The organism is Amycolatopsis marina (genome assembly GCF_900111885.1).
Lineage (GTDB): Bacteria > Actinomycetota > Actinomycetes > Mycobacteriales > Pseudonocardiaceae > Amycolatopsis > Amycolatopsis marina.
Genome location: NZ_FOKG01000002.1, coordinates 306,438 through 392,111, shown reverse-complemented (window position 1 = coordinate 392,111; position 85,674 = coordinate 306,438). Strand labels below are relative to the sequence as shown.

The 85,674-nt window shown below is 68.6% G+C and carries 82 protein-coding genes (1 of these 82 cut by a window edge); 35 read left to right on the top strand and 47 right to left on the bottom strand.

Annotated features, from left to right (window positions below):
* Positions 1-101: 101 nt before the first annotated feature.
* The 3 genes from BM199_RS05995 to BM199_RS05985 are packed head-to-tail and all read right to left on the bottom strand — an operon-like array spanning position 102 to position 3,667.
* Entirely contained in the window at positions 102-1,133 is a 1,032-nt protein-coding gene (locus BM199_RS05995) for a phosphotransacetylase (protein ID WP_245788179.1), read from the bottom strand.
* Positions 1,134-1,136: 3 nt separating this feature from the next.
* On the bottom strand, positions 1,137-2,252 hold the full coding sequence (gene ald, locus BM199_RS05990; protein WP_091670682.1) for an alanine dehydrogenase: 1,116 nt from the start codon (positions 2,250-2,252) through the stop codon (positions 1,137-1,139).
* Positions 2,253-2,296: 44 nt separating this feature from the next.
* Complete coding sequence (locus tag BM199_RS05985) at positions 2,297-3,667, bottom strand: aspartate aminotransferase family protein (protein ID WP_091670680.1); 1,371 nt, start codon at positions 3,665-3,667, stop codon at positions 2,297-2,299.
* Between the two features lie 235 nt (positions 3,668-3,902).
* On the opposite strand from BM199_RS05985, the gene BM199_RS05980 reads away from it, so the two are divergent.
* Together BM199_RS05980 and BM199_RS05975 are read left to right on the top strand one after the other, a co-directional pair.
* Positions 3,903-5,627, top strand: coding sequence for an amidohydrolase (locus BM199_RS05980; RefSeq protein WP_091670677.1), 1,725 nt, complete (start codon positions 3,903-3,905; stop codon positions 5,625-5,627).
* Positions 5,624-7,099: a sodium:solute symporter family protein gene (locus BM199_RS05975; protein WP_091670674.1), complete on the top strand. Its 1,476-nt coding sequence runs from the start codon at positions 5,624-5,626 to the stop codon at positions 7,097-7,099. The genes BM199_RS05980 and BM199_RS05975 overlap by 4 nt, the downstream gene beginning before the upstream one ends.
* Here the strand turns inward: BM199_RS05975 and pdxR are convergent.
* Positions 7,059-8,522 (bottom strand): MocR-like pyridoxine biosynthesis transcription factor PdxR, encoded by a 1,464-nt coding sequence (pdxR, locus tag BM199_RS05970; RefSeq protein ID WP_091670672.1) that lies wholly within the window; start codon positions 8,520-8,522, stop codon positions 7,059-7,061. The genes BM199_RS05975 and pdxR overlap by 41 nt on opposite strands.
* Before the next feature lie 85 nt (positions 8,523-8,607).
* Positions 8,608-9,645, bottom strand: a complete 1,038-nt coding sequence (locus BM199_RS05965; protein ID WP_091670668.1) for a YeiH family protein — start codon at positions 9,643-9,645, stop codon at positions 8,608-8,610.
* Positions 9,646-9,716: 71 nt separating this feature from the next.
* On the opposite strand from BM199_RS05965, the gene BM199_RS05960 reads away from it, so the two are divergent.
* The 3 genes from BM199_RS05960 (at position 9,717) to BM199_RS05950 (ending at position 13,425) form a co-directional block, all read left to right on the top strand.
* Positions 9,717-10,616: a LysR family transcriptional regulator gene (locus BM199_RS05960; RefSeq protein WP_091670665.1), complete on the top strand. Its 900-nt coding sequence runs from the start codon at positions 9,717-9,719 to the stop codon at positions 10,614-10,616.
* A 224-nt stretch (positions 10,617-10,840) separates the two neighbouring features.
* Positions 10,841-12,187: an FAD-dependent oxidoreductase gene (locus BM199_RS05955; protein WP_091670986.1), complete on the top strand. Its 1,347-nt coding sequence runs from the start codon at positions 10,841-10,843 to the stop codon at positions 12,185-12,187.
* A 53-nt stretch (positions 12,188-12,240) separates the two neighbouring features.
* Entirely contained in the window at positions 12,241-13,425 is a 1,185-nt protein-coding gene (locus tag BM199_RS05950) for an MFS transporter (RefSeq protein WP_245788178.1), read from the top strand.
* Positions 13,426-13,507: 82 nt separating this feature from the next.
* Here BM199_RS05950 and BM199_RS05945 read toward each other — a convergent pair whose 3' ends face one another.
* Complete coding sequence (locus BM199_RS05945) at positions 13,508-14,998, bottom strand: SulP family inorganic anion transporter (protein ID WP_091670983.1); 1,491 nt, start codon at positions 14,996-14,998, stop codon at positions 13,508-13,510.
* A gap of 229 nt (positions 14,999-15,227) precedes the next feature.
* On the opposite strand from BM199_RS05945, the gene BM199_RS05940 reads away from it, so the two are divergent.
* Together BM199_RS05940 and BM199_RS05935 are read left to right on the top strand one after the other, a co-directional pair.
* The gene (locus BM199_RS05940) at positions 15,228-15,704 is read left to right on the top strand and encodes an SRPBCC family protein (RefSeq protein WP_091670660.1); all 477 of its coding nucleotides are present in this window, start codon (positions 15,228-15,230) and stop codon (positions 15,702-15,704) included.
* A gap of 28 nt (positions 15,705-15,732) precedes the next feature.
* Entirely contained in the window at positions 15,733-16,065 is a 333-nt protein-coding gene (locus BM199_RS05935; protein ID WP_091670657.1) for a YnfA family protein, read from the top strand.
* A gap of 63 nt (positions 16,066-16,128) precedes the next feature.
* Here the strand turns inward: BM199_RS05935 and BM199_RS05930 are convergent, their stop codons facing one another.
* The 3 genes from BM199_RS05930 to BM199_RS05920 form a co-directional block, all read right to left on the bottom strand.
* Positions 16,129-17,235, bottom strand: a complete 1,107-nt coding sequence (locus BM199_RS05930) for a winged helix DNA-binding domain-containing protein (RefSeq protein ID WP_091670654.1) — start codon at positions 17,233-17,235, stop codon at positions 16,129-16,131.
* 116 nt (positions 17,236-17,351) lie between these two features.
* Complete coding sequence (locus BM199_RS05925) at positions 17,352-19,376, bottom strand: CocE/NonD family hydrolase (RefSeq protein WP_091670651.1); 2,025 nt, start codon at positions 19,374-19,376, stop codon at positions 17,352-17,354.
* Between the two features lie 53 nt (positions 19,377-19,429).
* Positions 19,430-20,683 carry an ATP-grasp domain-containing protein gene (locus BM199_RS05920; RefSeq protein ID WP_091670981.1) on the bottom strand — a complete coding sequence of 418 codons (1,254 nt, stop codon included), beginning with the start codon at positions 20,681-20,683 and terminating at the stop codon, positions 19,430-19,432.
* A 152-nt stretch (positions 20,684-20,835) separates the two neighbouring features.
* Between BM199_RS05920 and BM199_RS05915 the strand changes: the two genes are divergently transcribed.
* Genes BM199_RS05915 through BM199_RS05905 form a run of 3 tightly spaced genes read left to right on the top strand, consistent with a single transcriptional unit; the run spans position 20,836 to position 24,622 of the window.
* A complete protein-coding gene (locus BM199_RS05915) occupies positions 20,836-22,395 on the top strand; it encodes an FAD-dependent oxidoreductase (protein WP_091670649.1) in 1,560 nt (519 codons plus the stop codon).
* Entirely contained in the window at positions 22,392-23,570 is a 1,179-nt protein-coding gene (locus tag BM199_RS05910; RefSeq protein ID WP_245788177.1) for a carboxylate-amine ligase, read from the top strand. The genes BM199_RS05915 and BM199_RS05910 overlap by 4 nt, the downstream gene beginning before the upstream one ends.
* Positions 23,567-24,622, top strand: a complete 1,056-nt coding sequence (locus BM199_RS05905; RefSeq protein ID WP_091670644.1) for an iron-containing redox enzyme family protein — start codon at positions 23,567-23,569, stop codon at positions 24,620-24,622. The genes BM199_RS05910 and BM199_RS05905 overlap by 4 nt, the downstream gene beginning before the upstream one ends.
* A 188-nt stretch (positions 24,623-24,810) precedes the next feature.
* Here the strand turns inward: BM199_RS05905 and BM199_RS05900 are convergent, their stop codons facing one another.
* The 3 genes from BM199_RS05900 to BM199_RS05890 all read right to left on the bottom strand — a co-directional run bounded on the left by BM199_RS05900 (position 24,811) and on the right by BM199_RS05890 (position 28,101).
* Positions 24,811-25,635: an ABC transporter permease gene (locus BM199_RS05900; RefSeq protein ID WP_091670641.1), complete on the bottom strand. Its 825-nt coding sequence runs from the start codon at positions 25,633-25,635 to the stop codon at positions 24,811-24,813.
* 169 nt (positions 25,636-25,804) lie between these two features.
* Entirely contained in the window at positions 25,805-26,749 is a 945-nt protein-coding gene (locus tag BM199_RS05895; RefSeq protein WP_091670639.1) for an ATP-binding cassette domain-containing protein, read from the bottom strand.
* Positions 26,746-28,101, bottom strand: a complete 1,356-nt coding sequence (locus tag BM199_RS05890) for an FAD-binding oxidoreductase (RefSeq protein ID WP_091670636.1) — start codon at positions 28,099-28,101, stop codon at positions 26,746-26,748. Before BM199_RS05890 ends, BM199_RS05895 begins: the two co-directional genes overlap by 4 nt.
* Before the next feature lie 217 nt (positions 28,102-28,318).
* On the opposite strand from BM199_RS05890, the gene BM199_RS05885 reads away from it, so the two are divergent.
* Both BM199_RS05885 and BM199_RS05880 read left to right on the top strand, forming a co-directional pair.
* A complete protein-coding gene (locus BM199_RS05885; protein WP_091670633.1) occupies positions 28,319-29,092 on the top strand; it encodes a sensor histidine kinase in 774 nt (257 codons plus the stop codon).
* Complete coding sequence (locus tag BM199_RS05880) at positions 29,089-29,751, top strand: response regulator (protein WP_091670630.1); 663 nt, start codon at positions 29,089-29,091, stop codon at positions 29,749-29,751. Before BM199_RS05885 ends, BM199_RS05880 begins: the two co-directional genes overlap by 4 nt.
* Here BM199_RS05880 and BM199_RS05875 read toward each other — a convergent pair.
* Both BM199_RS05875 and BM199_RS05870 read right to left on the bottom strand, forming a co-directional pair.
* Complete coding sequence (locus tag BM199_RS05875) at positions 29,718-30,002, bottom strand: CDGSH iron-sulfur domain-containing protein (protein WP_091670627.1); 285 nt, start codon at positions 30,000-30,002, stop codon at positions 29,718-29,720. The genes BM199_RS05880 and BM199_RS05875 overlap by 34 nt on opposite strands.
* Complete coding sequence (locus BM199_RS05870; protein WP_091670625.1) at positions 29,953-30,618, bottom strand: HemK2/MTQ2 family protein methyltransferase; 666 nt, start codon at positions 30,616-30,618, stop codon at positions 29,953-29,955. The genes BM199_RS05875 and BM199_RS05870 overlap by 50 nt, the downstream gene beginning before the upstream one ends.
* A 121-nt stretch (positions 30,619-30,739) precedes the next feature.
* Here BM199_RS05870 and BM199_RS05865 point away from each other — a divergent pair, with 121 nt between their 5' ends.
* Entirely contained in the window at positions 30,740-32,098 is a 1,359-nt protein-coding gene (locus BM199_RS05865; protein ID WP_091670622.1) for a cytochrome P450, read from the top strand.
* Here the strand turns inward: BM199_RS05865 and BM199_RS05860 are convergent.
* Entirely contained in the window at positions 32,085-32,408 is a 324-nt protein-coding gene (locus BM199_RS05860; protein ID WP_091670619.1) for a DUF3040 domain-containing protein, read from the bottom strand. The two genes, BM199_RS05865 and BM199_RS05860, sit on opposite strands and share 14 nt — an antisense overlap.
* Positions 32,409-32,763: 355 nt before the next feature.
* On the opposite strand from BM199_RS05860, the gene BM199_RS05855 reads away from it, so the two are divergent.
* The 7 genes from BM199_RS05855 (at position 32,764) to BM199_RS05825 (ending at position 41,667) form a co-directional block, all read left to right on the top strand.
* Complete coding sequence (locus BM199_RS05855) at positions 32,764-34,821, top strand: DNA gyrase/topoisomerase IV subunit B (protein ID WP_091670978.1); 2,058 nt, start codon at positions 32,764-32,766, stop codon at positions 34,819-34,821.
* 62 nt (positions 34,822-34,883) lie between these two features.
* Positions 34,884-37,370, top strand: a complete 2,487-nt coding sequence (locus BM199_RS05850) for a DNA gyrase/topoisomerase IV subunit A (protein ID WP_091670617.1) — start codon at positions 34,884-34,886, stop codon at positions 37,368-37,370.
* 109 nt (positions 37,371-37,479) lie between these two features.
* Positions 37,480-38,703, top strand: a complete 1,224-nt coding sequence (locus BM199_RS05845) for an aminoglycoside phosphotransferase family protein (RefSeq protein WP_177242487.1) — start codon at positions 37,480-37,482, stop codon at positions 38,701-38,703.
* 81 nt (positions 38,704-38,784) lie between these two features.
* Entirely contained in the window at positions 38,785-39,129 is a 345-nt protein-coding gene (locus BM199_RS33195; RefSeq protein ID WP_143101775.1) for a hypothetical protein, read from the top strand.
* 90 nt (positions 39,130-39,219) lie between these two features.
* Positions 39,220-39,534 (top strand): hypothetical protein, encoded by a 315-nt coding sequence (locus BM199_RS05835; RefSeq protein ID WP_091670608.1) that lies wholly within the window; start codon positions 39,220-39,222, stop codon positions 39,532-39,534.
* Positions 39,473-41,008, top strand: a complete 1,536-nt coding sequence (locus tag BM199_RS05830) for a sensor histidine kinase (protein WP_245788176.1) — start codon at positions 39,473-39,475, stop codon at positions 41,006-41,008. The genes BM199_RS05835 and BM199_RS05830 overlap by 62 nt, the downstream gene beginning before the upstream one ends.
* Positions 41,005-41,667, top strand: a complete 663-nt coding sequence (locus BM199_RS05825; RefSeq protein ID WP_091670602.1) for a response regulator transcription factor — start codon at positions 41,005-41,007, stop codon at positions 41,665-41,667. Before BM199_RS05830 ends, BM199_RS05825 begins: the two co-directional genes overlap by 4 nt.
* 147 nt (positions 41,668-41,814) lie before the next feature.
* Here BM199_RS05825 and BM199_RS05820 read toward each other — a convergent pair whose 3' ends face one another.
* The 3 genes from BM199_RS05820 to BM199_RS05810 are packed head-to-tail and all read right to left on the bottom strand — an operon-like array spanning position 41,815 to position 45,180.
* Positions 41,815-42,666, bottom strand: a complete 852-nt coding sequence (locus tag BM199_RS05820) for an SAM-dependent methyltransferase (RefSeq protein WP_091670599.1) — start codon at positions 42,664-42,666, stop codon at positions 41,815-41,817.
* Between the two features lie 47 nt (positions 42,667-42,713).
* On the bottom strand, positions 42,714-43,670 hold the full coding sequence (locus BM199_RS05815; RefSeq protein WP_091670975.1) for a pseudouridine synthase: 957 nt from the start codon (positions 43,668-43,670) through the stop codon (positions 42,714-42,716).
* Positions 43,671-43,674: 4 nt separating this feature from the next.
* On the bottom strand, positions 43,675-45,180 hold the full coding sequence (locus BM199_RS05810) for a dihydrolipoyl dehydrogenase family protein (protein ID WP_091670596.1): 1,506 nt from the start codon (positions 45,178-45,180) through the stop codon (positions 43,675-43,677).
* Positions 45,181-45,442: 262 nt separating this feature from the next.
* Here BM199_RS05810 and BM199_RS05805 point away from each other — a divergent pair, with 262 nt between their 5' ends.
* Positions 45,443-46,291, top strand: coding sequence for an SAM-dependent methyltransferase (locus tag BM199_RS05805; RefSeq protein ID WP_245788175.1), 849 nt, complete (start codon positions 45,443-45,445; stop codon positions 46,289-46,291).
* A 3-nt stretch (positions 46,292-46,294) separates the two neighbouring features.
* On the opposite strand, the gene BM199_RS05800 is transcribed toward BM199_RS05805, so the two are convergent.
* The 5 genes from BM199_RS05800 to BM199_RS05780 form a co-directional block, all read right to left on the bottom strand.
* Positions 46,295-47,224: a UbiA family prenyltransferase gene (locus BM199_RS05800; protein ID WP_091670594.1), complete on the bottom strand. Its 930-nt coding sequence runs from the start codon at positions 47,222-47,224 to the stop codon at positions 46,295-46,297.
* Positions 47,212-48,456 carry a cytochrome P450 gene (locus tag BM199_RS05795; RefSeq protein ID WP_091670970.1) on the bottom strand — a complete coding sequence of 415 codons (1,245 nt, stop codon included), beginning with the start codon at positions 48,454-48,456 and terminating at the stop codon, positions 47,212-47,214. The genes BM199_RS05800 and BM199_RS05795 overlap by 13 nt, the downstream gene beginning before the upstream one ends.
* Positions 48,453-50,042: a prenyltransferase/squalene oxidase repeat-containing protein gene (locus tag BM199_RS05790; protein WP_091670967.1), complete on the bottom strand. Its 1,590-nt coding sequence runs from the start codon at positions 50,040-50,042 to the stop codon at positions 48,453-48,455. Before BM199_RS05790 ends, BM199_RS05795 begins: the two co-directional genes overlap by 4 nt.
* Before the next feature lie 268 nt (positions 50,043-50,310).
* On the bottom strand, positions 50,311-51,144 hold the full coding sequence (locus tag BM199_RS05785; RefSeq protein WP_091670591.1) for an alpha/beta fold hydrolase: 834 nt from the start codon (positions 51,142-51,144) through the stop codon (positions 50,311-50,313).
* A gap of 44 nt (positions 51,145-51,188) precedes the next feature.
* Entirely contained in the window at positions 51,189-52,055 is an 867-nt protein-coding gene (locus BM199_RS05780; RefSeq protein ID WP_091670964.1) for an SDR family oxidoreductase, read from the bottom strand.
* A gap of 178 nt (positions 52,056-52,233) precedes the next feature.
* On the opposite strand from BM199_RS05780, the gene soxR reads away from it, so the two are divergent.
* Positions 52,234-52,698, top strand: a complete 465-nt coding sequence (gene soxR, locus BM199_RS05775) for a redox-sensitive transcriptional activator SoxR (protein WP_091670588.1) — start codon at positions 52,234-52,236, stop codon at positions 52,696-52,698.
* 14 nt (positions 52,699-52,712) lie between these two features.
* On the opposite strand, the gene BM199_RS05770 is transcribed toward soxR, so the two are convergent.
* The 3 genes from BM199_RS05770 to BM199_RS05760 form a co-directional block, all read right to left on the bottom strand.
* A complete protein-coding gene (locus BM199_RS05770; RefSeq protein WP_091670585.1) occupies positions 52,713-53,102 on the bottom strand; it encodes a hypothetical protein in 390 nt (129 codons plus the stop codon).
* A 75-nt stretch (positions 53,103-53,177) separates the two neighbouring features.
* Positions 53,178-54,236 carry a M14 family zinc carboxypeptidase gene (locus BM199_RS05765; RefSeq protein ID WP_091670582.1) on the bottom strand — a complete coding sequence of 353 codons (1,059 nt, stop codon included), beginning with the start codon at positions 54,234-54,236 and terminating at the stop codon, positions 53,178-53,180.
* Positions 54,237-54,422: 186 nt separating this feature from the next.
* The gene (locus BM199_RS05760) at positions 54,423-55,307 is read right to left on the bottom strand and encodes a LysR family transcriptional regulator (RefSeq protein ID WP_091670579.1); all 885 of its coding nucleotides are present in this window, start codon (positions 55,305-55,307) and stop codon (positions 54,423-54,425) included.
* Positions 55,308-55,376: 69 nt separating this feature from the next.
* On the opposite strand from BM199_RS05760, the gene BM199_RS05755 reads away from it, so the two are divergent.
* Entirely contained in the window at positions 55,377-56,381 is a 1,005-nt protein-coding gene (locus BM199_RS05755) for an EamA family transporter (protein WP_245788174.1), read from the top strand.
* A gap of 5 nt (positions 56,382-56,386) precedes the next feature.
* Positions 56,387-57,202 (top strand): SAM-dependent methyltransferase, encoded by an 816-nt coding sequence (locus BM199_RS05750; protein ID WP_091670577.1) that lies wholly within the window; start codon positions 56,387-56,389, stop codon positions 57,200-57,202.
* Here the strand turns inward: BM199_RS05750 and BM199_RS05745 are convergent.
* Complete coding sequence (locus tag BM199_RS05745) at positions 57,199-57,597, bottom strand: hypothetical protein (protein ID WP_091670574.1); 399 nt, start codon at positions 57,595-57,597, stop codon at positions 57,199-57,201. The genes BM199_RS05750 and BM199_RS05745 overlap by 4 nt on opposite strands.
* Positions 57,598-58,332: 735 nt before the next feature.
* Between BM199_RS05745 and BM199_RS05740 the strand changes: the two genes are divergently transcribed.
* Positions 58,333-58,881 (top strand): hypothetical protein, encoded by a 549-nt coding sequence (locus BM199_RS05740; protein ID WP_091670571.1) that lies wholly within the window; start codon positions 58,333-58,335, stop codon positions 58,879-58,881.
* 12 nt (positions 58,882-58,893) lie between these two features.
* Here BM199_RS05740 and BM199_RS05735 read toward each other — a convergent pair whose 3' ends face one another.
* The 3 genes from BM199_RS05735 to BM199_RS05725 form a co-directional block, all read right to left on the bottom strand.
* A complete protein-coding gene (locus BM199_RS05735; RefSeq protein WP_091670568.1) occupies positions 58,894-59,094 on the bottom strand; it encodes a hypothetical protein in 201 nt (66 codons plus the stop codon).
* Positions 59,095-59,306: 212 nt separating this feature from the next.
* On the bottom strand, positions 59,307-59,663 hold the full coding sequence (locus BM199_RS05730; RefSeq protein ID WP_091670565.1) for a hypothetical protein: 357 nt from the start codon (positions 59,661-59,663) through the stop codon (positions 59,307-59,309).
* A gap of 191 nt (positions 59,664-59,854) precedes the next feature.
* The gene (locus BM199_RS05725) at positions 59,855-62,125 is read right to left on the bottom strand and encodes a patatin-like phospholipase domain-containing protein (RefSeq protein WP_245788173.1); all 2,271 of its coding nucleotides are present in this window, start codon (positions 62,123-62,125) and stop codon (positions 59,855-59,857) included.
* A gap of 108 nt (positions 62,126-62,233) precedes the next feature.
* Between BM199_RS05725 and dprE2 the strand changes: the two genes are divergently transcribed.
* The gene (gene dprE2 / locus BM199_RS05720; protein ID WP_091670956.1) at positions 62,234-62,977 is read left to right on the top strand and encodes a decaprenylphospho-beta-D-erythro-pentofuranosid-2-ulose 2-reductase; all 744 of its coding nucleotides are present in this window, start codon (positions 62,234-62,236) and stop codon (positions 62,975-62,977) included.
* A gap of 8 nt (positions 62,978-62,985) precedes the next feature.
* Here dprE2 and BM199_RS05715 read toward each other — a convergent pair whose 3' ends face one another.
* A complete protein-coding gene (locus BM199_RS05715) occupies positions 62,986-63,462 on the bottom strand; it encodes a hypothetical protein (RefSeq protein ID WP_091670563.1) in 477 nt (158 codons plus the stop codon).
* Positions 63,463-63,578: 116 nt separating this feature from the next.
* A complete protein-coding gene (locus BM199_RS05710; RefSeq protein ID WP_143101773.1) occupies positions 63,579-64,067 on the bottom strand; it encodes a hypothetical protein in 489 nt (162 codons plus the stop codon).
* A gap of 98 nt (positions 64,068-64,165) precedes the next feature.
* On the opposite strand from BM199_RS05710, the gene BM199_RS05705 reads away from it, so the two are divergent.
* On the top strand, positions 64,166-65,014 hold the full coding sequence (locus BM199_RS05705) for a helix-turn-helix transcriptional regulator (protein WP_091670558.1): 849 nt from the start codon (positions 64,166-64,168) through the stop codon (positions 65,012-65,014).
* Between the two features lie 42 nt (positions 65,015-65,056).
* Positions 65,057-66,079 (top strand): TerC/Alx family metal homeostasis membrane protein, encoded by a 1,023-nt coding sequence (locus BM199_RS05700; protein WP_091670954.1) that lies wholly within the window; start codon positions 65,057-65,059, stop codon positions 66,077-66,079.
* Between the two features lie 14 nt (positions 66,080-66,093).
* Here the strand turns inward: BM199_RS05700 and folE are convergent, their stop codons facing one another.
* Both folE and BM199_RS05690 read right to left on the bottom strand, forming a co-directional pair.
* On the bottom strand, positions 66,094-66,663 hold the full coding sequence (gene folE / locus BM199_RS05695) for a GTP cyclohydrolase I FolE (protein ID WP_091670951.1): 570 nt from the start codon (positions 66,661-66,663) through the stop codon (positions 66,094-66,096).
* A gap of 98 nt (positions 66,664-66,761) precedes the next feature.
* Positions 66,762-67,199 carry a DoxX family membrane protein gene (locus tag BM199_RS05690; RefSeq protein ID WP_091670555.1) on the bottom strand — a complete coding sequence of 146 codons (438 nt, stop codon included), beginning with the start codon at positions 67,197-67,199 and terminating at the stop codon, positions 66,762-66,764.
* Positions 67,200-67,284: 85 nt separating this feature from the next.
* Here BM199_RS05690 and BM199_RS05685 point away from each other — a divergent pair, with 85 nt between their 5' ends.
* Both BM199_RS05685 and BM199_RS05680 read left to right on the top strand, forming a co-directional pair.
* Positions 67,285-67,974 (top strand): helix-turn-helix transcriptional regulator, encoded by a 690-nt coding sequence (locus BM199_RS05685; RefSeq protein ID WP_091670553.1) that lies wholly within the window; start codon positions 67,285-67,287, stop codon positions 67,972-67,974.
* A 114-nt stretch (positions 67,975-68,088) separates the two neighbouring features.
* Positions 68,089-68,286: a hypothetical protein gene (locus tag BM199_RS05680; protein WP_091670550.1), complete on the top strand. Its 198-nt coding sequence runs from the start codon at positions 68,089-68,091 to the stop codon at positions 68,284-68,286.
* On the opposite strand, the gene BM199_RS05675 is transcribed toward BM199_RS05680, so the two are convergent.
* Entirely contained in the window at positions 68,276-70,171 is a 1,896-nt protein-coding gene (locus tag BM199_RS05675; protein ID WP_091670548.1) for a hypothetical protein, read from the bottom strand. The two genes, BM199_RS05680 and BM199_RS05675, sit on opposite strands and share 11 nt — an antisense overlap.
* 136 nt (positions 70,172-70,307) lie before the next feature.
* Positions 70,308-71,000 carry a TetR/AcrR family transcriptional regulator gene (locus tag BM199_RS05670; protein ID WP_091670545.1) on the bottom strand — a complete coding sequence of 231 codons (693 nt, stop codon included), beginning with the start codon at positions 70,998-71,000 and terminating at the stop codon, positions 70,308-70,310.
* A 464-nt stretch (positions 71,001-71,464) separates the two neighbouring features.
* On the opposite strand from BM199_RS05670, the gene BM199_RS33185 reads away from it, so the two are divergent.
* Positions 71,465-71,671, top strand: coding sequence for a hypothetical protein (locus BM199_RS33185; protein ID WP_143101772.1), 207 nt, complete (start codon positions 71,465-71,467; stop codon positions 71,669-71,671).
* A gap of 116 nt (positions 71,672-71,787) precedes the next feature.
* On the top strand, positions 71,788-72,270 hold the full coding sequence (locus tag BM199_RS05660) for a hypothetical protein (protein ID WP_091670540.1): 483 nt from the start codon (positions 71,788-71,790) through the stop codon (positions 72,268-72,270).
* Positions 72,271-72,365: 95 nt separating this feature from the next.
* Here the strand turns inward: BM199_RS05660 and BM199_RS05655 are convergent, their stop codons facing one another.
* The 3 genes from BM199_RS05655 to BM199_RS05645 all read right to left on the bottom strand — a co-directional run bounded on the left by BM199_RS05655 (position 72,366) and on the right by BM199_RS05645 (position 74,058).
* Positions 72,366-72,842 (bottom strand): nitroreductase family deazaflavin-dependent oxidoreductase, encoded by a 477-nt coding sequence (locus BM199_RS05655; protein WP_091670539.1) that lies wholly within the window; start codon positions 72,840-72,842, stop codon positions 72,366-72,368.
* A 13-nt stretch (positions 72,843-72,855) separates the two neighbouring features.
* Complete coding sequence (locus BM199_RS05650; RefSeq protein ID WP_091670536.1) at positions 72,856-73,467, bottom strand: TetR/AcrR family transcriptional regulator; 612 nt, start codon at positions 73,465-73,467, stop codon at positions 72,856-72,858.
* 96 nt (positions 73,468-73,563) lie between these two features.
* Positions 73,564-74,058, bottom strand: coding sequence for a DUF309 domain-containing protein (locus tag BM199_RS05645; RefSeq protein ID WP_091670534.1), 495 nt, complete (start codon positions 74,056-74,058; stop codon positions 73,564-73,566).
* Between the two features lie 108 nt (positions 74,059-74,166).
* On the opposite strand from BM199_RS05645, the gene BM199_RS05640 reads away from it, so the two are divergent.
* Positions 74,167-75,321: a CapA family protein gene (locus tag BM199_RS05640; protein WP_091670948.1), complete on the top strand. Its 1,155-nt coding sequence runs from the start codon at positions 74,167-74,169 to the stop codon at positions 75,319-75,321.
* A gap of 15 nt (positions 75,322-75,336) precedes the next feature.
* On the opposite strand, the gene BM199_RS05635 is transcribed toward BM199_RS05640, so the two are convergent.
* Positions 75,337-76,728, bottom strand: coding sequence for an alpha/beta hydrolase family protein (locus BM199_RS05635; protein ID WP_091670531.1), 1,392 nt, complete (start codon positions 76,726-76,728; stop codon positions 75,337-75,339).
* Positions 76,729-76,905: 177 nt separating this feature from the next.
* Here BM199_RS05635 and BM199_RS05630 point away from each other — a divergent pair, with 177 nt between their 5' ends.
* Positions 76,906-77,448: a hypothetical protein gene (locus tag BM199_RS05630; RefSeq protein WP_143101771.1), complete on the top strand. Its 543-nt coding sequence runs from the start codon at positions 76,906-76,908 to the stop codon at positions 77,446-77,448.
* Between the two features lie 13 nt (positions 77,449-77,461).
* Here BM199_RS05630 and BM199_RS05625 read toward each other — a convergent pair whose 3' ends face one another.
* Together BM199_RS05625 and BM199_RS05620 are read right to left on the bottom strand one after the other, a co-directional pair.
* A complete protein-coding gene (locus BM199_RS05625; protein ID WP_091670526.1) occupies positions 77,462-78,991 on the bottom strand; it encodes an alkaline phosphatase D family protein in 1,530 nt (509 codons plus the stop codon).
* A 67-nt stretch (positions 78,992-79,058) separates the two neighbouring features.
* On the bottom strand, positions 79,059-79,481 hold the full coding sequence (locus BM199_RS05620; protein WP_091670523.1) for a hypothetical protein: 423 nt from the start codon (positions 79,479-79,481) through the stop codon (positions 79,059-79,061).
* 202 nt (positions 79,482-79,683) lie between these two features.
* On the opposite strand from BM199_RS05620, the gene BM199_RS34900 reads away from it, so the two are divergent.
* Entirely contained in the window at positions 79,684-80,259 is a 576-nt protein-coding gene (locus tag BM199_RS34900; RefSeq protein ID WP_091670519.1) for a M23 family metallopeptidase, read from the top strand.
* Between the two features lie 71 nt (positions 80,260-80,330).
* Here BM199_RS34900 and BM199_RS05610 read toward each other — a convergent pair whose 3' ends face one another.
* The 5 genes from BM199_RS05610 to BM199_RS05590 form a co-directional block, all read right to left on the bottom strand.
* Positions 80,331-81,134, bottom strand: coding sequence for a MauE/DoxX family redox-associated membrane protein (locus BM199_RS05610; protein WP_143101770.1), 804 nt, complete (start codon positions 81,132-81,134; stop codon positions 80,331-80,333).
* A 90-nt stretch (positions 81,135-81,224) separates the two neighbouring features.
* On the bottom strand, positions 81,225-81,836 hold the full coding sequence (locus tag BM199_RS05605; RefSeq protein ID WP_177242485.1) for a cell wall protein: 612 nt from the start codon (positions 81,834-81,836) through the stop codon (positions 81,225-81,227).
* Positions 81,837-81,900: 64 nt separating this feature from the next.
* Complete coding sequence (locus BM199_RS05600; RefSeq protein ID WP_091670514.1) at positions 81,901-82,332, bottom strand: RlpA-like double-psi beta-barrel domain-containing protein; 432 nt, start codon at positions 82,330-82,332, stop codon at positions 81,901-81,903.
* 127 nt (positions 82,333-82,459) lie between these two features.
* Complete coding sequence (locus tag BM199_RS05595; protein WP_245788172.1) at positions 82,460-85,453, bottom strand: AfsR/SARP family transcriptional regulator; 2,994 nt, start codon at positions 85,451-85,453, stop codon at positions 82,460-82,462.
* A gap of 199 nt (positions 85,454-85,652) precedes the next feature.
* Positions 85,653-85,674 carry the 3' portion of an RNA-binding S4 domain-containing protein gene (locus BM199_RS05590; RefSeq protein WP_091670509.1) on the bottom strand. Its footprint extends 200 nt past the window's final position, so the window shows 22 of its 222 coding nt (coding positions 201-222); the start codon falls outside the window, past its right edge — the gene reads right to left on this strand; its stop codon occupies positions 85,653-85,655.

Genomic DNA, 85,674 nt, shown 5'->3' with positions numbered 1-85,674 from the left:
TCGGGAAAGTGTGGTGGTTGCGTGTGCATGTGTCGCGCTTTTTCGGGAAAGTGTGGTGGTTGCGTGTGCACGGAGCGCACTTTCCCGGGAAAGTGCGCGGGTCAGGATGTCCGCGTGCTCGCCAGACCGGTACCTGACCTGCCCTGCCGGGGGGCCGCCGGTCCGGATTGCGCCTGTAGGGCGCTGATCAGGGCGACCGTGACGACGTCCTGGGCGGAACAGCCGCGGGAGAGGTCGTTCATCGGCGCGTTCAGTCCCTGCAGGATGGGGCCGATGGCCTGCGCGCCACCGAGCCGCTCGGCGATCTTGTAGCCGATGTTGCCCGCGGCCAGGTTGGGGAAGACGAAGACATTGGCCTGACCCGCCACCGGCGATCCCGCGGCCTTGCGCTGCCCCACCGAGGCGACGAGCGCGGCGTCGAACTGTATCTCGCCGTCCACCGCGAGCCAGGGGGCCCGATCGCGCGCGAGTTCCGTCGCGGCCCGCACCCGTCGCACCGACTCGTGGTCCGCGCTGCCCTTGGTGCTGAACGAGAGCATCGCCACCGATGCCGTCCGGCCGGTGAGGCTCTCGAAGGTGGCCGCGGTGGAGATGGCGATGTCGGCGAGCTGGCTCTCGTCCGGTTCGGGCACCACCGCGCAGTCGGCGAACGCCAGCGGGGGACCGTGCACGGGGAGCATGAGGAAGCTGCTCGACAGTACGCGGGTGGCGGGTTCGAGCCCCAGCACGTGAATGCCGGCGCGGATCACCTCCCCGGTGGTTCGCGTGCTGCCCGCCACGCACGCGTCCGCCGACCCGGCCGCCACCATGGCGGCGGCGAGGTACACCGGATCGTCCGAGCGCGCGGCGACGGCCGACGGCGACCAGTTCCGCTGCGTCGCCACCTGCTCCACCCGTGCTCCGGCCGGGCCCGCCGACAGCGTGGCGGCCGTGGTGACCTCCACGGCCGCGGGCAGGTCCTTCGCATCCTGCCGCTGACTCACCAGGATCGGGGTGATGCCGTGACCCACGAGGTCGACGGCGGCCCGGCGGACTCGGGGATCGTCGCCCTCGGCGAACGCGACACGTGGAGAGCGAGTGGACCCGTCGGCGGTGAGCCGCCGGGTCCACTCCTCGAACAGGGAGACGGCCACGATTCAGGCGAGGATGTCGGCCAGTGCCCGCACGGGCAGCTGGTGCGCGCGGGCAACCGGGGCGTTGGTGATCTCGCCGCCGACGGTGTTGAGACCGCCCGCAAGGACGGGGTCCTCGCGCAACGCCTGCTGCCAGCCCTTGTCCGCTATCGCCGTGGCATAGGGCAGGGTGACGTTGGTGAGCGCGTACGTCGACGTGTTCGGCACCGCGCCTGGCATGTTGGCGACACAGTAGAAGACGCTGTCGTGCACCGGATAAGTCGGCTCGGCATGCGTGGTGGGCCGCGAGTCCTCGAAGCAGCCGCCCTGGTCGATCGAGATGTCGACGAGCACACTGCCCGGCTTCATCCGGCTGACCTGCTCGTTGGAGACCAGTCGCGGGGCGAGCGCGCCGGGCAGCAACACCGCGCCGATCACCAGGTCGGCCTCGAGAACGGCCTTCTCGATCTCGAAGCTGTTCGCCACGACCGTGGTGACCCGGCCGTTGTACCGCCGGTCCAGCGCACGCAGCTTGTCGACGTTGGTGTCGAGCACGGTGACGTCGGCCCACATCCCCACGGCCATCGCGATCGCGTTGGTGCCCGCGACGCCTGCCCCGAGCACGACGACCTTGGCCGGCCCGACACCGGTGACACCGCCGAGCAGCAGTCCCCTGCCACCTCCGGTACGGCGCAGCGCCTCCGCGCCGACCTGGGGTGCGAGGCAGCCCGCCACCTCGCTCATCGGGTACAGCAGCGGCAGCGCGCCGCCGGGCAACTGCACCGTTTCGTATGCGATCGCGGTGGTTCCGGCATGCAACAGTGCGTCGGTGCACTCGCGGGACGCGGCGAGGTGCAGGTAGGTGAAGAGGGTCAGGTCCGCACGCAGCCGGTGGTACTCCGACTCGATCGGTTCCTTCACCTTGAGTACCAGCTCGGACTGGCCCCATACCTCGTCGGCGGACTCCAGGATCTTCGCGCCCGCGGCGACGAACTCGTCGTCGCGAATGGACGATCCCGCACCCGCCCCGCGCTCGATGACCACATCGTGGCCCCGGCCGGTCAGTTCGTGCACGCCGGGAGGTGTGATCGCGACGCGGTACTCGTGGTTCTTCACTTCTCGGGGCACGCCGACACGCATGGCGCTACCTCACTTTCTGTCTGGGTAGGAGAATCCGCCGTCGATCACGCCTGCAGGTGATCGTCGACCGCGGACAACACCGCGTCTACCTTGTGCAGCAGGTCGTCGAGCACCGCCCGGTCGGCGACCAGCGGCGGGGAGAGCATCAGCATCGTGGCGCCGCGGTCGTCGGGCCGGGTGATCAGGCCGACGTCGGACATCGCCTTCGGCATGACCTCACGGACCAGTTCCGCCGACTGCGCCTCGGTCAGCGGCCTGCCACTCAGACGGTCGCCGGTGAACTCGATGGCGTAGAAGAACCCCGTCCCCCGCCATTCGGCCACGCACCCGTGTGCGTCGCGCAGCCGGTCGAGACCATCTTGGAAGTGCGGTTCGAGCCCGCGGACGTTGCCGAGCACGTCCTCGTCCCGCAGCGCGGTGAGGTTGGCGGCGGCCACCGCGGTGGACACCGGATGCCCGCCCCACGTCGCTCCGTGGGTGAACGCCCCGGCCAGCGGGGACTCCATCAGCCCGGCCGCGAGCTCCCTGCGCAGCAGTACACCGCCGAGCGGTGCGTAGCCGGAGGTGGAGCCCTTGGCGAACGTGATCAGGTCGGGCACGACGCCGTACTTGGCGCTGCCGAACCATTCCCCGAGCCTGCCGTAGGCGCAGATCACTTCGTCGGCGACGAGCAGGATGCCGTACCTGTCACAGATCTCCCGCAACTGCTGCCAGTAACCCTCCGGTGGCACGAGGGCGCCGCGGGAGTTCTGCACCGGTTCGGCGAACAGGGCGGCGATCGTCTCGGGTCCTTCGTCCTCAATGGCCGCCACGATCGCTTCGACGCACGGCAACTCCGCCGCGCTGCCACCGTCCGGCACCGCGGCGCCGAGGGTGTGGGGCACGTGCCGCACACCGGGCATCAGCGGTCCGAAGGGCTCTCTGTACTTCTGGATACCGGTCACGGCCAGCGCCCCGAGCGTGGTGCCGTGGTAGGCCATGTCCCTGGCGATGATCTTGGTGCGCTGCGGCTCGCCCTGGCTGCGGTGGTACTGGCGGGCGAACTTGATCGCGGACTCCGCTGCCTCGGAGCCGGAGTTGACGAAGAAGACCACGTCCAGGTCGGCGGGTGCGAGTTCGGCGATCATCGCCGCCGCCTCCGCGGAGGCGGGATGTGTGGCCGACCAGTTGGTCCAGTAGGCCAATGTCTCCATCTGCTTGACCGCTGCCGCGGGAATGTCCGCCCTGCCGTGGCCGATGTTCACACAGAAGAGCCCGGCGAGACCGTCCAGGAACCTGCGGCCGCGATCGTCGTAGAGATAGCACCCCTCGCCTCGGGTGATGACCGGCAGTTCGGCGTCACGCCAGACCTGCCCTCGGGTGAAGTGGGGAAACAGGTGGCGCTGCGCCAGCGCCCTGATGTCCGACTGGGTCACGAGGATCCCTCCAGCATTGGTGGTCGCCGTGGTAGGTGTCCTCACTGTGGGGGTGCGACAGGACCCATTCCAGATCCAGATGGCGACGGCTTTTTGGGTGCCAGGCAATTCGCGCTGGTACCCAAAAACGAGGCGGGAACTGGATCTGTGCGCGGGGTCACTCGATCATTTAGCTTTGCCGGACTGTCACGGCTCTGCCGCACTGTCGAGGAATCGGCGAAAGCAGGAGGACCCGATGCCGCAAGCTCCGGGAGGTCTGCACCGTGCCGCCGACCTGATTCTCTTCGGCGGTCAGGTACTGACTCTCGACAGAGTCGGCACCAGGGCCAGCGCCATCGCCGTCCGTGAAGGAAAGGTGCTCGCGGCCGGGTCCGATCGCGACATGCTGATGCTGGCAGGAGTAGGCACACAGCGGGTTGATCTGGGTGGCCGTACGGCGATTCCCGGGTTCGTGGAGACCCACACGCATCCCTACTTCTTCGGGCTCACCCTGGACGCCGCGATCGACGCGGGATCACCACCGAACGATTCGGTGAACGACATCGTCGAGCGCGTCGCGGAGGCCGCGCGGTCGACGTCCAGTGGCGACTGGATCGTGGGCTACCGCTACGACGACACGCTCCTGCGCGAGCGTCGCCACCCCACACGGCACGACCTGGACGCGGTGTCGGGCGATCATCCCGTACTGCTGGTGCACATCTCGGGCCACTTCGTCACGGCCAACTCGCAGGCACTTCGGCTGGCCGGGATCAGCAGGACCACAGTGGACCCCGTGGGCGGTGCGATCGGCAGGGACGCTTCCGGGGATCCCAGTGGGGTACTGGCCGAGACGGCCGCCTTCCCGGTCTACGCGTTACTGCCAAAGCGTTCCGAGCGGGAGATGGCCGAGATACTCGGGCTCGCGAGCGACGCCTACCTCGCCGCTGGGGTGACGACGGTGCACGACACCGGGATCGGCCTCCTCAACGGTCACGACGAACTGGGTGCGTACCGGAGCGCGATCGACTCGGGCCGGATGCGTCCGAGAGTGCGGGGATACCTGCTGGATCAGATCCTGCGGCAACTGGGTTCCGGTGTCCCCGGCCCACGGGCCGTGGACGGCATGAACCTCGATCCCGACCGTTTCCGGCTGGACGGCGTGAAGATCATCGCCGACGGCTCGATCCAGGGGATGACCGGTTGCCTTTCCGAGCCGTACACCTGCTCGCCGGACGAGAGCGGAATGATGCTGCTTCCGCCGCACGAACTCGCCGAACGGGTGGCCGGCCTGCACGAGGCCGGCTGGCAGGTGGCGGTGCACGGCAACGGCGATGCCGCGATCCAGGCGATTCTCGACGCCTACGGTGCGCTGGGTGTGGCGCAGGGGGACGCAGGAAGACGACACCGGGTCGAGCACTGCCAGACCGTCCGGGAGGACCAGCTCGAACGGATGGCCGCCCACGGCGTGCTCGCGTCGTTCTTCGTCAAGCACGTCTATTACTGGGGCGATCGGCACCGCGACAGGTTCCTCGGCCCGCGTCGAGCGGGCCGGATCGATCCGCTGGCCTCCGCCCGCGCGCGAGGCGTCACGTTCGGACTGCACGCCGACAGCCCCGTCACCCCGGTTCCGCCACTCGAGGGAATCTGGTGCGCCGTGCTCCGCCAGACGAGGAACGGCGACGAACTGGGACCGGAGGAGCGGGTCGATGTGGAAACCGCGCTGCGGGCGTACACATCGGACGCCGCGTATCTGGGCTTCGACGAGGACGACAGCGGTTCGCTGGAACCGGGGAAGTACGCGGACTTGGCGATTCTGTCCGCCGACCCCACCGCCACCCCGGCCGAGAACCTGCGCGAGCTGACGGTGGACGCGACCGTCGTCGCCGGCGACGTCGTCCGGGTCAGGGACGGTGTGGCGTGGGGCAGGGGGATCTCGGACGAACGCGGTGCGACATCCACTACGGGAAGGACAGCCCCGTGATCTGGTATGCCCTCTACATCGCCCTGTTCGTCGCCGTCATGTTCGGCGTCGGCCTCTACCACTTCCGCCGGACGAAGGGTGCCGACGACTACCTGATCGCCGGCTGGGACGTCGGTCCGGTCAAGATCTTCCTCACCGTGATCGCCACCTGGGCCGGCGCGTCGATCTTCATCGGCAGCGTCGGACTCGGCTACCAGTTCGGTCTCTCCGGCTACGTCCGATTCGCGCTGCCGGCCACGGTGTTCTCGGTGATTCTGGCGGTGGTGTTCGCCAGGAAGCTCAGAAGGACACGGCTCTACACCGTGCCCGACATCTTCGACGAGCGGCTGGGGAAGCCGGCAGGCGTCATCCCGGCGCTGCTCTCGGCAGGTCTCTATGCCGCGCCGGTCACCGCGATGCAGATCGTGGCGCTGGGCGCGATGTTCAACATCCTGTTCGGCATGCCCCTCGGCTGGGGGCTGATCCTGGGCTGGGTGATCATCTACGGCTACACGATGCTGGGTGGCCTTCCCAGTGTCATCGTCACCGACAGCATCCAAACCGTCGTGCTCGTCGTCGGGCTGGTCATCATGGGTGTGGCGACGTGGAACTACGCGGGCGGGATGACCGACATCGCACCGGCGGTACCCGACGGACACCTGAGCCTGATCGGTGACGACCCGATGGGCACGCTCGTCTTCGCCATGACCATCGGGCCGTTCTACCTGATCTGGCAGTCCAGCTGGCAGCGCATCTACGCCGCCCGCACCGAACGAATCGCCCTGTGGGGCAACCTCACCGGCATGGTGGTCGCCGGGACGGTGATCGCCATAATCCCGGTGTTCATCGGGATGGCCGCGCGATCCTTCGTGCCCGCCGAAGGACTACGTCCGGACTCGGTGTTCTACATCGTGCTGCAGGACATTCTCCCGCCGTATCTCGGCGGAATCCTGGCGATGGCGCTGATGGCCGCACTGGTGTCCGGCGGTGACTCCTTCCTCCTGCAGGGAACAGCGAATCTGACCCGCGACCTGTACCAGCGCTACGCCAGGCCGGACGCGAGCCAGGAGCAGCTGCTGCGGACGTCGCGGTGGGGCGTGACCTTGATCGGCCTGGTGGCGCTGCTCATCGCCTTCTTCATCACCGACATCGTCGGCATCTACACGTACACGCTGAAGTGGACGGCCGTCACGCTCGTTCTGCCGTTCCTCGCGGTGATGTTCTGGCGGCGGACCACCCGCTTCGGGGTCATCGCCTGCATGCTGGCCGGGCTCGGCGTCACCATCGCCTGGGAGGTCGGCGGAAACCCCTTCGGACTCACCGAGATCGTTCCGGGGTATCTGGCGGGCGCCGTCGCGCTGGTGGCCGGGAGTCTGTTCACCGATCACGCGCCGGGTGAGCAGGTCAGGGCGATCTGGTTCGACGGCCTGGAGCGCCGGACTGCGGAGGAGGTCACCGCAACTGCTGGTCGATCGCGTGACCGAGTTGAATGATCCCTGGCCGGATGGCGCTGTGCGGTATCGCGGCGAACCCGAGTCTGAAGTGGTTTCGGTGGGCTGTGGCGTCGGCGAAGTAGATGTCGCCGCGCTCGATCACCACGCCTCGCCGCAACGCCAGCTCGGCCAGTTCGACGCAGTCCAGTTCGGGCGGACCGGTCACCCAGATGCTCACGCCGCCAGGTGGCGGGTCGGCCTGCCACGGCAGCGTCTCGTTGAGCGCCTCGCGCAGGGTCTGCCACTTGCGTTGCAGCTGAGTGCGCCTGCGCCGCACGGTTCGGTGGTACTGCCCGCTCTCGATGAGCAGGGCCATGGCCCGCTGGACATGACCCGAAGGGTGGCGTACCCGGTATCTGCGCTGGTTGCGCAGTTCGCGGATCAGTTCCGGGGCCGCCACCAGGTAACCGAGCCGGAGTCCCGGGGCGAGGAACTTCGAGAACGTGCCGAGGTAGATCACCCGCTCGCTGTCCGGCAACGCCTTCAGCGCGGGTGTCGGGCTGCCCTGGTAGCGGAACTCGCTGTCGTAGTCGTCCTCGATGATGAGTGTGCCGTGGCGGCGAGCCAGTGCGAGCAGTTGTTGACGTCTGCCGATGGTGAGGGTCACGTTGGTCGGACTGTGGTGGCTCGGTGTCAGGTGCAGCAGGTGCACGTCGGCGAGATCGGGCGACGGGATCAGCCCCGAGCCGTCGACCGGCATCGGGGCCACCGTCGCGCCTGCTCTGGCGAAGATGTGCCGTGCGTCCAGGTATCCGGGATCCTCGACGCCGACCGTGTCCCCGGGGCGGAGCAACGTACCGGCGAGCAGGTCGAGTCCCTGCTGCGAGCCGAGGGTGATCAGGACCTGGTCGGGATTCACCTCGATGCCTCTCGCGGGCAGCACCGCCCGGCAGAGGGCCTGCACCAGCAGCGGGTCGTCCTCGTCGATCCCGTCTCGCACGCTGTAGTGCAGGTGCGGGGGATCCAGGGCGTCCCGCAGTGCCCGCGCCCAGGCCAGGCGGGGGAACGACTCGGCCTCGATCTGGCCCGCGACGAACGGGAAGGGATAGCGGTCCCAATCGGGGATCTTCGCGATCTCCGGCATACCGGCGTCGGGAGTGGGCCGGATTCGCCGTGTCCAGTCCACGAAATCGGTGGTGGTGACGTGTTCCTCGTGCTGGTCGAGGTGCGTGAGCATGTCCGGGTTGATGAACAGCCCGCGACGAGGTCGTGACTCGATGAATCCCTGAGCGTGCAGTTCCTGGTATGCGGTGTTCACGGTGTTGCGGGAGACTCCCAGCTCGCGGGCCAACTCCCTGGAGGACGGGAGGGGAAGGCGCGGGTTCAGCGCCCCGGAGGCGATCGCGTGCTCCAGCGCCTTGCGCAGCTGCTGGTAGATCGGCTCTCCGGCGCCGCGCTCGATGGAGATGAGAGTCCGTCCCATTAGGTCATTCTTACCGATTGGATGCTCAGATGGGAGTACGTCGAGTGCCATAGCCGTTGGGAATGAGTCCTGGACGGGCGGCCGCTCATGTCAGCAGCCGCAACGTCATGAGAGCCACGCCGGCGACGAGCAGGGTCGAGAACAGCCCGAGCAGCAGTGCGCGGGGTCCGGTGTGGATCAGCGACCGCAGCCGTACCGCGCAGCCGAGCCCGAACAGTGCGCCCGCCAGCAGCAGGGTGGTCAGCGTCCCGGCGATGTTCAGCACGGCGAGCGGCAGCACGTCGACGGTTCGCAGTGCCACCATCGCCAGGAATCCGAGGACGAACAGGGGTACCAGCGGCGGGCGGGTGCCAGAATCCGCCGGGGTTCCCCTGCGCTCCGCCACACTCACCGCGGCGACCATCGGCGCGAGGAGCACCACCCGGCTCAGCTTGACCACGGTGGCCGTCGCGACGGCGGCGGCTCCCGCTGGGGATGCCGCGGCCACCACCTGCGCGACCTCGTGCACGCTCATCCCCGCCCACTCGCCGAGTCCGGCACCGGTGAAACCCAGCATCGGGCCGAACAGTGGCACGGCGATGATGGCGAGGCTGCCGTAGAGCGTTACCAGCGCGACTGCGGTCGCGACATCGGACTCCTTGCGCTTCACGACACCCTCCATGGCGGCGATCGCCGACGCGCCGCAGATGGAGAAACCCGTTGCCACCAGCACGGAAAGACCGTGCGGGACGCGCAGCAGCCTGCCGAGCCCGAGGGTGCCGAGAAAGCTGATCGCCACGGTGAGGACCACGGCAAGTATCGTGCCCGCGCCGAGCTGGAGGATGTGCGGAACCGCGAGCTGGAGGCCGAGGAGTACGACGCCTCCGCGCAGCAGGCGGCGGGTCGCCCAGCGCACACCCGCGCCGGTGCTGTCGGGTACGAAGCGCAGGTTTCCCACGACGACGCCGAGAACGACGGCGATGGTCAGCGCGCTGAGTGCGGGAACGGCGAGGTTGACCAGGAACGCGACCGTCACACCCACGACCACGAGCGCCAGCCCCGGTAGCAGTTGTCGTGGTCTGCCTGTTCCGGCGGCACTGCCTGTCGCCGGAACGGATCCCGTCCCGTCCTCCGTCGTGGCCATGACATCCACGGTGGGGGACGAGTTGGGTCGGCGGTAGCCGGATCGTGAGCATGATGTCATACCCTGTGGCTATGACTGTGCTTCCTGATCTCGAGTCGTTGCGGCTGCTCGTCCTGATCGGCGAGCGTGGCAGTCTGGGCAAGGCCGCCGCGGAACTCGGTGTCGCCCAGCCGTCGGCCAGCAAGCGGTTGTCCACTCTGGAACGGCAATTGGGCTTGGTGCTGGTGGACCGCACTCGTCGTGGCTCGGTCCTGACCCCGGCCGGGAAGGTCGTGTGGGGCTGGGCGGGCCGGGTGCTCGACGAGGTGGACGGTCTGCTGACCGGTGTGGAGGCTCTGCGTTCCAAACGCGACGCCGAGCTCCGGGTGGCGGCCAGTATGACCATCGCGGAACACCTGGCGCCGATCTGGATCGGGGAACTGCGGCGGAAGAACCCCGAACTCTATGTGGGGCTGCAGGTGACGAACTCGGAGACGGTGGGCGAACTGGTCCGAGCCGGGCAGGTCGACCTCGGTTTCGTCGAGTCACCTTCACCGCCGACGGGGCTCTCCACCCGGCGGGTGGCGGCCGACCGCCTGCTGGTCGTGGTGACGCCGGCGCACCCGTGGGCACGCAGGCGCAGGCCGTTGACCACGGTGGAGCTGGTCACCGTTCCGCTCGTGGTCCGCGAACGGGGATCGGGAACGCGGGAGACCCTGGACCGGGCGTTGCAGCGTGCGGGCGCGGGCGAGATCGCCCCCCTCGTGGAGCTCGGCTCCGCCGCCTCGGTACGGGCGGCGGTCATCAACGGCACCGGGCCCGCCGTGATGAGTGAGCTGGCGATCGCGTCGGACCTGGCCGAGGGGCGGCTGATCGAGGTGGTGGTCGAAGGGCTGGACCTGCGCCGCACCCTCCGCGCAGTGTGGCCTGCGGGCCGCAGGCTCGTCGGTCCGGCCGCGGTGTTGCTCGCCTCGGCGACCGGCGGGCGTTGAGCGGACGGTGTTCTGGTCCGGCCGGGTTCTCGGTCAGCACCGATGTCCGCAGCGTCCTTAGCCCGGCCGCGTCGGCCTCCATGACCTGAGTGCGCAGCAGAGCCTTGCCGACTCCGCGTCGAGGTGTTCCCGCCAAGTATCGCCCGTCATCGATGGTTGCATCAATCGACATCGATCGATATATTGCCTCATTAATCGAGCAACATCGATGAAAAGGTGGAATGATGAACGGACTGCCGGTGGTCGTGATCGGTGCCGGCCCTGTGGGACTGGCAGCTGCGGCACAGCTGGTCGAGCGGGGACTCGAACCGTTGGTTCTCGAACGTGGGAGCGAGGCAGGTGCGGCGGTCGCGCGGTGGAACCACGTGCGGCTGTTCTCCCAGTGGCCCGAGCTGGTGGATCCCGCCGCGAGCCGACTGCTGGCCGCCACGGGTTGGGTACCGCCTTCGGCCGGATACCCGACCGGGCAGGAATGGGCTGGCGAATACCTGCGGCCACTGGCAGCGGTGCTCGGGGAACGGGTTCGGTTCGACGCCGAGGTCGTCGGCGTGGCCCGCCGCGGCCGCGACAGGGTGGTCGACGCGGGCAGGGACACCGAACCGCTGACCGTCCACGTGCGCTGTCCGGACGGCAGCGAGGAGCTCATCACCGCGAATGCGGTCATCGACGCCTCGGGAACCTGGGGCAGCCCTGGGCCCCTCGGTGGCGATGGACTGCCCGCGCTCGGCGAGCGAGCCGCCCATGACCGAATCAACTACCGGGTGCCGAACCTGGCCGACGACACCGAACGGGCGCGGTACGCGGGCCGGCACGTTGTGGTCGCGGGCAGCGGGCACTCGGCACTGACCGCGCTCGTGGCCCTGTCGGGGCTCGCCGACGAGGCTCCGGAAACGCGGATCAGCTGGGTGCTGCGCCGGGCTGCGGTGGGCGATGCTTTCGGCGGGGGGCAGGCCGATCAGCTTCCGGCGCGGGGAGCGCTGGGGCTCAGGGCACAGGAGGCGGTGCGGTCCGGACGGATCACCGTGGTGCCCGGCTTCCGCACGGAGATCGTGGAACGCGACCAGGCCGGGACGCTTACGCTGGTCTCCGGGGAAGGAAACCGGATCGAGCAGGTGGACGAGGTCGTCGTCCTGACGGGTTTCCGGCCCGACCTCGCCCTGCTCTCGGAGTTGCGTCTCGAACTGGACAGCACCCTGCAGGCGCCGGTCGCCCTCGCTCCGCTGATCGACCCGAACGTCCACTCCTGCGGCACGGTCTATCCGCACGGAGTCAACGAGTTGTCCCACCCCGAGCCAGGGGTGTTCCTTGCGGGGATGAAGAGCTACGGACGCGCGCCGACGTTCCTCGCCATGACCGGCTTCGAGCAGGTCCGCAGCATCGCCGCCGCGCTCGCGGGAGACAGGGAGTCGGCCGAGCGGGTCGAGCTGACGCTGCCGGAGACGGGAGTCTGCGGGGGAGCGGGCCTGTTCGACGAGGTCGAACCGGAGTCCGGGGGCGGCTGCTGCGCCCCGGCACCTGCCGCAGCCCCGGAGCTGGTGTCCCTGCAGGCACCCTCCGCAGCTGGCCGGTGACGGCGCGGGCACCAACACGACTGGCCACTTTGGACAAAGCGGGGCTACGACGTGTGCTCGTCACCTTGTGCGTCACCGAGATCACCAGTTGGGGTGTGTTGTACTACGCCTTTCCGGTGCTGGCCGCCGAGATCAATGCGGGGACCGGCTGGCCGGTGGTCTCGGTGACCGCCGCGTTCTCCGGCAGCCTGCTCGTGGCGGCGCTGGTGGGGATCTGGGTCGGACGGGTGCTCGATCGGCGCGGTCCCCGCGCTGTGATGACGGCCGGATCGGTGCTGGCTGTGCCCGCGGTGCTGTTGATCGCCGCCGCGCAGAATCTGGTCTGGTTCTGCGCGGCGTGGCTCCTCGGCGGGGTCGCCATGGGAGCCGTGCTCTATCCACCCGCGTTCGCCGCGCTGACCCGCTGGTACGGACCGCGGCGCGTCCACGCGTTGACGGTGCTGACCCTCGCCGCCGGCCTGGCGAGCACGGTGTTCGCGCCGCTGACGGCGGCGCTCGCGGCACACCTCGGCTGGCGTGGCGCATACGTGGTGCTGGCCATCGTCCTGGCACTGGTCACGGTGCCGGGACACGCCTGGGGTCTGCGCGGGCAGTGGCCGGAACCGGTGGAAGACGGTCCGGTGAACCCTGCCAATGCCCCGGCCCGGGTCCTGCGCAGCCGTGCCTTCATCGCGCTCGTCGCGGCGCTGGCATTGAGCGGGTTCGTCGCCTCCGCTGTGGTGATCAATCTGGTGCCACTGCTGGTGGAGCGCGGCATCGAACCGGGAACGGCGGCCGTCGCGCTCGGCCTGGGCGGCGTCGGGCAGGTGCTGGGACGGCTGGGCCACCGCCCGCTCGCGCGGTGGCTGGGGGTGCGCGGCCGGACAGTGCTGGTCCTGGTGGCCGTCGCGGGCACCACCGCGGTGCTCGGTGTCCTGACCTCGGCTGCCGCACTGATCTTCGCGGCGACCGTGGCGGGAATGGCGCGCGGGATCCTCACTCTGTTGAACGCGACGGCCGTGACCGACCGGTGGGGTGCGCTGCACTACGGGCGGCTCACCGGTGTGCTCTCCGCGCCGCGCACGGTCACCACAGCCCTCGCGCCCTGGGCGGGCGCGAGCCTCGCCGCCGTCACCGGCGACTACTCCTCGATGTTCCTCGTGCTCGCCGCCATGACGTTGGCGGCAACCGCGCTGGCGGTGGCGAGCACACCACCGCAACTGTCGACGCGGTGGAGGTGTCGGTCGACGGTTTCGTGATCCGGACGCACGGTGGCGCGACCTACGCCGTCGCGGGCGTTCGCTGGCAACGCGTCGTGGTCGTCGGCGGCGGGAACTGTGGTCAGTGGCTGCCGGTGAAGGTGCCGGCGAGGGTGGTGTGGCGTTGTTCGGTGTCGTTGTTCATGCCGGTGATGGTGACGGTGGTGCCGCGGTTTTCGTATTTGGTGGTGATGGCGTCGAGTGAGGCGACGGTGGAGGCGTCCCAGATGTGGGCTTCGGAGAGGTCGATGACCACGGTGGCGGGGTCGCCTGCGTAGTCGAACTGGAAGACGAGGTCGTTGCTGGAGGCGAAGAACAGTTGGCCGGTGACGGTGTAGATCTTGGTGGTGCCGTCGGGGTCGAGGACGCTGTCGACGTTGACCAGGTGGGCGACGCGGCGGGCGAAGAGGACCATCGCGACCAGGACGCCGACGATGACGCCGATGGCGAGGTTGTGGGTGATGACGGTGACGGCGACGGTGGCGAGCATGACGGTGGTTTCGCTCTTGGGCATGCGTCGCAGGGTTGTGGGCTGGATGCTGTGCCAGTCGAAGGTGCCGACGGCGACCATGATCATGACGCCGACGAGGGCGGCCATGGGGATCAGCGCGACGATGTTGCCGAGGGCGACGACGAGGATGAGCAGGAAGATCCCGGACAGGAAGGTGGAGGCGCGGGTGCGGGCCCCGGACTTCACGTTGATCATGGTCTGGCCGATCATGGCGCAGCCGCCCATGCCGCCGAAGAAGCCGGTGACGATGTTGGCGACACCCTGGCCCCAGGATTCGCGGGTCTTGTCGGAGTGGGTGTCGGTGATGTCGTCGACCAGTTTGGCGGTCATGAGGGATTCCATGAGTCCGACCAGGGCCATGGCGATCGCGAACGGCGCGATGATCGTCAGGGTTTCGAGGGTGAACGGCACGGTCGGGATGCCGAGCACGGGCAGGCTGTTGGGTAGTTCGCCCTGGTCGCCGACGGTGGGGACGGCGATGCTCGCGGCGACGGTGACGGCGGTGAGGGCGACGATCGCGACCAGCGGTGCGGGCACGGCTTTGGTCAGTCGTGGCAGGCCGACCATGATCAGCAGGCCTGCGGCGAGCAGGGCGTAGACGGTCCAGGGGACGTCGACCAGGTAGGGCAGTTGGGCCAGGAAGATCAGGATGGCCAGGGCGTTGACGAAGCCGACCATCACGCTGCGGGGCAGGAACCGCATCAGCCGTGCCACTCCGGACACCGCGAGCAGCACCTGGATCAGCCCGCCCAGGACGACGGTGGCCAGCAGGTACTCGACGCCGTGTTCGCGGACCAGTGGTGCGAGTACCAGCGCGATCGCGCCGGTCGCGGCGGAGATCATCGCCGGACGACCGCCGGTGAAGGCGATCGTCACCGCCATCGTGAACGACGCGAACAGCCCGATTCGCGGGTCGACACCCGCGATGATCGAGAACGACACCGCCTCAGGAATCAGCGCCAGCGCGACAACGAGGCCGGACAGGGCCTCGGTGCGCAGCACCCGGGGGGACAGCCAGGCGGGAGCGGACATACGCGAGCGCAGGACAGCAGGAAGCGACATCATCTTCTTTCGCGGCACGGAGGGTCGCCGGACACGGGAAACCGGCGAGGAACAGAGAACCAGGGGGAGCCGCACCAGTGGGGCTCAACCGATCCTGGAAAACCATACCCTCACGTAAGGGGAGACATGCATGGAGTGTGACCCACGTCTGTGTGTGATGGGGAGCACCAGGGGATACGCGCGTGCAGGCGTCAGTGCCAGCGACCCCTTCGCGTCCTAGAATCCGGTCATGGGTAGGACCGACCGCGCCGGCCGGGTGATCGCGGCACCACCGGCGGCTGTTTACGACGCACTCACCAACCGAGGATCCCTCGAGACCTGGCTGCCGCCGGACGGCATGCGCGGACGGATCGAGTGGTGGGATCCCGGCCCTGGTGGCGGCTTCCGGATGGTCCTCACCTACCTCGACCCCGCCGACAGTCCCGGCAAGACTTCAGCCGCGACAGATGTCGTCGATATCAAGTTCGCCGACCTGGTGCCGCCGGAGCGCGTGGTGCAGCGGGCGGTGTTCGAGGCCGACGACCCGGCCTATGCGGGCACCATGACGATGACCTGGGACCTCAATGCCGACGGTGACGGTACCGAGGTGACCGTCAGCGCGACGAACGTGCCATCGGGCATCGACCAAGCGGTGCACGAGGCCGGGATCGCCTCGTCGCTGGCCAACCTGGCGGCGTACCTCGAAGCGGGGGACAACCGGCCGTAAGCGGTCGCTGCCGGTGTAGAAAGAGTTGATGCTTGTCCTGCGTTCGATTGTCCTGTTCGTACTGGCCGCCGTCGCGGAGATCGGCGGTGCGTGGCTGGTGTGGCAGGGTGTCCGGGAGCATCGTGGGTGGATCTGGATCGGCGGTGGGGTCATCGCGCTCGGTCTGTACGGGTTCGTCGCGACGTTGCAGCCGGACGCGCACTTCGGCCGGATTCTGGCCGCCTACGGCGGTGTGTTCGTCGTCGGCTCCCTGGTCTGGGGCATGGTCGCCGACGGCTTCCGGCCGGATCGGTTCGACGTGATCGGCGCGCTGATCTGCCTGGTCGGAGTCGCGGTGATCATGTATGCGCCACGCGGCTGAATCCCAAACCGGAAACGGGCACAACGGGAAGGGACTGGGGATGGGACAGGCCGATCACCGGTGCTACGCCGGACCGGCCACGTTGACCTGGCGGGACTCGGCGCGAGGTGCGGCGAAGGCCAGCAGCCGGTGTGCCTCGCTGGTCAGGATCTCCACACTCCGTGCGGCTACGGGCCGGAACGGCCGTAGCTCCAGTCCGGCTACCTTGCGACGAATCGTGGTCCGCCAGATGCCGTGCACGAAGCCGTTGACCAGGAACGTGCCCCGGACCAGGCCGTTGATCGTGAACACCCTGGCCCTGTCCTCGTCGGAGATGATCCTGGCCCGGTCCGCGTGCCCCAGCAGGATCTGGTCGAACTCGCCGAGCAACCGCGGCGGTGCGGGGGTACGCGGGTCGGGCCGTGGCGCGTCCGGCAGGTCGAACAGCTCGCGCCCGCTCTCGTCCTGGAAGGTCAGCAGGCGGGGACGCAACCGCTCCACGGCCTCACCGAGCCGGGTCAGGCCGCACCAGGCCTGCACGTCGAGCACGCTGGCCGGGCCGAACGCGGCCAGGTACCGCAGCACCAGCTCCTCGGCCTCCGGCTCCGCGGCGACCGGTGCACCGAGCCAGGCTTCCGCGGCGGCGTGCACCGGCAGACCACTGCTGCCCCAGATCCCACGTGGAGGCACCTGGACCAACGGCGAAAGGTACTGCACAGCCGTGACCAGTGCCTTCCCGTCATGTTCCGGCCAGCGACGCTGTAGCTGTTCGGCCAGCGCCGGGTTGCCGAGCGGGGCGTCCGCCAGAATCCGTCGGCCCTCGGCGACCACCTCGGCAAGGTCGAGATCCGCCACCGCACTGAACCACTGACTGCGGGTGAAGGCCTGGGTCAGCATCGGCTGGAACAATTCGCGGAAACGGCGGTAGTCGGCGGCGGTGAGCAGGTGGATGGTGCCGCGCATCGCCGTCGCGCGTACCGCGCCGCGATCGGTGAGGAGACCGGCGAGCTCGGCAGGGTCGAACTCGTCGATCCTCGCCCGCAGTGCGAAGTAGGGTGGATTCGGCGCCTGCGCCTGGAGACCGACCAGGTGTTCCACCACCGATGCGGCGGAGCGCCGCTCACGCCGCAGCAGAAGCTGTCGCGCGAGCAGCGCCCGGTTCAGCGCCCTACGGCTCAGAGTTTCCGTCACGGGCCGACACTAGAGCGGCGGTACGACACTCCGCGGATCAGAGCCGGGACAGCTTGCCATCGACCAAACGAGTTCGTACATGCGTCTACGCTGGTCGCTCGGTTCTCAGCGGCCGCTCAGACACAGCGCCGCGGGATGACCCGCGACCAGTTGTTCGAGTAGGTCCGCTGCCCACCCTCGTAGCCGTCGATCTGCGCGTGCAGGAAGAAGTCGCTGTTCGTGCAGCCCAGGCGGGTCCGGGTCACCGTGGTGACCGTCCAGTCACCACGGGAGAACGTGAGCGTCCAGTTCGTCTCGCCCGTCGGGGACTCGAAGTCGTCGGCCACCCAGCTGTACTTCTCGTAGGCCCGCTTCGCGATATCGAGGTCGATGTCGTCGAAGTGCACGGTTCCGTTGTCCTTCACGATCTCCAGCGCCGAGCTGTAGTCCGTCAGTTCACGGCAGACGGTCCACTTGTGCTCGCTCGGGCGGACCTGGGTCATCGGAATCGGTTCGGCGCCCTCGGGTTCACCGAACGGCCGGGCCGGGGCCTCGTCGGATTCGGTGACCGGGCGTTTCGGCAGCGTCAGCGAACTCGACCCGGTGTACACCGACAGCAGCACCGGTTCCGGCGGCGGCCACGCCAGTGGCCAGTACGATGTGGACAGAGAAAGCCGGATCTTGTGACCGGGCGGGAACGACTGGGCGACTCCGTTCAGCTCGAAGGAAACCCGGTACCGCCTTCCGGGCTCCAGTGGTTCGGGCTGCTCGTGGCTCTCGCAGTGAGTCAGGTTCAGCATCCCGTAGGTGACCCGGGTGGCCCGCCCGTCCTCGGCGACGTCGGAGAGGCGAGCGGCCACCATCGCGACCGGCTTGTCCACCGAGAGTTCCAGCGTGACCTCCGGTGAACCGAGGATCTCGTACGGCTCGGTGAGCGCGTCGGTGTCGAACACCAGGGAGCCGCCGTCCTCCTCCCGCTGGTCGTAGGGCAGATCGGGCGGCGCGTTGTAGGACGCCCACTTCCCGGCGAACTGGCCGACCGACAACGGCGACTCGACGGTCAGCGTCTCCTCGGCATTGGAGCTCTCCGGGAGTGCGATCCGGTGCCTGGCGAGCGAGTACTCCGTGGGTTGGATGTGTGGTGAGGGCAGCGTCGGCTCGCCGACCCACCGTCCCGGCCGGTTCTCGTACGAGGTCGACGGTGGCACGCTGTCCTGCATCCACGCGTGCAGCGTCGGGCCGTCCATCACCCCGTTCTCCTCGTCCTTGAGCCAGTGATCCCACCAGCGCACCACTTCTTGCAGGTAGCCGATGGCCGGACCGGGCACGCCGAGGTGCGGGTACTTGTGTGACCAGGGACCGATCAGGCCCCTCCGGGGCACGTCGAGCTTCTCCAGCAGGCGTGTCACGGCGTTGGAGTAACCGTCCGCCCAGCCGCTCGACGCGAGTACCGGCACCGAGATCGAGTCATAGCTATCGCACACCGAGGCGTGCTGCCAGTACTCGTCGCGGTGCTGGTGTTCGAGCCACTGGTCGATCCAGGGCCCCGCGCTCTCCATCCGCTCCAGCCACATGTCCCGCCAGCGCTCGCCGACGAGCATCGGGTCGGGCGGAAGGGTGCTGTGCGCGAACATCGTTCCGGCCTCGGCGAGGTTGTCCGACAGCAGGCAGCCGCCCATGTAGTGCATGTCGTCGGAGTAGCGGTCGTCGGTGAACGACGAGATGACGATCGCCCCAAGGCTCGCCGGTTTCCGGGCCGCGAGTTGCAGTGCGGCGAACCCGCCCCACGAGATGCCCATCATGCCGGTCCGTCCCGTGCACCACGGCTGCCCTGCGATCCATTCCAGGACGTCCTCCGCGTCGAGTTGCTCCTGCTCCAGGTACTCGTCGCGCAGGACGCCCTCGGAATCGCCGGTGCCCCTGAGGTCGACGCGGACACAGGCGTACCCGTGCCCCGCCATGTACGGGTGGTGGATCGAGTCGCGCCACGCGGTCAGGTCCCGCTTCCGATACGGGATGTACTCCAGGATCGCCGGGACAGCTTCGTCCTCGGAGGACAACGGCCGCCAGATTCGTGCGGCGAGCCGGGTGCCGTCTGACGTCGGGATCCAGACGTGCTCGTCCTCTTTGATCTCGTATGGCAGCGAGCTGACCGTCCGCATTTACCGTGTTTCCTCCTCTGTACGTGTGTGCCGGGTGGCGTACTGCCGCTGGTTCACTCGACGGCGGGCCGCTTCTCCTCCTCCTCGTCCGCGAACTCGAAGCGCAGCCTCTCGATCACGCGGTCGTACTTCTGCTCCAGCTCCTTCTCGTCGTCCGCACCGAGGTAGATGTGCGCGAGTTCGTAGCTGTAGCTGTCCTGACCGGGCAGGCTCGACAGCCGCTCGCCCTCGTTGGCCTGGAGGTCGATGTGCAGGCCGGGGATCTCGTCCCGCAGGGCCTCGATCTCCTCCTCGGTCGGCAGCCGCGTCACCAGTGCGTCGCCGAACCTGCGGTGATACCACTTCGCGGCCAGTTCGTACGGCCCCTTGCGATGGGGCAGGTTCGGGTCCTGCCCGCGGCCGACGCTGAGCATGCAGTAGTGGTTGGGCACACCGTCCACGAACTCGAAGAGCTCCGCGTGCGACTGCGAATGCCTCGGATTGACCTCGAGCAGGCCGATCTCGCCGGAGTCCGGCTTGCAGAAGAACTCGATACTGAACGTGCAGTTGTTCATTCCCAGCTGCTTGACCACCTTCTCGGAGATCTCCCGGATCCGGCGCACCATCGGCGTCGGCAGCTGTGACGGATACTGGTGGCGCAGGAAGGAGGAGGTGCCGGGGTAGTTCAGCGAGTCGAGAACGCCGTAGACCACCACCTCGCCGTCGTAGACATACCCCTCCGACGCGGCCTGCTGGCCGGACATCGCCTCCTCCGCGAGGCAGGCGGCCCCGCCGACCTCCGCGATCTCCGGCGGCAGATCGATCTGCTCCATGATGTACTCGAACGGCTTCCCGATCCGGTCGATGCCCTCGGCCATCTCCCGCGTCGCGTACTCGAAGTCCGCGTCGTCCTTCACCTTGAAGGCCAGTTCGGAGGAGAAGGACTTCACCGGCTTCAGCCACATCGGGTAGTTCATGCCGGCAGGCACCCGCGGGTTCTCCAGGTCGACGATCCCGAACCTGGGATGTTCTTCGATGACCTTCTCCTGCTCGAGCCTGCTCCAGTACTTGTGCTCACACTTGACGATCGCCTCGAGGTCGGCACTCGGCAGGCCGTACCTCTTGCACAGGATGGGCACGAGAGTGCTCACCGGGAAGTCCCAGTATCCGACGATGGCCCCGATCTCACCGTCGAAGTCGTCCAGAGCCTTCTCCGCCTTCCGGATGAGATCCGCGATCGGGATCTCTCCGTGCTGGACCTCCTCGATGCTCAGTAAGCCGTGAAAGTGGTACTGCACGGCGTCGGGCACGTCGTTGAGCGTCCGCATGTTGGCCTCGTCGAGGCCAACCACGAACACGTCGATCTGGCTCACTGTCGCTCCTTCACTCTGTCCGCCCCCAACAATCAAGTCCCCCAATCGGTCCCCGCTAAAACCCTTCCGACGTTTTGCCGGCCCACGAGCGGGGCACCTACAGCAGCATGAGCGGCAGCGAAATCGGCGACGAGCAGATCACTTCGGGCAATACGGACACCGCTGGCCTTCCTGCGCCACGGTCCCTGTGGGTGGAGACCGCGCCGGCCCCGGACCGGCGCGGACGGGCGTTGCCCACCGAGGTCGAGGTGGCCGTGCTCGGCGCCGGAATCGCCGGGCTGACCACGGCGTTCCTGCTCGCGCGGGCAGGCCGGTCGGTGCTGGTTCTCGAGGCGGGCGAGGTCGCGGGCGGTGTCTCCGGCCACACGTCGGCGAAGCTCAGTGCGCAGCACGGGCTCAAGTACCACTCGCTGACCGAACGCAAGGGAGCTGCCGCCGCTGCCCTTTACGCGCGGACCCAGTCCGCCGCGATCGACTGGGTCGAGCGCACCGCGACCGAACTGGAGATCGCCTGCGGGTTCAGCCGCAGGGACAGCTTCGTCCACACCGGCAGCCGTGAGCAGTTGGACCAGTTGCGCAAGGAGGTCGACGCGGCCTGCGCCGCGGGTCTGCCCGCTTCGTTCGCCGACGACATCGGGCTCGCGGTGCCTTCGGTGGGCGCCGTCCGCTTCACCGGCCAGGCGCAGTTCCACCCCCGCCGCTGGCTGCTTGGTCTTGCCGAGGAGGTGGAGCGCGCAGGCGGGATGATCGTCGAAGGCGTGCGAGCACAGGGCGTGGACGAACGGGGCGTCCAGCAGGTGCGGACCACCCACGGCACGGTGCGTGCGCGCGACGTCGTCGTCGCGACGCACTACCCGATCCTGGACCGTGGACTGTTCTTCGCGAGGCTGGAACCGACGCGCGATCTCGTCGTCTCCGGTCCGGTGAAGTCCGAGAAGGACCGGATATCCGGCATGTACCTGGACTCGGCGACCAAGCACTCGGTACGCGGCTACGAGTCGGAGACGGGCCCGATGGCGATCGTCCTCGGCGAGCACTACCGGACGGGTGAGCGGATCGATGTAGAAGCCCGTTACCGTGCCCTCGCGGCATGGGCGAGGGAACACGCCGCGGTGCGGACCGTTACCCACCGATGGTCCGCGCACGATATGTCTACTGTGGATTCAGTGCCGTACGTCGGCGGGTACCATCCGACGGCAAAGCACCTGTGGGTGGCAACCGGATTCGGCCAGTGGGGGATGAGCGGCGGTACGGCCGCGGGTCACCTGCTATGTGATCTGATACTCGGCAACGAGAACGCGTCCGCCGCGCTGTACGACCCGAATCGGATGGATGCCCGTGGTGCGGTGGAACTGGCGAAGGCCAACGGCAAGGTTGGCAAGCACTTTGTCGGTGACCACCTGCGTGCCGCCGTCGACCGCACCGACCTCGACGACCTCCCGGCCGGAACCGCGACCGTGACGACTTCCGGGGTCCGCCCCGTCGCTGCCTATCGCGACGACGAGGGCACGTTGCACAAGGTCGGGGCGAACTGCACCCACCTCGGCTGCGTCGTCGCGTTCAACAACGCGGAGAAGACCTGGGATTGCCCGTGCCACGCCTCGCGGTTCGGTGTCGACGGGTCCGTGATCCACGGACCGGCCACCAGGCCACTCCCTCGGCTGTGACCGGCCCGACTGTGGCCGCCGGGCACACCGTCGGGGTGGAGGAGGAGTTCCTGGTGGCCGAGCCGGACTCCGGCCGTACTCTCGCCGCGGGGCCGAAGATCCTGGCCAGGCCGCCGGTCGGCCTTCCGGACGGCGCCTTGCTGCACGCGGAACTGCGGGAAACCCAGGTGGAGGCGGCCACCGGCGTCTGCGCGGGGGAGGCGGACCTGCGTGCGCACCTGCTCGCGGCGCGCAACTGGCTCGTGGAACAGGCCACTGCCGTCGACGCGCTGCTGGTGGCCTCCGGCACGCCGCCCTTGTCCTTCCAGTCCGTTGTGGACGAACCTTCCGAGCGCTTCGCCCGCATCGATTACCTGTATGCGGGAATGGTGGCCGACTACGAGGCCTGCGGATGTCACGTTCATGTGGGTGTGCCCGATCCGGAACTCGCGGTCGCCGTCGTCAACCGGCTGCGGCCGTGGATTCCGACCCTGCTCGCGCTCTCGGTGAATTCGCCACTGTGGGAAGGCAGGGACACCGGCTTCGGCAGCTGGCGGATGGTGCAGCAATCGCGCTTTCCCGGCTCGGGAGTCCCGCCCTACTTCGCCGACCGCGCCGACCACGATGCCGAGGTGGCCCGCCTGGTGGAGTGCGGAGTGCTCGTGGACGAGCGGATGAGCTTCTGGCTGGTCCGGCCCTCGCCGACGCTGCCGACGATCGAGTTCCGCGTCGCCGACACGGCCGGCACGGTCGACGAGGCGGTCCTGTTCGCGTTGCTGACGAGGGCACTCGTCCGGACGACGGTGCTCGACGTGGAGCGCGGAGCCCCGGCTCCGCGACCAGGTGAGCAGGTGGCCGCGGCCGCGGTGTGGTCGGCGGCACGTCATGGTCTCGAGGGCGACGGTGTGGACATGCTCCGTGCCCGCCGGGTACCGGCCGTACAGCTGCTGCGTGACCTGCTGCACCGAGTACGACCGGCACTCGAGGAAACCGGTGACCTGTCGAGTGTGCGGCGAGTACTGGCCCTGATCCGGGCACACGGGACCGGTGCGGAGCGGCAGCGGCGAGCAGCGGCCCGTTACGGGATCCCCGCCGCTGTGCGGATGCTGGCGGCGGAAACGGCAGGACACTCCGGCGAGGGGTGGGAGCAGTCGGCAGCGGGTACCCGGTCGCGGAACGACGGAGGTGATCGATGACTGCCCAGCCCGATGCGACAGCTGTTCCCGTGGCCGGTGCCGCGTTGCCCGCAGCGCGCGGCCCGCTCTCCGCGGCCGTACTCGGCGCACTGCGCGAGGACGAGCGCGGTGCCGTGGGGGAGGTGTTCGACCTCGCGGAGGTCGGGTCGGCGGACCCGCTCGGCGAGGACCTGCAGCTCGCCCTCCAGGTCTGTTATGAGCTGCACTACCAGGGCTTCGACGGCGTCGACCCCGACTGGGAGTGGGACCCCGAACTGTTGCGCCTGCGCGGCGCGATGGAACGGTCGTTCCTCGCCGCGCTGCGCGTCGGGATCGCGGGAGGCGGCGGGTCCAGCGACGTCGAGGGTGTGTTGGACGAGCTGCTGGTGGAGCCGGTCGACGGGGCAGGGGTGAGCGACTACCTGCGGGACCACGGCACCTGGTGGCAGATGCGTGAGTACTTCATCCACCGTTCGATCTACCACCTCAAGGAGGCCGACCCGCACGCCTGGGTCATCCCGCGCCTGCGCGGAACGGCGAAAGCGGCGCTGGTGGCCGTGGAGTACGACGAGTTCGGCGGTGGCCGTGGGGAACAGGTGCACGCCCAGCTGTTCGCCGACCTGCTCGCAGCGGCCGATCTTTCGCCGGGCTACCTGCACTACCTGGACCTGGTGCCCGCCGTCGGCCTCGCGCCGGTCAACATGATGTCGTTGTTCGGTCTGCACCGGCGGTTACGCGGGGCGCTGGTCGGGCACTTCGCCGCCGCAGAGATCACCACCGCGCCGAGCGCGCGGCGGATGGACGCCGCGCTCGAACGGCTCGGTGCGCCAGCGGCCTGCCGGTACTTCTTCACCGAACACATCGAGGCCGACGCCGTGCACGAGCAGGTGCTGCGCCACGATGTGATCGGGGACCTGCTGGCCAGGGAACCGGAGCTGGCCGCCGACGTGGTGTTCGGCGTCCAGGCCACCGGTTTCCTGGAGGACCGCCTTGCGGAGCACCTGCTCGGCAGCTGGGCGCGGGATCGCACCTCGCTGCGCCGGCACCACGGTCAGAGCCTGTCGGCGAACTAGCGGTGCTGCCCCCAGAACGCGCGCGGCGAAGCCCACGATCGGCGAGTCGGGGCGTACAACCCGTGGTGGTGAGTATTCGTGCGTGGGTCCGAGCCCCGCCCACCCGTCTCCCACCGCCACCCAGACTGAGGCGCTCCGCACCGCCATCTTGACCACATCGATCGTGACGCGCGTTCGCCAACAGGCAGTCAGACCCGGCGCCGGTAGGCCCAGACCGCCAGGCTGCCGAACACGGCAAGGAAGATCGCGCTCCACAACAGCGTCATGCTGACCGGCCCGGCCACCGGCCCGCCCAGCAGCAGTCCCTGGCTCGCCTCGATCGCGTGACTCACCGGATTGACGTCGATCCAGGCCTGCAGCCACCCGGGCATCGTTTCGGCCGGGGCGACCATGCTCGTGCCGAACACCAGCGGGAAGGGGAGCAGGAAACCCACGGTGGACACCATCGTCTCGCTCCTGAGCAGCACCGCCACGAGCACGGTCAGCCAGCTCAACGAGAAGCCGAAGCCGATCGCCAGCGCGGCCGCACCCAGTGCGGGCAGTAGACCGGTGTCGATCCGGAAGCCGAGCAGAAAGCCAAAGCCGAACAGCACCACGACCGTGATGAGGTAGCGGAGCGTGTCGCCGAGGACCGAGCCGATCAGCGGGGCGGACCGGCTGATCGGCAGGCTGCGGAACCGGTCGAAGACGCCCTTCTGCATATCGATCACGATGTTGAGTCCGGTGGCGACCTGCCCGGCGAGCACGGTCGTCAGCACCAGAATTCCGGGGAAGAGGTACCGCAGGTACTCCTCAGTGGAGCCCGTGACCGCTCCGCCGAACAGATAGACGAACAGCAGCAGGAACATGATCGGCAGGATCAGCGCGTCCATCAGCAGACCCGGGTTGCGCCGGGTCTTGACCAAACTCCGGCCGGCGAGGGCCAGGCTGTGCCGGGCAAGGGCCCACGACCGCTGCCGCACGTCGGTCGTGTCGCGCCGGGTGGTAGCGCTTGGGCTGTACGTCGAGGTCATGCGGTCTCCTACCAGATCCGAGAAGTTGCTTCGCCATGTCGAGGTGATGCGACGGAACGTGCTCGCCGAAGGCCCGCAATCGTGGGGGTAGGGCTCCGACTGGTGATGACGTGCCGGGCGTTGGGAACGGAGCCCTGGCCACGCGATTGCGGTCGCACGTTCATAGAAGTCACTGGGTCTCATCCGTGCGATGTCCGGTGAGGCTGAAGAAGACCTCGTCGAGGCTCGGCAGCCGGAGCGCGAGTTCCGCGACGGCGACGCCCGCCGCGTCGAGACCCCGCACGATCTCCGTGAAGGCGTGCTCGCCGTCGACCGGCACGGTGAGCACGCCACCGTGCGCCCGCTCGATCGTGCGACCGGTCGTCCGGGTCGCGACCTCAGCGGCCGTGCCGAGCTGCGCCGGATCCTTCGGGCGTACGACGACGGTCTGCCCGCCCACCAACTGTTTGAGTCCCGCCGGGGTGTCGTGCGCGATGACCCGGCCGTGGTCGATCACCGTGATCTCGTCGGCGAGCGCGTCGGCCTCCTCCATGTACTGGGTCGTGAGCAGGACGGTGGCTCCGCCGTCGGCGAGCGCGCGGATCGTCTGCCACAGGTCCTCGCGTTTGCCGGGATCCAGCCCTGTCGTCGGCTCGTCCAGGAAGACGACCTGCGGGTCGCCGACGAGACTGGCGGCGAGATCGAGTCTGCGACGCATGCCGCCGGAGTAGGTGGAAGCCCGGCGGCCTGCCGCATCGGCCAGCCCGAACCGGTCGAGCAGATCGGACGCGCGAGCCGTCGCGCGCGCACCGGTGAGGTCCAGCAGTTTGCCGATGAGCACGAGGTTCTCGGTCCCGGTGAGGTCTTCGTCGACGGTCGCGTACTGGCCGGTGAGTCCGACGATCCTGCGGACGCGCGCGGCGTCGCGGACGACGTCGAGGCCACAGACCGTTGCCCGTCCCCTGTCGGGTCGCACCAACGTGGCGAGGATGCGGATGGCCGTAGTTTTTCCTGCTCCGTTGGGGCCGAGTACCCCCAGTACCGAGCCCGGGCGCGCGTGCAGGTCGATGCCAGCCAGCGCCGTCGTCCGGCCGAACTTCTTCACCAGCCCTTCGACTTCGAACGCATAACTCATGCGATGCCCTCCGTTCGCACCGCGCCGCTGGGCGCGATGTTGTGGTTGCGGTGGAACACGTTGGCGGGGTCGTAGGTCTGCTTCGCCGCGGCGAGGCGCGCGTAGGTCGCGGGCGGGTAGATCGCCGCCAGATCCGCTGCGGTCTCCGAGCCCTGGAAGTTGCCGTAGACGCCCGATCCATGGGCCGCGACGGCCTGCCACGGGGTGAGCGCCTTCTCGACCTCCGCCTCGGTCGCGCCCTCCTCGAGGAAGGCGGTGGCGACGATCATCGCCTCGGCGTCGCGGTGGGCGAACGCCGTCGCGTCCGCCGGGACGCGCGCGAACGCACCGCCGAGACTCCGCAGACTGAGCACGGTGGACGTGTTGCTCCCGTGAGTGCCGGCGATCGCGGCGAGCACCTCGTCGCCGAGGGACCGGACCAGACTGTTGCGCGCCGCGATCCGCACACCGGGCGGGAGCTCCGCCTCCTTCTCGAGGATGTCCACGTACCGGGTCGCGGAGATCTGCTTGCCGGTCACCGTGCCCAGACCCAGCAACGGGTCGATCGCCTCGGCGGCAGCAGCCGAGTCGTTCCCGGAGTAACAGAGCAGGAGCATGACGGATTCCGGCATCCCGAACAGCTTCGGCGTCAGGACGAGGGTGCTGCTGAGTTCGTCCTGGGCCGATCGCATGTGGTCACGCCAGCCCCTGAGCAGGGAGACGACGTCGTCTCCCTGGTAGGTGACCGTTCCGTAGTGGACCGTGGTGACCGGCTGGGCAGCGAAGTCGAAACTGACCACGACACCGAAGTTCCCGCCCCCGCCACGAATCGCCCAGAACAGATCCTCGTTCTCGTCTTCGCTCGCGACGAGCAACCGTCCATCGGCCGTCACCACCCTGGCCGCGAGCAGGTTGTCGATGGCGAGACCGTGCTTGCGGACCAGCCAGCCGATGCCGCCGCCGACTGTCAGCCCGCCCACGCCGACACGAGCGTGGTCTCCTGCGGTCAGCGCGAGGCCGTACGGTTCGAGGAAGGCAGCGACCCGGCCCCAGTCCGCGCCCGCGCCGATCCGCACGATCCGCTCGCCGTCATCGATCATCGTGACGGCGTCGAGACGCCGTAGGTCCAGTGTCATACCGCCGACGCCCGCGCTGTGCCCGAGCACGCTGTGACCACCCGATCTGACGGACACGGCCAGGTCCTGGTGTCTGGCGTAGCGGATCGCGGCGGACACCTCGTGTGCGTCCCTCGGCCGCACGATCAGCGCAGGCGTCCCCGTCGTCGAGAACGTCCTGGCGGCCTCCGCGTACCCGTCGTCCTCCGGCAGCAGGACCATGCTCCCCAGGTGGCTTCTCGGCAGCTTCTGGTTCACTTGTCGCTCCTCACATGTAGGGGTTGGCTGCGGAAAACGTTGCTTTCCACCTCATGGAGCCTGCGCGGATCGGGCGCGGATTTCGTCGTCTCCCGGACGTCTCTTGGGACTGCTGGGCGCGGGGGTGTCCGAAAGGGGGCGTACGGCGCGGGAAGTAGCGGGGAAGTACTCCGGCGGGAGGATGCAGGGGACAGGGCAAGCGCAATAGGCTCGCCGCATGCGCACTGATCGCGGATGGCGGAGGTTCTACGCCACCGGCTGGCTCGTCTCCATCGGGATCACCGCGCTGGCGTTCCTGCAGTGGCGAGCGTATGTCCGCGAGGTCGAGAACCGCGCGGAGGAGGCGGAACGCACCCGTGAGGAGGTGGCTCGCCGCCGGGCGGTCGAGGAACGGCTGCACATCGCGCGGGAGTTGCACGACTCGCTCACGCACAGCATCTCCGTGATCAAGGTCCAGGCAGGCGTCGCGGCGCACCTCGCCCGCAAGCACGGTGCGGAACCGCCGGACGCGCTGCTCGCGATCCAGGAGGCCAGCAGCGACGCGGTGCGGGAGCTGCGGTCGACGCTGGACGTGCTGCGCCGGGACCAGGACGGCAACGGCAATGGCAACGGACTCGACCGGATTCCGGCTCTGGTGCGGCGAGCCGAGGCCTCCGGTCTCGCCACCACGGTCACCGTGGAGGGCGAGGCCCGGGTGCTGCCTCCCGAGGTCGATCAGGCGGCGTACCGGGTCGTGCAGGAGGCGTTGACCAATGTCGGCAGGCACGCGGGCCCCGCGACCGCCTCGATCCGGCTGACCTACGGTCCCCGCACCCTGACGGTTCGGATCGACGACGACGGTCGCGCTTCGCAGCGGCCACCGGTGCCCGGCCACGGGCTGATCGGGATGCGGGAACGGGTCACGGCGCTCGGCGGGGAGTTAAGTGCCGAGCCACGAGCCACCCGGGGATTCTCCGTCCAGGCCGAACTGCCGATACCGGGCACCACGTGATCAGGGTCGTGCTGGTCGACGACCAGGTCCTCATCCGGACCGGCATCCGGGCGCTCCTCGACGCGGAGGACGACATCGACGTGATCGCCGAGGGCGGCACCGGTCGCGAGGGCCTGGATCTCGCCGTCGAACATCGGCCGGACATCGTGCTGATGGACGTGCAGATGCCGGTGATGGACGGGATCGAGGCCACCCGGCGGATCGTGCGCGACGACCGGCTGACCGACGTACACGTGGTCATCCTGACCAACTACGGGCTGGACGAGTACGTCTTCAACGCGCTGCGCGCGGGTGCCTCGGGATTCCTGGTCAAGGACACCGAGCCCGCGGACCTGCTGCAGGCACTGCGGGTCGCGGTACGCGGTGACGCCCTGCTCTCACCCGCCGTCACGCGGCGGCTGATCAGCGAATTCGTCGCCCGGCCGCCCGACATCCTCTCCTCCGCCGGCCTCGAGTTGCTCACCAGACGGGAGCGCGAGGTGGTCGCCAAGGTCGCGCACGGGCTCAGCAACGACGAGATCGCCGAACAGATGGTGCTCAGCCCGATGACCGTGAAGACCCACGTGAGCAGGGCGATGACCAAACTGCGGGCCCGGGATCGGGCCCAGCTCGTGGTCTTCGCCTATCAGTCCGGGCTGGTTGCGGCGCGAACCGGCTGATCCGGGCGTTCCGCACCGGAGCGCACGCGTTTGCGGTGACTGGTGTCGCAGAACGGGAAACGTTTGCTCCGCCTGCAGGCGCAGATCGCGACCAGGAAACGGTCCGAGGTGACCGTGTCCCCGTCCGGAGTGAGCAGCTCCACGGGGCCCTCCACGAGGATGGGGCCACCGGGAACGATGCGAACCCGCCGCGGTTCGCGGTCAGCGGGGCCGTTCGGTGCGGTCGGCACGGATGACCACCAGTTCCTCATGTCGCTGTCCGGGCTCGATCAACCCGGCTTCCTGCAGGTAGTCGATCCGTTCGGTGAGCACCGGCCCGAACGGCTCGACGGAACGGGCGACGACGGAGGCTTTCAACGCGGCATCGCGCAGGCTCCTGAGCGTCCCGTCGACCCCGCACAGCGAGGAGTGCACCATCAGCATCGTGCCGCCCTTCGCCAGCAGGGCCGGGGCCGCGCCGCAGAGCAGGTCCACGAACCGGCGCCCGTCCGGACCGGCGTCCCATGCGCGGGCGGAGCGGGAACCGGACCCGCCGCCCGGCCTGCGCGGGACGTAGGGCGGGTTGGCCAGCACGACGTCGAAACCTCCCAGCGCGGGCTTGGCCAGGACGTCTCGACGCTGGGCGCGGACCGGGAGGCCGCGCAGGCGAGCGTTGCACCGCGCGCTCCACACCGCCCTCCTGCTGGTGTCCACGGCGGAGACCCGGCGTGCACCGAGCCGTGCGGCGGACACGGCCACCGCCCCGGTCCCGGTGCACAGGTCGAGGACATGCGCACCGGGACCCACGTGGGCTTCCCTCAGTGCTCTGGTGAGCAGCCAGGTGTCGGCCTGCGGCCGGTACACCCCAGGCAATCGCAGCAACCACATGCGTCGAGGAGTACCTCTGCTTCTCCGCGGCAAACCGGAAACGGTGCCAGGTCCGTTTTCGACGGTCCGTTGCCGGGTATCCCCTGGAGGCGGAACAGGGCAGAAACGTGGAAGGGACCGCATGGCACAGGGGGAGGGCGGACAGATCGCGAAGTCGAGTGTGGCGGACACCGCGCGCCTCGCGGCGACCGTCGTCTTGCCGACGCTCGCCACAGGGGTGATCAAGCGGCGCCCCGCGCTGCTGCGCGGAGCCGAATGGCTCCAGGTCGACCGGCGGCCGATCGCGCTGTTTCAGCGGTTGCGCCGCAAGTACGGGGACGTACTGCTGACGCTGCCGGTTCCGGGCCGCTCCATCGCACTGCCCCTCGCCCCCGATGCTGTCGGCCGGATCCTGCATGGCTCCCCATCGCCCTTCAGCCCGGCCAGTATCGAGAAAGCGGCCGCGCTGGGGCACTTCCAGCCACACGGCGTGCTGATCTCGACGGGTGCGGAGCGCGCCGCCCGGCGCTCGCTCAACGAGTCGGTGCTGCAAACCGAGCGCCCCTTGCACGAGCTGGCCGACCCGGTGACCGACGTCGTCCGCGAGGAGGTGGACGAACTGCTGGGCGACCGGTCGACGCCGCGGGAACTGGACTGGGACGGTTTCAACCGCATGTGGTGGCGCGTGGTGCGGCGGGTCGTCCTCGGGGACGGCGCTCGCACCGACCACGAGGTCACCGACGTGCTCACGGTGCTGCGCAGGGACGCCAACTGGGCCTACCTGCGGCCACGCCGGACGCGCACGCGGGAACACTTCGAGCGGCTGCTTCACCGGCATCTCGACCGTGCCGAGCCGGACAGCCTCGCCGCGGTGCTCGCCTCGGAGACGGCGGAGACGGCGGGGACGACGGGGACGGTCGACGGGGGCGACGCAGGCGACCAGGTCGCACACTGGTTGTTCGCGTTCGACGCGGCGGGCATGGTCACGATGCGGGCGTTGGCGTTGCTGGCCACGCACCCGGACCACGCGGAACGGGCCAGGGCGGAACTGGCTCCGCGGCGCCGCGGCGCGCAGCAACTCCCGTTCCTGCGCGCATGCGCACTCGACACCGTCCGCCTCTGGCCGACGACACCGCTGTTGCTCAGGCGGACCACCGGCGAAACCCGGTGGGGCACCGGCTCACTGGCAGCCGGCAGCACCGTCCTCGTCTACTGTCCGTACTTCCACCGCGACAGCGCGCAGCTGCACTTCGCCGACCGGTTCGACCCGGACATCTGGTTGGACGGGCGGGTCGACGAGTACCCGGCCCTGGTGCCGTTCAGTGCGGGCCCCGCCGAGTGCCCCGGGCGCAACCTCGTGCTGTTCGTTGTGAGCACACTGCTGGGGGAGTTGCTCAGGAGCCACGACATCGCGGTGCGGGCAGGTCCGGAGCTCAGGCCCGACCGGCTGCCCGCGACGATCGACAACTTCTCACTGAGGTGCACCCTCACTCCGGCCTGAGGCCGCTGAACCCGCTGTCGTCCCCGCGTTCGCGACGTTCGTCTTCTTCTTGGTAACTGCGGGACACGAACCGGACGGCCAGCGCCACCGCCGAGCCCATGGCACCGAGCGCGGCGAGCATGGGTATCGCGGCGATCATGCCCACGACGAACATCGGCAGGAACACGGACAGACCGGTGATCCACGGCCACCGGCGCCTGCCGCTGCGTTCGATCTTCTCGAAGGACCGGGCAAGCTCCGGGTCGTCGTCACACAACTGCCGGTCGATCGTTTCCAGCATTCTGCGCTCTTGCTCACTCAGATGCGACATCGCTTCCTCCCGGCGTCACTGCTGTTGCCACGGGGAATACCCGATGTCCGGTTTGTCAATCACCCGCCTGCCAGCCGCGAATGGCCCTTCTGTTGGCAAACGCGCGTCACGATCGACTTGGCGGGGCTTCGACTTTCCGTCGACACTCACTATCCCGATTCCTGCGCCCCGCCTCGACGCTCGTGGGCCGCGCCGCGCGCGTTACGTTTGGGCACCAACACCATGTAGCTCCAGTTCAACACCAGGCTGTCAGTGGGTTCGGATACCCTCCAGTACGGTGAGGCGCCGGTTCGACGCCACCGGTGGGCCTGTCGCGACGGCCCACCCGCACACCACGATCTGGGAGAGCGACCCTGTGACTGCTTCTGCTGAGACCCTCTACGGGGCCGATGACCTGACTCACCTCGAGGGGTTGGAAGCCGTCCGGAAGCGGCCCGGCATGTACATCGGGTCCACCGCGAGCCGGGGCATCAACCACCTTTTCGCCGAGGTGGTGGACAACTCCACCGACGAGGGTGTTGCCGGGCACGCCACCCGCGTCGTGGTGACCCTGCACGCCGACGGCAGTGTCCAGGTGGACGACGACGGCCGTGGCATCCCGACCGGCGTGCACGCGAAGTCCGGCCTCTCCGGCGTGGAACTCGTGCTGACCCGCCTGCACGCGGGTGGCAAGTTCGGCGGCTCGGGCTACAAGACCTCGGGCGGGCTGCACGGCGTCGGCGCGTCCGCGGTCAACGCCCTGTCGCACCGGTTCGACGTCACCGTGAAACGCGACGGCAAGGTCCACGAGATGTCCTTCGCGCACGGAATTCCCGGTGTCTTCGACGGGCCGGGACCGAAGGCGAAGTTCACCCGCCAGTCCGGGCTGCGGGTGGTCCGGAAGCTGAAGCGGGGCGAGTCCACCGGTACTTCCATCCGCTACTGGTACGACTCCCGCTACTTCGAGGCAGGCGCGGGACTCGACGTCGACGAGGTGCGGTCGAAGCTGCGGCACACCGCGTTCCTCGTACCCGGCGTCACCTACGTGCTACGGCACGCCGTGGACAGCGAGATCGGGGAGGAGACGTTCCACTTCCCGAACGGCCTGGCCGACATGGTCGACTTCCTCACCCCGGCATCGGACAAGCCGGTCTCGGGAATCCTCATCGCCACCGGCGAGGGAACCTACCGGGAGAACGCGGCCGACGAGAACGGTGTCATGCGGTCCAAAGTAGAGCGAAAGGCCGAGGTCGAGGTCGCGCTCCGGTGGGGCACCGGGTACGAGCGCACCGTCGAGTCGTTCACGAACACGATCCGCAACGTGCACGGTGGCACGCACCGCAAGGGGTTCGACCGTGCCGTGCTGAAAGCCGTTCAGGATGCCATCTCCAAGACCAGGGGACTGCTCAAGCCCAAGGAGGACCCGCCCACCCTCGAGGACGTTCTCGAGGGGATGACCGCGGTGATCCACGTGCGGATCCCGGAGCCGCAGTTCACCTCACAGACCAAGGACGAGCTGTCCACGGCCGGGATCACCAAGGTCATCCAGACCGTCGTGGAGAGCCACATCAAGGCGTGGACCGAGAACCGCAGGACAAAGACCGAGGCCAAGACCGTCCTGCAGAAGGTCGTGGACGCGGGCAGGGTGCGCCTCGCGCAGAAGCAGCAGAAGGACGCGGCCCGGCGCAAAACCGCGCTGGAGGGCGCGGCGATGCCGCCGAAACTCGTGGACTGCCGTACCACCGGGGTCTCGCGGAGTGAGCTGTTCCTCGTGGAGGGCGACAGCGCGCTGGGTTCGGCGAGGATGGCGAGGGTGTCCGAGTACCAGGCGTTGCTGCCGCTGCGCGGGAAGATCCTGAACGTGCAGAAGGCGAGCCTGGGGGACACGCTCAAGAACGCCGAAATCGCCTCTATCGTGCAGGTGCTGGGCGCGGGTTCGGGACGCACGTTCGACACCTCGACGTTGCGCTACGGCAGGGTGATCCTGATGGCGGACGCCGATGTGGACGGTTCGCACATCCGGACCCTGCTGATCACCCTGTTCGCCAAGTACATGCGTCCGGTGATCGAGGAGGGCAGGCTGTACGCGGCGATGCCACCGCTGCACAAGGTCGTGACCAAGGGACGCAACCCGGAGACCAGGTTCACCTTCTCCCAGCGGGAGATGGAGGAAACGGTCGCCGAGTTCGAGAAGGCGGGCAAGCAGATCGTGACACCGGTGCCGCGGTTCAAGGGGCTCGGCGAGATGGACGCCGACGAACTGTGGGACACCACGATGAACCCGGCGACCCGCTCCGTCCGCCGCATCACCATGGACGACGCCGAGGCGGCGGAGCAGGCGCTCGAACTGCTGATGGGGGAGAAGGTCGAACCGAGGCGGAACTGGCTCGTCGAGTCCGCGGCCAGGGTCGACCGGAACGCCATCGATGCCTGACAGCGCGTCCGGGAACCAAGCCGACACCAGTTTTCTGCACGACACTAGGAGATTCCGCAGCGATGGCACGCCGTAAGGGCACCCAGACCAAGGTCAACCCGGCCGCCTTCGACCAGCCGGGTGCGCACGTGTTCGACAATCCGGTGAAGACCGAGATCGAGGACTCCTACCTGGAGTACGCCTACTCGGTGATCCACTCCAGGGCCCTGCCCGACGCGCGTGACGGACTGAAGCCCGTGCACCGCCGCATCCTGTTCTCGATGAACGAGAACGGCTACCGGCCGACGCACGCGTACGTGAAGTCCTCCAGGGTCGTCGGCGACGTGATGGGCAAGTACCACCCGCACGGCGACACGGCGATCTACGACGCGATGGTGCGCCTCGCGCAGGACTTCTCGATGAACGTGCCGCTGGTGGACGGGCACGGAAACTTCGGGTCCCCGGACGACGGACCGGCGGCGAGCCGTTACACCGAGGCGAAAATGTCGCCGGAGGCGATGCTGCTGGTGGGCGAGCTCGGCGAGGACACCGTCGACTTCCGCCCCAACTACGACGGTTCGCTCGAGGAGCCGTCGGTCCTGCCGGCGGCCTTCCCGAACCTGCTGGTCAACGGCACGTCCGGGATCGCCGTCGGGATGGCGACCAACATGATCCCGCACAATCTCGGCGAGATCATCGGCGCCGCCCGGTGGTTGATCAACCATCCTGGCGCCTCGCTGGACAAGCTCATGGAGTACGTGCCGGGGCCCGATCTGCCCACCGGGGGCCTGCTGCTGGGCCTCGACGAGGTCCGCAGGGCCTACGAGACCGGTCGTGGTGTCGTCCGGATGCGGGCGAAGGTCGAGACCGGACCGTTGGAGGGCAGCCGGGGGCGGCAGGCCATCACGGTCACCGAACTGCCGTACGGCGTCGGGCCGGAGAAGATCATCGAGAAGATCACCGACGAGGTCAACAAGTCCAAGCGCCTCACCGGGATCGCGGACGTCAAGGACCTGACGGACCGGGAGAACGGCACCCGGCTCGTCATCGAGTGCAAGGTCGGGGTCAACCCGCAGGCGCTGCTGGCCGACCTGTACCGGCTGACGCCGCTGGAGCAGTCGTTCGGGATCAACAACCTCGTCCTGGTCGACGGACAGCCGCAGACGCTCGGGCTCAAGGCCTTGCTGGAGGTCTTCCTCGCGCACCGGTACGAGGTGGTCACGCGGAGGACGAAGTACCGGCGGCGCAAGCGTGAGGAGCGGTTGCACCTGGTCGAGGGTCTGTTGAAGGCCCTGCTGGACATCGACAAGGTGATCAAGCTGATCCGGGAGAGCGACAACGCGCAGGCCGCCAAGGACGGGCTGATGAAGCGGTTCAAACTCTCGGACATCCAGGCGACCTACATCCTGGACACCCCGCTGCGGCGGCTTACGAAGTACGACCGGATCGAGCTGGAGGCCGAGCAGGACCGGCTGCGCGCGGAGATCGAGGAGCTGTCGAAGATCCTCGACGACGAGTCCGTGCTGAAGAAGGTCGTGTCGAGCGAGCTGTCGAAGATTGCCAAGGACTTCCCGACCGAGCGGCGCACCTCGCTGATCGACGGCGACCTCAAGGAGGTGCTGGCGGCCTCGAAGCCGTCCGGCCCGTTGGAGATCGCCGACGACCCGTGCCAGGTGATCCTCTCCGCCACCGGGCTCGTCGCCAGGACGGCGGCGGAGTCGGAGGAGGCCTCGGAGGCGCGCAGGCGCAACGGCAGGGTCAAGCACGACGCGGTCGCCGCGGTGGTCCATTCGACGGCGCGCGGGCAGATTCTGCTGGTCACCAATCAGGGGCGTGCGTTCAAGACCGATGTGCTGCCGCTGCCGGTGCTGCCCGAGCAGGCGGGCACCGTGTCGCTGCGCGGTGGCATGGCGGCGCGGGAGTTGGTGCCGCTGGACAAGGGCGAGCGGGTCGTCGGCATCGCGCCACTCGGTGAGCGCGGAGCGGGCTCGCCCGGACTCGCGCTGGGCACGCGCCAGGGAGTGGTGAAGATCTGTTCGCCGGAATGGCCGGTCAGGTCCGACGAGTTCGAGGTGATCAGTCTCAAGGACGGTGACGAGGTCGTCGGGGCGACCTGGTTGACCGACGGCGCGGAGACACTGACGTTCGTCTCCTCGGGGGCGACGCTGCTGCGTTACGCGGCGTCCCTGGTGCGCCCGCAGGGGCTGAAGAGCGGCGGCATGGCGGGAATGAACCTCGGTGCCGACACCGAGGTGGTGTTCTTCGGCGCGGTGAAAACGGACGATGACGAGCACGGCGAGCCGATGGTGGTGACCTCCACCGGACAGAGCGTGAAGGTGACGCCGTTCGCCGAGTACCCGGCCAAGGGCCGCAACACCGGCGGTGTCCGGACGCACCGTTTCCTCAAGGGCGAGCAACGGCTCACCGTGGCGTGGGTCGGGCCGCGTCCAGCGGGCTCGACGGACAACGGCTCCCCGGTGGAACTGCCTGAAACCGATCCGCGCCGCGACGGCTCCGGTGCCGCGCACCCGGGCCCCGACGTGGTGGGCCACCTGATCGAACGCGACTGAGCAGAGAGGCCGTTCTTCGACGGCCGGCCTCCCTGCTCCGGCGGGGAAGATGAAGACACCTTCATCATTTCCTCAGCCGGGGGTCATGCCCCACGGCGATGGTGGGGTCATGCCAACGAACACGGTTGCTCCGCCCGATCCGGGTCTCGCACTGCTCACCGGTCCAGATGCCGGTGCGATGGTGGACGCCGTCCTCGCCGCTGCCGGTGCTCGGTCCCTGCGATGGGCCCTCAAGCAGGTGGACCACCAGCCGGGGCGGGGCGCCACGGCGAGCTACACGGTCGACGTCGAGTGGGCTGACGGGGCGCGGACGCGCGAGATTCTCGGTGCGTGCTCCGGCGAGCTGCCTGCCGGGATTGCCCGAATCAGCGACGGTGCCACCGAGATCGGCATGTGGCGCTTTCCCGTTGATCCCGATCTGCCCGCACTGCCGCTGGTGCACGACCACCGGCAGGTGCGGGCACTGCTGCGCGGAACCGGTCTCGACGCCCCCGACGGGCCGGTGCGGTCCCGGCTCCGGGTGTACCGGCCGCGACGCCGCGCGGTGTTCGAGGTCAGCACCCCCGCAGGCACGGCGTTCGTCAAGGTCGTCCGCCCTCGCCATGCGCGCGAGCTGCACCGACGGCACCGGATCGCCGAGGCGGCGGGTTGCCCTGTACCCGCGGCACTCGGCTGGACCGAGACGGGAGCCGTTGTGCTGGCCAGGCTCCCCGGCCGGGGGCTCCGTGAGGGGTTGCTGACCGGCGCGATGACCCTGGATCCCGACGACGTCGTCAACACCCTTGACGCACTGCCGGCCGGATTGGCCACCGGTGAGCGCAGACGTACGTGGGGGCAGAGGGCTCCGCACTACGCCGAGGTGATCGCCGCGGCCGCGCCGTCGCTCGCGGAACGGGCTCGTGCGGTGGCGAACGCCGTGGATCACGAGGAGCCGGAGGGCCCCGACACCGCCGTGCACGGCGACTTCTACGAGGGTCAGTTGCTCATGCGCGACGGGCGGATCGTCGGCCTGCTCGACCTCGACACCGCTGGTCGTGGTGAACGGCTCGACGACGCGGGATGCCTGCTTGCCCATCTTTCCCTGCTCGCCGAACTGCGTCCGGATGCGGCACCGGACCTCGACCGGCTGGTGTCGCGGCTGTACCTGCGGTTCGTCCGCGAACTTGACCCCGCCGCACTGTCCAGGCGAGCCGCGGCGGTAGCGCTGTCGCTGGCGACCGGGCCGCACCGGTTGGGCCAGGCCGACTGGCTTGCCCGGACCGAGGACCGCGTTGCTCTCGCGCAGACGTGGCTGGAGCCGACGAACGGGTCACCCCCACGCGCGGAGAGGTGAAAAGCCCTTCATGTGAAGCGGCAGTTCACCTCATGTCCGGAAGAGATCGTGGAATCACCAACAACAGTAAGGAGATCACTGATGAAGATCACGAGGCCATGGGTAGTCGTCGGCGCAACGCTCGCGGTGGCGGGGTTCGGCACGGCTGTCGCGGCGGCGTCGGAGCCTGCTGCGCTCAACGAGCCGAGGCCGGCACCGACGGTTCACCTCGCGGACTACGAGCCCATGACGGCTGCGGACAACGTGGGGAATGACGACTCGCCAGAGTCGGCGGACTCCCCCGGCGAGTCGCCCGTCGATTCCGCGGCCTCCGCGGCTGAACTTCCGGATGGGCCGGACTCGGCTGACAGCCCCGACAGCCCCGACAGCCCCGACATCCCGGCTGACAGCCCGGACAGCCCGGACAGCCCGGACAGCCCGGCCTGACCCACCGGGTCGACAGGAGGCGAGGCGGAGATGAAGAAATTTTCATCTCCGCCTCACCTCCGTGTGCCAGGCCGGCGACACGATGGGCTCATGAAACTCGCCGCGCGGCTGACGGTTCCGCTGGCCGTCATCGCGGTGCCACTGACGGCAGCGCTGGCCAGCTACGTGCTGACCGAGGACGTCCCGCCACCGGACGTGCCTGCGCAGGTGCGGATCGGGCAGGTCGAAGGTCCAGACGGCGGGGACAGCAGGCTGGGGCCGTCCGGCACCCAGCAGTCGGAGCCCGCACCGGGCACCTCGACCATGCAGGTCGTCCCGCCACCTCCGCCCATAAGCGATGATGATGACGACGACCAGGACGACGACAGCGACGACGACGGGGATGACGACGAAGACGACGACTGAGCCGAGAACACTTCCGGTGGTCGGGAGCGCACCAGCGCGGCGGACCAGGCGACGTGGTCTGCCTGCCCGCGCCAGGATCATGGGCTGGTTGATCCTCCTGATGGCCGTGGTGCTGCTCTCGGTCGCCGTGGTCACCCGAAATCTGCTGCTGCACCAGGCCGAGTCTTCTGCGGTCGCCGCACTGGAACAGGAAGCGCGGGAGTTCTCCGGTGTCGCGGCGTCCGGTGTGGACCGGGCGACGGGCCAGCCGTTCGGCAGCGTCCGCGAGTTGCTGCGCAATCACCTGCAGCGGCAGTACCCCGACGATGACGAGGTCATCGTGGGCGTGGTTCGAAACGGCGCCGCACGGGAGGTGTTGCGGCAGGAACGGGAAGCACCGATGCGCCTGTACGATCGGCCGGAACTGCTCGATCCGATCCTGGCCGCGACCTCGACCAGTGGCAGCATCGGGACGGCAGCGGGGGAGATGCGGTGGGTGAAGGTCACGGCGACCGGCCCGGCGGGGCAGGGTGCTGAAGGCATCTTCGTCGTCGGGTATTTCATCGACCGGGATCGGGCCGAGGTCCACCGGACCATCCGGACCCTCGGGCTGGTCAGCCTGCTCGGTTTGATCCTTACCGCGGGAGCTTCTTGGCTGGTGGCCGGACGCATACTGGCACCGGTCAGGTTGGCCCGTGCGGCTGCGGCGCACATCACGGAGCACGACTTCACTCGCCGCGTTCCAGTCGAGGGCAACGACGAGTTCGCGGCGTTGGCCGAGCAGTTCAACGCGATGCTGGAACGCCTGGAGAAGGCGTTCGCCACCCAGCGGGAATTCCTCGACGATGCCGGGCACGAGTTGCGCACTCCGATCACCATCATCCGAGGCCACCTCGAACTGCTCGACCCGGTGAACGATGATCCCGACGAACGGCTGGCCGCCGTGCGGGTGTGCACCGACGAACTGGACCGGATGAGCCGCATCGTGGACGACCTGCTGCTGCTCGCCAAGGCGGAACGCCCGGACTTCGTCCAGCTGAAACCGGTGGAGGTCGCCGAGCTGACCAGCGACATCTACGCGAAGATCCGGGCACTTGGCGACCGGCGCTGGCGGCTGGAGTCGATTGGCGAGGGCAGGGTCATGTTGGACGAGCAGCGAGTCACGCAGGCCGTGGTTCAGTTGGCACACAATGCCGTGCAGCACACCGAGACCGATGGCGAGATCTTGCTCGGTTCGAGTGTTTACCGGGGCTGGGCCTCGTTCTGGATCGCCGACCGAGGCCCCGGCGTCTCCCAGGAGGACGCAGCGGTGATTTTCGACCGGTTCGCCAGAGGTAGTAACGCGAAGCGGACGTCGGGTGGAGCAGGGCTGGGTCTCGCCATCGTGCAGGCCATCGCCCGTGCGCATCACGGAGGCGTCAGGCTCGTGCCGACCTCTGGTGGCGGCGCGACGTTCGGACTCGAACTGCCGGCGCGTGGAGAAGGGGTGCAGTGAACAGAATTCTGGTGGTGGAGGACGAGGAGCGGATCGCCTCCTTTGTCCGAAAGGGACTCTCGGCCAACGGTTTCGCCACTACTGTTGTCGGCGACGGCACGAGCGCCGTCGAACTGGCCCGCGGCGGTTCGTTCGACCTGATGATCCTGGACATCGGCCTACCGGATCAGGACGGCTTCAGCGTGCTCCGGTCGATGCGTGAGGCACGAGTGAGCATCCCGGTGATCATCCTGACCGCCCGCGACTCCGTGCGGGACACGGTCGCTGGTCTGGAGGGGGGAGCCGACGACTACATGACCAAGCCGTTCCGCTTCGAGGAACTGCTGGCAAGGGTCCGGCTGCGGCTGCGCAGGGCGGACAACACGCCGGAGGCGACGTTGTTGCGCGTCACCGATCTGTCGCTGGACCTGCGCACCCGGCGTGCACAGGTGGGCGAAACGACCGTGGAACTCACGGCTCGGGAGTTCACCCTGCTCGAACTGTTCCTGCGGCACCCGGGTCAGGTGCTGTCCCGGGAGCAGATTCTGTCGCACGTCTGGGGTTACGACTTCGACCCCGGCTCCAACATCGTCGACGTCTACGTGCGCGCGCTACGTCGAAAGCTCGGTGCCGACAGGATCTCGACCGTCCGGGGAATGGGGTACGCGGTCGGCCGGTAGACGCTGGTGCAGTGGACGGGCGCGGCTCAAGTGGTTTTTGTCCAGTGGGTGGGGTTGGCTGGATTGCGCAGGGTGCGCCGAAGGCGTGCCCGAAACCCCAACACGCGTCTCTAAACCGCAAACACCCGCGCGCAGAACGCAATCACGTCAGGGCTTTCGGCCCAGTGCGCCGATTGAGCTGCTTTCCTGGGGGGTGTTCGCGTATTTGCGGCTGGCCTTGGACTCGCGCTCGTCGAGGCGCCATTCCGGTAGCCAGACCACGCCGGGCTCGACGAGTTCGAAACCGTCGAAGAAGGCGGTGAACTCCTCGCGGTTGCGCATGTACAGCTGGGAGCTGGAGCGCTGGTACTGCTGGCGGACCTCTTCGCGCTCGGTGCCGCCCTCGTCGGGAACCTCGTCCTCGGTCAGGTGTGACGAAAGCAGGTAGGAGCCCGAGGGCAGGAGGTCGCGGTAACGGGCGATGACACCGTGCGGGTCGTCCTCCGGGCCGAGGAAGTACAGCACGCCGACGACGATCAGTCCGATCGGCTTCTCGGGATCGAGCACACCGGTTGCCAGTGCCCGCTTCCAGATGTCGTCGGGCTGCCGGAGGTCGCCGTGCAGCACGGCGTGCCTGCTGGACTCGCCGTGCTTCTCCAGCAGGACGCGGGAGTGTGCCACCGCGACAGCCTCGTTGTCGACATAGACACAACGGCTGTCCGGGTTCACCGACTCGGCGATCTCGTGCACGTTGCCGACGGTTGGCACACCGGAGCCGAGGTCGAGGAACTGGGTCACGCCCTGGCGGGCCAGGTAGTGCACGCCGCGGCCGAGGAAGTCCCTGCCGGTTCTGGCGATGGTGCGCGCCTGGGGGAAGGTTTCCAGCACCTTCTCCCCGAACGCGCGGTCGATCGCCCAGTTCGCGGACCCGCCGAGGAACCAGTCGTAGATCCGCGCGGGGTTCGGCCGCTCGAGGTCGACGCCCTCGGGAACGAACTCGGGGTCCTTCGGTTCGGGCATCGGCTCTCCTCGTGCGGCGAATGATGAAAAGGTTTCAGCGATGCACGTCACTCTATCGAGTGTTGTCCATCCTGTGTGCCCGACCACCCGGCCAGGTCGGTCCACGCCTGCAGCTCGCCCGGCGACTCGAACCGCCGCGGCTCACCGGTTAGTGGATCGGTGAACTCGAGTGTTCTGGCCAGTAGTTGCAGTGGCCTGCGGAAATCGTCGAGCGGGGTTTCGTGGAGCACCGGGTAGAAGTCATCGCCGAGGATGGGCACACCGAGGTTGCTCATGTGCAGGCGGAGCTGATGAGTCCGGCCGGTCGCGGGCAGTAGGCGGTAACGCCCGAGTCCGCCGGAGTGCTCGATCAGTTCCACCGTGGTCTCGCTGTTCGGCGTCCCCGGCACCTCCTGAGCGGTGATCACGCCACGTTCCTTCACGATCCGGCTGCGCACCGTGCGGGGCAGATCCAGCGCGGGGTCGAAGGGCGCGACAGCCTCGTACTCCTTGCGCACGAGCCGGTCCCGGAACAGGTTCTGATACGCGCCGCGATACTCCGGGCGGATCACCCACATCACCAGCCCCGCGGTGACCCGGTCCAGCCGGTGCGCCGGGCTGAGCAGCGGTAGGTCCAGATCACGCCGCAGCCGCACGAGCGCGGTCTCGACAATGTGCTGCCCGCGCGGAATCGTCGCCAGGAAGTGTGGCTTGTGGACCACGAGCAGGTTCTCGTCCCGGTGCACGACGTCGATCTCGAACGGCACCGGAACCTCGTCGGGCAGGTCCCGGTGGAACCAGATCACCGAGCCGGGCACGAAAGGCGCGTCCGCGTCGAGAGGCCCGTGCTCGCCGAAGAACCGGCGCTCGGAGAACATCTCGTCGATGCGGGTGGGCGCGAGCTTGGGAATCCGGTCCACCAGGTGGTCGCGGATGGTTGCCCACGCACCCTCGGTGGGCATCCGCATTCGAGCGGGGTCGAGGCCGTCCCGCTGCGGCAGTGGGGCTGGCTGTCGGCGTCTCATCGGTTCACGCCGAGCCGCCACGCCGGTCGGCGTTGAGGGTTTCCAGCAGTCGGAGCCACACCTCGCTCGGGGTCGGGTAGCTGGGCACCGCGTGCCACAGCGCCGACACGGGCACCTTGCCGACGATGGCCACGGTCGCGGAGTGAACGAGATCGGCGATACCGGTTCCGACGAACGTCGCGCCGACGATCGTGTCCTTCGCACGGTCGAGCACCAGCTTGGCGCGCCCCGAGTAGTCCTCACGCAGCAAGAACGTCCCCGCGAGGGCGGCGAGGTCGTACTCCACGGTCTCGACGTCGATGTCCTGCTCCCGCGCCTGCTGTTCGGTCAGTCCGGCCGAACCGACCTCCGGGTCGGTGAAGGTCACCTGCGGCACGGTCCGATGCCCGGCGGCTGCCGTATGCCTGCCGTACTCGCCCAGTTCGAGCTGCTCGCCCTTGGCCCGCGCCGCGATCACCTCGCCGACGATCCTCGCCTGGTACTTGCCCATGTGGGTCACCAGCGCCCTCCCGCAGAGGTCACCGATCGCGTACAGCCACTCCCCGCCGACCCCGCGCACCGCCTGCTGGTCGTCGACGTCGACATAGCCACCGGGGGACACGCCGAGCTTGTCCAGGCCGATGTCATCGCTGTTCGGCTTCCGTCCCGCTGCCACGACGATCTCGTCGGCGGTGAGCATGGTGCCGTCGTCCAGGGTCACCTTCACCTCGCCGCCGTGGATCCTGCCGACGCCGCTGTCCCGCACGTCCTCCCGTCGTACCTCGGACATCGTGCGTTCCGCGTGCACCGTCACACCCGCCTTGCGCAACCGGTCGGCCACGAGTTCGCCGGCGAACGGTTCGTTGCCCGCGAGCAGCTGGGGACCCCGGTTGACCAACGTCAGTTCGTCCACCCCGAGCCCGTACAGCCAGGTCGCCGCCTCACAGGCGACCACTCCGCCGCCGAGGATCACCACCCGCCGGGGGATCTCGTGCAGGTTGGTCACGTCGCGGGAGGTCCATGGCAGCGCCTCGCGCAGCCCGGGGACCGGGGGGATCGAGGCCGCGGAGCCGGTGTCCAGCACGACCGCGTGCCGGGCGATGAGGGTGCGCACGGTCCCGTCAGCACCAGTCACCTCAATGGTGCGCGCACCGGTCAGCCTGCCGTACCCGCGCACGACATCGATGCCGGCGCCGAGGGCCCAGCGCACCTGTCCCGCGTCATCAAGATTGCTGACGATCTTGTCACGTCGCGCGAGCACTTCGTCGACATCGAGGCGTAGCCCTTCGACGACGGAGGCGAGGCCGGGCAGGTGCCGAGCGGTGTCGAGCACCTCGACAGGGCGCAGCAGCGCCTTGCTCGGCATGCACGCCCAATAGGAGCACTCGCCTCCCACCAGCGCATTCTCGACCAACACCGCGTCGAGCCCGGAGAACTGCGTCGCGTACTGGGCCGCGTTCTCACCCGCCGCCGCTCCGCCGAGGACGATGACGTCCCACTCCGATCGATCCGGGTTCACCGAGGCAGCCATCCGATCCATCCTCTCTCCGGCTTGCGCCGGTCACGTCCCAGTGTCACAGGGTTCGCGCGCCGACGCCGCTGGCGTCCCGGGCCGGTTGATCAACACGCTGATCAACTCAGCGTCACGGGATTCGGGCGGATTCACGATAGTGTGACGTCGTCGTCAGGTATGTCCCCAGTGAAATCGAACTGCAGTATTATCTCGTGCCCTGACCGGCTGAAGATCGTCCACGATAGGCCGAGCAGGTTGTTCTCGGAGGGAGCGGCACAACGTGGCACTTCCCGGCGGTCCGGCGCAGCCCGGATCCACCCGGTCCGACGCCGCAGGTCCCGATGCAGGCGAGGTGGACGTGGCGCATCCGAGCATTGCCCGTATCCGGGACTCATGGCTCGGCGGCACCCATCACGACGACGCCGACCGCGGGTTCGCCGACCAGATCGTGGTCTGCGCCCCGCACCTGCCGTATCTCGTTCGGGCGCAGAACGCGTTCGTCCGGAGGCTCGTCCGGTATCTGACCGACCGTGGTGTGCGGCAGTTCCTCGACCTCGGCTCAGGCGTCCCCGACATCAACGCCGCCCACCGTGTGGCCCACGAGGTCGATCCGGAGGCCAAGATCGTCTATGTCGATCTTGATCCGACGATCGCGCAGGACAGCGCCGACCTCCTCGCCGGAACCGGCAACGCGGCGTTCGTACGCGCCGACGTGCGCAGGCCGGACGAGGTGCTCGGCGCGCCCGAGGTCACCGACCTGATCGACTTCGGAGAGCCGGTCGCCGTCCTGATGATCGAGTTTCTGCTGCACCTGCAGGATTCCGAAAACCCGGCCGGACTGGTTGCCGCCTACATGGATGCGGTGCCGTCCGGCAGCTACCTCGGCATCTCTCACTTCAGCCAGGACGACCAACTGCATGAGGGGCTCACCCTCTTCAGCCGGATGTTCGGCGCACCGCCGGCGGTGAAGCTGCGCGACCCCGGCGAACTGGTCCGCTTCTTCGACGGGGTGGAGATAGTCGAGCCCGGCATCGTTCCGGTCCCCCTGTGGCATCCAGAGCCCGGCGACGAGCAGGTGCGCAATCCCGAGTTGGTGCGCGTGCACGCGGGTCTCGGCCGGAAGGTCTGAGTCTCAGGACGCCAGCAACGGGACCAGGGCGATCGACAGCTCACCCGCCAGCACCAGCAGCAGGGCATGCCTGCGCATGGCGGATGCGGTCGGTGCGATTCCCCTGGTGGCGCGGAGCAGTTGGAACACGGCGGTACCGGTGAACACCGCGTGCGCGAGTGCCCCTGCGACGACTGTGACGAACCCGAAGTGTGCCCACAGACCACCGCCGAGTAGCACCAGGCCGGACAGCAGGATCAGGCAGGACAGGACGAGCGTGCGCGGCACGCCGTAGCGGGCGGCGGGAGTGGCCACACCGCTGATCAGATCCGCAGCGCGGTCCGGGGCCGACCACCACACCGTTCGGCCGACGGCGAGCACGCTCGCTCCGGCGAGGACCGCCAGCACCCACCCTGGCAGGGTCTGGCTCACCGCACCGTGGGAGAGCAGGGACGGCAGGGCGACCACCGACAGTCCAAACGCGATGGATCCCGCGAGGCCGCGGCCCTTCAGTCTGACGGGTCGTACGTTGTAGAGCACGTGCAGCAGCGCTATGCCCAGTGCCATCGCGGCGACGATCCAGCGCCCAGTGACCACAGATACCACAATGGACAGAATGAGGCCAGCAGCCGTCTCGGTCAGCGCCAGCCACAGTGCCTTTTGCTCACCGACCCGCAGTGCTGCGGAGGAAAGGTAGGCCTTGTCCTTGTGCTGTCGGTCCGTCGGGACGTCCACGATGTTGTTCAGTGCGAGCCCGCCGATCAGCAGCAGCAGGTTTGCCAGAATCGCGAGCAGCACCGGCGGATGCAGCAGTCCCCGGACGTCGCCCGTGGCGTAACAGGCTCCCCAGGACGCGTAGCAGACATACATGACGGGCAGGGGGTGTTCGAGCCGGTGCAGGACGACCAGGTCCCCCCACAGCCCTCGTGTTGGCGTTCGCGTCAGGCCCGGCATCCCGTCACCCGCATTCGTAGCTTCGCTGACGGCGCCATCGCGTGTCCACGCAACTCGGGGACAGCGGCCCGGGGATTGACGCACTCCCAGTCCAGCCTGCCCAGCACCGCGGCCGTGATCATTCGGATCTCCAGCTGTGCGAGCCCGCTGCCGAGGCAGTGCCTGCTTCCACCGCCGAAGGGCAGGTAGCGCTGCGGACTCGCCTTGGTGTCAAGGAAACGTGCGGGGTCGAACCGGCGGGGATCGGCGAAGCTGTCCCTTCGCCGGTGCGCGAGGTAGATGCTGGGGGTCAGGGTGGTGCCCGCGGGCAGGGTCCGGCCGAGTAGCTCGGTGTCCTCGGTGAGCGTGCGGTTCTCCGCGACCGTGACCGGTGGTGCCAGGCGCAGCGCCTCCTGGATCACGGCCTGCAACAGCGGAACACGGCCGGCATCGGCACCGCCGTCGCCCGCGGCCTCGATTTCCGCGCGGACGGCGGCGGTGAGCTGACGATCACGGGCGAGGTGGTACAGCGTCCACGCCGTCGCCGATGCGGTGGTCTCGTGTCCGGCGAACAGCAGCGACACCAACTGGTCGCGCAACTCCTCGTCATCGACCTTGCCGAGCGGTCCTTCTCCGGAGAGCATCACCGCGGCGAGGGTGGGTGGCAGGCCGCCGCGGTGCACCTTCGCCTGGCGGATCAGGGACCGGTCGAGTTCGGCAGACGAGCGCGGCAGGCCGCCGCGGAGGTAGCGGTAGGCAAGCGTCCTGCGCCGGGAACCGAGTGCCCTGTCGATCCAGCGGGTGAACGGGACGAGCACGGTGTCGTTCGCGGCACCGAGAACGATGGCCGCGACGACCCGCAGCGCGATCCGTCTCGACCACGCGGGCAGCGCGACCAGCGAGCCTGCCGACAGCTCGTCCAGTGCTTCGTGGGTAATGCGGGAAATGAGTCCCTCGTAGACAGTGAGCCGCTTGCCACGCAGGGGTGGGCCCAGCGCCCGGCGGTAGGCGGCGTGGCGTTCACCGTCGGCCCACAGGAGCGAGCCCGCGCCGAACAGGGGCATGAGACTGTTGCTGCCGGGATGAAGCAGTCGCCGATCAGAGCGGAAGATCCGATCGATCGCGTCGGGGTGCCAGACGAGCAGTTTGGCGTGCGGTCCCTGGCGCAGGTCGAGCATTCCCTCCGGCAGGTCGGATCTGGCGTCCAGGAACGGCAGTGTGCGCAGTGCAAGGCGAAGTTCGACGCCGTTCAGCACACCGCCCTCCCCGCAGGCTCGCGGGCACTGCCGTCACCGTCTTCGTGCAGCAGTGCGGCCGTGCGCGGGTCCGACCTGGCCACGTGCAATGCGGCGAGGCCTTCGGTGCGCACGATTCTTGTCGGTGTGTACAGGTCCTTGTCGTGCCACAGGGCAGGATGTTCCGTCAGATCGGCGTTGGCGATCAGGAATCTGCAACCACGCGCCGCGGCCAACGCGGTCGCCTCATCGACCGGAAGGCCGGTGCGCAGGAGGATCTGCACGGCGTACGCGGTCTCCTCGTAGGTTCCCGACCAGCGGCCCCAGGACCCGTCCGGATGCTGCGTCTCGAGCACCCAGCGCACGGCGGCGGCGACCGAGGGGGCCGCGGCGGTCCCGCCGTGTTCCGCCAGCGCCACGGTGCAGCACACCGTGGCGTAGTAGGGCGAGGCGTGCCACTTGTCCGTCCAGTACCCTTCCCGTGTCTGCTGCTCCCGCAGCCAGTCGACGATGGACCGGATCGCGACACCCCGCCGCTGTACATCAACGTCGGCGGGCTCCGCCGAAGTGGCGAAGGCCTGCAGGGCATGCGCGTTCGTACTGGTCGAAGGCGTGCGTTCACCGGGAAAGCAACTGACGTGCCCACCGCCCTCCTCGGTCCAGTAAGTCCACAATGGATCGGCAGCTCTGGCCTCTCCGTGCAGTGCCAGTGCGTGCAGCGCGGCGGCCGTGTCGTCCGCGTCCGGCGGCAGTCCGTCACCGCCTGCTGCTCCTGCTTCCCCGAGCCCGTTTCGCAGGCTGTCCAGCAGACTCTCCGGAGCCAACTTGGTGATTCCGGTGCTGCCGAGCGTGCCGAGTATCCACGCGCGTTCGAAGAGGCCGAGTGGAGCGGCCACGGGAACAGCGCCGCTGTGCGGCTCCTGCACTTCCTCCAGATACCGCACCGAAGGGTGCCCCTGGCGGACCCGGTCGTCACCGAGCCAGGCGGCCGTGGCGGCGGGGGAGCAGCCGACACCACCGGATTCCGCGACGGGGACGGTCGCGTCGCGAGTGTCCGCGCCGAGAACCTCCAGTGAATGCAGCAACTTGACCGGCAGGCTGCGTCCATCGAGGACGGCGACGCGAACCCGGTCGAGCAACGCTTCGTTGGACTCAGGCGGAGGGCGCAGGCGCGCCGCGCCCCATCCCACTTCGACGCCGACCGGTGCCAGGGCCGCCAACTGGTCCAGCCGGAGGTTGATCGCCGAGACCAGGCCGGGAGCCAGCATCTCCACCGCCACGGTGTCCGGCAGTGCCGTACCCGCGCCGGGTTCGAGGTGTCCTCTGAGCCAGTGCAGTCCGCGGCCCAGCGCGCCGGCGACGTCGCCTGTGCCGCGGTCCCGGTTCGAGTTCTCGTGTTGTAGCACCGCAAGCAGTGCATCGATCGCGCTCAGCGTCGGAATCAGGGAGTAGCCCTCCGGCCCGCCCCAGCTGCCGTCGGGCCGCTGTTGGTCCAGGAGAAACCGAAGCCGCCGCCGATGTCCGCGCAACGATGGCGTGAGCGCGACCAGACGGGCCGTTTCGTAGATCGAGGGAGAGAAGTCACCGGAAGGGTCGGATCGCATATCCGCCAACAGTTTCGCGGCCGTTGCGCCCACTTGGTCGTAGTGACTGTTGCGCGAGGTCACGATATTCCCCCGTTCGGCGCCAGCATTAGGAGTAACCGGAGCAGTACTGAAAGTAGCACTGTGCTAGCGCTCAGAACACAGTCGTGGTCCGTTCGGCGCAGTGCTGGCCATGCCGATGGCGGTATGGGTAATGAAAGGAGCCGCTGTATCCGGTCCTTTCCCGCGCATGCGGGTGAAAGGTCGGAGCCGACTACGCAGAGCGTGTTCAGTGTGTGTTCAGCTGTTCCAGCAGTAAGGAGCTCATCGCTCCTGCCGCTTCCTCCGGCACCCAGTGGGAAACGTCCTCCAGCATGTGGAAGTGGTAGGGGCCGGTGACCCAGTTGCCGGTCTCGAGGGCTGCCGTCGAGCCGAAGGCGACGTCATCGGTGCTCCAGACGTAGAGCGTCGGTACGGAAACCGGTCCGATACGGGCACCAGGTCGATTGGCGCGGTACCAGTTCAGGGCGGCGGTCAACGCGCCCGGCTCGGTCAGCCGCTGCACGTACTCCTCGACTCGGCTCGGCGGGACCCGCCACTCGAACATCCGTCGCAGCGCCTCCGCGTCGTTGTCGAGCATCCGTCGCTCGGTGGTTCTGGTCTGCCGCCAATCGGTGAGGTAACCCGAGCGCAGTGCTTGGTCCTCATCGGTCCGCTGGGCGTCCGCCAGCGCGGCGGGATGGGGCATCGAGACGGCCGTGAGCGAGCGCACCCGTTCGGGATGTTGCTCGGCGACCGTCCAGGCGACCCCCGCGCCACAGTCGTGGCCCGCGAGGTCCACGCGATTCCACTCCAGAGCGTCCGCGATCGCCAGTACGTCGGCGACCAGTTCGCTCATGTCGTAGTCACCGGTCCGCTCAGGCCGGACGGCGGGGGAGTACCCACGCTGGTCAGGCGCGACCGCGCGGTACCCGTGCCCACCGAGAGCGGCCACCTGGTGCTCCCAGGCGATCCCTGCCTCGGGAAAGCCATGCAGCAGCAGTACCGGCCTGCCCTCGGTGGGCCCGGAAGCGATCGCGTCGAAGTGGCCCGCCGCGGTGGGAATGCTCAGCTGCTCGATCATCACCGCAGACACTAGCGCCAGCGCCCCGCTACTTCACCGAGAGATCAGCCGACGCGCTCGGAGCGGAAGTCTTCCGCGTGATCGACGGCCCACTCCCGGAAGGTTCGGGGCGGCCTGCCGATCACGTCGCGCACTCCTGTCGTGATCGGCTCCGGGGCGGTGACCAACTCGGCCCAGGCATCGAGTGCGCCTTCGGCGAACTCGTCCGGCCATTCGGCCAGCAGTTCCCGGCGTGCTCTTTCGCGCGACACGTCCTCGTAGTGCAGCTTGCGTCCGATCGCGGCGCCGATCGCGTCGACCTGTTCGATCTGGGTCAGCTGCTCAGGGCCACTGAGGTCGTAAACTTTCCCGGCGTGTCCTTGGCCGGTCAGCGCCGCGGTGGCGACGGCGGCGATGTCCGACTCGTGGATCAGGGATCGGGAGGCCTTGCCGTACGGCCATCGGACGACGTCCGCCTGGCGGATCTGGTCGGCCCAGCCCAGTGTGTTGGTGGCGAATCCGCTCGGCCGCAAGAATGTCCATTCCAGACCAGAATGCGTGATCTGTTGCTCCAGTTCGTAATGGAACCCCACAGGGCCGTCGGCTTCGTCTGCGCCTGCCGATGACAGGTACACGACGTGACGGACGTCAGGGCGAAGCGCCTCCAGCACGGCCGGGGCCGCCTCGCCGGTGAAGAAGGGCCAGGCCAGGAAGGCCGCGCGAGTGCCTTTCGCCGCTGCCGCGACGGTCGCGGGGTCGGTGAGGTCACCTGCGACGACCTCGGCATCCCCCGGCAGCGCCGCCGTGTTCGGATTCCTGGCCATCGCGCGCACCGTCGCTCCTGCCTCAAGCAGTTGGTGCACCACCTGCCTGCCGACGTTGCCGGTCGCGCCGATGACGAGTACGGCGTCTGCTGAGTTCCGCTGTGGCATCGGATTCTGTTCCTCTCGCTGGCTGTGCACACCGGAAACCCCGGTGAACACAACTCTAAAAGCTCGATATTGGTAGAGGTCAAGGAAGGTTGACCAACCCGGGGATCGCGCGTAAACCTCAAGCAATATGGAATGTCGCTGCCCGGTTGGGGCGGCCCCGAGACAGTGGTGGTCGATGATGGAAGAGCCCGCGTGGACCAAGGCCGAGCTCACCGTGGGGCAGCTCGCCGCGCGCAGCGGGGTCGCGGTTTCGGCCCTGCACTTCTACGAGCGCCAGCAGCTCATCGAGAGCAGGCGAACGTCGGGAAACCAGCGGCGGTACCGGCGGGATACGCTGCGCAGGCTGGCGTTGATCAGAATTGCCCAACGGGCCGGAATTCCGCTCGCCGAGGTCAGGGGCGCGCTGGCCGAGCTGCCGGACGGGCGAACCCCCAACCGAAAGGACTGGCAGCGGCTGTCGAAGCGCTGGCGGTCCGAAGTGGACGCGAGGATTCGGCACCTGCAGCAGATCAGGGACAGCTTCACCGACTGCGTCGGGTGTGGTTGCCTCTCGCTCGACCGGTGCGGGCTCGCCAACCCACGTGACGAACTCGGCAGGCAGGGGCCGGGACCTCGGCGGCTACTCGGACCCGGCGAAGTGTGACCCGCCCCCGTGCGTCACGGGATCGCCAGCCCCGCGCCGCGCAGTGCCTCCTCCACACGGAGGCGTTCGACTTCACGGTCGACACCCTCGGGCAGCACGGCGAGTTCGTGTTCCACCTCGACCGCGGCGCACGCCTGGATCAGCAGCGCATCGTAAGCCTGACGGGTTCCCTTCCGTCGTGCGGCGGGCGTACCGGGGCCGAAGTCGAGGAGCAGGCGGTGCACCCGCCGCAGGTCCGCGGCCAGTTCCTGGATCGGCCGGTGAACCGGCTCGCCGGCAGGCCTGCGCCTACGGCGAGTGGCCGCCATCGCGGACAGCGCGATCCAGAACACGAGCGTGGGAGCCACTGCTACCACGGCGTAGATCAGCAGGTTCGTCAGGGGAAAGCCGTCGAGTTCGGCCATATCTCATTCTAGAACCGTGCGGCGCCGAAAGAGGATCGAATTTTCGGCGCCGCACGGATGGTGCCCGAGGCTTCGTCAGTCGCCGTGGCTCGCGAGCGCGCTCGCCGCCTGGGTCCGGATCGGCTCGCCGCGTGGTGGAATCCGCTCGGCCCAGGTGGGGTCGACTCGCTGCAACGACCCGCTCGCCCCGCTCTGCGCGATGCCGATCATCGAAACCCATGCCGAGGCGATCTGCTGCCGATCATGCTCGGGGCCCATCGCGCTGAACTCGATCAGCACGCTGCCGCTGCCGCGCAGCCCGTAGGCGTTGCGGGCAATGCCTTCGTAGTTCCCGCCTGGGTACTGCGAGACATTGGCCCCGGCGAGGTCCATGGCGCGCTGCGCGACCACGGACACCTGCTTGGCCAGGCGCACCATGTCTGCCCGCACGTCCGGACGCGTCGGCCACATCACCGATGCGGTGATCTCCTCGCCGTCGGCGTCGGCGTACCGGCCCTGCATGTGGTAGTCGACCATGATGTCCGGCTCGAACTCGGCGTAGTGCCGCTGGATCAACCCGGCTTCCGTGGCCGGGTTGTCCTCAGGGGCGAGAATGGGGCTGTGGTAGCGGTTGATGTCGTATCCCTTGCCGGCTTCGCCGTACTCCGGATCGGCTTCGGGATCGTAGTTGTATCGCCAGTTCAGTTCGGACCCGTCCGGGTTGGCCCTGACGATGATGTCCACGGTGACCCTGGAGCGCAGCCACCGTTGCCACGCGCTCTGCCCGACTCCGGTGGTCTCCAGGAACTTCAGCGCGGCGGGGGTGCCCAGTGGCTCGTTGCCGTGCTGCTGGGTCACGTACATGATGCGCAGTGGCCCGTTGCCGACCCGAGCGCTCCACACCGGGCGGTTCTGGTTGGAGCGGCCGATCTCGGACACGTCGACCGCGCCGCGGCTACGCCACTGCAGCCGCTGTAGTTCGCGGGTCAGCTCGGCTGTACTGGGATGGGGATCGATCCGGCCACCACGCATGGTGTCCGGAGCGGAGGTCGTGCCCGAGGTTTCCGGTGCGGCGGTCGCGGGGTGCGCGAGGCCGAACGAGGAGACAGCCAGGGCGAGGGCGGACAGGACAACGATCAGTCGTGATTTCCGCATGAGAAGTCAGTTTGCCAGTGAATCGGGCGCTCACAAGTAGGCTTGTGCAATTGCGTGTTATGCACGCACGCGGGTGCGGCTACACCAATAGCTCACCCGCACTCGGTCGCCGCGAGCAGCCCCTACTGCGGCGGAACAGCGTGCCGGAGCGGGGGTCCTTCCCGTCATCCGAGTTGTGCATAACCCTCAAGACTTGTCCGGTTTTCTGTCCGTCCTGCCCTCGCCGACCACGTCCCGGAACAGGGCGACGAGTGTGGGGATCGCGGGGTGTCCGGGCATCCGGCGCCAGGCGAGCACGACCGGGATCTCCGGAGCGTCGACCATCGGCCGGTAGACGACCCCGGGATAGCGGTGCAGGTCGGAAGTGGCCGAGGTGGTGATCCCGACCGCCCGGTTCGCGGCGATGGCGGCCAGCCAGTCGTCGGTGTTGGCCACGGTCATCGTGCGGGCGGGCCGAATCTCCGGTGGCCAGAGGTGCGGGGTGGTGACACCGGAGATGGTGTTGACGGCCACGGTCTGGTCGGTGAAGTCGGCCAGCGAGAGTTCGGCCCGCTCCGCGAGGGGGCTGTCCGCGGGCATCGCCGCGACCCTGGGTTCGGTGAGCAGCGGTTCCACCACCAGGCCGGGGGCATCCACCACGCCCCTGAGCAGGGCGACGTCCACCTGTCCCGTGGTCAGTCCCGCCGTCCGGTCGTCGATCCGCAGCAACTCCAAGGGAGTGTCGGGATGGGCGTGCTCCCAGCGTCGCAACAGCGTGCTGGTGAAGGCGCCCGCGGCGGCCCAGGCATGGCCCATGCGCAGGGGCCATGAGCGCAGTCGTCTCGTGTCGAGTGCGTCGTCCGCAGCGGCGACCACCGTCGCGGCCTTGTCGCGGAAGGCGAGGCCGTCGTCGGTGAGCCGCAGGTGGTGCGTGGAGCGGTCGACCAGGCGCAGACCCAGTTGTTGTTCCAGTTGGCGCAACGTGCGGGAGACCGCGGGCTGGGTGAGGTGCAGCCGCCCGGCCGCGCGCGTCACGTTGCCTTCCTCGGCGATCGCGAGGAAGCAGCGGAAGTGACGCAGCTCAATGGTCATGCACGCGAAGCATAACAGCTAAACAACCGGCATTTCACGTGCGGATTTCCGCTGCCTACCGTGCATGGTGTGACTGCTGTTCGGCTCGACTCCCCACTGACCCCGACTCCGGCTCCCTCCTGGCGCTCCGCTGCCCGTCGCACTGTCCGGCGTCCCGGCGACGGCTCGCAGCTCGGTTCGGTCGCGCTCGTCCTCGGCGGTGCGGTGTCGCTGCAGTTCGGGGCGGCGATCGCCGCACTGCTGTTCCCCAGGGCCGGTGCGATGGGAGTGGTGTCCCTGCGGTTGACACTGGCGGCGGTGGTGCTGCTGCTCATCTGCCGGCCGAAGGTGCGCGGGCACGCGCGGGCGGACTGGGCGCTGGTCGCCGCGTTCGGCGTGGCCCTCGGCGGCATGAACGCACTCTTCTACCAGGCGATCGAGCGCATTCCACTCGGCGCGGCGGTGACGCTGGAGGTGCTGGGGCCGTTGACTTTGTCGGTGCTGGCGGCGCGCCGGATGGCCAGCCTGGTCTGGGCCGGGCTGGCGCTGGCCGGGGTGATCCTGCTGGGCCGGGGCGGCTTCGACAGTCTAAATGTCGAGGGGGTCCTGTTCGCGCTCGCGGCCGGAGTCCTGTGGGCGGCCTACATCCTGCTCAGCGCGCGCACCGGCCGGCGGTTCCCGAAGGCGGACGGACTGGCGCTCGCACTGGCGATCGGTGCCGTGCTGAGTCTGCCCTTCGGCGTGGCCACCGCGGGAGCGGCGCTGGTGGATCCCGTGACGCTCGCCCTGGGGGCCGCGGTTGCGCTGTTGTCCTCGATGCTGCCCTACACGCTGGAACTGCTTGCGTTGCGGCGAATCGCGGCAGCGACGTTCGCGGTGCTGATGAGTCTGGAGCCGGCCATCGCCGCGTTCGCCGGGTTCCTTGTGCTGAGCCAGGCGCTGTCCTTGCTGGAGGGCCTCGGGATGGCGCTGGTGATCGTCGCCAGTATGGGCGCCGTCCGGCTGTCGACATCTGCCCGATCGCGTGACCAGCGACGTCCGGACACCGAAGATCAAGGACACCGACCCGTACCGCCGAACGGGGCAGTACCCTGATCCGCATGCGGGAGCGGGCACCAGTGGCGATCGACACGAGTGTGCCGAGCATCGCGCGTATCTACGACTACTTCCTGGACGGCAAGGACAACTTCGCCTGTGACCGGGAACTCGCCGCCGAGCTCCTGCGTGTCGCGCCCGAGGCGAGGGCCATGGCCAGGGACAACCGGGCATTCCTCGGCCGGGTGGTGCGCTACCTCGCGGGCTGTGGCATCACCCAGTTCCTGGACATCGGGACAGGGCTGCCGACGCAGAACAACGTGCACGAGGTCGCCCAGGAGATCGCCCCGGACACCAAGGTCGCCTACGTCGACAACGACCCCGTTGTGCTCGTCCACGCCAGGGCGCTGCTGGCGGACAACCCGCACACGATCGTGGTCGAAGCCGACGTGCGCGACCCGCGCGCCCTGTTGGCCGATCCCGCGCTGCGCGAGCTCATCGATTTCGACCAGCCGGTGGCGGTGCTGCTGGTCGGGATTCTGTACTTCTTCCCCGAGGAGGATCGCCCGTTCGACATCGTCGCCGCGTTCCGCGACGCGGTCGCGCCGGGCAGCTACCTCGCCCTGTCGCATGTCGTCGCCGACGAAGGGCCGGACGAGCTCGGTCGGGCGCAGGAGCTGTACCGCACGTTCCTCAAGCGCTCGGGTGATGCCAGGCGAACCCGCGCGCAGGTACTGTCCTTCTTCGACGGGCTCGAGTTCGCCGAGCCCGGTCTGGTGCCGGCCAGGCATTGGCGACCCGATCCCGGAACCACGGCGGACACCGGCGATGGCGCGGGCTGGATCCTCGGCGGCGTCGGCCGGAAGAAGGCGAGCGGCTAGGACTCGCCGAGCCAGGGCACGGTGAGGGTGGAGACGGCCGAGGTGACCGCGCCGAGCAGGGTGCTGAGCGGGATGGTGGCGAGCCGGTCGCGCCAGTAGTCGGTGACGCCGTACAGAGTCAGTTCGGCCGGTGCGGTCCCGATCCCGGTGAGGCGCAGTCCGCCGGGCAGGTCCGGCAGGTCGACCGGGATGGGCCGGGTGCGCGCGGGTAGCAGCACCCTGAGCCGGGAGATCCGCGCCGCCACCGGCCGCAACAGGATCCGCGTCCCTTCGATGTACGGCTCGACCTGCAGGTGGCCCAAGTGCGGCCGGCGAGTGGAGCGCAGCCGCAGGAGACCGTCCGTCCCGAGTTCGGCGAGAACGTCCGGCCGGGCCTGGCTGACGAGGTCGCGCACGACGTCCCGTCAACCGTGATGGCCAGTTGGATGGATTCCGTTCCGAGTGTCGGGGCAGGCAGGGACCGGACCCGGAGGTCCCGGCACACGATCTCGGCTCGCCGCACCGGCATGTGTCCGCTGTCGGTGCTCTCGACGTCCGCCACGACCAGCCGAAGATCCCCGACCTCCGCCTGGCCGATCCCCACCGACGAGACCCGGCAGTCGAACTCGGCCAGCGTCATGCGCAGATCGGTGTCGGCGGCGCGGACGGTGAGACGTTTGCCCACGAGCCGATCGCTCACGGTGCGGACTGCCGCTTGCAGGACACCGGAGGGGCTGGTCGGCACCGAGGGAAGCAGGGTCCGGCCCGCCGTGAGCAGCCCGTCCAGTTCCCGCCATGGCAACCACGAACCGAACGCTCCGGGAATGCTCATGCCGCCTGCCCGGACGATCGGCGTGCTGGCTCGTTCATCCGTTCAGTGTGGCCCAGTGGGCGGGTGTTGGTCGGGCCCAGCGGCTTTCGAGAGGCTGACGTCACTGGCCGGGTGACACCCTGAGTAGTCAGAAGTACGGCCTGTGTCTGTTCTTGTCACCCGGGTGACAAGGAGTAGCGGAGGGTTGGGCCACACGAAGGGCAATGCTTTACTACTCGCGTTGCGGCTCCATAGCATCGGGCGTTCGTTCCTCGCCCGATGGAGGTATCCGATGGCCCGTACGACTCCGCGGAGGAGTGAGTCTTCCCCGGAGGAGACGGTGACCGTCGCGGAACTCGTCGGTCGTGCACGGACGGTAGCCCTGCGACGCAGGCCGGATGACACGATGCCGATGCCTGCCGTCTCCGCCGGTGACGTCGGTGCCCGGCATCGGCGCCCAGCTGCCTCCGGTAGCCCGGTCGGCGAGGGCAGGTCGCGTTCCAGGTTGGCGGTGGGCGGTGGAGCCGTGGCGATTTTGTCGATGTTCCTGGTGGCAGGCGGCCTGGTCCTCGGCCAAGGCGGGGGAGAGCAGCCGCCGGGCGACATCTCCGATGGCGCAGTGGCCCCCGCACGGGTGGGTGCGCCCACGGTCGTGACCATCGAAGGGGTCGCGCATCCCGGAGAGAATCCTCCGGTGAGCACCCCCGCCGCGTCCCAGCAAGCGGAAGCGCCGGAAGTGGCGGAACGCGACGCAGCCGAGCGCAGATCCGATCCGGACGCTTCGGCTCCCGCTCAGGACTCCGGCGGACGAGCGGGCGAGGACCTCGAGCGCAGGTTCGAAGAGTGGGAAAGCCGGATCAACGAACTGCCGGGTGTCCCGGATTGGTAGAGGTCGGTGGCGCTACTCGCGCCCGCGGACGATGGTCGGTTCGAACTCGTCGTCCTCGGTGATTCGCGGACCGGGAACCACCGGGCCGCCGGGAATGTTCAGCCCGACGTGCGGATCCTCCATGGAGCCGGCGCGAAGTACCGACGACTGCGCACCTGGGCCCGAGTTCGCAACCGAGTGTTGCCTCGCCATCTGGCTGTTCCTGGTCTCCACAGCCAACTCCCTTCACTCAGCGTCATGCACGATCGCGCCTGCGGCCGGCACCATCCGTGCCGGCGAATATGCAGGCGGACGCCCCTTGGCTACCCGTGCCCCTGTACCGAAAACATCGATCGGCAGCGAACTGGCGTTACCCCGAGTATTCTCTGCCGACCCCGTTCCGCTCAACGGATTTTGTGTCGTCCACAGGCCCGAGCGAGCGAGAATCAGCCCTTCGTGTCCAGATCCTCGGCCCGAGCACGTAGGTAGGCGGAACCGCGCGGGGAGATGCGGTAGCCGACGTCGAGACTGTGGGTGAGGCCCAGGTTCTTGAGCTTGCGGATGTCGAGCTTCAGCGCGTCCTTGTCCCGGCCCAGCATGTCGGCCAGATCGGCTGCTCGACGTTCGGGATGAGCTGCGACGAGTGTGAGCACGTCATGGGTCCACGCGCCGTGTCGGCTCCGGGCGTCCATCCGCGCCAACTGCTGTTCGATGGTCCTGACCTGCGACTTCGACAGGTCTGACTCCGCGCTGAGCGCGGCGCGCGGGTCCTCGCCCACCCACCGGACCCGGATCCGGTACACCGGATGATCGTTGAATTGTCGCTACCGGCCACCTCGAAAGGGTGATGCGTGGAGCGACAATTGCGCAGGGCGCGCCGAAGGCGTGCCCGAAACCCCACCACGTGTCCCTGGAACGCACACGCGCGCACAAACTGCCAACTCACGCACACAAACTGCAAACTCGGGCCCCGAAACTGCAAACTCCGCGCGACTTATTCGGGTGGCGTCAGGCGGAGGACCGGGTTCACCGGGGCGGTGCCGTCGAACGGCTCGGAGAGGTGGCTGTCCGCCAGTTCGCCGAGGCCGTCAAACGTCTTCTCGATGGCGGGACCGTGTGGTTCCTGGCGCGGCCATCCGCCTGCCGCGTCGGCGAACCAGCCCGCGAGCGCCTCCGGGATCGGGTACTTCGTCGCCCGCTCCCGGTACAGCGGGGCCCGGGCGGCCGCCTGCAGGCTGATCTCTCGGTACTCACGAAGCGCCAGGCGCATGCGCAGCCAGCGGTAGCGATCGGTCTGGGTGAAACCGGGGGCCTCGCCGTCCGTGCCCGCGATGCTGAACCGCACCTTCAGTTGCTCTCCTGCCCGGTAGCCACGCAGGGCGAGCTCGGCGATCAGTTCGGGTGGCATGAACAGATTCGTCCCGCCTTCGCCGTCGCCCTGCCGCACGTGGGCGATCCGGCCGCGGAAGCCCGGCAGCGCCGACTGCATGGTGTCGCGCCAGCCGAGGAACGTGTTCAGGATGCGCCCGGCGAAATCGGCCGCGCCCGCGCCGACCGCGCTCCACGGTGGAGCGGGTTCGGCCGAGCTCTGTGGCGGCAGGAACACCTCGTCCACCGCGTCGACCTTGCCCGCCACGGAGTGCAGGTTCAGCCCGAACGTCGGCCATCGCGGCAGCAGCGCGTCGAAGAAGTGGATGGGGAAGTTGCTGGTGATCCCGCCGTCGCTGAACCAGTGCACCCGGCCGAGCCGGTGCAGGGGGACGGGGCAGATGAGCCCCGGAAGGGAGAGGCTCATCCGGACCGCCAGCACCACCGGCATGTCCCAGGGATCGGGCAGCCAGTGCAGCACGCGTTCCGGGTGCCGAGGACACCGGTCGTTCGCGGTGCCCTCGGTGGACATCTGCCGGATCACTCGTTCCCCGACGATCCCGTCGAGGCAGTCCGGGCAGAACTGCCAGCGATCGCCCACCCCGTCCCAGGCGGCGAGCGGCAACCGGAACGGCCGGCCGGCCGAAAGGTCGGTGGTCATCAGCGCCAGGTTGATCACCCGATCACCGCTGTGCGTCGCGAGGTTCCGGAGCACGGCTGGATCGCGCTCACCATCCCGGCCGGCGTCGGGACCGCGCCACAGGTCGCCGAAGGTGAGTGCGCGTTCCCCGTCGAGCCCGGCGAGTTCGTCGAGCCGGTCGGCGAGCCACGTCGCCAGCGGTGGGACCCCGGTCGAGGCAGGCACTCCGGCCAGCCGGTCGACGGGGGTCGGGCGGTAGGGGGTGGCGCCGGGGACGATCCCGAACCGGAAGCGTTCGGCCTCCGCGAGCACCGGCCTGCAGGCTCTGCCGTAGATCACGGCGAACGCCGCCCCCACCGCGAGGGTGGTGACCAGCCAGCAGGTGACGACGGCGGCTGTCGCCGCCATCCATCCCGCCGCATTCGCCGGTCCCCCCGCGATCGTTCCGCGCAGCAACAGCGTGAGCACGCCTGCGGCCAGCGGCACGGCGAGAACGAGCGAGCCGAGCCGGAACCAGCCTGCCGCCACCCGCAGCAGCCATCCGGCGGCGGCCACGGCGGCCACCGCGGCGAGTCCGGCCACCAGAGGCCGCGCATCGTTCCAGCCGGCAGGGGGCGCAGCCATGGCCATCGCGAAGGGCGCGGTGAGCCAGCCGAGGAACAGCAGGGTCAGCACGACACCCGCGATCCTGCTCACCGCCGTGAGCAACGCGGCGACCACGCAGGTCAGCCGGTTGCGTCCGGTGGTCTGGGGCGACTGCATGAGAGCGACCAGCACCCGGTAGATGCGACTCAGTGCCGTGTTCGGCTGGAACAGCTGCACCAGGCGCCAGCGTTGCGCACCCGTGCCGGAGACCATCCACCGGATCAGCCCCGCCAGTCCGGCGAAACCCGGACGGACCGATCCCTCGGGCACCGTGTCCGGCTGCTCGGCGAACCGCCCGTACTCAGCGGCGGCCGTGGCGGACGCGGCGATCGCACCGGCGGACGCGCCGCCGACCGAGCGGAAGACGTAACGCCGGGCCAGTGAACAGACCGCGAGCGGGTAGATCACCCCGCTGGTGGTCCCGCCCCGCATGGTCAGGTCACAGGACGCGTCGACAAATCGACGGTAGTCGCCGGTCTCGTCCGTGGCGTGCGTGTCGGCCTCGTTCGGGGACCAGCGGACCCACTGTTCGGCGCGATGCGTGGTGTAGTTCTCAGGGTCGTCGAGATCGAGTTCGGCGATCTCGCTGATCGGATCGGTGCTGTTCGCCACCGGGGCCTCCGGGAATCGGAGCGGAAGTACGGCGACAAGACGCTACTACTCGCAGATCACGGCTGGGGCGGTTTCCGCGTGGTTCACCGGGACGGCAGACTGCGCGGGATGAACGGGACTCTCCTGGTACTCGGTGGACGCAGTGAGATCGGTCTGGCGCTGGCGGAACGCCTTGTCGCCGACGGAGCTGCGACCGTGGTGCTCGCGGCCCGCCGCAGTGGTGAACTCGGCGAGCAGCGGGAGCGACTGACCCGGGCAGGTGCGACGACGGTGGACACGGTGGAGTTCGACGCCGACGACCTCACCTGTCACCGCCCGGTGCTCGACGACGTGGTGGCCCGGCACGGCCCACTGGGTACCGTGCTCGTCGCGTTCGGGATTCTCGGCGACCAGCAACGCGCGGAGGCCGATGCCGCGCACGCCGTCGCGGTCGTGCACACCGACTACGTCGCGCAGGTCGGTGTGCTGACCCACCTGGCGAGCCTGCTGCGCGCGCAGGGCAGCGGCAGGCTGGTGGTGTTCTCCTCGGTGGCCGGAGTCCGGGTGCGCAGGGCGAACTACGTCTACGGCTCCGCCAAGGCGGGGCTGGACGGCTTCGCCAGCGGACTCGCCGACGCACTGGCGGGCAGCGGGGTCCGGCTGCTGCTCGTGCGGCCCGGGTTCGTGATCGGCAGGATGACCGAGGGGATGGAGCCTGCGCCGTTCTCCAGCACGCCGGAGCAGGTCGCCGAAGCCACCGCCGACGCCCTGCGCCGCGGCCGGGGCGAGGTGTGGGTGCCCCGGGTGCTGCGCCCGGTGTTCGCGGTGATGCGGTTGCTGCCGAGGACCGTCTGGCGCAGGCTCCCTCGCTGAGCGAGCGGTCAGATGACCAGCAGGCTGAACACGCTCGAGGTCGCCGAAGCGTAGAGCGTGGTCTCCGGGTGGTAGACGCGCAGTTTGATCTCGGCCTGGACCTGGAAGCTGAGCTTGAGCTGGTAGCTGCCGTTGGGCCTGCACGAGGTCGACGTGAGGTCCACCCAGACGCCCGCGACGAGCCGCTGCACCACGAGTGGTTCGAGCGACGTCACACCGTCCGTGCCCGACGCCCGTAGCGGCGCCTGTACGTCGAGCTTGCCCTTGAGCTTGACCTTCTCGTTGACCTTGACCTTGCTCTTGTCGAGTTTGGCGTCGACCTTCACCTTCTTCTTGCCCGCGATCGAGTGGGTGCCGGTGCCGTCCGTGCCGACCGGGGCGGCGAGCGCCGCGCCGGGTGCGGTGGCGAGCAGAGCACATCCCGCGAGCAGTGCGACGAGGGAGCGGCGGATCCGGTGCTGGGCTGGGTTCTTCGTGGTTCGCATGATCGAAGTGCAGCACGCCGGAACACGGCGAACGGAGTTAACCGCCCCGAACGATGTCACACGACCACCTGGGCAGGTGAGCATGCCGGCCGGCGTGACGTTGGGTGATCCCCGGATCAGATGTCGAGCGGGATCATGCAGTGGACCCGTGCCGTCCCGCTCTTGCCCGTCCCGGTCTGCGCGTCGTCGGCCACGGTCACCCCGTCGACCCTGATGGCGCACCGCAATGGTTCGCCGGAAGGGTCCGCGCTGTCGGCGCGCACCGTGATACCGAGGCTGCCGACGTGCGCCAGCGTTTCGGTGAACTCGAACTCGAACGGCTCCCCCTGCAGTTCGACCTCGGTCTGCGCACCCGCCCTGGACACGTGCATGACGGTGTCGTAGGGCCCGGACACCGTCACCTCGACGGTGTGCTTGGACGGTACCGCCGGTACCGGCTGCTCGGTGGATTTCTCTTGTGCCGCAACAGGTTCTGTTTGCGGGGTCGAAGCGACGGTCACCGTTGCGAGGGCGACCGCGATCAAGGAGAGGGAAGCCAACGCGATGCGCTGCACGGGGCGCGCTCCCTCCATCGGTCCGCGGACGCAGACACCTGATTGTGCCATTCGGCCATCTCATCCTGGCAGCGTCCTGCCGGGTGACCGCCTGACCAGGGTGTGGCGCACCCAGGCGCGGCGCGGAGCTTCTCCGTAGAGTCGGGGACATGGCGGCGAACGAGCTGGGCGACTTTCTCAGGGCGCGGCGAGGGCGGCTGCGGCCTGCGGATGTGGGACTGCGTGAGCACGGGCAGCGGCGGGTCACGGGCTTGCGGCGCGAGGAGATCGCCGTGCTGGCCGGGGTCAGTGCCGACTACTACACGCGGCTGGAGCAGGGCAGGGAACGTCACCCGTCGGCTCAGGTGCTGGACGCGCTCAGCGGTGCGCTGGAACTGGACGCAGAGGCCCATGAGCACCTGTACCGGCTGGCCGGAACGGGCGGGAGGACCGGCCGGGCGGTGGTACGCGAGGTGGTCGGTCCCGCATTGCGGCAGTTGCTGGACGGCTACCCGGGGGCCCCGGCGTTCGTGCTGAACCGGGCGCTGGACATCCTTGCGGTGAACGCGCTCGGTGCGGCCCTGTACTCGCCGTTCGCGGCGGTCGACAACCTCGCCGAAATGGTCTTTCTCGATCCGGCCGGCAGATCCTTCTACGTGGACTGGCCGCGCGCGGCGGAAGCCACCGTAGCCAGTCTGCGGTTGGCGGCGGGCTACGACGCCCACGATCCCCGGCTCGCGCGACTTGTCGATGCGCTTGGCGACCACAGTCCGGAGTTCGCCGGACTGTGGCGCACTCACGAGGTCCGCGGCAAGACCAGGCAGGCGAAGGAACTGGCGCATCCCGATGTCGGCGTGCTGTCACTGACCTACCAGGCGTTCGACGTCCGTGACGCGCCCGGCCAGCAGCTCGTCGTGTACCAGGCGGAGGCCGGGAGCCCGAGCGCCAACGCGCTGAGCCTGCTGGGCACCCTTGCCGCCACGCGTCGCGGTCATCCTGCGTCGCGCTCGTTCTCCTGATAGATCAGGATGTTCCTGCAGGCAATCGGAGCGGAGGCAGGAATGCTGGACCTCGGTATGGTGACGTGGGCGGCCACGATCGGGCTGATCGTCGCACTGCTCGCGGTGGATCTTGTTCTGGCCTGGGTGCGGCCGCATCGAGTCGGATTCGGCGAGGCGACCGCGTGGTCGGTGTTCTACATCCTGGTCGCCATCGGATTCGGCGTGTGGTTCACCATGCAGCATGGTGGCGACTTCGGCACGGAGTACTTCGCCGGCTACATCATCGAGAAGAGCCTCTCGGTCGACAACCTGTTCGTGTTCGTCATCATCATGACGACCTTCGCTGTTCCCGAGGAGCACCAGCACAAGGTGCTGACCTTCGGCATCGTGCTCGCGCTGATCATGCGCGCGATCTTCATCGCCGTCGGCGCGACGCTGCTGGCGCTGTTTTCGTTCATGTTCCTGCTCTTCGGGTTGTTGCTGATCTACACGGCGGTTCAGCTGTTCCGGCACCGCGACGAGGATCCCGATGTCGAGGACAACGCTGTGGTCAAGGCGGCGCGCAAGTTCCTGCCCGTGAGTGACGAGTACGTCGGCGGCAAACTGGTCGCCAAGGTGCAGGGCCGCAAGCTGGTCACCCCGTTGTTCATCGTGCTGCTGGCGATCGGCAGCGTCGACCTGCTGTTCGCGCTGGACTCCATCCCCGCGGTCTTCGGGGTCACCGAGGAGCCCTACATCGTGTTCACCGCCAACGCCTTCGCGCTGCTCGGTCTCCGAGCGTTGTTCTTCCTGGTCAAGGGGTTGCTGGAGCGGCTCGTCTACCTCTCGGCAGGGCTCGCGCTGATCTTGGCGTTCATCGGTGTCAAGCTGCTGCTGCACTGGGCCCACGTCGACATCGACGAGCGTGTCCCGGAGATCTCCACGCCGGTCAGCCTCGGCGTTGTCGTCGTCGTGCTGGCCGTCGTCACCGTCGCGAGTCTGGTCAAGACCAAGAAGGACCCCTCCGCCAAGGCGCACCCCGGGTCCCTGCGGGCGCACAAGGCAAAACCCGGAGACTCCGACCGCGACGCGAGCCAGAACTGAGCGTGGTCCGGCAGTCAGATCTTCCCGCCGGTGAGGGCGAAGAACTCCTGTCTGGAACCGGCGTCCCGGCGAAGTGAACCATGGAGCGCCGACGTGACGGTACGTGCGCCCATGGCCCGGACGCCACGCAGCGACATGCAGAGATGTTCCGCCTCGATCACCACACCGACCCCCTGTGGCCTCAGGTGGTGCTGCAGCCAGTCGGCCACCTGCTGGGTCAGCCTTTCCTGAACCTGCAGGTCGCGGGCGAACAGTTCCAGCACACGAGCAAGTTTGGACAGTCCGAGGATTCGCTCACCCGGCAGGTAGCCGATATGAGCCACACCGCTGAACGGCAACAGGTGATGCTCGCACAGCGACTGCACCGGGATTCCCCTGGCCAGCACCAGTTCGTCGTATCCCTCATCGTTGGGAAAGGTGGTCAACCGGAACTCCGGGGACCGCAGCATCTCCGCGTAGGACAGAGCTACTCGCCTCGGAGTTCCGGCCAGATGCTCAGCGGAGGGATCCTTGCCGAACGCCCGCAACAGATCGGCCACTGCTCGCTCGGCCGCGGCAAGGTCGGGTTCCGTGTGCTCCCGCATGATGCGCAGGTTTCCGGCTCCGCCCACCGTTGGGCTTGCGTGCTCGACGTGTTCGATGTCCGGAACGCTCATCCGGCACTCCCTTCGCGGGTTACGGGTCAGGATCGGCGAGGGCGGGACGAGGTGTGACTGATCGACAGGCGGGCGAGCGCGACCGCGGCGACCAGCAGGCCGAAGTCCCGCAGTGCGATGTCGTAGAAGCCCGGGATCGTCAGCAGGTTCAGGATGATCCCGGCGAGCCAGGCCGCGACGAGCCAGCCGCCGAACCGCGGCGCGAGGGCGACCGCGATGCCCGCGGCGATCTCCACCACGCCGACGGCGTACATCGCCTGCTGGGCTGAGCCGGGCACGAGTTCGTCGATCCAGGGCGCGAGATAGCGGGGCCATTCCGTGAGCAGGTCCGCGAACTTGTCCAGCCCGAAGACGATGGGCGCCACCGTGAAAACGATGCGCAACAGCAGGAACGCCTGGTAGCCGGGGTCGGTGCGGATCCGGTCGACCGGCGCCTGCCCGGTGCTCGAACGCGAGGTGCTCATGTCTTCTCCTTCTAAAATTAATGTTAGTTGACTATAGAAACAGCGCTCCTGTTTCGTCAAGCGATGTTCGTTTTAGAATGTGGGCATGGACGATCGGCTTGGTGCGCACGTGGCGGCGGTGGCGGCGCTCGACGAGCCGACCCGCAGGCGGCTCTACGAGTACGTGGCGCGGCAGTCTGCCGCCGTGGGCCGCGACGACGTGGCGGGTGCGGTCGGGCTCGCGCGCGCCACCGTCGCCTTCCATCTCGACAAGCTGGTCGATGAGGGGTTGCTCGAGGTCAGGCACGAGCGGCGTAGTGGCCGTACCGGGCCGGGCGCGGGCCGCCCTTCGAAGCTCTATTTCCGATCGGCCAGGCAGGTTGCGGTGTCACTGCCGGAGCGTCATTACGACCTGGCCGGGCACCTGCTGGCCATGGCCATCGAGGAGGCGGACAGGTCCGGCGCGTCGGTGCGCGCCGAACTCGACCGGCTGGCCTGTGCGGTGGGTGCGGAGATGGGGCGAGCGGGACGTGCGCAGGGGGAGGACGCGACCGACGACGTCCTGTTCGCCGCGCTCGAGGCGCAGGGGTTCGAACCGCGGGCGGCCGACGGCCGGGTGCTGCTCGGCAACTGCCCGTTCCATCGCCTGGCCGAACAACACACCGAACTCGTCTGCGGCATGAACCTGAGCCTGCTCGGCGGTCTGCTCGACGGTCTCGGCCTCACCGATTTGCGCGCCCGGCTGGATCCGCTGCCCGACCACTGCTGTGTGCAGCTCAAGCCCGCTTCGGCATAGCACTCCCGAGTGTTCCGGCCACACCAAGAAGACAGGTGATCGAACATATGTTCTAATGAATGGGCCGGCTCTGGCGGGGAAGACCGGAGCCGGCCCAGACCTGAGGAGGGGTGCGTGGCCTGCAAGATCACTCACAAGCTGAACAGCCAGCAGATCCGGTTCGCCAACCGGGACGCGGCCGAGCGCTACGCCGAGATCATCGGTGGTGGCGTGGACAACTGGTACTTCGCAACGGTGCCGCGCCCCGACGTCGGACCGGTACCGATCACGGTGTCCGGCCCTCGGCGGGTGCGAGTGGTGATCAAGGCGTGAGCACGGGCTCCGGCGCGGTCTGCCGTGCGGCGCGGCCGCGCCTTCCGGTCCCCGCGGCCGCGGCCGCGTACAGCCAGGCGTACAGGCACCACGACGCGGCGAAAATGCCGCCGACCGCGACGTAGGCGACCGTCCAGAGCACGGCCGGAGTGTCCTCCTTGCGCTCTCGCTGAAGGAAGGAGATCTCGCTGATGAAGTCTCGCTGTCCCGCCACGGCGGGGATCTCCGGCGCCGAGGCCTCGGGGTCGTCGGGCGCGTAGATCGGCAGAATCGTCATTGTCCGGTCGACAAGAGCATCGGTCGAGCCGTGCAGCCGGATACCGCTCTTCCACTCGCCGTAGGCCGGCAGCGGCTGGGTCGTGGTGTAGACACCGGGACCTGTCTGCCGCATCGGGGAGTGGAAGAAGTCGCCGCCCTGCCAGGCCAGTGCCCGGAACCAGACCGCGTTCTCCGCGGCGCTGATGTCCTCGGCGCGGTCCATGGTGATCGTGACGTTCACCCACCTCGGCTCGTCCTGCGGATCGGCTTCCCTTGAGGCGTGGGAGATCGGCAGGGTCTCCGCGCTGGGGTTCAGTGCGATGTCGGCACGCAGACCTGGCGGCGGATCCTCAGGTGGCACCACCACTGCCATGAGCGCGACCGCGCCCAGTGCGCCGAGCAGGCCGAAGGCGTGGCGGACACGGAGCCGTTGCACTCGGCTGCCGGACGGGAGTGGATCCTGTTTGCGGCGGGCGGCGATGTCCTCGGTGCGCTGGTACTGCCAATGTCCGATGAGGGCGCCGGAGACACCGGCGGCCGTGCCGAACAGCATGATCGCGGGCAGCATCGCGGCAGGCCACGGGTAGGGCATCAGCCACTGGCTGAACGCCCATTCGGCCGCCATGCCGCCGGTGCCGATCAGGACACCGGACGCCACGGCGAAGATCGGCTTCGCCGACCGTCCTCGCAGTGCGAGCGCCGCGATCTCGATCAGCGCGGCCTCGGCGACGTAGGGCAGCATCGGCGAGACGTGGAAGTCCAGCGCGAACGGGATGCCGGCGTAAAGCACGCGGGAGAGCAGGAAGACCGCGAGCACGATCAGCGTGGCGCCGGGGCCGAACTTGGCCCGGGCGTACACCAGGGTCCAGCCCGCGATCAGCCCGACCAGTACCACCTGGGCGAGCATCGGGAACTGTGGCACGCCGAGGTCGAACTCCATCAGGAACGCGGAGGCGCCCATCATCCAGGCACCCGCGAGGATCGGGTCCAGCCAGCGGACGAGGCGTCCGGTCGCGCCGACCTGCCTTGCCTCGGCCAGCAGCAGTTGCAGGCCGATGACAACGGTGATCCCGCCGCCGATCATCAGCACGTGGGTGGGGCCCCATTCGGTCACGTCCTGGCCGAACAGCCGGTGCCACACGTCGTCGAGGGGGAAGCCCACCACGGCCACCAGGCCGGTCGCCATGATCAGGATGCTGCCCATCGGGGCACGCCAGTACGGGCCGATGGGGAACGTGCGGACGGGTAGTTTGCCCTTGGCCAGCGCCGCACTGAGCACGCCGGTGGCGAAGATTCCCATCAGGCCGAAGTAGATGGGGTAGTGCGAGGGGTTCGCCAGCGGGCCCTCGTCACGCCCCAGTTCCATGTGGGTCGGCACATCCCAGTACACGCCGATCAGCGCGGCGACGCCGGAGAGCATCGCGGTCCCCATCGGCAGTCCGGCCCAGCGCGGCAGTCCGGTCATGCGAGCGACCAGGTCGGCGAGTTTGCCGACGAGCGTGCGCTTGCCGCCCCGTTCGCGGATGACGAATATCGCCACCGGCAGGAAGATCCCGAAGAACATCGCCATCGCGATCAGGATCTGGTCGACGGCGGCACCTCCGGCGGGCGCCTGGGACAGCGTCATCTCGGTTGCCTTCCGGGTCGCTCGATGCGTCGGCGCATCAGAGTCTTGTTACCTGCGACTTAAGGTAACACTTACCGGAGGTAACACAAACCCGAGACTGGCTCAGGTGGCCACTGTTGTCGCCGTGGTGGCTTGCTCAATGCTCCGCGTACTGATCGGCAAGGCGTTGGTGCTCGACAGCGGCCGCGGTCGGGCCGATGTACGGGAGCAGCGCGCAGTAGACAAGGTCGGGCAGGAGTTCGGGCAGTTGCGTCGTCTCACCGCGGTGAATCCTGCTGTAAACGACCTCGACCAGACCGCCGACGACGGTCTCGGCGGTGATTTCCGGAGACGGCGGCGCGCCCTGTGCCTCAGCGATGGCGCAGGTGGTCTCGTGGACGAGGCCGATGATCAGCCGAAGCGAGGCATTGCGTCGCTCGATCGCCTTCGGTCCTGCCGCGAGTACCTCGACGATGAGCATGTGGGCTTCGGCGGGGTGTTCGGCGAGCAGTTCGAGCACCGCCCGGAGAGCGGCTTCGGCCAACTGGGAGAACTCCGTGCCGGAGGACCGCTGTGCCTGCTCGACCCGTTCCACCACGAGCGCCGCGAAGGCGTCGTATGCGGCGAGGAAGGCGTCTTCCTTCTTGCTGAAGTGCTGGTAGAAGGTGCGGCGGGAGATGCCGGCGCGGGAGATGACCGCCTCGACGGTCATCTCCCCGTACCCGGTTTCGGCCACCACCCGCGGTACCGCGGTCAGGATCCGCGCACGCTGGTTCCCCGCGACGTAATCGCGAGGCAGTCCGTGCCGACCAGGGGGCAGCTGTTGGGCTGCGCGCTCCTGTTCCCCCACTGCGCCTCCGGTTCGCTCTTTGCTCACCGTAAAGTAACGGTTACTGTACGACTGTGGCCCCCGACACAGGAACACCTCGTCGGTGTGACACCACCGCAGCGTCGGGCTGTCGTCAGGAGTGCCCGGCGTGTCTGCGCTTGCGCGCGGCGCTGCGGGCGAAGCTCGTCGACCAGGCGTGGCACGATCTCACTCCTACCGCAGTCGCCGATGCGGCCGGGATGTCGGTGAATTCCTTCTTCGCACACTACCCAAGCGTTGCCGCCTGTGGAGCGGCCGCACTCGACGAGGCGGCGGAGGATTGCCGCAGGGCGTGCGCACGGGCTTACCCGGCCCAGCGTGACTGCCGCGAGCGGTTCCTCCAAATGGCAGAAGCCGCGGTGAGCTGGATGGCGGCGCGCCCCGAGATGGCTCGGTTACTTTTCGTGGTTCCGCGACAAACTTGCGATCCGCTTCTACTGGAGAAGTTGAGTGTTTTCAGGTCGGTGATGGTGGCGATGTTCGAGCAGCCGCTGCGTTGCTCACCGGCAGGCCGGACACATGTCGAATTCGTCATCGGCCTCTTCTTTCAGGTGGTGGTTCGGGAATTCGCCAGGGGAGCGGAGATCGACATCCTGCGGTCGCGAGTGCTCATGTTGGCGCCGTTCGTCGAGACGCCGACGGCCAGGACGTAGCTGGTAACGGACAGTCACTGCCCGGAACTGACTGTTGACGTTTAGAAACACGCATGTTTATCTCTCTGGTGCCGCCGGGTGTACCCGTCGGTAACGCCGATAGATGGAGGTAGACGATGTCTCGGTTGCCCTCGAAGATCATCGGAATTCTCGCCGGCGCGCTCACCGTGGCGGCGCTGGGAACCGTTCCGGCACTCGCCGACCACTCGAAGATCGATGGGTCGATCACCGCCAACGGTGACACCTGCAGCTGGACCGACGGGAGCACCAGCGACAACCCGCCCAACACCCTCACTGTCGACCGCACGACGATCAACGCCCCCGGCGGCAATCTGAGCTGCTCCGGCGGTGTCAGTGCCACGCTGAACAACGACCCGACGGCCACTTTCGACGACGCGAACGGGACCGCGACCGTGGACCTGCTGGACGTCACGCTGACGCAGTTCGGAATGCAGTGCCGCTACCAGGCCCGCGATGTCGAGGGTCAGCGCGACGGAACGACCAGGCACTACACGGCCAGCGTCAGTGTTCCGCTGTCCAGTGGTGGTTTCGGCTGCCCCAACCCGTTGAACGCGGACGCTTCACTGACCCTGCACTGAGTCCTTCCCGCTAGCGGTGTCCTGCGGTGCGGTGAACCCCTGTTCTCCCGGTCCCGGCCGGGGAGCAGGGGTTCTCCGCGTCCCGGTCCCTCAGGTCAATGCGTCAGCAGGCGGAGGAAGGGGATGTGCCTGCCTGCCTCCCGGAAGTCGGCCGCGCCGCCGTCGACCTCGAACCCCATGTACCGGCACAGCGCCTTCGCCGCCCGCTTGTGCCTGCTCGCGTACTCGGCCATTACCTCGGCGCCCGCCTCCGTGTCGAGGGGAACCGCGGTGGCGGCACCCTTCTTGCCGCCGACCTGGATCCGCACCTCGGGGTCGGCGAGCACGTTGCGGTACCAGTCGGCCTTGGCGCCGAATCCCGAGGCGACCGTGTAGGAGCCCGCTGTGCTGTCGTGGTGCACCACCTCGATCACCACCTGCCGGGGCTTGCCGGACACCCTGCCGCGATGGTGCAGCAACAGGAAACGGCCACCGAGCAGGCGGCCGAGCCCGATGCGGTAGAGATGGATGGGCAGCCGGAAGAGGAACTTGGCCAGTCCCTTCGGCTGCGGCTTCCGCTCGAGGATGCGCATGGCCGTTCCTTTCTCAGTCGTCCCCCGACGGGGATGTGTCGGCAGCGGCGATCACGGTGGTCAGGAAGTGCTCGACCTGCGCGGCGAGGTCGACCGAGTCGGGCGCGATCGACCTGACCAGCGCCAGGCCCTCGAACTGGGCGATGACGGTCATCGCCGTGTCCGCGCTGTCGGCGACGCGGAACTCCCCGGCTTCGTTGCCCTGGTCGAGCAGTGCGGCGATCAGTTCGCGGTAGCGGTGGTAGTAGGTGCGAAGCAGTTCGCGGACGTCCGTTCTGCGGGCCGCCAGCCCGTAGAACTCCAGCGCGAGGTCGCGGCTGCCGTCGAACTCGGTGAGGTCGGTGACCGCTCTGCTGCCCAGTTCGCGAAGCCGGGGAGCGGCCGGGCCCGGCGCACGCACGATGCTCTCCACCGCGCCGACGTGCTCCTCGAAGAAGCGCTGGAGCAGCCCGGCGACGATGTCGTCCTTGCTGCTGAAGTGCCAGTACAGGCCGCCCTTGCTCAGTCCGGACTCGGCGACGATGTCCGCCATGACCGCCGTGTGCAGCCCTTTCCGGCCGAAGACCGCCGCGGCGGCGTCGAGAATCTGCGCCCGCCGCTCGGCGACATCCCGGTTCTCGGTCATCGGACCTCCCGTGCCCAAGATACAGACCGACCGCCCGGTCGGTCCACCGGCCAAGTCGAACAGCAGGTCAGCCGGGACACCTGATCGGCGCCGGAATCAGGAGGCCGAGTCGCGTTCTGCCCGCAGGCGGGGGGCGAGCGATGCGGCCTCCCGCACCTCGGGGCGCGCCTCCAGATCGGCGGCCAGGTCCTCGGCCCACCGGCGGATGCCGTCGATGTCCAGTTCATGGGCGACGCCACGGAAGGGTGCGATGTTGTCCGCGCCCCTGCGCAGCAGCGACGCGGCGCCCGGGAGATTTCCGCGGGCCGCGTGGGTCACACCGACCGCGAGCTGAGCCATGCCCCGCCACAGCCCTTCCTCCTCGGGGGGCCCGGTCTTCCACGCGTCCTCGAACACCTCGTGCGCGTGGAACGGCATGCCCGCCTCGAGCAGGCGTTGTGCTTCGCGCACGGTTTCCTGGGGGGTGCGCTCGATTCCCTCCGGCTGCCGCTCGACCCCCTCGGCCCCGTAGGGCAGCGGCCTGCCGAGGCCGTCGCGCGGGCGGGCGTTGCGGGCGCGCCCCTCGTCGTCTCGGTCCCGGTGCGTGCTCACCCCTCGATGGTGCCACGTCGCAACGCCCGTGGCGGTGCTACCCGCGGCAGTCCGATGGTGCAGGATGGCCCCGATCGTGTCGGTCCGCAGTCACTCACCGGTGTGCAGATGGGAGATCAGGTGCGGCGAGTTCTTCCCGCGGTCCTCGGCGTCGCGGTCGTGCTGACGGCCTGCACCGCGAACCCCGCCGAACAGGAAGCCCGGCCCGTTCCGTCGTCAGCCCCGCCCGCGCCGCCGGAGAGCACCGGCCCCGCGAACTCCTTCAGCGTCCTGGCCACGGGGGACGTCCTGATCCACCCGGCGCTGACCGAACAGGCCGAGCAGGACGCGGGACAGGGCAGCCTCGACTACCGGCCGCTGTTCGCCGGCCTCGAGCCCGTCGTGTCCGGCGCGGACCTGGCGATCTGTCACCTCGAGGTGCCGCTGGCGGAGCCGGACGGCGCCTACAGTGGCTACCCCTCCTTCAACGCCCCGCCACAGGTGGCCGACGCGCTGGCGGACATCGGCTACGACAGCTGCTCCACGGCCTCCAACCACACCCTCGACCAGGGCTCGGAAGGCGTCGTACGGACGCTCGACACCCTGGACGAGGCCGGTATTCGGCACACGGGGTCGGCGCGCACCGAGCAGGAGGCCGAGACGCCGCTGGTGCTCGACGTGAACGGCGTCAAGGTCGGGCAGGTGTCCCACACGTTCGGCTTCAACGGGTACGAGCTGCCCGAGGACAAGCCCTGGATGTCCAACCCGCTGGACGCGGAGGCCGTTCTCGCGGCAGCCGAGGCCACGCGAGAAGCGGGTGCCGAGGTGGTGATCGCGAGTCTGCACTGGGGAACGGAGTACCAGCACGAGCCGACCGCCGAGCAGCAGGACCTCGCCGCGGAGTTGCTGGGTTCCGACGCGATCGACCTCATCCTCGGACACCACGCGCACGTCGTGCAGCCCATCGAGCGCATCGACGGCGAGTGGGTGGCCTACGGACTCGGCAACAGCGTCGCCAAGCATTCCGAACCGAGAGGCGTGACCGAGGAGGGGATCGCCGCACGGTTTCACTTCGCCCGCTCGGCCGACGGCTGGTCGGTGGAACGCGCCGAGTACGTGCCGACGCTGATCGACCTCGGCCCGCCGATCCGCCTCACCGATCTCAGCGGCGAGTCGGGTGCGGACGTACCCGCCGCGCGGCGGGTCGAAGCTCTCGAGCGGATCGACGACGTGGTGCTCAGCCGGGATGGCGGGAGCACCGGGCTCAGCAGGGCGGGGCGCTGAACCCGGTCGCCGCGCTCAGGCGGGACAGGCGGCGAACAGCCTGCGCGTGCTACCCGGAACGGGATTGTCGTATGCGGCCGCGTCGCTGAACTCGCAGCCGTAGTCCGGCTGCGAGACCGCCGAGCGCTTGTGCACGACGTCGCCGTCGGGCCGCTCGCCGGTGTCGGTCCACCGAACGAGGTCGTCCCAGGCTGTCCCCACCTCCGAAGGTGAGAACTCGCAGTGGTTCACCGTGCGGATCGCGCGCTGGACGAGTAGCCGCGTCCGGTGGTGCTTGCTCGCGTCCTCGCGATATGCCTGCTCCATCGAGAACGGCACGAACAGGTCGCCGAGGCCGTGCAGCGAGAGCACGGGTGCGGTGGGCCTGCCTGCGATGCGCGGCACCTCGGTCAGCAGCGGCGAGTACCTGGCACGGACGTTCTCCGGAAACACCCGCTGCACCGAGGCGTTGACGTTGACCGGGGTGTTCGGCTCGTACCGCGTGCCGATGTTGGTCGCCACGTCACCGGGGTTTGCCGCGAGCCCTTCGAGACCGGAGGGCACGCTGAGACCGAAGAGAAAGTCCTTCCAGAAGGCGAACGACGCGGCGTCGCCGGGCCGGGGGCCGCCCGTGCGTTCCACTGTGATGGCGCGGAACTGCGCGCCGAGTTCGTTGAGTGTGTCCGGACCGCCGGGAGCGAGCTCGGTCATGCCCAGCTTCTCCTGGATCAGTGGCACCGCGGTCTCGAGATAGTCCTCGGGAACCGGATAGGCGGGTACGTCGGCCAGGTCCTGGGCCACCAGTTGGTAGTCGAGCAGGTAGTCGAAGAGTTCGTGGTCCCCGAGTACGCCGCACATCGGCAGCGCGCCGTCGTAGAAACCGGGGTACTGCTCCAGCGATCGCCCGATCACGTGGCCGCCCATGGACATTCCGGCCACGAACACCCGCTTCGGCTTGCCGACGAGGTCGCGGAAGTGCTGTGCGAGGTCCCGAGTGCTCGTGACACCGGCCCGGACGTCGTAACCGTTGGCGTAGTACGACGAGGCGGCCCAGGCGAAACCCTGGTCGAGCAACCGCTGTCGCAGCCCGTGAGCGGGCGGGTCCACCGTCAGCACCGTGCTGTTGCCGCGGTATCCGTGTGCCCACATCGCCAGTTCGCCGTTCCAGTCCGGCGGCACCTCCATGGTGTAGGCGGCGTGCTCGTGGATTCCCTGCAACACCGTCGCCGGTTCGCCACCGACCTCGGCGGGCGGTAGTGGCGGGTTGTGCACGGTGTAGCCGGGCAGCGGCTCGTCTCCCGGTGTCCGATCACCTTGTGTGGCGGGATAAGCCGAGGCCGGCGCGGCGACAACGCCACCACCGGCAAGGACCAAACCCAGTACCAGACCGACAATCGCCCGCGGACGGCGATTCGACAGCAGCGGCATTGCGCACCTCCAGGCCGCTCACCGTAGCGGAATTCGAGCCGCGGCAAAGAGAGGATTTAGTCACCGCCCGTGTTCACGCGAACACGCCTTCGGCCCATTCCTGGGGTTGTTGGCAAACCATCAATGACATTGCGGTAGAAATGCCCCCTATCGCACCGGCGAGTGAAGGGGCCCCTGGTGGACGACGAGGTGTCCGTGGCCCAGCTCCTCGAACGTGAGGGCTGGGACGAACACGCCCCGCCCAAGCCGGGCTCCCGCCTCCGTGTCCTCGCTGTCATGGGGGCGGTCGTGCTCGGGTGCGGTGTCGCGGCCGTCCTCGTCCGGCCCGCGCCGAACGAGGAGCCCCAGGCGCTGTGGCCGGAGGAAACCAACGTCATCGGAGTGCCGGGAACGCCGACCGGTGGTGGTCTTCCCGGCGCCGCGACCGTCACCGCAACGATCGCGGACACGACGTCGGTGGATGACCGCGCCTCCTCCGAGGAGTCTTCCGCCGAGGACGGTGCCGACGACTCGAGTGAGTCGTCGACGCCGTCCGATGCGACGAGTTCGGTGGTGCGCACTTCCGATCCACCAGCGCCGACCGGCGGGTCCAGCAGTGCGCGCGACGATCGGCCGGACCCGACGGATGACCCGTCCGAGACGCGGTCCAGCACCCAGCCTCCACCGGCCACCACGACCACTCGGCCAAGGGACGACTGCTGGTTCCCGCTCTTCTGCTGACCGCGCCGTCGGCTCAGCCCGGCCGCAGACCCGGCCTGCCGTCCTCCACGTGGAACCGTTTCACCACGGACAGGGTCGACTTCGCGGGATCGCGCACCAGCACCGAGGACACCCCCATGAACTCGGCGGTCAGCTGTTGCGGCGTCACTGTGGCGCGGACGAAACCCCGCTGGTGCCCGACGTAGTGCACGTGCGGATTGCGTTCCGGGTATGCGGGTGGAGTTGTGCTGCCCCGTGAGGTGATCGACGTGGTGACCAGTTCGGTGCCCACGAGGGGCGCGCTGTGGTCGTTGTAGTTCTTGCGCAGGTCACAGGCCCAGTGCCGGTGCACATCGCCGGTCAGTACCACCGGGTTGCGGACCTTGCGGTCGATCCAGCCCTGCACGATCCGGTCCCGGTTGGCGGGGTAGCCGTCCCAGGCGTCCTCGCTGACGTCGCAGGTGCTGCCCTTGCCGTCGCCGTCACGCTGGGCGAAGAACACCTGCTGGCCGAGGAAGTCCCAGCCGGAGGTGCGCGACGTCAGGGAATCCAGCAGCCATCGCTCCTGTGTCGCGCCGGTCAGGGTGCGGTCGGTGCGCCGCAGTTCGGTGCAGTTGGTGTTGTTGTTGTTCGGCGCCTGCTTCCACCGGTACTGGCGGGTGTCCATCATGTGGAAGCGGGCGAGCGTGCCCCAGGTGATGGTGCGGTACAGCGGAATCGCGGAGTTGACCGGCTTCATCGAGCGGGGCAGCGGCATGTTCTCCCAGAACGCCTGGAACGCGTTCTGCTTGCGGTACTGCTGGTCGAAGTTCACGCCCCACCAGTTGTTCTCCAGCTCGTGGTCGTCGAACACCGCGAGCCACGGTGCCGCGGCATGGGCCCGTTGCAGATCCGGGTCGAGTTTGTGCTGTGCGTACCGCAGCCGGTGCTCGTCCAGCTTGTCGACCTCGTCGAGGTCGAGATATCCCCGCACGACGTCGCTGTGGCCGGAGTTGTTCTCGTACATATAGTCGCCGAGGAAGAGCACGACGTCCGGATCGCCCTGGGCGAGGTGCCGGAACGCGTGGTACCAGCCCTCTTCGAAGTGGGCACAGGAGGCGAAGGCGAACTTGAGCTTCGCGGGAGTGCTGCCTTCCGCGGGGGCGGTCCTGGTGCGGCCGACCGAGGAGACGTGCGCGCCGGTCCTGAACCGGTAGAAGTATCGCGCCCCAGGGGTCAACCCGGTCGGCTCGGCGTGCACGCTGTGCCCCTCGGTTGCAATGGCCGTCTCCGTGCCCGACGCGACGATGTCGGTGAACGCCTCGTCGGTGGCGAGCTGCCATTCCACCGGCACGTTCTGCGTGCCCATTCCGCCGTCGAGGTCGAGCGGGGCCTGGGCCAGCCTGGTCCAGAGCACAACGCGGTCGGGGCGCGGGTCGCCGGACGCGACTCCGAGGTGGAACGGGTAGCGCAGGGCGGCGGTGCCCGCGCCGGCCGCGGCGAGTCCGGGAACGGCCAGCGCGCCGCCGGCCGCGGCGCCGGCGAGTCCGGTGACGAGGAAAAGTCTGCGATTCACGGTGGGCATTGGAAAACTCCTCAGGTGGGGCGACAGGTGTTCGGGGAATCTTCAGGTCATGTCGTGCTTCGCTCGCTCACGCGTAGTCGGTGATCCAGGCACCACAGGTTGATTCCAGAATCTCTTTGGGGCCGTGTTCGCCGAGGCAGGCCCGATACGTCACCCAGTCGCCTTCCGGGAACTCGAGATTGGCGGTGACCGAGGAGCCGTTGCCATTCGGATTCCACACGCGGTGCGGCCCGGAACCGTCCGGTAACCAGTACAGCAGTACCGCCGAATGGCCGTCAGCCTTCTGGTCGTAGACCTTGAAAACCTCGCCGTAAGACTGGAATGTGACCCGGCCCGCGCAGCCGCTGCCGGATGTGCAGCGTGAGCTGTCGGCGAGTGCGGGAGTAGCGGCGGCGACGGTGAGTGTGGTGGCTGCGAGTGCGATGAAGGACAATCTGCGCAAGGTGAACATGAAGCCTCCGGCGGTGGGGTGGAAACCGATTCTGCTCATTTCCCGAGCACTCGTGAAGAGAGTTCGTGAATTTCGTTCAGGAATCGGCGATATTTTCGCCGCATCCTGGTGGCGCCCCAAAATACTTATAAAAAACTCCCAACTACTCCGGTTGGCAAGCCGCACCGGGTTGTATGAATCTTGTATTCGCGGATGTTGTCCTTTGCTCCTCGTTTGTAACGATCGGAATGAGGGACAAACCATGAGACTGTCGACCGCAAGGAGATCGCTCGCCGGTGTCGTCGCAGGCACGGCAGCCGTGCTCGCGCTCGCGACCCCGGTCACCGCAACCGCGGGCACCACCGACGTCAGCACAGCTGCCGGTTCCGGTGACGTCGGCATCCAGGCAGTGAATCTGCGGACGCCGTTCGACTGCGGCCAGGTGTGGAACGCCAACACCCGGACCAACCACAACCCGCAGAACTCGGTGGACTTCCAGCGCAGTGGTGCGCTGAACAAGAACGTGCGGTCCAGTGCCGCGGGCACGGTGGAGACCGTGCGCAACCTCGGCAACACCAGCTACGGCAAGTACATCGTCGTCCGGCATGCCGAGGGCTGGAAGACGCTTTACGCGCACCTGAACTCCTTCAACGTCTCGGTCGGCCAGCGGGTGAGCACCGGAACGATCATCGGAAAGGTGGGCAGCACGGGTGGTTCCACCGGCCCCCACCTGCACTATGAACAGCGCCTCAACGGCGTGGTGAAGCGCGTGGTGCTCAACGGTGTTGCCATCCGGTACTTCGGCAACACGACCATCACGAGCAGCACCGGCTGCTGATCTGGCCCCGCACTTTCCCGGGAAAGTGGCCCCGAATCGCCGGCGGCACTTTCCCGGGAGAGTGTGGTCAGTCAGTCGACCAGGGCCATGCGGACCTCGGCGGGATCGTGGCGCGACCGGGGCACCGCGAACACCGCCGTCATCGACCGGTCCCCGGTGCGTGCGGCAAACGTGAGCAGCCGCCACTCGCCCTCGTCCCAGCTGTCGAGCAGTGCGGAGCGAATCAGGTCGTGTGCCCCCTGATAGGCGGGGCTGCGGTAGAGCTGTTGCAGCGAGGCCTGCACCGGTGCTTCGGTCTCCGTCGCGGTGTCGCCGAGCGGATGCCGCCACTGGACCCGCAGCTTCCGCAGCGGCAGCAGCCAGTGCTGGTCCAGTTCCGGTGACAGCACGACGAACAACGCGGTTCCCGCCACGACGACCAGCGCGGCGGTCACCGGTGCGTCGCCGAGGCCCATGGTCCACGAACCGTCCACAGTGGTCGCGCCGGTAGCAGCGAGCACGAGCAGTGCGACCCTGGTGAACGTGCGCGGACCGATCGGCCCGCTGGACGCGCTCACGCAGCCACACGAGGATTCCGGCGCGCGCCACCGGGCGTAGGCGAGATAGCCGAGCATCCCGAGGCACCACGCGGCGGCCAGGAACGCGGCACCGGGTCGTGCCGCCGGAATCAGCAGCAGCGCGGCGAGCGCGAGTTCGATCAGGCCGACGCCCCGGAAGACGGGGACTACTCGGGCCTTTCCGAGAACCTGCGCCAGTGCGGACCGCCGGGCGGCGAGTGGAGCGGCACTGCCGAACAGTTTGAACGCGCCGGCCGAGGTGAACGCCGCGACGACGAGGACGAGCAGGCTCGAAGCCAATGGGTGGGGTAGGAACATGGTCCCTCCTGGGGACGGGAGTGGGGCACCGGCCCGGCGCCCGTGACTGCCGCGGGGCCGGTGCGCCGCTCGCTGGATGTCCGATGTGGATCAGGCCGCGGAGGTGTAGACGGTGGAGATGTCGACCTGGTCGGTGTCCGGCCGCCAGGCGCCGATGACCTGGGCGTGCCTGCCCACCCGCACCATTGACAGGTCGCGCACCGCGGGTGTGCTGTTGTAGACGGCAGCCGTCGTGCCGCGCACCACGTTTCCGACGAGACGTTCGTGGCCGCTGTCGAGATACAGCGAGTTCTGCCCGACGCCGACGATCTTGGTGCGGAGATTGACGATGTTGAGCCAGACGGAGTCGGCGGCGAGGGTGCCGTCCTCCAGCCGCAACCCCCGCGCGTAGAGCCCGTCGCCGAGTTCGGCTTCACTGAAGGTGGTGTGCCGCAGCTTCCAGACACTGGTGCCGTTGGTGACGTGGATCCGGTGGAACGAGCGGTCGGAACTGGTCACCGAGAGCAGATTCCCACTGATCTTGGTGATCCGGCCCTCGACGAAGTTCGGGTCGTACATGTTGGCGCCGAGGCCGACGTTCGCGTGCTGTTCGGCCAGAGCGACCTCGGGGGACACCGAGCCGAGCGCCGTAGCGCCGACAATCCCGGCCGCGCTACCGAGTACGGCGCTGGTCATGAATCGTCTTCGGTCGAGCTTGCTCATCTGTTGCTCCTCGCTGTGTTCGTGTGCCGCAGGGCAAAGCCGCAGGGCTACGGCGGAACTGTCGTCAGCTGTGGAAGGTCACCGGGAGCAGACCGGCGTCGAGGTTGCCGATCGCGCTGAACGCCGCAGGCGTCAGGTCGAGGAGTCGCTGGGTGGCGCATTTCCCGCCGCAGCAGCGCTTCTCGTTACACCAGCGATCCGTGTCCGGGCCGCAGTCGGCGATCTTGACCGCGATTTCCTTGGTTCCGCACAGGTGCTTCACGTAGAACGTGTGCCCGCAGCCACGGCGGGAGAGTGTGCTCCCACATCGGTCGGGCCGGGTGATGTCGAAACATGCCTGCGACGCGTTCGGCCATGCCGTGTGGTAGCTGGCGGACCGGCAGTTGCCGCAGGATCCACCGCCCGCGGAGCTGCACCGGCCCCAGGCGGGGCCGCAGCAGAACCAGGATGTCTCGCTGTTCGCTTCGGCGAGTGCGCCGATTTCGTCCTCTGCCATCCTTCACTCCTTTTCGCCCGTCCGGGCAACCAGGTGGCCGGTTGTGCCGGCCACCCGCGGAAGTCTGCGCAGGGGACGTACACGATCGATACAAAGCGGTGCCGGGGGTGCTGGGAGCGGGTGACGCTCAGGCGGAGGTGCGGCCGGTGGCCGCCGGGTCCGCGAATTCTTCTGTGGCTTTCGGGTGATGATGGGAGATCACGGTGGACAGCCGCACCGGTTCGGTGTCCGGCGCCCCGGGGGTGAGTTCACGCCAGAGGGCGAGCGCGTGTTCGAAGTACCGCTGGGACTGCTCGTGCCTGCCGAGTTGCTCGTGCACCTGGCCGAGCAGTTCAGCGGCCTGTGCCTGTGACCGGCGGTCGCCGTTTCGCCGGTGCACACTCAGCGAGTTGACCAGCAGTAGCCGGGCGTGGGCGAGGTCGCCGCTGTAGAGGTACAACTCGCCGAGGTTCTGGTTGGCGTAGCCGACACAGTGGTCGTCCCCGAGTTCGTGGAAGATCGCGATCGCCCGGTCCACCTGTTCCCTGGCCTTACCGAGATTTCCCCGGTGCTGTTCCAGCGCCGCGAGGCGTTTGAGGGCGTGCGCTTCCCTGTGTCGGTCCCCGATCGCGGCGGACAGCGCGTGCGCGTCGGTGAACCAGCGCCCCGCGCAGGCGAAACAGCCGAGTGCGAGCCACACCGCGCCCACGGCGATCCTGGCCACGGCCTCCCCGTGCCGGTCGCCCGCCGACTCGAACAGGGCGAGCGCCTCGTGGCAGTGGTCGAGCGCGTCGTCGTGTTCGCCGAGTATCCGCCGCACGGTGCCCAGCCCGGCCAGCGCGATGGCCACGCCACGGTCGTCGCCGGATTCCCGGAACAGCGCGGCCGCCTCGGTGAACGCCGCCCGCGCGTCGTCGTAGGAGTCCTGGTAGAGATGGACCTGACCGAGATTGCGCAGGATCACGGCCTGGCCGGTGCGGTCGCCCGTGCGCCGCGCCGCGGCCAGCGCGATGGCGTGTGTGTGGTGCCAGTCGTCCTGATGTCCCCGCAGGTCGAAGAACGGGGTGAGTGCGGCGGTCAGCCGCCAGGCCAGGTCGTCGAGCCCCCAGCGCTCCGCCAGTTCGACCGCCGAGACGACCCAGCGGTGTTCCGCCTCGAACCAGGCGGCCGGGTCGTCGCCGACGAGACCCGTCAGCGTCTGGCCGGGCACCGGAGACCACGTCGGGGTGAATTCGCCGGCCGAGATCATTCCGAAGAAGTGGAGCGGCATTGTCTCGCCCACTTCGAGTGCGAGTGCCAGGTAGCCATCCAGTGCGCGGCGCAGGGCCGCCTTCCGGTCGCCCTGACTGTCCACATTCCACTGCTCGGCCGCGTAGCAGCGCAGCAGGTCGTGCAGCCGATACCGGGGTGCGCCGGTGGCGTCGGCGCCGACGGCTTCCACCAGATGCGCGTCGACGAGGGTGTCCAGTACGTCGTCGGCCGTGGCCCGGCCGAGGAGCGCGGCGGGCAGCCATCCGGGAAAGCGCACCGGCCCGAGCAGCGCCAGCAGCCGGAACGTGAGCGCGACGTCGGCCGGAAGCTGGTCGTAGCTGAGCCCGACGCTGGCGCGTACCGCCAGGTCACCGAGCCGGAGTTCGTCGAGCCTGCGGCGCTCGTCGTGCAGGCGTAGCGCCAGTGTCCGGATCGTCCAGCCGGGGCGGTGTGCGAGCCGGGCCCCGGCCACCCGGATGGCGAGCGGGAGGTGCCCGCAGTAGTCGAGGAGTGCCGCGATGCTGTCCGGTTCGGCCGCGGCCCGATCCACCCCGACGATGCCGGTGAGCAGTTCGTGGGCCTCGGCCTCCGGCAGCACCTCCACCTCCACCGGATGGGCGCCTTCGAGGTCCGGCATCCGCACCCGGCTGGTGACGAGGACCGCGCAGCCGCCGGTTCCGGGCAGCAGCGGCCGCACCTGCGCGGCGCACGCCGCGTCGTCCAGTACGACGCACAGGCGTCTTCGGGCGAGCCGGGAACGCAACAGCGCCGAGCGCTCGCCGAGTCCTCGCGGTATGGCCGTGTCCGGCACACCTACCGCACGCAGCACCTCGGCGAGGACATCGAGTGGACTGCGCGGGTTGGCGGAGGTGCCTGCGAGATCGATGTGCAACTGGCCGTCGGGGAACGTCTGCCGGATCGCATGCGCCACCCGGACCGCCAACGCCGACTTCCCCGCTCCCGGTGCGCCGGAGAGCACGACAACCGTCGGCACGCTCTGCTGGTTGTTGCGGCGGAGGAGGGCCATGAGCTCGTCGGTGAGCGGGCCCCGTCCGGTGAAGTCGGGCAGGTCCAACGGGAGCTGGCAGACGGGGAAGGGCGATCGCGGGGCGCCCGCGGGAGTGTGCCGGCCCTTCGCCGAGGCGCGGTCCAGCCGGGCCCGTAGTTGCCGGAGGCCGGGCCCCGGCTCGGCGTCGAGTTCGTCCTGCAGGACCTGCTCCGCCTCGGCGTAGACGTGCAACGCCTCCGCCCGCCTGCCGCTCGCGTCCAGCGCCACGATCAGCTGTTGCCACAGCTCCTCGCGCAGCGGGTGCTCGGCGAGCAGGCCACGCAGTTCGGCGATCGCGTCGCAGTGCCAGCCCCGCTCGATCCGCAGTCGAAGCCGCTGCTCCTCGGCGGACAGCCGGAGTTCGGTCAGCCGGGCGAGCCGGGACGCCCATGCATGGCTGTGGGGGAGGTCCTCCAGCAGGTGCCCGCGCCACAGTCGGCTGGCGGCGTCGAGCGCCGTCAGGGCGGTCCCGGTGTCGCCCTCGGCCAGCGCACGCCGCGCGCGGTCCACCCGCTCCTCGAACACCGTGCAATCCAGTTCGGCCGGCGCGACGGTCAGGAGGTAGCCGGAGGATCGGCTCCGCAGCCGGTCACCCAGCTGCCCGCCGCCTTCGTCGAGTCGCCTGCGCAGGGTGTGCACGTAGGTTCGGATGTTGGCCGCCGCGGAGCGCGGCGCCCGCTGCGGCCACAGCACGTCGATCAGCACGTCGGTGGCCACCACGGAGTTCGGCTGCAGCAGCAGGGTGGCCAGCAGCATGCGCGGCTTGGGGCCGCCGAGTGGTGTCGCCCGCTCGCCGCTACCGGCTTCGAGCGGGCCAAGAACACGAAATGGAATAGCAATCACGTGCACCGCCCAAGAGGCAGGATCCCAGTTCCCCGGATCGTATGACCCGCGGACAGCAATTACCAGACTTGGCGGATACTTTGATTGTTATTTGCTAATCCGTCGAGCTATGTATTCTGAAAGGAATTCGAGTTTCACTCTTTTGCCCTTCCACCCGCGAGTATGCGTACGGGTTGTGACCGATTTTGGGCGGCAGGTGTCAGCCGAATGCGACCCGGACC

Coding starts and splice junctions, on each gene's coding strand:
- BM199_RS05870 (WP_091670625.1), bottom strand. CDS start 30,618: ATGTGGTTGCTGCGATTGCCTGGGGTGTACCGGCCGCAGGCCGACACC.
- folE (WP_091670951.1), bottom strand. CDS start 66,663: ATGCGGGAGCACACGGAACCCGACCTTGCCGCGGCCGAGCGAGCAGTG.
- BM199_RS05605 (WP_177242485.1), bottom strand. CDS start 81,836: ATGAGCAAGCTCGACCGAAGACGATTCATGACCAGCGCCGTACTCGGT.
- BM199_RS05980 (WP_091670677.1), top strand. CDS start 3,903: ATGCCGCAAGCTCCGGGAGGTCTGCACCGTGCCGCCGACCTGATTCTC.
- ald (WP_091670682.1), bottom strand. CDS start 2,252: ATGCGTGTCGGCGTGCCCCGAGAAGTGAAGAACCACGAGTACCGCGTC.
- BM199_RS05955 (WP_091670986.1), top strand. CDS start 10,841: ATGAACGGACTGCCGGTGGTCGTGATCGGTGCCGGCCCTGTGGGACTG.
- BM199_RS05675 (WP_091670548.1), bottom strand. CDS start 70,171: ATGACGCTGTCCCAGGCGCCCGCCGGAGGTGCCGCCGTCGACCAGATC.
- BM199_RS05885 (WP_091670633.1), top strand. CDS start 28,319: ATGCGCACTGATCGCGGATGGCGGAGGTTCTACGCCACCGGCTGGCTC.
- BM199_RS05650 (WP_091670536.1), bottom strand. CDS start 73,467: ATGACCGAGAACCGGGATGTCGCCGAGCGGCGGGCGCAGATTCTCGAC.
- BM199_RS05790 (WP_091670967.1), bottom strand. CDS start 50,042: ATGCGATCCGACCCTTCCGGTGACTTCTCTCCCTCGATCTACGAAACG.
- BM199_RS05600 (WP_091670514.1), bottom strand. CDS start 82,332: ATGGCAGAGGACGAAATCGGCGCACTCGCCGAAGCGAACAGCGAGACA.
- BM199_RS05925 (WP_091670651.1), bottom strand. CDS start 19,376: ATGCGGACGGTCAGCTCGCTGCCATACGAGATCAAAGAGGACGAGCAC.
- BM199_RS05875 (WP_091670627.1), bottom strand. CDS start 30,002: ATGAGGAACTGGTGGTCATCCGTGCCGACCGCACCGAACGGCCCCGCT.
- BM199_RS05900 (WP_091670641.1), bottom strand. CDS start 25,635: ATGACCTCGACGTACAGCCCAAGCGCTACCACCCGGCGCGACACGACC.
- BM199_RS05640 (WP_091670948.1), top strand. CDS start 74,167: ATGGGAGATCAGGTGCGGCGAGTTCTTCCCGCGGTCCTCGGCGTCGCG.
- BM199_RS05700 (WP_091670954.1), top strand. CDS start 65,057: ATGCTGGACCTCGGTATGGTGACGTGGGCGGCCACGATCGGGCTGATC.
- BM199_RS05960 (WP_091670665.1), top strand. CDS start 9,717: ATGACTGTGCTTCCTGATCTCGAGTCGTTGCGGCTGCTCGTCCTGATC.
- BM199_RS05760 (WP_091670579.1), bottom strand. CDS start 55,307: ATGACCATTGAGCTGCGTCACTTCCGCTGCTTCCTCGCGATCGCCGAG.
- BM199_RS05920 (WP_091670981.1), bottom strand. CDS start 20,683: ATGCGGACGCTCAACGACGTGCCCGACGCCGTGCAGTACCACTTTCAC.
- BM199_RS05765 (WP_091670582.1), bottom strand. CDS start 54,236: ATGCGGAAATCACGACTGATCGTTGTCCTGTCCGCCCTCGCCCTGGCT.
- BM199_RS05835 (WP_091670608.1), top strand. CDS start 39,220: ATGAAACTCGCCGCGCGGCTGACGGTTCCGCTGGCCGTCATCGCGGTG.
- BM199_RS05715 (WP_091670563.1), bottom strand. CDS start 63,462: ATGCGAACCACGAAGAACCCAGCCCAGCACCGGATCCGCCGCTCCCTC.
- dprE2 (WP_091670956.1), top strand. CDS start 62,234: ATGAACGGGACTCTCCTGGTACTCGGTGGACGCAGTGAGATCGGTCTG.
- BM199_RS05750 (WP_091670577.1), top strand. CDS start 56,387: ATGCGGGAGCGGGCACCAGTGGCGATCGACACGAGTGTGCCGAGCATC.
- BM199_RS05785 (WP_091670591.1), bottom strand. CDS start 51,144: ATGATCGAGCAGCTGAGCATTCCCACCGCGGCGGGCCACTTCGACGCG.
- BM199_RS05810 (WP_091670596.1), bottom strand. CDS start 45,180: ATGGCTGCCTCGGTGAACCCGGATCGATCGGAGTGGGACGTCATCGTC.
- BM199_RS05905 (WP_091670644.1), top strand. CDS start 23,567: ATGACTGCCCAGCCCGATGCGACAGCTGTTCCCGTGGCCGGTGCCGCG.
- BM199_RS05610 (WP_143101770.1), bottom strand. CDS start 81,134: ATGTTCCTACCCCACCCATTGGCTTCGAGCCTGCTCGTCCTCGTCGTC.
- BM199_RS05915 (WP_091670649.1), top strand. CDS start 20,836: ATGAGCGGCAGCGAAATCGGCGACGAGCAGATCACTTCGGGCAATACG.
- BM199_RS05625 (WP_091670526.1), bottom strand. CDS start 78,991: ATGCCCACCGTGAATCGCAGACTTTTCCTCGTCACCGGACTCGCCGGC.
- BM199_RS05710 (WP_143101773.1), bottom strand. CDS start 64,067: ATGGCACAATCAGGTGTCTGCGTCCGCGGACCGATGGAGGGAGCGCGC.
- BM199_RS05935 (WP_091670657.1), top strand. CDS start 15,733: ATGCTTGTCCTGCGTTCGATTGTCCTGTTCGTACTGGCCGCCGTCGCG.
- BM199_RS05865 (WP_091670622.1), top strand. CDS start 30,740: ATGGCACAGGGGGAGGGCGGACAGATCGCGAAGTCGAGTGTGGCGGAC.
- BM199_RS05770 (WP_091670585.1), bottom strand. CDS start 53,102: ATGGCCGAACTCGACGGCTTTCCCCTGACGAACCTGCTGATCTACGCC.
- BM199_RS05690 (WP_091670555.1), bottom strand. CDS start 67,199: ATGAGCACCTCGCGTTCGAGCACCGGGCAGGCGCCGGTCGACCGGATC.
- BM199_RS05965 (WP_091670668.1), bottom strand. CDS start 9,645: ATGGCCACGACGGAGGACGGGACGGGATCCGTTCCGGCGACAGGCAGT.
- BM199_RS05895 (WP_091670639.1), bottom strand. CDS start 26,749: ATGAGTTATGCGTTCGAAGTCGAAGGGCTGGTGAAGAAGTTCGGCCGG.
- BM199_RS05800 (WP_091670594.1), bottom strand. CDS start 47,224: ATGCCGGGCCTGACGCGAACGCCAACACGAGGGCTGTGGGGGGACCTG.
- BM199_RS34900 (WP_091670519.1), top strand. CDS start 79,684: ATGAGACTGTCGACCGCAAGGAGATCGCTCGCCGGTGTCGTCGCAGGC.
- BM199_RS05635 (WP_091670531.1), bottom strand. CDS start 76,728: ATGCCGCTGCTGTCGAATCGCCGTCCGCGGGCGATTGTCGGTCTGGTA.
- BM199_RS05660 (WP_091670540.1), top strand. CDS start 71,788: ATGTCTCGGTTGCCCTCGAAGATCATCGGAATTCTCGCCGGCGCGCTC.
- BM199_RS05685 (WP_091670553.1), top strand. CDS start 67,285: ATGGACGATCGGCTTGGTGCGCACGTGGCGGCGGTGGCGGCGCTCGAC.
- BM199_RS33195 (WP_143101775.1), top strand. CDS start 38,785: ATGAAGATCACGAGGCCATGGGTAGTCGTCGGCGCAACGCTCGCGGTG.
- BM199_RS05815 (WP_091670975.1), bottom strand. CDS start 43,670: ATGAGACGCCGACAGCCAGCCCCACTGCCGCAGCGGGACGGCCTCGAC.
- BM199_RS05620 (WP_091670523.1), bottom strand. CDS start 79,481: ATGAGCAGAATCGGTTTCCACCCCACCGCCGGAGGCTTCATGTTCACC.
- BM199_RS05940 (WP_091670660.1), top strand. CDS start 15,228: ATGGGTAGGACCGACCGCGCCGGCCGGGTGATCGCGGCACCACCGGCG.
- BM199_RS05820 (WP_091670599.1), bottom strand. CDS start 42,666: ATGCCCGAACCGAAGGACCCCGAGTTCGTTCCCGAGGGCGTCGACCTC.
- BM199_RS05850 (WP_091670617.1), top strand. CDS start 34,884: ATGGCACGCCGTAAGGGCACCCAGACCAAGGTCAACCCGGCCGCCTTC.
- BM199_RS05860 (WP_091670619.1), bottom strand. CDS start 32,408: ATGTCGCATCTGAGTGAGCAAGAGCGCAGAATGCTGGAAACGATCGAC.
- soxR (WP_091670588.1), top strand. CDS start 52,234: ATGGAAGAGCCCGCGTGGACCAAGGCCGAGCTCACCGTGGGGCAGCTC.
- pdxR (WP_091670672.1), bottom strand. CDS start 8,522: ATGGGACGGACTCTCATCTCCATCGAGCGCGGCGCCGGAGAGCCGATC.
- BM199_RS05655 (WP_091670539.1), bottom strand. CDS start 72,842: ATGCGCATCCTCGAGCGGAAGCCGCAGCCGAAGGGACTGGCCAAGTTC.
- BM199_RS05945 (WP_091670983.1), bottom strand. CDS start 14,998: ATGTCGCTTCCTGCTGTCCTGCGCTCGCGTATGTCCGCTCCCGCCTGG.
- BM199_RS05780 (WP_091670964.1), bottom strand. CDS start 52,055: ATGCCACAGCGGAACTCAGCAGACGCCGTACTCGTCATCGGCGCGACC.
- BM199_RS05845 (WP_177242487.1), top strand. CDS start 37,480: ATGCCAACGAACACGGTTGCTCCGCCCGATCCGGGTCTCGCACTGCTC.
- BM199_RS05830 (WP_245788176.1), top strand. CDS start 39,473: ATGACGACGACCAGGACGACGACAGCGACGACGACGGGGATGACGACG.
- BM199_RS05705 (WP_091670558.1), top strand. CDS start 64,166: ATGGCGGCGAACGAGCTGGGCGACTTTCTCAGGGCGCGGCGAGGGCGG.